This window comes from Streptomyces sp. 4F14 (assembly GCF_048159485.1).
In the GTDB taxonomy this organism is placed as follows: Bacteria; Actinomycetota; Actinomycetes; order Streptomycetales; family Streptomycetaceae; genus Streptomyces.
Map to the genome: position 1 here is coordinate 56,755 of NZ_JBLRVY010000027.1, position 112,399 is coordinate 169,153.

The 112,399-nt window shown below is 70.7% G+C and carries 104 protein-coding genes and 1 pseudogene (2 of these 105 running past the window's edge); 49 read left to right on the top strand and 56 right to left on the bottom strand.

The annotated features are described in order from the left end of the window. The 3 genes in view from ACLZOT_RS36460 to ACLZOT_RS36470 are tightly spaced (at most 13 nt apart) and all read right to left on the bottom strand, a layout consistent with a single transcriptional unit that may run on beyond the window. Positions 1-516, bottom strand: the 5' portion of a protein-coding gene (locus tag ACLZOT_RS36460) for an NADH-quinone oxidoreductase subunit C (RefSeq protein ID WP_416973442.1). 225 nt of this gene lie to the left of the window's left edge; the window shows 516 of its 741 coding nt (coding positions 1-516); the start codon lies at positions 514-516; the stop codon falls past the left edge of the window. Beyond that, positions 513-1,067 carry a NuoB/complex I 20 kDa subunit family protein gene (locus ACLZOT_RS36465; RefSeq protein ID WP_010353976.1) on the bottom strand — a complete coding sequence of 185 codons (555 nt, stop codon included), beginning with the start codon at positions 1,065-1,067 and terminating at the stop codon, positions 513-515. The genes ACLZOT_RS36460 and ACLZOT_RS36465 overlap by 4 nt, the downstream gene beginning before the upstream one ends. 13 nt (positions 1,068-1,080) lie before the next feature. After that, positions 1,081-1,440: an NADH-quinone oxidoreductase subunit A gene (locus ACLZOT_RS36470; protein WP_007383963.1), complete on the bottom strand. Its 360-nt coding sequence runs from the start codon at positions 1,438-1,440 to the stop codon at positions 1,081-1,083. 668 nt (positions 1,441-2,108) lie between these two features. On the opposite strand from ACLZOT_RS36470, the gene ACLZOT_RS36475 reads away from it, so the two are divergent. Together ACLZOT_RS36475 and def are read left to right on the top strand one after the other, a co-directional pair. Beyond that, complete coding sequence (locus tag ACLZOT_RS36475; protein ID WP_416973443.1) at positions 2,109-2,936, top strand: C40 family peptidase; 828 nt, start codon at positions 2,109-2,111, stop codon at positions 2,934-2,936. A gap of 194 nt (positions 2,937-3,130) precedes the next feature. Further along, positions 3,131-3,763: a peptide deformylase gene (def, locus tag ACLZOT_RS36480; RefSeq protein WP_416973444.1), complete on the top strand. Its 633-nt coding sequence runs from the start codon at positions 3,131-3,133 to the stop codon at positions 3,761-3,763. Positions 3,764-3,841: 78 nt separating this feature from the next. Here the strand turns inward: def and ACLZOT_RS36485 are convergent, their stop codons facing one another. Next, complete coding sequence (locus ACLZOT_RS36485) at positions 3,842-5,155, bottom strand: geranylgeranyl reductase family protein (protein ID WP_416973445.1); 1,314 nt, start codon at positions 5,153-5,155, stop codon at positions 3,842-3,844. 98 nt (positions 5,156-5,253) lie between these two features. On the opposite strand from ACLZOT_RS36485, the gene ACLZOT_RS36490 reads away from it, so the two are divergent. Both ACLZOT_RS36490 and ACLZOT_RS36495 read left to right on the top strand, forming a co-directional pair. Then, complete coding sequence (locus tag ACLZOT_RS36490; protein ID WP_416973446.1) at positions 5,254-5,778, top strand: GNAT family N-acetyltransferase; 525 nt, start codon at positions 5,254-5,256, stop codon at positions 5,776-5,778. 111 nt (positions 5,779-5,889) lie between these two features. Then, a complete protein-coding gene (locus ACLZOT_RS36495) occupies positions 5,890-6,234 on the top strand; it encodes a PASTA domain-containing protein (protein WP_416973447.1) in 345 nt (114 codons plus the stop codon). A gap of 138 nt (positions 6,235-6,372) precedes the next feature. Here ACLZOT_RS36495 and ACLZOT_RS36500 read toward each other — a convergent pair whose 3' ends face one another. The 4 genes from ACLZOT_RS36500 to ACLZOT_RS36515 form a co-directional block, all read right to left on the bottom strand. Next, complete coding sequence (locus ACLZOT_RS36500; protein WP_416973448.1) at positions 6,373-7,065, bottom strand: demethylmenaquinone methyltransferase; 693 nt, start codon at positions 7,063-7,065, stop codon at positions 6,373-6,375. A gap of 45 nt (positions 7,066-7,110) precedes the next feature. Beyond that, positions 7,111-8,187, bottom strand: a complete 1,077-nt coding sequence (locus tag ACLZOT_RS36505) for an acyltransferase family protein (RefSeq protein ID WP_416973449.1) — start codon at positions 8,185-8,187, stop codon at positions 7,111-7,113. 47 nt (positions 8,188-8,234) lie between these two features. Beyond that, positions 8,235-10,514, bottom strand: a complete 2,280-nt coding sequence (locus tag ACLZOT_RS36510) for a bifunctional polysaccharide deacetylase/glycosyltransferase family 2 protein (protein WP_416973450.1) — start codon at positions 10,512-10,514, stop codon at positions 8,235-8,237. 130 nt (positions 10,515-10,644) lie between these two features. Then, positions 10,645-11,079, bottom strand: coding sequence for a hypothetical protein (locus tag ACLZOT_RS36515; protein ID WP_416973451.1), 435 nt, complete (start codon positions 11,077-11,079; stop codon positions 10,645-10,647). A 219-nt stretch (positions 11,080-11,298) separates the two neighbouring features. Between ACLZOT_RS36515 and ACLZOT_RS36520 the strand changes: the two genes are divergently transcribed. Beyond that, on the top strand, positions 11,299-12,339 hold the full coding sequence (locus ACLZOT_RS36520) for a chitinase (protein WP_416973452.1): 1,041 nt from the start codon (positions 11,299-11,301) through the stop codon (positions 12,337-12,339). Between the two features lie 12 nt (positions 12,340-12,351). Here ACLZOT_RS36520 and ACLZOT_RS36525 read toward each other — a convergent pair whose 3' ends face one another. The 3 genes from ACLZOT_RS36525 to ACLZOT_RS36535 all read right to left on the bottom strand — a co-directional run bounded on the left by ACLZOT_RS36525 (position 12,352) and on the right by ACLZOT_RS36535 (position 15,044). Next, on the bottom strand, positions 12,352-13,011 hold the full coding sequence (locus ACLZOT_RS36525) for a hypothetical protein (RefSeq protein ID WP_416973453.1): 660 nt from the start codon (positions 13,009-13,011) through the stop codon (positions 12,352-12,354). A 7-nt stretch (positions 13,012-13,018) separates the two neighbouring features. Further along, on the bottom strand, positions 13,019-14,218 hold the full coding sequence (gene mqnC, locus ACLZOT_RS36530) for a cyclic dehypoxanthinyl futalosine synthase (protein ID WP_416973454.1): 1,200 nt from the start codon (positions 14,216-14,218) through the stop codon (positions 13,019-13,021). 70 nt (positions 14,219-14,288) lie between these two features. Further along, entirely contained in the window at positions 14,289-15,044 is a 756-nt protein-coding gene (locus tag ACLZOT_RS36535) for a prepilin peptidase (protein ID WP_416973544.1), read from the bottom strand. A gap of 87 nt (positions 15,045-15,131) precedes the next feature. Here ACLZOT_RS36535 and ACLZOT_RS36540 point away from each other — a divergent pair, with 87 nt between their 5' ends. After that, positions 15,132-16,118 (top strand): DUF3824 domain-containing protein, encoded by a 987-nt coding sequence (locus ACLZOT_RS36540; protein WP_416973455.1) that lies wholly within the window; start codon positions 15,132-15,134, stop codon positions 16,116-16,118. 9 nt (positions 16,119-16,127) lie between these two features. On the opposite strand, the gene ACLZOT_RS36545 is transcribed toward ACLZOT_RS36540, so the two are convergent. Continuing rightward, positions 16,128-16,976: a menaquinone biosynthetic enzyme MqnA/MqnD family protein gene (locus ACLZOT_RS36545; protein WP_416973456.1), complete on the bottom strand. Its 849-nt coding sequence runs from the start codon at positions 16,974-16,976 to the stop codon at positions 16,128-16,130. Positions 16,977-17,273: 297 nt separating this feature from the next. Here ACLZOT_RS36545 and ACLZOT_RS36550 point away from each other — a divergent pair, with 297 nt between their 5' ends. After that, the gene (locus ACLZOT_RS36550) at positions 17,274-17,477 is read left to right on the top strand and encodes a cold-shock protein (RefSeq protein ID WP_004984723.1); all 204 of its coding nucleotides are present in this window, start codon (positions 17,274-17,276) and stop codon (positions 17,475-17,477) included. A 112-nt stretch (positions 17,478-17,589) separates the two neighbouring features. Here the strand turns inward: ACLZOT_RS36550 and ACLZOT_RS36555 are convergent, their stop codons facing one another. After that, positions 17,590-18,138 carry a helix-turn-helix domain-containing protein gene (locus tag ACLZOT_RS36555; RefSeq protein ID WP_416973457.1) on the bottom strand — a complete coding sequence of 183 codons (549 nt, stop codon included), beginning with the start codon at positions 18,136-18,138 and terminating at the stop codon, positions 17,590-17,592. Between the two features lie 76 nt (positions 18,139-18,214). Here ACLZOT_RS36555 and ACLZOT_RS36560 point away from each other — a divergent pair, with 76 nt between their 5' ends. Genes ACLZOT_RS36560 through ACLZOT_RS36570 form a run of 3 tightly spaced genes read left to right on the top strand, consistent with a single transcriptional unit; the run spans position 18,215 to position 19,911 of the window. Further along, entirely contained in the window at positions 18,215-18,922 is a 708-nt protein-coding gene (locus ACLZOT_RS36560; protein WP_416973458.1) for an AzlC family ABC transporter permease, read from the top strand. Continuing rightward, a complete protein-coding gene (locus ACLZOT_RS36565) occupies positions 18,919-19,233 on the top strand; it encodes an AzlD domain-containing protein (protein ID WP_416973459.1) in 315 nt (104 codons plus the stop codon). Before ACLZOT_RS36560 ends, ACLZOT_RS36565 begins: the two co-directional genes overlap by 4 nt. A 42-nt stretch (positions 19,234-19,275) precedes the next feature. Continuing rightward, a complete protein-coding gene (locus tag ACLZOT_RS36570; protein WP_416973460.1) occupies positions 19,276-19,911 on the top strand; it encodes a class I SAM-dependent DNA methyltransferase in 636 nt (211 codons plus the stop codon). On the opposite strand, the gene ACLZOT_RS36575 is transcribed toward ACLZOT_RS36570, so the two are convergent. Next, entirely contained in the window at positions 19,912-20,439 is a 528-nt protein-coding gene (locus ACLZOT_RS36575; RefSeq protein WP_416973461.1) for a DUF6817 domain-containing protein, read from the bottom strand. A 154-nt stretch (positions 20,440-20,593) separates the two neighbouring features. On the opposite strand from ACLZOT_RS36575, the gene ACLZOT_RS36580 reads away from it, so the two are divergent. The 3 genes from ACLZOT_RS36580 to ACLZOT_RS36590 all read left to right on the top strand — a co-directional run bounded on the left by ACLZOT_RS36580 (position 20,594) and on the right by ACLZOT_RS36590 (position 23,552). Beyond that, complete coding sequence (locus ACLZOT_RS36580; RefSeq protein ID WP_416973462.1) at positions 20,594-21,481, top strand: LysR family transcriptional regulator; 888 nt, start codon at positions 20,594-20,596, stop codon at positions 21,479-21,481. Between the two features lie 329 nt (positions 21,482-21,810). Further along, positions 21,811-22,788 (top strand): aminoglycoside phosphotransferase family protein, encoded by a 978-nt coding sequence (locus ACLZOT_RS36585; protein ID WP_416973463.1) that lies wholly within the window; start codon positions 21,811-21,813, stop codon positions 22,786-22,788. Next, positions 22,785-23,552 (top strand): SDR family oxidoreductase, encoded by a 768-nt coding sequence (locus ACLZOT_RS36590; RefSeq protein ID WP_416973464.1) that lies wholly within the window; start codon positions 22,785-22,787, stop codon positions 23,550-23,552. The genes ACLZOT_RS36585 and ACLZOT_RS36590 overlap by 4 nt, the downstream gene beginning before the upstream one ends. A gap of 25 nt (positions 23,553-23,577) precedes the next feature. Here ACLZOT_RS36590 and ACLZOT_RS36595 read toward each other — a convergent pair whose 3' ends face one another. The 3 genes from ACLZOT_RS36595 to ACLZOT_RS36605 form a co-directional block, all read right to left on the bottom strand. Further along, a complete protein-coding gene (locus ACLZOT_RS36595) occupies positions 23,578-24,021 on the bottom strand; it encodes a hypothetical protein (protein ID WP_416973465.1) in 444 nt (147 codons plus the stop codon). A 32-nt stretch (positions 24,022-24,053) separates the two neighbouring features. After that, entirely contained in the window at positions 24,054-25,973 is a 1,920-nt protein-coding gene (locus ACLZOT_RS36600) for an AMP-dependent synthetase/ligase (RefSeq protein WP_416973466.1), read from the bottom strand. Positions 25,974-26,204: 231 nt separating this feature from the next. Beyond that, positions 26,205-27,527: an acetyl-CoA C-acetyltransferase gene (locus ACLZOT_RS36605; RefSeq protein ID WP_416973467.1), complete on the bottom strand. Its 1,323-nt coding sequence runs from the start codon at positions 27,525-27,527 to the stop codon at positions 26,205-26,207. 98 nt (positions 27,528-27,625) lie between these two features. Between ACLZOT_RS36605 and ACLZOT_RS36610 the strand changes: the two genes are divergently transcribed. Both ACLZOT_RS36610 and ACLZOT_RS36615 read left to right on the top strand, forming a co-directional pair. Continuing rightward, positions 27,626-28,924 (top strand): 3-oxoacyl-ACP reductase, encoded by a 1,299-nt coding sequence (locus ACLZOT_RS36610; RefSeq protein WP_416973468.1) that lies wholly within the window; start codon positions 27,626-27,628, stop codon positions 28,922-28,924. Continuing rightward, positions 28,924-29,790, top strand: a complete 867-nt coding sequence (locus ACLZOT_RS36615; protein ID WP_416973469.1) for a MaoC family dehydratase — start codon at positions 28,924-28,926, stop codon at positions 29,788-29,790. The genes ACLZOT_RS36610 and ACLZOT_RS36615 overlap by 1 nt, the downstream gene beginning before the upstream one ends. Positions 29,791-29,923: 133 nt before the next feature. Here the strand turns inward: ACLZOT_RS36615 and ACLZOT_RS36620 are convergent, their stop codons facing one another. The 8 genes from ACLZOT_RS36620 to ACLZOT_RS36655 all read right to left on the bottom strand — a co-directional run bounded on the left by ACLZOT_RS36620 (position 29,924) and on the right by ACLZOT_RS36655 (position 36,774). Next, positions 29,924-30,583 (bottom strand): TetR/AcrR family transcriptional regulator, encoded by a 660-nt coding sequence (locus ACLZOT_RS36620; RefSeq protein ID WP_416973470.1) that lies wholly within the window; start codon positions 30,581-30,583, stop codon positions 29,924-29,926. An 87-nt stretch (positions 30,584-30,670) separates the two neighbouring features. Further along, a complete protein-coding gene (locus ACLZOT_RS36625) occupies positions 30,671-30,976 on the bottom strand; it encodes a DUF4229 domain-containing protein (RefSeq protein ID WP_416973471.1) in 306 nt (101 codons plus the stop codon). An 83-nt stretch (positions 30,977-31,059) separates the two neighbouring features. Beyond that, complete coding sequence (locus tag ACLZOT_RS36630; protein ID WP_416973472.1) at positions 31,060-31,584, bottom strand: GNAT family N-acetyltransferase; 525 nt, start codon at positions 31,582-31,584, stop codon at positions 31,060-31,062. A 104-nt stretch (positions 31,585-31,688) separates the two neighbouring features. Further along, positions 31,689-32,852, bottom strand: coding sequence for an aminofutalosine synthase MqnE (gene mqnE, locus ACLZOT_RS36635; protein ID WP_416973473.1), 1,164 nt, complete (start codon positions 32,850-32,852; stop codon positions 31,689-31,691). Positions 32,853-32,921: 69 nt separating this feature from the next. Beyond that, on the bottom strand, positions 32,922-33,377 hold the full coding sequence (locus ACLZOT_RS36640; protein WP_055723956.1) for an Lrp/AsnC family transcriptional regulator: 456 nt from the start codon (positions 33,375-33,377) through the stop codon (positions 32,922-32,924). Between the two features lie 172 nt (positions 33,378-33,549). Beyond that, a complete protein-coding gene (locus ACLZOT_RS36645; RefSeq protein ID WP_416973545.1) occupies positions 33,550-34,209 on the bottom strand; it encodes a UbiX family flavin prenyltransferase in 660 nt (219 codons plus the stop codon). A gap of 214 nt (positions 34,210-34,423) precedes the next feature. After that, positions 34,424-35,326: a menaquinone biosynthesis prenyltransferase MqnP gene (gene mqnP / locus ACLZOT_RS36650; RefSeq protein WP_416973474.1), complete on the bottom strand. Its 903-nt coding sequence runs from the start codon at positions 35,324-35,326 to the stop codon at positions 34,424-34,426. Next, a complete protein-coding gene (locus tag ACLZOT_RS36655) occupies positions 35,323-36,774 on the bottom strand; it encodes a menaquinone biosynthesis decarboxylase (protein ID WP_416973475.1) in 1,452 nt (483 codons plus the stop codon). The genes mqnP and ACLZOT_RS36655 overlap by 4 nt, the downstream gene beginning before the upstream one ends. Positions 36,775-37,012: 238 nt before the next feature. Here ACLZOT_RS36655 and ACLZOT_RS36660 point away from each other — a divergent pair, with 238 nt between their 5' ends. The 4 genes from ACLZOT_RS36660 (at position 37,013) to ACLZOT_RS36675 (ending at position 42,534) form a co-directional block, all read left to right on the top strand. Next, on the top strand, positions 37,013-37,411 hold the full coding sequence (locus tag ACLZOT_RS36660) for a PLD nuclease N-terminal domain-containing protein (protein WP_416973476.1): 399 nt from the start codon (positions 37,013-37,015) through the stop codon (positions 37,409-37,411). A gap of 75 nt (positions 37,412-37,486) precedes the next feature. Then, complete coding sequence (locus ACLZOT_RS36665; RefSeq protein ID WP_416973477.1) at positions 37,487-38,095, top strand: DinB family protein; 609 nt, start codon at positions 37,487-37,489, stop codon at positions 38,093-38,095. Positions 38,096-38,217: 122 nt separating this feature from the next. Further along, positions 38,218-40,194, top strand: a complete 1,977-nt coding sequence (locus tag ACLZOT_RS36670; protein ID WP_416973478.1) for a zinc ribbon domain-containing protein — start codon at positions 38,218-38,220, stop codon at positions 40,192-40,194. Positions 40,195-40,260: 66 nt separating this feature from the next. After that, positions 40,261-42,534 (top strand): protein kinase domain-containing protein, encoded by a 2,274-nt coding sequence (locus ACLZOT_RS36675; protein ID WP_416973479.1) that lies wholly within the window; start codon positions 40,261-40,263, stop codon positions 42,532-42,534. Here ACLZOT_RS36675 and ACLZOT_RS36680 read toward each other — a convergent pair. Beyond that, positions 42,531-43,445 carry a transglutaminase-like domain-containing protein gene (locus ACLZOT_RS36680; protein WP_416973480.1) on the bottom strand — a complete coding sequence of 305 codons (915 nt, stop codon included), beginning with the start codon at positions 43,443-43,445 and terminating at the stop codon, positions 42,531-42,533. The genes ACLZOT_RS36675 and ACLZOT_RS36680 overlap by 4 nt on opposite strands. Positions 43,446-43,679: 234 nt before the next feature. On the opposite strand from ACLZOT_RS36680, the gene ACLZOT_RS36685 reads away from it, so the two are divergent. Then, positions 43,680-44,039: a hypothetical protein gene (locus ACLZOT_RS36685; protein ID WP_416973481.1), complete on the top strand. Its 360-nt coding sequence runs from the start codon at positions 43,680-43,682 to the stop codon at positions 44,037-44,039. 46 nt (positions 44,040-44,085) lie between these two features. On the opposite strand, the gene ACLZOT_RS36690 is transcribed toward ACLZOT_RS36685, so the two are convergent. Beyond that, the gene (locus tag ACLZOT_RS36690) at positions 44,086-45,054 is read right to left on the bottom strand and encodes an isopenicillin N synthase family dioxygenase (protein ID WP_416973482.1); all 969 of its coding nucleotides are present in this window, start codon (positions 45,052-45,054) and stop codon (positions 44,086-44,088) included. Next, positions 45,047-45,490, bottom strand: coding sequence for a nucleoside deaminase (locus tag ACLZOT_RS36695; RefSeq protein ID WP_416973483.1), 444 nt, complete (start codon positions 45,488-45,490; stop codon positions 45,047-45,049). Before ACLZOT_RS36695 ends, ACLZOT_RS36690 begins: the two co-directional genes overlap by 8 nt. A gap of 153 nt (positions 45,491-45,643) precedes the next feature. On the opposite strand from ACLZOT_RS36695, the gene ACLZOT_RS36700 reads away from it, so the two are divergent. The 4 genes from ACLZOT_RS36700 (at position 45,644) to ACLZOT_RS36715 (ending at position 52,086) form a co-directional block, all read left to right on the top strand. Further along, the gene (locus ACLZOT_RS36700; protein WP_416973484.1) at positions 45,644-46,084 is read left to right on the top strand and encodes a Fur family transcriptional regulator; all 441 of its coding nucleotides are present in this window, start codon (positions 45,644-45,646) and stop codon (positions 46,082-46,084) included. A gap of 36 nt (positions 46,085-46,120) precedes the next feature. After that, entirely contained in the window at positions 46,121-48,313 is a 2,193-nt protein-coding gene (gene katG, locus ACLZOT_RS36705) for a catalase/peroxidase HPI (protein ID WP_416973485.1), read from the top strand. A 180-nt stretch (positions 48,314-48,493) separates the two neighbouring features. Continuing rightward, entirely contained in the window at positions 48,494-50,554 is a 2,061-nt protein-coding gene (locus tag ACLZOT_RS36710; RefSeq protein ID WP_416973486.1) for a hypothetical protein, read from the top strand. Then, on the top strand, positions 50,554-52,086 hold the full coding sequence (locus ACLZOT_RS36715; RefSeq protein ID WP_416973487.1) for an ABC transporter substrate-binding protein: 1,533 nt from the start codon (positions 50,554-50,556) through the stop codon (positions 52,084-52,086). Before ACLZOT_RS36710 ends, ACLZOT_RS36715 begins: the two co-directional genes overlap by 1 nt. A gap of 7 nt (positions 52,087-52,093) precedes the next feature. Here the strand turns inward: ACLZOT_RS36715 and ACLZOT_RS36720 are convergent, their stop codons facing one another. The 9 genes and pseudogenes from ACLZOT_RS36720 to ACLZOT_RS36760 all read right to left on the bottom strand — a co-directional run bounded on the left by ACLZOT_RS36720 (position 52,094) and on the right by ACLZOT_RS36760 (position 60,815). Continuing rightward, complete coding sequence (locus tag ACLZOT_RS36720; RefSeq protein WP_416973488.1) at positions 52,094-53,032, bottom strand: CU044_5270 family protein; 939 nt, start codon at positions 53,030-53,032, stop codon at positions 52,094-52,096. Then, a complete protein-coding gene (locus ACLZOT_RS36725) occupies positions 53,029-53,634 on the bottom strand; it encodes an RNA polymerase sigma factor (protein ID WP_416973489.1) in 606 nt (201 codons plus the stop codon). The genes ACLZOT_RS36720 and ACLZOT_RS36725 overlap by 4 nt, the downstream gene beginning before the upstream one ends. Positions 53,635-53,713: 79 nt before the next feature. Then, entirely contained in the window at positions 53,714-54,799 is a 1,086-nt protein-coding gene (gene ccsB / locus ACLZOT_RS36730) for a c-type cytochrome biogenesis protein CcsB (protein WP_416973490.1), read from the bottom strand. Continuing rightward, positions 54,796-56,637: a cytochrome c biogenesis protein ResB gene (gene resB / locus ACLZOT_RS36735; protein ID WP_416973491.1), complete on the bottom strand. Its 1,842-nt coding sequence runs from the start codon at positions 56,635-56,637 to the stop codon at positions 54,796-54,798. The genes ccsB and resB overlap by 4 nt, the downstream gene beginning before the upstream one ends. 3 nt (positions 56,638-56,640) lie before the next feature. Next, a complete protein-coding gene (locus tag ACLZOT_RS36740; RefSeq protein ID WP_416973546.1) occupies positions 56,641-57,378 on the bottom strand; it encodes a cytochrome c biogenesis CcdA family protein in 738 nt (245 codons plus the stop codon). 65 nt (positions 57,379-57,443) lie between these two features. Then, positions 57,444-58,088: a TlpA family protein disulfide reductase gene (locus ACLZOT_RS36745; protein ID WP_416973492.1), complete on the bottom strand. Its 645-nt coding sequence runs from the start codon at positions 58,086-58,088 to the stop codon at positions 57,444-57,446. Between the two features lie 110 nt (positions 58,089-58,198). Further along, positions 58,199-59,422, bottom strand: a complete 1,224-nt coding sequence (locus ACLZOT_RS36750; RefSeq protein WP_416973493.1) for a DUF418 domain-containing protein — start codon at positions 59,420-59,422, stop codon at positions 58,199-58,201. Positions 59,423-59,559: 137 nt separating this feature from the next. After that, positions 59,560-60,079 (bottom strand): annotated as a pseudogene (locus ACLZOT_RS36755) (two-component sensor histidine kinase); the annotation flags it as partial. 97 nt (positions 60,080-60,176) lie between these two features. Further along, positions 60,177-60,815, bottom strand: a complete 639-nt coding sequence (locus ACLZOT_RS36760) for a hypothetical protein (RefSeq protein ID WP_416973494.1) — start codon at positions 60,813-60,815, stop codon at positions 60,177-60,179. Between the two features lie 328 nt (positions 60,816-61,143). Between ACLZOT_RS36760 and hemL the strand changes: the two genes are divergently transcribed. The 3 genes from hemL to ACLZOT_RS36775 all read left to right on the top strand — a co-directional run bounded on the left by hemL (position 61,144) and on the right by ACLZOT_RS36775 (position 64,634). After that, a complete protein-coding gene (hemL, locus tag ACLZOT_RS36765) occupies positions 61,144-62,463 on the top strand; it encodes a glutamate-1-semialdehyde 2,1-aminomutase (protein WP_416973495.1) in 1,320 nt (439 codons plus the stop codon). Further along, positions 62,460-63,143, top strand: coding sequence for a histidine phosphatase family protein (locus tag ACLZOT_RS36770; RefSeq protein WP_416973496.1), 684 nt, complete (start codon positions 62,460-62,462; stop codon positions 63,141-63,143). The genes hemL and ACLZOT_RS36770 overlap by 4 nt, the downstream gene beginning before the upstream one ends. 153 nt (positions 63,144-63,296) lie before the next feature. Next, positions 63,297-64,634, top strand: coding sequence for a hypothetical protein (locus ACLZOT_RS36775; RefSeq protein WP_416973497.1), 1,338 nt, complete (start codon positions 63,297-63,299; stop codon positions 64,632-64,634). A 124-nt stretch (positions 64,635-64,758) separates the two neighbouring features. On the opposite strand, the gene ACLZOT_RS36780 is transcribed toward ACLZOT_RS36775, so the two are convergent. The 5 genes from ACLZOT_RS36780 to ACLZOT_RS36800 all read right to left on the bottom strand — a co-directional run bounded on the left by ACLZOT_RS36780 (position 64,759) and on the right by ACLZOT_RS36800 (position 70,434). Next, positions 64,759-65,958 (bottom strand): ArgE/DapE family deacylase, encoded by a 1,200-nt coding sequence (locus tag ACLZOT_RS36780; protein ID WP_416973547.1) that lies wholly within the window; start codon positions 65,956-65,958, stop codon positions 64,759-64,761. A 402-nt stretch (positions 65,959-66,360) separates the two neighbouring features. Next, positions 66,361-67,773, bottom strand: a complete 1,413-nt coding sequence (locus tag ACLZOT_RS36785; protein ID WP_416973498.1) for an ATP-binding protein — start codon at positions 67,771-67,773, stop codon at positions 66,361-66,363. Further along, on the bottom strand, positions 67,774-68,508 hold the full coding sequence (locus tag ACLZOT_RS36790; protein WP_416973499.1) for a response regulator transcription factor: 735 nt from the start codon (positions 68,506-68,508) through the stop codon (positions 67,774-67,776). Between the two features lie 214 nt (positions 68,509-68,722). After that, positions 68,723-69,322, bottom strand: a complete 600-nt coding sequence (locus ACLZOT_RS36795; protein WP_416973500.1) for an FMN reductase — start codon at positions 69,320-69,322, stop codon at positions 68,723-68,725. After that, positions 69,319-70,434: an LLM class flavin-dependent oxidoreductase gene (locus ACLZOT_RS36800; protein ID WP_416973501.1), complete on the bottom strand. Its 1,116-nt coding sequence runs from the start codon at positions 70,432-70,434 to the stop codon at positions 69,319-69,321. The genes ACLZOT_RS36795 and ACLZOT_RS36800 overlap by 4 nt, the downstream gene beginning before the upstream one ends. Before the next feature lie 89 nt (positions 70,435-70,523). Here ACLZOT_RS36800 and ACLZOT_RS36805 point away from each other — a divergent pair, with 89 nt between their 5' ends. After that, positions 70,524-71,522, top strand: coding sequence for a DUF6597 domain-containing transcriptional factor (locus ACLZOT_RS36805; protein ID WP_416973502.1), 999 nt, complete (start codon positions 70,524-70,526; stop codon positions 71,520-71,522). A gap of 18 nt (positions 71,523-71,540) precedes the next feature. Here the strand turns inward: ACLZOT_RS36805 and ACLZOT_RS36810 are convergent, their stop codons facing one another. Then, positions 71,541-72,425, bottom strand: coding sequence for an alcohol dehydrogenase catalytic domain-containing protein (locus ACLZOT_RS36810; RefSeq protein WP_416973503.1), 885 nt, complete (start codon positions 72,423-72,425; stop codon positions 71,541-71,543). Positions 72,426-72,553: 128 nt separating this feature from the next. Between ACLZOT_RS36810 and ACLZOT_RS36815 the strand changes: the two genes are divergently transcribed. After that, positions 72,554-72,979 (top strand): winged helix-turn-helix transcriptional regulator, encoded by a 426-nt coding sequence (locus ACLZOT_RS36815; protein ID WP_416973504.1) that lies wholly within the window; start codon positions 72,554-72,556, stop codon positions 72,977-72,979. A gap of 37 nt (positions 72,980-73,016) precedes the next feature. Here ACLZOT_RS36815 and ACLZOT_RS36820 read toward each other — a convergent pair whose 3' ends face one another. Continuing rightward, positions 73,017-73,517, bottom strand: coding sequence for a hypothetical protein (locus ACLZOT_RS36820; protein WP_416973505.1), 501 nt, complete (start codon positions 73,515-73,517; stop codon positions 73,017-73,019). Positions 73,518-73,658: 141 nt separating this feature from the next. Here ACLZOT_RS36820 and ACLZOT_RS36825 point away from each other — a divergent pair, with 141 nt between their 5' ends. The 3 genes from ACLZOT_RS36825 to ACLZOT_RS36835 all read left to right on the top strand — a co-directional run bounded on the left by ACLZOT_RS36825 (position 73,659) and on the right by ACLZOT_RS36835 (position 75,618). After that, positions 73,659-74,423 carry an SDR family NAD(P)-dependent oxidoreductase gene (locus ACLZOT_RS36825; RefSeq protein WP_416973506.1) on the top strand — a complete coding sequence of 255 codons (765 nt, stop codon included), beginning with the start codon at positions 73,659-73,661 and terminating at the stop codon, positions 74,421-74,423. Beyond that, a complete protein-coding gene (locus ACLZOT_RS36830) occupies positions 74,423-74,602 on the top strand; it encodes a hypothetical protein (protein WP_416973507.1) in 180 nt (59 codons plus the stop codon). Before ACLZOT_RS36825 ends, ACLZOT_RS36830 begins: the two co-directional genes overlap by 1 nt. A gap of 215 nt (positions 74,603-74,817) precedes the next feature. Continuing rightward, positions 74,818-75,618, top strand: coding sequence for an LAGLIDADG family homing endonuclease (locus ACLZOT_RS36835; RefSeq protein WP_416973508.1), 801 nt, complete (start codon positions 74,818-74,820; stop codon positions 75,616-75,618). Positions 75,619-75,655: 37 nt separating this feature from the next. On the opposite strand, the gene ACLZOT_RS36840 is transcribed toward ACLZOT_RS36835, so the two are convergent. Then, entirely contained in the window at positions 75,656-76,849 is a 1,194-nt protein-coding gene (locus ACLZOT_RS36840; RefSeq protein WP_416973509.1) for an RtcB family protein, read from the bottom strand. 242 nt (positions 76,850-77,091) lie between these two features. Here ACLZOT_RS36840 and ACLZOT_RS36845 point away from each other — a divergent pair, with 242 nt between their 5' ends. The 3 genes from ACLZOT_RS36845 to ACLZOT_RS36855 all read left to right on the top strand — a co-directional run bounded on the left by ACLZOT_RS36845 (position 77,092) and on the right by ACLZOT_RS36855 (position 80,328). After that, positions 77,092-77,901 carry a DUF3558 domain-containing protein gene (locus tag ACLZOT_RS36845; RefSeq protein WP_416973510.1) on the top strand — a complete coding sequence of 270 codons (810 nt, stop codon included), beginning with the start codon at positions 77,092-77,094 and terminating at the stop codon, positions 77,899-77,901. Positions 77,902-78,013: 112 nt separating this feature from the next. Continuing rightward, a complete protein-coding gene (locus ACLZOT_RS36850) occupies positions 78,014-78,898 on the top strand; it encodes a DUF3558 domain-containing protein (protein ID WP_416973511.1) in 885 nt (294 codons plus the stop codon). A 77-nt stretch (positions 78,899-78,975) separates the two neighbouring features. Beyond that, entirely contained in the window at positions 78,976-80,328 is a 1,353-nt protein-coding gene (locus ACLZOT_RS36855) for a DUF2637 domain-containing protein (RefSeq protein ID WP_416973512.1), read from the top strand. 50 nt (positions 80,329-80,378) lie between these two features. On the opposite strand, the gene lysS is transcribed toward ACLZOT_RS36855, so the two are convergent. Continuing rightward, positions 80,379-82,118 (bottom strand): lysine--tRNA ligase, encoded by a 1,740-nt coding sequence (lysS, locus tag ACLZOT_RS36860; RefSeq protein ID WP_416973513.1) that lies wholly within the window; start codon positions 82,116-82,118, stop codon positions 80,379-80,381. 146 nt (positions 82,119-82,264) lie between these two features. Then, positions 82,265-82,855, bottom strand: a complete 591-nt coding sequence (locus tag ACLZOT_RS36865; protein WP_416973514.1) for a hypothetical protein — start codon at positions 82,853-82,855, stop codon at positions 82,265-82,267. A gap of 201 nt (positions 82,856-83,056) precedes the next feature. On the opposite strand from ACLZOT_RS36865, the gene argS reads away from it, so the two are divergent. The 5 genes from argS to ACLZOT_RS36890 all read left to right on the top strand — a co-directional run bounded on the left by argS (position 83,057) and on the right by ACLZOT_RS36890 (position 93,077). Further along, positions 83,057-84,838, top strand: coding sequence for an arginine--tRNA ligase (gene argS, locus ACLZOT_RS36870; protein ID WP_416973515.1), 1,782 nt, complete (start codon positions 83,057-83,059; stop codon positions 84,836-84,838). Positions 84,839-84,939: 101 nt separating this feature from the next. Next, entirely contained in the window at positions 84,940-90,393 is a 5,454-nt protein-coding gene (locus ACLZOT_RS36875; RefSeq protein WP_416973516.1) for a tetratricopeptide repeat protein, read from the top strand. Beyond that, complete coding sequence (locus tag ACLZOT_RS36880; protein ID WP_416973517.1) at positions 90,390-91,619, top strand: CHAT domain-containing protein; 1,230 nt, start codon at positions 90,390-90,392, stop codon at positions 91,617-91,619. Before ACLZOT_RS36875 ends, ACLZOT_RS36880 begins: the two co-directional genes overlap by 4 nt. Next, a complete protein-coding gene (locus ACLZOT_RS36885; RefSeq protein WP_416973518.1) occupies positions 91,616-92,617 on the top strand; it encodes a hypothetical protein in 1,002 nt (333 codons plus the stop codon). Before ACLZOT_RS36880 ends, ACLZOT_RS36885 begins: the two co-directional genes overlap by 4 nt. Positions 92,618-92,639: 22 nt before the next feature. Continuing rightward, the gene (locus ACLZOT_RS36890) at positions 92,640-93,077 is read left to right on the top strand and encodes a glutaredoxin domain-containing protein (RefSeq protein ID WP_416973519.1); all 438 of its coding nucleotides are present in this window, start codon (positions 92,640-92,642) and stop codon (positions 93,075-93,077) included. Here ACLZOT_RS36890 and ACLZOT_RS36895 read toward each other — a convergent pair. After that, positions 93,022-93,471, bottom strand: a complete 450-nt coding sequence (locus tag ACLZOT_RS36895; RefSeq protein ID WP_416973520.1) for an ATP-binding protein — start codon at positions 93,469-93,471, stop codon at positions 93,022-93,024. The genes ACLZOT_RS36890 and ACLZOT_RS36895 overlap by 56 nt on opposite strands. Before the next feature lie 156 nt (positions 93,472-93,627). Between ACLZOT_RS36895 and ACLZOT_RS36900 the strand changes: the two genes are divergently transcribed. The 6 genes from ACLZOT_RS36900 to ACLZOT_RS36925 all read left to right on the top strand — a co-directional run bounded on the left by ACLZOT_RS36900 (position 93,628) and on the right by ACLZOT_RS36925 (position 100,140). Beyond that, on the top strand, positions 93,628-94,413 hold the full coding sequence (locus tag ACLZOT_RS36900; RefSeq protein ID WP_416973521.1) for a helix-turn-helix domain-containing protein: 786 nt from the start codon (positions 93,628-93,630) through the stop codon (positions 94,411-94,413). Continuing rightward, positions 94,410-94,652: a DUF397 domain-containing protein gene (locus tag ACLZOT_RS36905; RefSeq protein ID WP_416973522.1), complete on the top strand. Its 243-nt coding sequence runs from the start codon at positions 94,410-94,412 to the stop codon at positions 94,650-94,652. The genes ACLZOT_RS36900 and ACLZOT_RS36905 overlap by 4 nt, the downstream gene beginning before the upstream one ends. 46 nt (positions 94,653-94,698) lie before the next feature. Continuing rightward, positions 94,699-96,567 (top strand): acyl-CoA dehydrogenase, encoded by a 1,869-nt coding sequence (locus tag ACLZOT_RS36910; protein ID WP_416973523.1) that lies wholly within the window; start codon positions 94,699-94,701, stop codon positions 96,565-96,567. Positions 96,568-96,765: 198 nt separating this feature from the next. Next, entirely contained in the window at positions 96,766-98,568 is a 1,803-nt protein-coding gene (locus tag ACLZOT_RS36915; protein WP_416973524.1) for a trypsin-like serine protease, read from the top strand. Between the two features lie 41 nt (positions 98,569-98,609). Continuing rightward, positions 98,610-99,419, top strand: coding sequence for a DUF4253 domain-containing protein (locus ACLZOT_RS36920; RefSeq protein ID WP_416973525.1), 810 nt, complete (start codon positions 98,610-98,612; stop codon positions 99,417-99,419). Positions 99,420-99,423: 4 nt separating this feature from the next. After that, positions 99,424-100,140: an AAA family ATPase gene (locus tag ACLZOT_RS36925; RefSeq protein ID WP_416973526.1), complete on the top strand. Its 717-nt coding sequence runs from the start codon at positions 99,424-99,426 to the stop codon at positions 100,138-100,140. Here ACLZOT_RS36925 and ACLZOT_RS36930 read toward each other — a convergent pair. From ACLZOT_RS36930 to ACLZOT_RS36960, 7 genes are all read right to left on the bottom strand, one after another. Then, positions 100,130-101,035, bottom strand: a complete 906-nt coding sequence (locus ACLZOT_RS36930; RefSeq protein WP_416973548.1) for an SAM-dependent methyltransferase — start codon at positions 101,033-101,035, stop codon at positions 100,130-100,132. The two genes, ACLZOT_RS36925 and ACLZOT_RS36930, sit on opposite strands and share 11 nt — an antisense overlap. A gap of 72 nt (positions 101,036-101,107) precedes the next feature. Next, on the bottom strand, positions 101,108-102,109 hold the full coding sequence (gene hemB, locus ACLZOT_RS36935) for a porphobilinogen synthase (RefSeq protein WP_416973527.1): 1,002 nt from the start codon (positions 102,107-102,109) through the stop codon (positions 101,108-101,110). Positions 102,110-102,337: 228 nt separating this feature from the next. After that, entirely contained in the window at positions 102,338-104,023 is a 1,686-nt protein-coding gene (locus ACLZOT_RS36940; RefSeq protein ID WP_416973528.1) for a uroporphyrinogen-III synthase, read from the bottom strand. Further along, a complete protein-coding gene (gene hemC / locus ACLZOT_RS36945; protein WP_416973529.1) occupies positions 104,020-104,979 on the bottom strand; it encodes a hydroxymethylbilane synthase in 960 nt (319 codons plus the stop codon). Before hemC ends, ACLZOT_RS36940 begins: the two co-directional genes overlap by 4 nt. Continuing rightward, positions 104,976-106,607, bottom strand: coding sequence for a glutamyl-tRNA reductase (locus tag ACLZOT_RS36950; protein WP_416973530.1), 1,632 nt, complete (start codon positions 106,605-106,607; stop codon positions 104,976-104,978). The genes hemC and ACLZOT_RS36950 overlap by 4 nt, the downstream gene beginning before the upstream one ends. Then, positions 106,604-107,353 (bottom strand): redox-sensing transcriptional repressor Rex, encoded by a 750-nt coding sequence (locus ACLZOT_RS36955; protein ID WP_416973531.1) that lies wholly within the window; start codon positions 107,351-107,353, stop codon positions 106,604-106,606. The genes ACLZOT_RS36950 and ACLZOT_RS36955 overlap by 4 nt, the downstream gene beginning before the upstream one ends. 235 nt (positions 107,354-107,588) lie before the next feature. Beyond that, positions 107,589-107,867, bottom strand: a complete 279-nt coding sequence (locus ACLZOT_RS36960) for a glutaredoxin family protein (RefSeq protein WP_416973532.1) — start codon at positions 107,865-107,867, stop codon at positions 107,589-107,591. A gap of 105 nt (positions 107,868-107,972) precedes the next feature. Between ACLZOT_RS36960 and ACLZOT_RS36965 the strand changes: the two genes are divergently transcribed. The 3 genes from ACLZOT_RS36965 to ACLZOT_RS36975 all read left to right on the top strand — a co-directional run bounded on the left by ACLZOT_RS36965 (position 107,973) and on the right by ACLZOT_RS36975 (position 111,512). Then, positions 107,973-108,917, top strand: coding sequence for an HAD family hydrolase (locus tag ACLZOT_RS36965; protein ID WP_416973533.1), 945 nt, complete (start codon positions 107,973-107,975; stop codon positions 108,915-108,917). 413 nt (positions 108,918-109,330) lie between these two features. Continuing rightward, on the top strand, positions 109,331-110,107 hold the full coding sequence (locus tag ACLZOT_RS36970; protein ID WP_187747952.1) for an ECF subfamily RNA polymerase sigma factor, BldN family: 777 nt from the start codon (positions 109,331-109,333) through the stop codon (positions 110,105-110,107). A 226-nt stretch (positions 110,108-110,333) separates the two neighbouring features. Further along, the gene (locus ACLZOT_RS36975; protein WP_416973534.1) at positions 110,334-111,512 is read left to right on the top strand and encodes a DUF5667 domain-containing protein; all 1,179 of its coding nucleotides are present in this window, start codon (positions 110,334-110,336) and stop codon (positions 111,510-111,512) included. A 55-nt stretch (positions 111,513-111,567) separates the two neighbouring features. On the opposite strand, the gene ACLZOT_RS36980 is transcribed toward ACLZOT_RS36975, so the two are convergent. Next, positions 111,568-112,399, bottom strand: partial view of a lysophospholipid acyltransferase family protein gene (locus tag ACLZOT_RS36980; protein WP_416973535.1) — the 3' portion only. It continues 179 nt past the right edge of the window; 832 of the gene's 1,011 nt are visible here — the last part of the coding sequence; its start codon lies off the right edge, out of view — the gene reads right to left on this strand; it ends in the stop codon at positions 111,568-111,570.

A 112,399-nucleotide genomic window follows, 5' to 3' on the forward strand; every position in this document is an offset into this window, starting at 1 on the left:
GCGCGGGTCGGCGTCCGGGGCGCTGACCTCCAGGCGGATCAGCCGGTTGTGGGTGATCGAGCGCAGGTGGTAGACGGCGTGCAGCTCGCGGCCCTTGTCGTGCGGGTAGTGCACGCCGCTGACGCCGGTGCACAGCTCGAAGCGCAGCGCCGGGTCGTCGCGCAGGGTGCGGGCGACGCGGACGAGGTGCTCGCGCTCGACGTGGAAGGTGAGTTCACCCCGGTCGACGACGGTCCTGCCGATCGCGTTGTCCGGGAGCAGCCCCTGTTCCTCCAGGGCTCCTTCGAGTTCGTCGGCGACCTCGTCGAACCAGCCGCCGTACGGCCGCGAGGACGCGCCCGGCAGGCGGACCGAGCGGACCAGGCCGCCGTATCCGGAGGTGTCGCCGCCGTTGTTCGCGCCGAACATGCCGCGCTGGACGCGGATCTCCTCGCCCCGGTCGCCGCGCTGGCCGGGGAGGTTGGAGGCGCTGAGGTCCTTCTCGGGGTTGGCGCCCTCCGGGTTGGCGTCGCTCATCGCAGCAGCCCCTTCATCTCGATCAGCGGGAGCGCCTTGAGCGCCGCCTCCTCCGCCTCCCGGGCCGCTTCCTCCGCGTTCACACCGAGCTTGGTGTGCTGGATCTTCTGGTGGAGCTTGAGGATCGCGTCCATCAGCATCTCGGGGCGCGGCGGGCAGCCGGGGAGGTAGATGTCCACGGGGACGATGTGGTCGACGCCCTGGACGATCGCGTAGTTGTTGAACATGCCGCCCGAGGACGCGCACACGCCCATGGAGATGACCCACTTGGGGTTCGGCATCTGGTCGTAGACCTGCCTGAGGACCGGCGCCATCTTCTGGCTGACCCGGCCGGCGACGATCATCAGGTCGGCCTGGCGGGGCGAGCCCCGGAAGACCTCCATGCCGAAGCGGGCGAGGTCGTAGCGCCCGGCTCCGGTCGTCATCATCTCGATGGCGCAGCAGGCCAGGCCGAAGGTGGCGGGGAAGACGGACGCCTTGCGCACCCAGCCCGCGGCCTGTTCGACGGTGGTCAGCAGGAAGCCGCTCGGCAGCTTTTCTTCGAGTCCCATGGCTAAAGGCCCCTCAGTCCCATTCCAGGCCGCCGCGCCGCCAGACGTACGCGTAGGCGACGAAGACGGTGAGCACGAAGAGCAGCATCTCCACGAGCCCGAAGACACCCAGGGCGTCGAAGGTGACGGCCCAGGGGTAGAGGAAGACGATCTCGATGTCGAAGACGATGAAGAGCATCGCCGTCAGGTAGTACTTGATGGGGAAACGCCCGCCGCCGGCCGGCGTGGGGGTCGGCTCGATTCCGCACTCGTAGGCTTCGAGCTTCGCGCGGTTGTAGCGCTTCGGCCCGATGAGCGTGGCCATGACCACGGAGAAGATCGCAAAGCCTGCCCCGAGGGCTCCCAGTACGAGGATGGGCGCATAGGCGTTCACCGCTCCTCGCTCCTCTCAGTCGGCACTGACTGTTGGCGGGTTGCTAGGAAAAACGTTGGGGCTGTCGCCAAGATCGCGAACATGTGAAGCAGGTCACAAGCCCAACTGCCCCGCATCCTATGCCCGTCGCTCTGTGACTTGCGACACGGGGTATTGCACAAGCTTTGTGATCTCCACCACCTGACGAAGGATCATGAAGTCATATCGGCGCCGATCTTGGCACCAGGGGCTGCGAAGTGATCACGCGACGTGACATTTTCGCTCGTCAGTGACGGTCCGGAGGGGGAGTCTCTATATCAAGAGAGTTCCCTTGCATCCAAATTGGCCCTGGACGAGGGGGGTTGATAGAGGACCCCGTTCACACGTCGGAGGGAACCGGCGGAGGGGTGTGGACGCGTGCACACGTTCACGAGTGCCGGACGCAGCCGTTCCGGTAACCGTTCCGTGACCTGCGCCACATCGGAACGAGCCCCTCCGAAGCCAGGCTTGGCCAACGACCTCAACGGATGGTAGGCAGCGGGCAATTCGGACGTAACAGCGAAAGCCAGTGATCACAGCCCTGAACGCCCAGGTCCACAATGTCCGTTACGGCGTCAATAAAGGAACCGGTACACAGAAGTTGGGGCACCGATTGAACAAGTGTGGCGCAGGACACGTTCCTTGAAGGTATGGAGGAGCTCCTGATACCGGTTGTACCCATGTCCACCACCGCTCACATACGTAGCCACCGGAAGCCCCGCCGCAACGCGTCCTCGATCGCGGTGCGTGCCGGAGTCGCCAGTGGTGTCCTCGGCACGCTGGCCGTCGCCACCGCGGCGGGTTCGGCCAACGCTGCCGACGCGACGGTGACGCAGACGCTGGAACTGCCCACGCTGACCGCCGACCTGTCCGCGCAGGTCGAGCAGGCCGCGCAGTTCACGCAGCAGGCCGCGGCCAACTACCAGCTCCAGGCCGAGCGCGACTCCGCGGCCGCCGCTGCCGCCAAGGAGGCCGCGAAGGACCTGGACGCGGCGAAGAAGGCCGAGGCCAAGAAGAAGGCCGACGAGGAGGCCCGCAAGGCCGCCGCCGAGGCCGCCGTCTCCCGCTCAGAGACCCGCGCGAGCCTGAGCTCGGACTCCGGTTCCGTCTCGACGCCGGCCACCGGCAGCGTCGCGACCGTCATCGACTTCCTCAAGGCGCAGGTCGGCGACGCGTACGTCCTCGGTGGCACCGGTCCCAACGCCTGGGACTGCTCCGGACTCGTACAGGCCGCGTTCAAGCAGGTCGGCGTCGATCTGCCGCGCGTCTCCGAGGACCAGTCGAACTTCGGTACGGACGTCTCCCTGTCGAACCTCCAGGTCGGCGACATCCTGTACTGGGGCGGCAAGGGGTCGGCGTACCACGTCGGCGTCTTCATCGGCGGCGGGAAGTACCTCGACGCGGCGAACCCCTCCAAGGGGGTCGTCATCCAGGACCTGTCCGGGTACCCGGCGAGCGGTGCGGTGCGGGTGCTCTGACCCTGGGGTACTACCCGGGTAATACCCGAGGTGCAGGGCCGCAGCCGCCGCGTGTCTTTCCGGTGGGCAGCGGCCCTTCCTCGTACGGGACTTCCTCGTACGGGACTTCGGCGTACGGAACTTCGGCCGGGTCCGGCACGTTCCTCCCCTCGCGCTGATCGACGAGCGGTCAGCCCTCAGAGGGAGAGACAGACATGCCCAGCGTTTTCGTCCAGGGTCGCCCCGTCGACTCGTACCCCCGGCACGCCCCCGAGGCCCGGCAGGGGCGCGTCCTGCGCATCACCGAGGTCGGCGAAGAGGTCCTGCACAAGCCGTGCCGTGATGTCACCGAGTTCGGCCCCGACCTCGCGGCGCTCATCGACGACATGTTCCTGACGATGTACCTCGCGAGCGGCGCGGGCCTCGCGGCGAACCAGGTCGGCGTCGATCTGCGCCTGTTCGTGTACGACTGCCCCGACGACGAGGGCGTCCGCCACGTCGGCCACATCGTCAACCCGGTCCTCGCGCCCCTCCCCGCGGCCGGCCGCCGCCTCCTGGACGACGACGAGGGCTGCCTCTCCGTGCCGGGCGCGGTGATGGACGTACCGCGCCCCGACCTCGCGGTCGTCCACGGCTACGACAAGGACGGCGCCCCCGTCACGATCGAGGGCACCGGGTACTTCGCGCGGTGCCTCGCGCACGAGACGGACCATGTGAACGGGCACGTGTATCTGGACCGGCTGTCGAAGCGGGACCGGAAGGAGGCCCTGCGGCAGATGGCGGACCGCAGGGAGAGGGTGATGGCGCAGAGGGCGGCAAATGCAGAGGCGGTGGGGCAACGCCCTTAAGGGGCGCGGGGCTGTGTCCGATGTGCGGCTACCGCCGCGTGGGCGCGAGCAGCCCCCCACCCAGCCGCACCCGAGGTACTACGCCTTGGGCGCCACCTTGCTCAGCCCGTTGATGATCCGGTCCATCGCGTCACCCCCGGTGGGATCCGTCAGGTTCGCCAGCATCTTCAGCGTGAACTTCATCAACACCGGGTGAGTCAGCCCGCGTTGGGCCGCGATCTTCATGACCTTCGGGTTCCCGATGAGCTTCACGAAGGCGCGGCCCAGCGTGTAGTACCCCCCGTACGTGTCCTTGAGGACCTGCGGGTAGCGCCGCAGCGCGATCTCCCGCTGGGCCGGCGTGGCGCGCGCGTGCGCCTGGACGATGACGTCCGCGGCGATCTGCCCGGACTCCATGGCGTACGCGATGCCCTCGCCGTTGAAGGGGTTGACCAGTCCACCCGCGTCGCCGACGAGCAACAGGCCCTTGGTGTAGTGGGGTTGGCGGTTGAAGGCCATCGGCAGCGCGGCCCCGCGGATGGGCCCGGTCATGTTCTCCGGCGTGTACCCCCACTCCTCGGGCATGGACGCGCACCACGCCTTGAGCACCTCGCGCCAGTCCAACTCCTTGAAGGAGTCGGAGGTGTTGAGGACGCCGAGCCCGACGTTGGAGGTCCCGTCGCCCATGCCGAAGATCCACCCGTACCCGGGCAGCAGCCGGTCCTCGGCCCCGCGCCGGTCCCACAGCTCCAGCCAGGATTCCAGGTAGTCGTCCTCGTGCCGGGGGCTCTCGAAGTACGTCCGGACGGCGACGCCCATCGGCCGGTCCTCGCGCCGGTGCAGCCCCATCGCCAGCGACAGCCGCGTGGAGTTGCCGTCGGCGGCGACCACCAGGGGCGCGTGGAAGGTGACTTCGCGCTTCTCCTCGCCCAACTTCGCGTGTACGCCGGTGATGCGGCCGGTGCGGTCGTCGATGATCGGCGCCCCCACGTTGCACCGCTCGTACAGCCGTGCCCCCGCCTTCTGCGCCTGCCGGGCGAGCTGCTCGTCGAAGTCGTCGCGCTTGCGGACGAGTCCGTAGTCCGGGTACGACGCGAGCTCGGGCCAGTCGAGCTGGAGCCGTACGCCGCCGCCGATGATCCTGAGGCCCTTGTTGCGCAGCCAGCCGGCCTCCTCGGAGATGTCGATCCCCATGGCGACGAGCTGTTTCGTGGCGCGCGGCGTGAGGCCGTCGCCGCAGACCTTCTCGCGCGGGAACTCGGTCTTCTCCAGCAGGAGGACGTCGAGTCCGGCCTTGGCGAGGTAGTACGCGGTCGTCGAGCCGGCCGGTCCCGCGCCGACGACGATCACATCGGCGGTGTTCCCGGAGAGAGACGCGGTGTTTTCGGAGTGAGGATCAGTCACGACGGTCACGGCGGGATCTCCCCAAGTTCGGAATCTGCGTGCCGACCGGCACTGGACATGGGCAGTCTATTCAGCAGAATTGATCACCCGGCTGAAGGGTTGCCCCCGTGAACCTGGCTCTTCCCGTAGTACGGCTGCGTGTCCCCACCGACGAGGACGCCCTCGCCTGGCACCGGACCTTCGACCACCCGGAAGTCATGCGGTACCACGGGGGTAGGGCGGCAGAACTTTCGGAGTACGAGGAGCTGACGGCCCGCCAGCGGCGGCACGACGCCGAGCACGGCTTCTGCCTGTGGACCATGCTCGACCGGGAGGGCCGGGTGATCGGCTTCACCGGGGCTCAGCCGTGGCCCCTGGAGTGGGGTCCGGTGGGCGAGATCGAGATCGGCTGGCGGCTCGGCCGGGAGTACTGGGGCAGGGGGTACGTCACCGCGGCGGCGCAGATGACGCTGGAGCGGGTGCGCTCGGCGGGCGTACGCGGGGTGGTCGCGATGGTCGACGCCGAGAACGCGCGCTCCATCGCCGTGACCCGGCGGCTCGGGATGCGGCTCGGCGAGGTCTTCACCACGCCCGACGCCCGTCGCCAGGGTCACTGCTATCGCCTGGACCTCGAAGGCCGTAACTCTCAGTAGCCAAGCGCAGCGAAATTGTCGCACAGCGCTTCCGGACGGCACCCCTGGGCGGTTACCCTTCCAGTACCACTGGGGGTGACATCTGTGCTCATACCACCCAAAACACCCGAAGTGCACGTACCGCGTCTGGTCGGCCTGATGGCCATGGACGCCCGCGAGACAGCCCAGGCACACGGCGTCCTGCTCGCCGCCCCCGACCGCCCGGACTTCCTCCGCACGGTCGTGGACTACGTAGTACGCCAGTACCCCCCACCCGGCGTCGAGGTCCCCCGCGGGGCCGTCGTCTCGGTGTGGTTCGACTTCGGCGAGGGGGAGGGAGGGGGCGGAGCGGGCGTCCACGAACCCCGGATACCGCGCCCGGGGGGCGGCGGCTTCCAACGGGAGCTGGAGGAACCGGGAGAGCCGTACGCGGCGGTGGGGTACGGGGGCAGGGAGATGCCGATGGCTCTGAGGTAGGGCGGTACCACGCCCGATGGGCCGCAGGCCCTCCTAGGGGCGCGGGGCTGTGTCGATTTGCGGCTACCGCCGCGTGGGCGCGACCAGCCACAACCGGTCCGCAGCCGCGCAGCGATCCGCACACCCCACCCCGGAGCGTCACTCCTTGAATCCCCGGTGCAACGTCACAACCCCCCCGGTCAGGTTCCGCCAAGCCACCTTCGCCCACCCCGCCTCCCGCAACCGCGTGGCCAGCGCAGGCTGATCGGGCCAGGCCCGAATGGACTCGGCGAGATAGACGTACGCATCCGGATTGGACGACACCGCACGGGCCACCGGCGGCAGCGCCCGCATCAAGTACTCCGTGTAGACCGTCCGGAACGGCGCCCACGTCGGATGCGAGAACTCGCAGATCACGACCCGCCCCCCGGGCCGAGTCACCCGGTACATCTCACGAAGCCCGGCATCGAAATCCTGCACGTTCCGCAGCCCGAACGAGATCGTCACCGCGTCGAACGTGTCGTCCTTGAACGGCAGCCGCGTCGCGTCCCCCGCGGTGAACGGCAGCCACGAGTTCCGCCGCTTCCCGACCTGAAGCATCCCCAGGGAGAAGTCGCACGGCACGACATACGCCCCTGCCTGCGCGAACGGCAGCGAGGACGTGGCCGTACCGGCCGCGAGGTCGAGGATCTTCTGCGCCGGCCGGGCGTCCACGGCGCGCGCGACCTCCTTGCGCCAGCGCCGGTCCTGCCCGAGGGACAGCACGTCGTTGGTCAGGTCGTACCGTTCCGCCACGTTGTCGAACATCGAGGCGACTTCGTGCGGCTGCTTGTCCAGGGATGCGCGGGTCACCGTTTCATTCTTGCAGCCTCCCCCCGAAGAGCTACGGCAGGGACCTCAAGGCAGCAGCCGCGGCCGTTTCTTCCCCGCCACGTCCTCCACCCACCCGCACAGCAGCACGAACACGACGATCAGCGCCCACCCGACCCCGAACATGAACCACTGGCTCTCCAGAGGGAGCCACTTCTCGAACGCGGGGATGTCCCAGAACCGGTCGATCAGCGGCACCGCGAGGATGAGCGCGATCTCGTGCCACAGGTAGATCGTCACCGCGCGGGCGTTGAAGACGGTGACGACCCGGTCGAGCCGCCGGTGCCTAGCGAGCCCCGCGAGGTCGACCCCGAAGTACGACTTGGCGTACATCAGGAGAGTGACGTACCCGGCGGACCAGAACGCCTGCGCGAGGGGTATATCGTCGAGGTCGTACGACCCGGTCTCCCCCTGATGGGTGAGGGCGTACCAGCCCCCGAACCCGATCGCGGCCAGCGACAGCACGATCACGGCGAGCGGTCGTAGCCGGCGTAGTACCCCGTCCCGGTGCGCGAACCCGAGGACCCAGCAGAACAGGAACGTCGCGAGGTCGGTCAGCGCGTTGCCGAAGCGGTCGTCCGGTGGCTCCCACAGGAAGTGGAGGACGAGGATCGGCGCGAGGGCGGAGAGCAGGACGGCGACGGGGGCGAGCCGGAACACCTTGAGGAGGACCGGCGAGAGGAGGACGAACCACAGGTACGTCCGCAGGTACCAGAGGATCTCCCACGCCTGCTCGCCCCAGGCGTTGCCCGGCGGGTCCCCCAGAGGTACGACCCAGAAGACGATCTGCCAGCCCGGCATCCAGTCGTGGACGAGCATCGCGAGGACCACGAAGACGCCCCAGAACCAGAACGGCGGCAACAGCCTCCGCAGCCGGCTCTTGACGACCTTCAGCGCGGGCCGCTCAAGCGACTTCGCCATGAGGGTCCCGGCCAGCCCGAACATGATCCCCATGGAGGGGAAGACCATCCCGGCCCAGGCCCAGCCGAAGGTGTGGTAGGCGACGACACGGACGAGCGCGACGGCCCTGAGGGTGTCGAAGTACCGGTCTCTGGGCGGGTGTTGGAGTCCGACCTCACCTTCGTCGGCACCTCGCCGCGGCATCGCTTCCGTGACCGCCCCGACGGAACCCCCCTTGCGGTGCGCCCCCATCAGCTCGCCCCCGCCGGGGTCCCGACCTCGCCGGTCCGCTTCAGTTTCTGCCAGCGCAGCCGGCCGCCGGTCAGCGCGGTGATGCAGGAGTGGATGAGGACGAGGTACATCATCTGCCGGTAGGCGAGCTGCTGGAGCGGCATCATCCACAGGTAGCGGTACTGCTCCCGGTCGAGCCGGAACGCGTAGGCCGCGCACAGGAGTTGGACCCCGAGGACGGCGAACCAGGCGAGCAGGGCGGCCCGGAGGTCGACGAAGATCATCGAGTAGACGGTGAACACGTCGATGAGGGGCGCGAAGACGGGCGTGACGATCTGGAAGAGGACGACCAGTGGCATGCCGACCCGCCCGAAGCGGCCCGAAGGCCCCTTGTCCGTCAGGGACTTGCGGTGCTTCCACAGCGCCTGCATGGTCCCGTAGGACCACCGGTACCGCTGCGACCAGAGCTGCTTGAGCGAGCCGGGCGCCTCGGTCCAGGCCCTGGCGTGCTCCTGGTAGACGACCTGCCAGCCCGCCCGGTGCATGGCGATGGTGATGTCCGTGTCCTCGGCGAGGGTGTCCTCGCTCATCCCGCCGACCTGGAGCACCGCGTCCCGCCGGAACGCCCCGATCGCGCCGGGGATCGTCGGCATGCAGCGCAGCAGGTCGTACATCCGCCGGTCGAGGTTGAAGCCCATCACGTACTCGATGTGCTGCCAGGCCCCGATGACCGTGTTCCGGTTCCCGACCTTCGCGTTCCCGGCGACCGCCCCGACCCCGGGGTCGGCGAACGGCTGGACCAACTGGTGCACGGCGTCCGGCTCGAAGACCGTGTCCCCGTCCATCATGACGACGATGTCGCAACTCGCGCTGCGCACCCCGTTGTTGAGGGCCGCCGGTTTCCCCGCGTTCTCCTGCCGGATGACGCGTACGTTGTCCATGCCGAGCCGGGTCGCGGCCTCGCGGGCGATCTCCGAAGTCCCGTCCGTGGAACCGTCGTCGACGACGATGACCTCGATCGGGTGCGTGCTCTGGGCCAGCGACTCCAGGGTGTTGGCGATGCACTCCTTCTCGTTGTACGCGGGGACGATCACACTGATCCGCCGGGTGACCTCGGGCCCCCAACTGAACCTGCGCCTGTTGCGTTTGCGGTAGTGCCGCCGCGCGAGCACGAGCATCATCCCGAACCGGCCCATGACCGCGACGCCTACGATCATGAGGCCGGCGGAGAGCGTGGGCACGGTCCATTCGGCGAGCGTGACGGCGGCGATGAGGGCCTTGCCCTCGTAGAGGGTGACGCCGGTGGCCTCGCGGTGGGCGGCCTGGAGGGGGCTGGCGGTATCGCCGACGGGAGTAGTACCCGAGGGGGGCGCAGTACCCGTAGTACCCGTAGCACTCGCGCCCCCTCCCCCGCCCCCGTTCTCCTTCTCCAGTACCCCGCTGATCGTCGTGAACGTGTACCCCTTGGCCCGCATCCGCTCGATGTACTGCGGCAGCGCGGCGATGGTCTGGGACCGTTCGCCGCCCGCGTCGTGGAAGAGGACCGACGCGCCTTTCCCGTCCTCCGGCGTCGCCCACTGGATGATCTTCGAGACGCCCGGCTTCTTCCAGTCGTCGGAGTCGGTGTCGACGAAAACGCTGGTGTAACCGTCTTCTCCGAGTTTCTGGTAGACGGGCCAGCTGTAGTTGTCGATGGCGTCGGTCTCGGAGGAATAGGGCGCCCGGAAAAGGGTCGTGGTGATACCGGCGGCACCGGCCAGCGCCAACTGGGTCTGCTGCATCTCGCGATCGACGCGGGCGTCGGACTGATAGGAGAGGTCGACGTGGGTGAAGGTGTGGATACCGACCTCGTTCCCGTCGTCGACCATGTCCTTCACGATGCCGGGATAGCGCGACACCATCGAGCCGACCAGGAAGAACGTCGCGGGTATGTCGTACTTCCGGAGGATCTCCAGAACCTGGGGCGTCCAGGTCGGGTTGGGCCCGTCGTCGAAGGTCAGCGCGATCGTCCTGGCGGGGACGGAGACCGTGGTGGCCTGGCCGCCGCGGAAGGTGAGGATCGGCCCGCCGTCGAGGACCTTGTCGGGCACCTTGTCGGAGCTGGCGCCGGTCCGCACCCGCTCGTCGCCGCCGACCTCGGCGCGCAGATAGCCGTCGAGGAGCATCACGCTGGTCAGCGCGAGCAGGAGCAGCAGCGCGAGGATGACCCTCGGTTTCTGGAGCGCCGCCGCCTTGCCCGCCGCCCGGCCGATGCGGGAGGGGGCGCGGCGGCGGCCGCGGGGGGACGTCGTCGTAGCCATGTGGTGGTGCCTCTGCGTTCCGTTCGGTTCCGGTCCGTTCCGGTCTGTCGCCCTGAACTCCCGGGTTTCTGCGGCCAGTTCGCCAACTGCGGGCCGACCGGCCACAGTTGGGCCGGACGACCGGGTCCGGTCAGCCGGCCGAGGCGGACGGGGACGCGGACGGGGACGGGACGGCCGTCGGGCTGACCCCCGGGGGCAGCGCGGGCGGGGAGCCTGTGGGTACGCCCGTGGGAGCACCGGTCGGGGCACCGGCCGGGGCGCCGACCTGGTTGCCCCGGCCGCCCTCGGGGCCGAGTCCGCCGGGGCCCTGGCCCTGGCCGCCGCCCCGGCCGAAGGGCAGCAGGGAGGACGGGGTCAGCGCGGAGCCCCAGCCCATGAAGGCGGCGCCGAGGATCACGGCGTAGGCGAGGCAGCAGACGCCGACGAGGAGGCCGATCCGGCGCAGCGCCTTGGACCTGCGTCCGGAGCTGTCGACGAACACGGGTCCCTCGGCGGAGGCGGCGCCGCGTCTGCGTCGCCGGCCGCGAGTGGCCGCACGGCTTTCGGTGGCGGGCTCGGATTGCATTCCCCGGACATTAAGGAGCGTTTATGTGGACCAAACTCTGTCTTCCGTGTGAGAGACCCATGAGAAACGTCCGAACCTGTCCTTTTCCTGAGAGAAAAGGGAAACGACTGCGCGGGGCCCGTCCGGCACGGCAGGGTTGACCGTTCCGCCGGAAACCCTCCCTGTTTCGGCGCCGCTCTCTTCCCCGAGGCGGAAATCACGAAAGTGGGTGTTCACGCGATGCGGAGTTTCCTGGTGCCGCTGTCCGGACTGACCTGTCTGTGCGCGCTGGCCGTGGCGGGCTGCTCGTCCGACTCCGGTACGCCGTCGGACGCGGCGGCAGGTGCGGCGGAACCGGTCTCCTCACCTAGTCCCTCGGTATCCCCTACCCCTACGCCCGCCACCACGGGGTACGCCCCCTACGTGAGTGCTACGGAGGCGTCCGCCAACGACGCGGCGGGCTCCCCGGCGACGTACAACCTGGCGTTCGTGATCTCCGACGGCAGCGCGTGCACGGCGAAGTGGAACGGGACGACGGCCGTCACGGATACGGCGGTGAAGTCCCGGATCGCGAAGCTGACCGCCTCCGGTGCGAGCGTGCGGGTCTCCTTCGGCGGGGCCTCCGGCAAGGAGCTGGCGACGGTCTGCTCCAGCGCCTCGGAGCTGGCGGCCGCGTACGGGGCGGCGCTGGACGCGGCGGGTTCGACGCAGGCCGACTTCGACATCGAGGGCACCACCCTCACCGACAGCGCCTCGGTCGCCCTGCGCTCCCGGGCTGTCGCCCGACTCCAGAAGGAGCGCCCCGAGTTGGAGGTCTCCTTCACCCTGCCGGTGATGCCCTCGGGCCTCGACGCCGACGGCCTCGCGCTGCTCGCCTCCGCGAACAAGTACGACGTCCAGGTGGCCACCGTCAACATCATGACCATGAACTACGGCGAGACCTGGACCGGGGACATGGGCGACTACGCGGTCACCTCCGCGACGGCCGCGCACACCCAGCTGAAGTCCGTCTTCGGCACCACCGACGAGTCCGCCTGGCGCGGTCTGGCCCTCACCTCGATGATCGGCGTCAACGACATCGCGAACGAGACGTTCACCCTCGCCGACGCGGCCCAACTCCGGTCGTTCGCCGAGGAGAAGGGGATCGCGTGGGTGTCGATGTGGTCCACGTTCCGCGACCAGCAGTGCGCGTCGGGCGCCTCGGACCAGGACGACGCGGCGACCAACTGCAGCGGGGTGGAGCAGAGTTCGGGTGAGTTCGGCAAGGCACTCGCGGGGTGACGCGGCCGGGGTTCACCGACTCCGGTACAGCAGACGCCCGTTGACGACGGTGGCCACGCAGGTGGCGGCGCCCTTCGCGGTGAGGGCGGCTTCGTCGGGGACGTCGAACGCCGCGAGGTCGGCCCGTCCGCCGACGGTCAGGGGCGCGTGGACGGTGCCGGGAAGGTCGTAGCCCTCGGCGAACGGGTCGAGGTCGGGGCGCTCGCCGAGCAGCGGGCCGGGAGCCCCCTCGACGGAGACGACCGTCAGGCCCGAGCGGGCGATCGCCGGGGCCACGAGGGGGTCGGTGAAGCGGGCGCCGGGCGCCGCGACGGCCGTCGTACCGTGCGCCAGCATCCGCTGAATGCCACGCCGCACGCTGCCGGACCAGCGGGACTCCAGCAGATCCAGGGCGGCCAACTCCTCGCCCCAGAGGGGGAGTTCGCCCAGTTCGCCAGCCTCGCGCGGGTCGGGGTGGTAGCAGCGGCGCAGCAGCCACAGGGGGTGCCACTGGCGCAGGCCGGGGGTGAGGGTGCCGGGCCAGCGGCGGACCCGCGCACCCGGGGCGGCGGCCACGACGTCGTCGTACACGCCGAAGGCCGTGACGCGGTCGCCGTTCACCGCGACCGCGCCGTTCTCGATCGGGAGCGCCCCCGCCGGAAGCAGCAGGGGCGCGGTGTGAATCGTCAGCACCGTACGCCTAGTTGGAGGCCAGGATCTTCAACTCGGGGTGGGCCGTGCCGCCTTCGATCGCCGTGGAGGAGATGTGGGACATGACGCGCGCGTCGACCGGGTCGTTCGCCGGGTCGTCGTGGACGACCAAGTGCTCGTACGTCGTGGCGCGTTGGGCGGGGACGCGGCCCGCCGTACGGATCATGTCGATCATTTCCTGGAGGTTGGAGCGGTGCTTGGCGCCGGCCGCGGAGACGACGTTCTCCTCCAGCATGACCGAGCCGAGGTCGTCCGCCCCGTAGTGCAGGGTGAGTTGGCCCGCGTCCTGGCCGGTGGTGAGCCAGGACCCCTGGATGTGGGCGATGTTGTCCATGAAGAGGCGGGAGATCGCGATCATCCGCAGGTACTCGAAGATCGTGGCCTGCGTGCGGCCCTTCAGGTGGTTGTTCATCGGCTGGTAGAGGTACGGGATGAAGGCCCGGAAGCCGCCGGTGCGGTCCTGGACGTCACGGATCATCCGCAGGTGCTCGATGCGTTCGGCGTTGGTCTCGCCGGTGCCCATCAGCATGGTGGAGGTGGACTCCACGCCCAGGTTGTGCGCGGTCTCCATGATCTCCAGCCAGCGTTCGCCGGACTCCTTGAGGGGCGCGATGGCCTTGCGGGGGCGCTCGGGGAGCAGCTCCGCACCGGCGCCCGCGAAGGAGTCGAGGCCGGCGGCGTGAATGCGCTGGATCGCCTCCTCGACGCTCACCTTGGAGATCCGGGCCATGTGCTCGACCTCGGACGCGCCCAGCGAGTGGATCACCAGCTGGGGGAAGTCCTTCTTGATGGCGGCGAAGTGCTTCTCGTAGTACTCCACCCCGTAGTCCGGGTGGTGCCCGCCCTGGAACATGATCTGCGTCCCGCCGAGCTCGACGGTCTCCGCGCACCGGCGCAGGATGTCGTCCAGATCGCGGGTCCAGCCCTTGTCCTTGGCCGTGGGCGGGGCGTAGAACGCGCAGAACTTGCACGCCGTGACGCACACGTTCGTGTAGTTGATGTTCCGCTCGATGATGTACGTCGCGATGTGCTCGGTACCCGCGTACCTCTTGCGGCGTACGGCGTCGGCGGCGGCGCCGAGCGCGTGCAGGGGGGCGTCCCGGTAGAGGTCGAGCGCCTCCTCGGGGGTGATCCGCCCACCGGCTGCGGCACGGTCGAGGACGGGCTGGAGGTCGGCCTTCTCGGTCACCGGGCGTCCCTTTCGTAAGGGTTGTGGACGGACCGGTCCAGCGTACGCCAGAGGTATGAGGGGACTACGGTCAGGCCGTCCAGGCTCCCACCAGGACTCCCAGGACCGCCCCGCCGATCAGGAACGGCCCGAACGCGATGGTCGTACCCCTCCCCGACCTGAGGACCACGGCGGCCACTCCCCCGTAGACGGCTCCCAGGGCGAACCCGGCGAACGCCCCGAGCAGGACGGTGTCCCACCCGTACCACCCCAGTACGGCCCCGAGTCCGACCGCCAGTTTCGCGTCCCCGTACCCCATCCCCGCCGGGTTGAGCAGGTGCAGGACCAGGATCGCGGCCCCGAGGGCGACGGCCCCGAGCAGCGCGGTCGTCCACTGCCCGGCGTGCTCCGGGACCAGCGCGGCGACGCCCAGCAGGGCGGGTGCGGCTGCCCCGAGCCCCCAGGTCAGGGGGTCCGGCAGCCGTCGTACCCGTACGTCGACCGCCGCCGCGAGCACCCAGACGGGGGCGAGCAGGAGCCAGGCGGCGAGTTCGGGGCGGGGGCCGGTGGCCAGGGCGAGGAGGACGGCGAGGAGGGCGGTGAGTAATACGTAGGGGGTACGGGGTGAGTCGTAGGGGCCGCAGGTCGCGCACCGTGCCGGTCCCAGCCAGCCGCGCAGGGGGTGGCCTGAGGGGCACTCCCGCCGCCACCCCTCGGCCTCGGCGCTCGCGTCGTCCTCCGGGTCGTCCTTGAGGGGGACGGAGAACCGGTACGCCGCCCGGGGCAGCAGTCCGCCCGCCAGGGCGCCCCACACCGCCGCGCCGGCCGTCGTCCACAACTCGCTCACCACGGACCGATCCTCCCCCACGACCGGGCCGTGACTCCCCACGCTTCCCCCGGAAGAGCCCGACAACTCCCGTGTCATGATCCCGAGATGGACCTTCTCCCGATCAACGGAGCCACCCTGGCCTCCGAGCCGACCGTGCTCGCGTCGGTGCGGACCATCAGCGCGCAGTACGGCGTGGACTACACGGACGACCGGGCCGTGGCCGCGATGTTCGAGGAGCGGCGGGAGGCGCTGCACTGGAGCCAGCGGGGGCCGCTCGTCTGGCTCGGCGGGCTCGCGCTGCTGGTCGGCGGGGTGTGGCCGTTCATCGGCCCGGAGGTCCCGGCGCTCGCGGACAGCCCGGCGCTCGCCTACGGCCCGGCCGCGCCGGTCCTGGCCCTCGGGATCGGCTGCCTGACCGCCGTCCGGGCCCGCTGGAAGCGGGAGTTGGGGCATCCGGCACTGGTCGGCTACCGGCATGTCCTCGGCGTCGCCCGGTCGCGGGGGCTACCCGTGACGCATGTACCCGCCTGGCTGGAGGGGCGGTCGGAGTACGGGGGTACCAAGCCCACGGTCCCGGTGCCGAGGTACCGGCCGACGGGTGGCGAACCCTCTCATACCCCTAGTACTCCAGCGGGACCGTACGCCTCCGGGCCGTACGCTCCTCACCCCCAGGCCGCCGCGGGCCCCTATGGTTACCAGCCGCCCGGCACCCCGAACCCCTACGCCGCCCGCGCCTCCCGCACCGTCCCGCCGGTCCCCGGCTCCGTCGCCGCCTACGAGAAGATCGCCGACCAGGGCGGCTGGCACGACGAGGCCGGCTGCGCGTGCGTCATAGCCGCCCTGATCGGCGCCGCCTACGGCTGGTGGCAGGGCGTGACCCTCGGCTATCTCGCCCTGGTCCTCCTCCCCCTCGCGGTCTGGGTCTGGCTGGCCGGAAGCCGGCAGGGCAAGGAGAAGGAGCGGCTGCGCCGGGAGGCGCTGGCGTACGTCGAGACGGTCGCGCGGGCGCAGGCCGCGGGGGCCGCCGTACCCGAACTCTCGCCCCGGCTGCGGAAGTTGCTGGACGAGGAGCAGTGGCTCGGGCGGCGCTGAGCCGGGCTCTCAGGGGGTCAGGAGGTCCACCTTCACGTCCGCCGGGAAGCCCGTCGTCGGGCCGACCCGGCGGGCGAACTCCGCGACCGCCTCCAACTGGGGTGCGCCGAAGCGGAAGTCGAGGGTGGTGAAGTACCGCTCCAGGATCTCTTCGTCGAACTCCTCCCAGCGGGCGGCCTGTTCGGCGACCTTGCCGACCTCGTCGAGGGAGAGGTTGCGGGAGGCGAGGAAGGCGCGGTGGACCTCGCGGGTGAGCGCGGGCTCACGGTCGAGGTAGTCCCGGCGGGCGGCCCAGACGGCGAAGACGAAGGGGAGGCCGGTCCACTCCTTCCACAGCGTGCCGAGGTCGTGGACCTGGAGACCGTAGCGCGGGCCGTCGAGGAGGTTGGCGCGCAGGGCGGCGTCCCCGATGAGGACGGCGGCCTCGGCCTCCTGCATCATCAGACTCAGGTCGGGGGGGCAGGTGTAGTACTCGGGGGTGACCCCGTACCGCTCGGCGAGCAGGAGCTGGGCGAGCCGCACAGAGGTGCGGGAGGTCGAGCCGAGGGCGACGCGGGCGCCGTCCAGCCGGTCGAGGGGGACCTGCGAGACGATCACGCAGGACATGACGGGCCCGTCGCAGCCGACCGCGATGTCGGGGAAGGCCACCAGGTCGTCGGCGTTGCGCAGGAACTCGACGAGGGTGACCGGGCCGATGTCGAGGTCACCCTGCACGAGCCGCTCGCTGAGCTTCTCCGGGGTGTCCTTGGTCAGCTCAAGATCGAGCAGCGTGCCCGTTCTCGCGAGCCCCCAGTACAGGGGCAGGCAGTTGAGGAACTGGATGTGGCCGACGCGCGGCCGGGTGCGAGAATTGTCCACATCGCGAGGCTAGACCCCGGTCCGGTACGCTGCTGAGTCACCCCCTCCCTCCCCCGGCGTCAACCCATTGCTCGGGTGTTTCAAACCTCCGAGTGACGTGATCTTGACCTCTATCGCCTTCGGCTGCCTGCGTGCTAGGCTCGCCGCAAGTTGCAGTTTGGTTTCCCTTGCAGTACAGAGCCTGCGGAGCATGTGACCGCGGGCTCTCGACGTTTTCGGAAGTTTGCAGTTGTGCAGCACTGTTTTCACACTTGCAGGTTCTGGAGCAGGGCGACCCTTTGAGCCCAAGGAGGGCTTATGGCTACCGGAACCGTGAAGTGGTTCAACGCCGAAAAGGGCTTTGGTTTCATCGCCCAGGAAGGCGGCGGCCCCGACGTCTTCGTCCACTACTCCGCGATCAACGCCACGGGTTTCCGTTCCCTCGAGGAGAACCAGCAGGTTTCCTTCGACGTGACCCAGGGCCCGAAGGGCCCGCAGGCGGAGAACGTCACCCCGGTCTGATCGTCCGGGCGACTGCCGGAACCGGCAGCGTGATCGCAGTCTGAGAGCACCACCCAAGGAGCCCCGCGCCGTTCGGCGACGGGGCTCCTGCCTTTCGGAATTCATTTCCCGTTCACGTGTGCTGCATGACGAGCACGAACTTCGTTCCGGGCGCCGTCGCCTCGTAGGTGTGCGCCACATCTCCGCGATACGACAGATAATCCCCCGGACCGACCTCCACGCCTTCTCCGCGCGGCCCCGCTTTCACCCTTCCCTCGGCGACCACGATGTGTTCCACAGTGCCGGGAATATGCGGTTCGGATTCGCGTGCCGTGCCCGGTTCCAGCCATACGTAGTAAATGTCCCGGCGTGCTCCCGGAGGACTCGCGGACAACAGCGTCGCGAGATAACTGGACTGCTCGGAGTGGACCGTGGGCCCGTCCCCCGCACGGATGACCTGGACGGGCGGCGAGGGCGGCTCGACGAGCACGCTGAACGGGACGCCGAGCGCCACCGCCAGCGCCCAGATCGTCTCCATCCCCGGGTTGCCGTGGGCCGCCTCCAGCTGGGACAGCGTGGACTTCGCGATCCCCGCGCGCTTGGCCAGTTCGGACAGGGACAGCCCGGTCCGGGCGCGCTCCCGCTTCAGCGAGGCCGCGAGCCACTCCAGGGGTTCACTCACGCTTCCGCTCCGTTCGCTGTACGAGTACGACCGTTCGCCTTGACGAACGGCCGGGCCTGCGTTCATTTTAGAGAACATGCGTTTGCCACGCCGTACACCCCTGAGGGTTACCTCTCAGGTATCAGAGGCCGACCCCACCCTGCTGCGGGACGTCCTCCTCGTCTGCCTCGCCAGCGGGGTCGTCGGGGTCTCCTTCGGCGCGATCGCCGTGACAGGCGGCCTGCCGGTCTGGGTGCCGATCGTCATGTCCCTCGTCGTCTACGCGGGATCGGCCCAGTTCAGCGCGGTCGGCGTGCTCCTGGCCGGCGGCGGTCCGCTGGCCGCCGCCGCGACCGGGCTCGTCCTCAACACCCGGACCGTCGCCTACAGCCTCGCCGTCGCCGAGGACATCGGCCGCCACCGGCTCACCCGGCTGCTCGGCGCGCACCTGGTCACGGACGAGACGGTCGCCTTCACCCTCGCCCGGTCCGACCCGGCCCACCGCCGCGCCGCGTTCTGGACGTCCGGCGTCGCCCTGTTCGCGGTGTGGAACACGTCCGTCGTCCTCGGCGCGCTCGCGGGACAGGCGGTCGGGGACACGGCACGGTACGGGCTCGACGCGGCCTTCCCCGCGATCCTCGCGGCCCTCGTCGTACCCACCCTCCGCAAGGACTCCCGCGTCCGCGGGCCCGTCGCCCTCGGCGCGGTTCTCGCCCTCGCGGCGACCCCGTACCTCCCTGCCGGGGTACCGGTCCTCGTAGCTCTGCTGGGGCTCTTCCTGTACGTCCCCGAGGTGACCCGGTGAGTGCCACCGTCGCCGTAGTCCTCGTGCTGGCTCTCGGGACGTACGCCTTCCGGCTGACGGGGCCGGTGCTGCACGGCCGGGTGACGCTGCCGGCGCGGGTGCAGGAGCTGCTGTCCGCCGGGGCCGTCGTCCTGCTGGTCGCCATGCTGGCCACGGGGGCGCTGACCGAGGGCGGCGGGTTCTCGGGGTGGGCCCGTCCCGCGGGGGTACTGGTGGGGGTCGGGCTGGCCTGGCGGAAGACGCCGTTCGTGGTCGTGGTGCTGGGGGCCGCGGGTACTACCGCACTACTACGGGGGTTGGGGGTCGGGTGAACCTCCGGCCGTTGTCAGTGGCCCCGGTTAGGGTCACCCGCCATGACTGACTTCCTCACCACCACCCGCACCTTCTACGACACCATCGCCGAGGACTACGCCGAGCGGTTCCAGGACGAGCTGGCCGCCCGGCCGCTGGAGCGGGCCGTACTCGGGGTGTACGCCGAACTGGTGGGCGCCGGCGGGAAGGTGGCCGACCTCGGGTGCGGGCCGGGACGGTCCACCGGGCTGCTCGCCGGGCTCGGGCTCGACATGCGCGGGCTCGACCTGTCGGAGTCGATGCTCGCGGTGGCACGCCGCGAGAACCCCGGCATCCGCTTCGAGCAGGGCTCGATGTTCGACCTCCCCTTCGCGGACGGCTCGCTCGACGGCGTCATGTGCTGGTACTCGTCCATCCACACCCCCGACGCCGAACTCCCCCGCCTCTTCACCGGCTTCCACCGCGCGCTCGCCCCCGGCGGCCACCTCCTCCTCGCCTTCCAGGTCGGCGACGTCCCCCGCCACTACGACCGGCCCTGGGGGCACCCCGTCGCCATCGACTTCCTGCGCCGCAGGCCGGAGTTCATGGAGGGGGTGCTGAAGGAGGCCGGTTTCACGATGCTGTCCCGCACCGTCCGGGAGCCGCACGAGGACCTCGGGGAGAGCGCGCCGCAAGCCTTCCTGATCGCCCGGCGCTGATCACAGCACCGCGCGCACATCGCCCCGACAGGCCGGGGTGAGCAGCGACTCGCACCGGGTGAAGAGGACCAGCAGCTCGGGCCCCCACTTCTCCCGGAAGCCCGAGTCGTGGGCGGCCAGGTCGAGTTCGTTGGCGACCGTCAACTCCGCGAAATCGCGCAGGCGTCCGGCGTCGGGGCGGAAGGTCCGGCCGGTGAAGCGGTCACGGAAGGGCGCCCCTTCGCCGGTCAGGTGCGGATAGGTGGCCGCGCGGTCGCAGCTCGCGTAGAGGTGTACGGCCGCCTCCGCCTCCGCGCCGATCAGGTCGATGAGTTCGGTGCGGCGGTCCGGTGGGCGCAGGGGGTGCGGGAAGCCGTCGGTGCCGTAGAACGCGTGGGCCAGGCCCGCGAGTTGGAGGGCGTCGCGGGCTCCCCAGCCGGCCAGGCGGTCGTGGACGCGGTGCAGGTGGGTGAGGAGGGTGCCGCCGGGGTGAGGCATGGCGGCTGCGCCCAACTCGGTGAGTACGGCGGTCAGTTCCTGTCGGCTCATGGGTTCGGCCTTCCGCGGTGGAAGAGGGGTCGGCACCCGCTCCCTCCCGGGTGGGGAGCGGGTTGCCGCCGTGGGCCCGGGGAAATCGTCGTACGGGCACAAGGGGGAGTCAATCCTTGGGAATGATCGCCGGATCTTAGGGTTTGCTTGGGGTATGACGCTGGAGGATCTGCGGGTGTTCGTGGCCGTGTGCCGGGCCGGGAGTCTGAGTGCGGTGGCGCGGGAGGCGGGGTGCACCCAGTCGGCCGTGAGCCAGCATGTGAAGCGCCTGGAGCGGGAGTTCGGGGTGGCACTGCTGGAGCGGCGGTCCCGGGGAGTGGCGGTGACACAGGCCGGCCGGATCCTGGAGGCGGCCGCGCGGGACGGGATATCCGGACTCGACCTGGCCGTACGGGAATTGAGGGATCTCGTCGAGGGCGGGCGGGGGTACGTACGGCTCGCCACCGGCGCCACCACCGTGCGGCACTTCATGTCGGACGCGGTCGTCGCCTTCCGCGAGCGGCATCCGAACGTCAACCTCGAATTCCGTACGGTGAGTTCGGGGCGCGGCAGTTTCGACGCGCTCGCGGACGGCACCCTCGACCTCGCGTGGATCACGCTGGGACCCGCGGTGCGCGGCATCGAGCAGCGCCCCGTGGTGGAGCTGCCGTGGATGCTGGCGGTGCGCGAGGACGACGCGTTCGCGCGGCATACGTCCCTGTCCGCCGGGGAGTTGGACGGCGTACGGCTGATCCGGCTGCCCCCGAACTCCACCTCGGCCGCCCATCTGGACGCGGCCTGCGCCGAGTTGGGCGTGCGGTTCGCGTACGACACGAGTGTCGCCGACTGGGACACGGCCCTGCTGCTCGCGGAGGTCGGGGTGGGGCGGGCGGTCGTCCCGGCGCTGCCGGGGCTGGCGGTGCCCGGGGCGGGGGCGTTGCGGCTCGTACCGCTGCCCGATCTGCGCCCGCTGCCCGTGGGGTGGGCGATGCGGCGGTGGGAAACGCTGAGTCCGCCCGCGCGGGCGTTCGCGGACCTGGTGGTGGAGCTGCGGCAGGGGTGAGCGGACGCGAGGGGGTCGCCCGGGCCGTACAGGCGGCGTTCCCCGGGCCACGCCGACGAAGCTCCCCCGGCTCATACCGTCGGCGTTCCCCGGGCCACGCCGACGAAGCTCCCCCGAGTCATACCGGCAGCGCTCCCCCGAGCCACGCCGACGAAGCTCCCCCGGGTCATACCGTCGGCGTTCCCCGGAGGGCCACGCCGACGAGATTCCCCCGGGCCACGTCGGCGGCATTCGCTCCGGCCGCGCTCACGGCGTTCCCCGGCCCTGCCGGCAGCCCTTCTCGGACCGTGCCACGGCCTTCCCCCGGACCTCAGGGCTAGAGTGCCGGGATGATCGAGGTGCCCGAAGTCCTCGCCCGGACCACCGTCGCCCGTGAGGGCGCGGCCGGTGAGCGCTGGATCTGTGAACTGCCCGGGATCGTCGACGGGTTGCTCGACCGCTGGGGCTGCGTCGTCGACGGCGAGCTGATGTTCGGCGGGGTCGGGCTCGTCGTACCCGTGGTACCGGAGAGCCACCCGCCCGCCGTGCTGAAGGTCTCCTTCCCGCACCCCGGCAACGTGCACGAACCCGACGCGTTCGCCGCCTGGGCGGGGCGGGGTGCCGTGCTGCTGTACGAGCGGGACGACGCGCGGTTCGCGATGCTCCTTGAGCGGGTCGGGTCGTCGACGCTGGGCGAGAGCGGCGCCGACGAGGATCTCGTCGCGTCGGTCGCCGGGCAGCTCAGCCGGCGGCTCGCGGTGCCGGCGCCCGCCCAGTTGCCCCGGCTCAGTGACCGCGCCGACGAATGGGCCGAGCAACTCCATGTCGACGCACAGGAGTTGGCACACCACATCCCCGCCCGTGTCCTGGACTTCGCGCACGCCACGGTCCGGGACCTCGGCCGGGACCAGCCGGACACGCTCGTCCACGGAGACCTGCACGCCCGCAACATCCTGTGCGCCGAGCGCGAGCCGTGGCTCGCCGTGGACCCCAAGGGGTACGCGGGCGACCAGGGGTACGACGGGGCCAACTTCCTGAAGACGCGGGCGTTCTCGCTGCTGGCCGCGCCTGATCTGCGGGCGGCGGCGCTGCGGCTCCTGGACGTCTTCGGCGAGGCGGCCGGCGTGGAGCGGGAGCGGCTGCGGCGGTGGGCCCAACTGCACGCCGTGCAGGCCGCGTTCTGGGCGCGGCGGCACGGGTTCCGGGTGGCGCGGGGCGGGCCGGAGCTGGAGCGGCTCACGGCGTTCGCCGAGGAGTTGGCCGAGGTGCTGACGGACGGAAAAGCGTTTGCGGCGGCGCGCGGGCAGGCGGACGATCCTCGGCCATGACGACCACTTCCTCCCGTCCGCTCGCCCTGCTCACCGGAGTCGGCCGGACCGTCGGCATCGGTGCGGGGATCGCGGCTCAACTGGCCGATTCCGGCTGGGACATCGCGTTCACGCACTGGACGCCGTACGACGACCGGATGGCCTGGGGGCGGGAGCCGGGCGCGGCGGAGGAGATCGCGGCCGGGCTCGTTGCGCGGGGCGCGGCCGTGCACGCGGTCGAGGCGGACCTCGCCGAACCCGAGGCCCCGGCAAGGATCTTCGACGAGGTGGAGGAACACCTCGGCACGGTCTCCGCGCTGGTGATGTGCCACTGCGAGAGCGTCGACTCGGGGATCCTCGACACCAGCGTGGAGAGCTTCGACCTGCACTTCGCGGTCAACGCGCGGGCGAGCTGGCTGCTGATCCGCGAGTTCGGCCGCCGCTTCGACGCCCCGTACGGCACGGGCCGTATCGTCGCCCTGACCAGCGACCACACCGTGCACAACCTGCCCTACGGCGCGAGCAAGGGTGCCCTGGACCGCATCACGCAGGCCGCCGCCCACGAGCTGGCGCACCTCGGGATCACGGCGAACGTGATCAACCCCGGCCCGGTGGACACGGGTTGGATGGACGACGGGATCCGCGCGTCGATGCTCGCGCGAACTCCCCTGGGCCGTATGGGCACTCCGCGGGACACCGCGCACCTCGTCGGCTTCCTGTGCTCTGCGGAGGGGCAGTGGGTCAACGGCCAACTCCTCAAGAGCAACGGGGGGTTCGCGTCATAGCCACAAGCGCCACGGCCTCACGGCGTCACGGCGTCAGCGCCGCGTCGTACGCGTCCCGGTCGAACACGAAGGGCCCCAGCGGAAGTTCGCCCCACTCCTCGCGATGCGGCTGCCGGAACCCCGACCAGGTGACCGACGTACCCGTCACAGCGATCCGCGCCGTCAGTGGCCAGCACTCCCAGATTCCGCACGGGCAGCCGAGGACGAACGCGTCCGGGGCGGGCGTACGGAAGTGTTGCGCCGTGAACACCTCGACGTGCAGGCCCGCGTGCTGTTCCAGGAGGAAGCGTTCGACCTCCTCCTCGGTCTCGTCCGCCCAGTCCTCGGCGAGTTCCCGGCGCCACAACTCGCGGGTCGCGTCGGCGACTTGTGCGCGCAGGTCGCGGCCGTCGACACGGATGCCGCGCAGCGGGCCGGGCTCGCCGTCGAGGCGGTAGGAGAAGAACTCGATGCGGTTCACGGGCCTCATCGTCGCCGCCCCGGGCAGGACCCGCGACCCCTTTAACGCTGCTCGTACAGTCCCTCGACGACGTCCGTGAAGTCCCGCAGGATCGTCGCCCTCCTGAGCTTCATCGACGGCGTCAAGTGCCCTGCCGTCTCGGTGAAGTCGGTGGGCAGGACGGCGAACTTCCTGATGGATTCCGGGCGGGAGACGAGCTTGTTGGCCTCGTCGACGGCGCGTTGCAGGACGGCGTCCAACTCCTCGTCGCCGATGAGGAGTTCGGCGGGGACGGGGTGTTTGCCGTTCATCCGCCGCCAGTGGGTGACGCCTTCGGGGTCGAGGGTGATGAGGGCACAGACGTAGGGGCGGCCGTCGCCGAGGACCATGCACTGGGAGATCAGGGGGTGGGAGCGCAGCCAGTCCTCAAGTGGCGCCGGGGCGACGCTCTTTCCGCCCGCCGTGATGATCATCTCCTTCTTGCGGCCGGTGATGGTGAGGTAGCCCTCGTCGTCCAGCTCCCCTATGTCGCCGGTCGCCAGCCAGCCGTCGGGCGCGGCGGGGACGACGCCTCCGGCGGCCGGGTCCCAGTAGCCGCGCAGGACGTGGTCCCCGGCGATGAGGATCTCGCCGTCCGCCGCGATCCGGATCCGGGTGCCGGGCATGGGCCAACCGACCGTGCCCAGGCGGGGTTTGAGGGGTGGCGTGACCGTCGTCGCGCCGGTCGTCTCGGTGAGGCCGTACCCCTCGTAGATCTCGATGCCGGCGCCGAGGTAGAAGGAGGACAGGCGGCGGCCGAGCGGGGAGCCGCCGCAGATGGCGTGCCGGACCTTGCCGCCCATGGCGTTGCGGATCCGGCGGTAGACCAGGGGGTCGTAGAAGGTGCGGGCGGTGCGCAGGGCCGCGCCGGGGCCCGAGCCGGTGCCGGTCTTCTGTGCCTCGACGGCCTCGCCGTAGCGGCGGGCGACCGACACGGCGCGGTCGAAGGAGGTGACCCGGCCGCCCGCCTCGGCGCGGGCCCGGGCCACGTTGAAGACCTTCTCCAGCATGTAGGGGATCGCGAGCAGGCAGGTCGGTTTGAACGCGGCGAGATCCGGGAGGAGTTGCTCGGACTTGAGGCTCGGCGCGTGGCCGAGGCGGACCCGGGCGCGGACGGCGGCGATGGCGACCATCCGGCCGAAGACGTGGGACATGGGCAGGAAGAGCAGGACGGAGACCTCGATGCCCTGCGCCTTGAAGACGGGGTGGAGGAGTTCGATCGCGTTGTCCACCTCGGCGAAGAAATTGCCGTGGGTGATCGCGCAGCCCTTGGGTCGTCCCGTAGTACCTGAGGTGTAGATCAGGGTGCACAGGGTGTCGGGGATCAGCATCCCCCTGCGGATCTCCACCTCGGCGTCGGGGACGTGCGCCCCGGCCTCGGCGAGCCGCTCCACGTGCCCTTTCTCCATCACCCAGATGTGCCGCAGGTCGGGCAGCCGGTCCCGCTCGGGCCCGATCGCGGCGGCCTGCCCGAGGGTCTCGGTCACCAGGGCTACGGCGCCGGAGTCCTGAAGTATCCAGCGGACCTGGAAGACCGAGGAGGTGGGGTAGACCGGGACGGTGACGAGACCCGCGGCCCACGCGGCGAAGTCGAGGAGCGTCCACTCGTACGTCGTACGGGCCATGATCGCGACCCGGTCCCCCGGCACCAGCCCCTCGGCGATCAGCCCCTTGGCGACGGCGTGGACCTGGGCGGCGAACTGCGCCGCCGTCACGTCGCTCCAGCGCCCTTCGGCGTCGCGGCGGCTGAGGACGACCTGGTCAGGCGCCACCGCAGCGTTGTCGTACGGGAGTTCGGCGAGGGAGCCGTGGGTGACGGGCGGCGCGAACGCCGGTACGGCCGCCTCGCGGACGACTCCGTCGAGCCGCCGGACCTCGGGTTCGACGAGGGCGGGGGGAGCGCTGTCGGCGTAGTCGGCCGACGAGGGGTACGAGGTGGACACAGGCGGCTCCCTGGGCGCGCAGCGGAAATAACGCTTGCTGCAGGACATACGGGCCTCGTGCACCGAGGCGTTCAGAGCCTGGGGCACAGGCCCTGAGCCTTGGGGCCTCGGGGAAAGCGGTTACCGGCGGTCAGGCAAGGCGATCGTACGGTGCTGACGTGGGGGGCCTGTGAGGGTCGGGAGGTGGTCCGGGGGTGGGGCTGTGCAGTATCGAGGTTATATGAGGAAGTGTCACGTTCGCTCCAGGATCGCGGTCACCCCCTGCCCTCCGGCGGCACAGATGGAGATCAACCCGCGTCCGGGCGTGCCCCGTTCGGCCAGCAGCTTGGCGAGCGTCGCGACGATCCGGGCGCCCGTCGCCGCGAAGGGGTGACCGGTCGCCAGCGACGAGCCGGTGACGTTGAGCCGCTCGCGGTCGACCGGCGCGAGCCCCTGCTTCTCCCAGGCGGCCAGCGTCGCCAACACCTGGGAGGCGAACGCCTCGTGGATCTCCACGAAGTCGAAGTCCTCCATTCCCAGGCCCGTTCGCTCCAGCATGCGCGGGACGGCGTACGCGGGGGCCATCAGCAGCCCGTCCTCCCCGCCCGCCACGTCACCGCGGACGAAGTCCACGGCCGCCGTCTCGTACGCGGTGAGGTACGCCAGCGGCTCCAACCCCCGTGTCTGCGCCCACTCTTCGGAGGCGAGCAGCACGACCGCCGCGCCGTCGGTGAGCGGCGTCGAATTGCCCGCCGTCATCGTCGCGTCGGGGCTGTCGGTCCCGTACACCGGCTTCAGCCGGGCGAGTTGCTCCACCGTCGAGTCGGGGCGCAGGTTCTGGTCGCGCTTGAGGCCCATGAAGGGGACGACGAGGTCGGCGAGGAAGCCGCTCTCGTAGGCTTCCGCGAGCCGTTGGTGGCTCGCCGCCGCCAACTCGTCCTGTGCCTCACGGGTGATGCCCCAGGCGCGGGCGGTCACCGCCGCGTGCTCGCCCATCGAAAGTCCCGTGCGGGGCTCGGAGTTGCGCGGGATGTCGGGGACGAGATGGCCGGGGCGGATCCGCGCGAGCGCCTTGAGGCGGGCGCCCGTCGACTTGGCGCGGCGGGCCGCGAGCAGGATGCGGCGCAGGTCGTCGTTGACGCCGAGCGGGGCGTCGCTCGTGGTGTCGACGCCGCCCGCGACGGCCGAGTCGGTCTGGCCGAGGGCGATCTTGTTCGCGGCGGCGATGATCGCCTGGAGGCCGGTGCCGCACGCCTGCTGGATGTCGTACGCCGGGGTGCGCGCGTCCAGCTTCGAGCCGAGGAGCGTCTCGCGGGCGAGGTTGAAGTCGCGGCTGTGCTTGAGGACCGCGCCGGCGACGAACTCGCCCACCACGCCCGGGACATCGAGGCCGTGGCGCAGCGCGAGGCCGTTCAGGGCGGCCGTCAGCATCTCCTGGTTGGAGGCCGTCGCGTAGGGGCCGTCGGAGCGCGCGAAGGGGGTGCGGGCGCCGCCCATCACCGCGACCCGGCGGGCGCGCGGGGGCTCGACCGGGGGTGTGGACTCGCCGTCGCGCACCAGCTCCAGGGGACTCATCTCGACCTGCTCCTCACCCTTGACCTAGACTTACCCCAGGTAACCTTACTCCGGAGTAAGTAATTCCGCCGGGCCCGTGCGAGACTTGGGAGACGTACATGGCCGACCGCTATCTGAGCTTCACCGCCACCGCACCCGGCCGGTTCCTCACCCGTCGGCTCGGCCTGCCGCAGCCCGCGGCGCTCCTGCGCTTCTCACCCGAACGCCCGTCCCTCACCGGCACCTTGGCCCACCTTACGGCCGGTACGTCCGCGCTGGACCTGGCATCCGTCCTCGCCCGTACGGGACTTGGCACCGGCTCCGGCGATCCGGGGGCCGTCGTCCTCGACGCGACCGGCGTGCGGGACGTCGAAACGCTCGCGGAAGTGCACACCGCCCTGCATCCCGTCGTCCGGTCCGTCGCCGCGAGCGGGCGGATCGTCGTGCTGGGGGCGCCACTTGACGCCGCCGACCACCAACAGGCCGCCGTACAGCAGGCGTTGGAAGGGTTCACCCGGTCGCTCGGCAAGGAGATCGGGCGCGGGCGGACCGTGAACCTCGTCCGCGTCACCGACGCCGGGGCCGCCGAATCGACCCTGCGGTTCCTGCTCTCGCCCAAGTCCGCGTACGTCAGCGGGCAGGTGGTCGAGGTGGGCGGCGGCCCGGTGTTCGACGGGGACTGGGAGCGGCCCCTCGCCGGGCGGACCGCCCTGGTCACCGGGGGTGCACGGGGCATCGGCGCCGCCGTCGCCGAGACCCTCGCCCGGGACGGCGCCGAGGTCGTCGTCCTCGACGTGCCGCAGGCCGAAGAGGAGGCGCGGCGGCTCGCGGAGCGGCTCGGCGGGCGCGCACTCGCGCTGGACATCACCGCCACCGACGCCGGGGAGCGGATCGCCGCCGAACTCCCGGGCGGGCTCGACGTGTTGATCCACAACGCCGGGATCACCCGCGACCGGCGGCTGGTCAACATGCCCGCCGAGCGGTGGAGTTCGGTGCTCGACGTCAACCTCGCGAGCGTGCTGCGGACCACCGACGCGCTGCTCGGCAAGGGGGCGCTGCGGCCGGGCGGGCGGATCGTCGCGACCGCCTCCATCGCCGGGCTCGCGGGGAACGCCGGGCAGACCAACTACGGGGCAAGCAAGGCCGGGATCGCCGGTCTCGTACGGGCGTTGGCGCCGCGCGCGCTCGCCGAGCACGGGGTGACCGTCAACGCCGTCGCGCCCGGGTTCATCGAGACGAAGATGACCGCCGCCGTGCCGCTGTTCATCCGGGAGGCCGGGCGGCGGATGAACTCCCTTGCGCAGGGCGGGATTCCGGCGGACGTCGCCGAGACGACGGCGTGGCTCGCGCATCCGGCGTCCGGGGCCGTCAACGGGCAGGTCGTGCGGGTGTGCGGCCAGAGTCTGCTGGGGGCCTGATGACGACGCTCGCCGCCATTCCCTCGCTGGTCCCCTCCTTCGTCCGGGGTGCGCTCCTCTCCCCCTTCAAACGGCCGCGTCCCGACGCCGAGTTCGCGCGGGAGCGGGTCGTCGTTCCCAGGCTGCGGATCGATCTCGCGCGGCTGTCGGCGTACGAGCGCGTCTGCGGGTTCGCCACCGGGGACGACTCGCTGCCGGTGACCTATCCGCACGTCCTCGGGTTTCCGCTGGCCATGCGGCTGATGAGCGCGCGGGGTTTTCCGCTGCCGCTGCTGGGGCTGGTCCACACGTCCATCGAGATCAGCCGGTACGGGACGCTCGCCGCGACCGGGGTGTACGAACTCGGTGTGCACGTCGAGGAGTTGGCACCGCACCGGCGGGGGACCGAGGCGACGGTCGTCACCGAGCTGCGGCGCGGCGGGGAGGTCGTGTGGGAGTCGCACAGCACGTACCTCGCACGGCACCGGACGACGGGCGTCGCGGGCAAGGCGGCTGACGGTCCGTCAGATCCATGCCCCCTGCCCGTACTGGACGAGTGGCGGCTCGCCGGGGACGTGGGGCGGCGGTACGCGGCGGCCTCCGGGGACCGCAACCCCATCCACCTCTACACCTTCACCGCCCGCCTCTTCGGGTTCCCCCGGGCCATCGCCCACGGCATGTGGACGGCCGCGCGCTGCCTCGCCGCGCACGGGACGCCGCCGGCGGTACGGGTCCGGGCGGAGTTCCGGGCACCTGTGCTGCTGCCGTCCGCCGTGGTGTTCGCGTCGGACGGGGGACGGTTCGAGCTGCGGGGACGGCCCAGGGAGGGGGAGGCGGGGCGGGTGCATGTGAGCGGGCGGGTGGATCCGCTGGTGGAAGGGGGCTGAGGCGGGCGGGGAGCTGCTCGGGGTCTACCCGGGGACTGCTCCAGAGCTGCCCGCCGCGCGGAGCGTGGCGCCGGGACGGGGCGCCGGGACGGGGCCAGGACTACCCGGGTAATACCCGCGAGCCACTCCACCCCTACTGCTCCACCCCCAGCTCCGGCGCCGACCACGTCCTCCGTCCCTCCATCAGGTTCGCCAGCCCCGACCACGCGAAGTTCATCAGTGTCGTCGCCGCCTCCCGTGCGGTGACGCCCTCCGTGGTGTTCGCCCAGTCCGCGAGGGACTCGGCGGCGCCGACCAGGGCCTCGGCGAGGCCGGCGACCTCGCGTTCGGGGAGGTCGGGGTCACGGTGCGCCTCGCGGGCCGCGGCGACGATGAGGCCGGTGACGAAGGCGACGATCTCCGCACGCATCGCGGCGACTTCGAGGGCGAAGCGCTCGCCGTGGGTGCGGGCCTGGAGGTGGAGGACCGACCAGGCGTCCTGGTGCTCAGCGGTGTGCGCGAAGAACCCTCGCAGCCCGTCCCAGAGTTGGCGGTCGGCGGGCAGATCCGTGCCGACCGCGGAACGGATCGCGGCGATCAGCGCGGCGGCCTCGCGGCGGATGCACGAGGTGAAGAGGTCGTCCTTGGAGTTGAGGTACAGGTACACCAACGGCTTGGAGACACCGGCGAGTTCGGCTATCTCGTCCATCGAGGCGGCCATGAAGCCCCGGCGTCCGAAGATCCGCACTGCGGCGTCCAGCATCTGCTGCTCACGGACCGCGCGCGGCATCCGCTTGGTCTTCACGGCACCCATGAACCAAGGTTAGGGCCTGCCCGGCGGATCAACTCCCCCTCGGGCGGCGATGCTTGGATCAACCACCGACCGGACCGGCGGGGTGGATCAGGAGGTCTGGCCCTGTACGCGCGGCGCCGCCTCGTCGGTCTCGGCGTCCTCCTGGGTGCGGTTGGCCTCCAGGTTGGCCTTCATCCGGTCCACGCGCGCGACGACGTTCTCGGAGGCGCGGTCCCGCTCCCCGCGCAGGACGACGAAGCTGATCGGCGCGGAGAGCACCAGCGCGAGCAGCACGACCCACATGAAGTTGGAGTCGCCGAGACCGCGCGGGACGATCCCGGAGTAGACGAGACCCCAGACGACCCCGAGGCAGCCCACGAAGATCCCGAGGCGCATCAGCGTGTAGCGGAGCATGGCAACCCCCTCCTTATGGTCTTTCGGTTCGAAAAGGTCCGTCGTCCAGTCAACCACGCCGTACGGGCGATCTTGGACGGGGGTCAGAGGAGGGGAAGCAGCATGACGACGTCGTCCCGGTCGTCCCCGGGAGCTACGCGGATCGCGTCCGGTATACGGCCGACCTCCTTGTACCCGTACGACCCGTAGAACCGCTCCAGGCCGAGGCCGCCCCGGCAGGTGAGGCGGATCGCCTCGATGCCGTCGAGGGAGCGGGCGGCGGACTCGGCGGCGGCGAGCAGGTCGTGGCCGTAGCCCTTGCCCTGGTGGGAGGGGTGGACCATCACCGTGTAGAGCCACAGCCAGTGCGTCATCAGGCGGTGGGTGTTGAGGCTGAGGAACGCGGTCGCGGCGACCTTGCCCGTCTCGTCGTGCCCGACCAGGAGCCGTACGCGGCCCTCCGCCATCTCCGCGAGGTGCTTGAGCAGCGCCGGGCGGACGGTCTCCCGGTCGACCGGGGCGACGAAGCCGACGGCGCCGCCCGCGTTGGAGACGTCCGTCCAGAGGCCGAGGACGCCGTCACGGAGGTCGGGGGTGACGGCGGGGTCGAGGGTGAAGGTAAGGGTCACGAGACCATCGTAGGACTTACCCGGCTAGTACCGGACGACTACTCGGTCACACCCCTGAAGCCCTCGGCCCCGACCCGTCGGTCTACGGCTCCAGTACCTGGGAGTCACACCCGCATCGGCTGCGGCGACTCCCGGCGCAGCGGGTCCGGGCCGTCGTACTCGCGGATGATCTCGTAGCGCGTGTTGCGCTCCACCGGGCGGAAGCCGGCGTCGCGGATCAGGTCGAGGAGGTCGTCGCGGGTCAGCTTGTTCGGGGTGCCGAAGTTGTCCGCGTCGTGGGTGATCTTGTACTCGACGACCGAGCCGTCCATGTCGTCCGCGCCGTGCTGGAGGGCGAGTTGGGCGGTCTGTACGCCGTGCATCACCCAGAAGACCTTGACGTGCGGGACGTTGTCGAAGAGGAGGCGGGAGACCGCGAACGTCTTCAGGGACTCGGCGCCGGTCGCCATCCGGGTGCGCTCCTGGAGGCGGTTGCGGACCTTGCCGTCCTTCACGTCGACGAAGTCGTGCTGGTAGCGCAGCGGGATGAAGACCTGGAACCCGCCGGTCTCGTCCTGGAGTTCACGCAGCCGCAGCACGTGGTCGACGCGGTGGCGGTGCTCCTCGATGTGGCCGTACAGCATGGTGCACGGGGTCTTGAGGCCCTTCTCGTGCGCCAGGCGGTGGATGCGCGACCAGTCCTCCCAGTGGGTGCGGTGGTCGACGATGTGCTGCCGGACCTCCCAGTCGAAGATCTCGGCGCCGCCGCCGGTCAGCGACTCCAGGCCCGCGTCGATGAGTTCGTCGAGGATCTCGGAGGCGGACAGGCCGGAGATCGTCTCGAAGTGGTGGATCTCCGTCGCCGTGAACGCCTTCAGGGAGACGTCCGGGAGGGCCGCCTTCAGCTCGCGCAGGGACCGGGGGTAGTACCTCCAGGGGAGGTTGGGGTGCAGGCCGTTGACGATGTGGAGTTCGGTGAGGTTCTCCGACTCCATCTCCGTCGCCAGCCGGACGGCCTCCTCGATGCGCATCGTGTACGCGTCCTTCTCGCCCGGCTTGCGCTGGAAGGAGCAGTACGCGCACGACGCCGTGCACACGTTGGTCATGTTGAGGTGGCGGTTGACGTTGAAGTGGACGACGTCGCCGTTCTTGCGGGTCCGCACCTCGTGCGCGAGGCCGCCGAGCCAGGCCAGGTCGTCCGACGCGTACAGGGCGAGGCCGTCCTCGCGGGTCAGCCGCTCGCCGGAGCGGACCTTCTCCTCCAGCTCACGCTTGAGCCCGACGTCCATGCCTCCACCTTTCGTACGACAGCTCCCCCAAAGGTACCTGCGTGTACTACCCCCCTCCCGTAGTACCCCTCAGACCTCCTCGGGCAGCGCGCCCACCCGGTTCTCCCACTTCGTCGACAGGACGATGGTCGTACGGGTCCGGGAGACGCCCTTCGTGCCCGAGAGGCGGCGGATGATGCGCTCCAGGCCGTCCACGTCGCTCGCCCGCACCTTGAGCATGAACGAGTCGTCGCCGGCGATGAACCAGCAGTCCTCGATCTCGCCGAAGTCCTTCAGGCGGCGGGCGACGTCCTCGTGGTCGGCGGCGTCCGAGAGGGAGATGCCGATCAGGGCGGTGACGCCGAGGCCGAGGGAGGCGGAGTCCACGGTGGCCCGGTAGCCGGTGATGACGCCGGCCGCCTCCAGCCGGTTGATGCGGTCGGTGACGCTGGGTCCCGACAGGCCGACGAGGCGTCCCAGCTCCGCGTAGGAGGCCCGGCCGTTCTCCCTCAGAGCCTGGATGAGCTGCCTGTCCACGGCGTCCATGCGATTCGCGCCTTCCGATGAGAGATCCGTTCGCGCTCGACGGATCTGCGAAATTCCTGACGTGTGCCGGTGGTGAGGGCCCCCGGGGCCTCCGGTTCCCCTGCCGCCGGGCCGGCCTCCCGTAGTACTCGGGTAGACCCGTACGGGGCGTGTGTGATGCAGGGGGCGGCGCTCAGTCGGCGCGCGCGCCCCCGGCGCCACCGCCGAGTTCGCCCTTCCAGCGGCGGTAGAGGCCGTGCGGTACGCCCGCCGCGTCCAGGATCCGGCCGGCCACGAAGTCGACCAGGTCCTGGATGTGGGTGGCGCCGGCGTAGAAGGCGGGCGAGGCGGGGACCACGCTCGCGCCCGCGTCGTCGAGGCTGACCAGGTGGCGCAGGGTCTGGCCGTTCAGCGGGGTCTCCCGGACGGCGACGACCAGCGGCCTGCGCTCCTTCAGGGTGACGCTCGCCGCCCGCTGGAGGAGGTCCTTGGACAGACCGAGGGCGACTCCGGCGACGCACGCCGTCGACGCGGGCACGATGATCATCCCCTTGCAGGGGTACGACCCCGAGGACGGACCCGCGGCCAGGTCACCGGCCGGCCAGTACCGTACGCCGCCCAGCTCGACGTCGTAGCTCTGAGGTTTGCCGTCCGCGCCCCTGCCGAGCCACTCCCCCAGGTCCTCGCGCCAGTGCCCGTCCCGGAACGAGATCCCCGTCTCGTCCAGCAGGGTGAGCCGCGAGGCCCGGCTGACGACGAGGTCGACACACTCGCCCGCTGCCAGCAACGCCCGCAGGACAGCGCCGGCATACGGCGTCCCCGACGCCCCCGACACCCCCACGATCCAAGGCACGCGCTCCGTTTCTCCTGCGTTCACACCTTGAGCGTACCGGCGAGCACGAAGAGGTTCAGGACCGGCCGGGTGCCTTGGGGTCTGCGGGGAGGGCGTGGGCGGGGAGGGCGGGCCCGGAGGGGGCAGCGGGTAAGGGGTCGGCGCTACCCGGGGGGCGTACCCCTCAGGCAGTACCCCCGAGGTAGTACCCCCGCGAGCGTTCTCCCGGACGGTTTCAGACCGTCAGCCCCCGCACCAGCAGATCCAGCAGCGCGCACACGAACAGGGCGATGCCGATGAAGCCGTTGACCGAGAAGAAGGCCCGGTCGAGGCGGGAGAGGTCGTGGGGGCGGACGATCGTGTGCTCGTAGACGAAGGCGGCCGCGACGATCAGCAGGCCCAGCCAGAAGAACGCGCCCGCGTCCGTGGCCAGGGCGTACCAGACGAGCAGGGCCGTCGTGAGGGCGTGGCAGACGCGGGCGGACCAGATCGACGCCGGGATGCCGAAGCGGGCCGGGACCGACAGGACGCCGGTCTCGCGGTCCGTGTCGATGTCCTGGCAGGCGTAGATGAGGTCGAAGCCGCCGATCCAGATGCCGACCGCGAGGCCGAGGATGACCGCGTCCCAGGACCACTCGCCGGTGATGGCGAGCCAGCCGCCGACCGGGCCCATCGCCTGGGCGAGACCCAGGATGGCCTGGGGGTAGTTCGTGAACCTTTTGCCGTACGGGTATACCACCATCGGGATGACGGCCACGGGGGCCAGCGCCAGGCACAGCGGGTTCAGCAGCGCGGCCGAGCCGAGGAAGATCACGACGGCGACGAGGGCGCCCGTCCACGCGTGCCGTACCGACATCGCGCCCGTCACCAGCTCGCGGTGCGCCGTACGGGGATTGCGCGCGTCGATCTCCCGGTCGATGATCCGGTTGACGGCCATCGCGAACGTCCGCAGCCCGACCATGCAGATGGTCACGAGCAGCAGCCGGCCCCAGTGGATGTTCCGGTCGAGCTGGAACATCGCGGTGAGGGCGGCGATGTACGCGAAGGGCAGCGCGAAGATCGAGTGCTCGATCATCACGAGGCGCAGGAAGGCTTTCGTACGCCCCGGCTGGGGCACCGCGGCGGCGGACGCGCTCACAGCCCGTACTCCTTCCAGCGCCGGTCCACCGTCGCCGCCGTCTCCGGGTCCGACAGGACCATCTCCGGCCAGCCGCCGTCGCGGGTGTAGCCCTCCTCCACCCACTTCTTCGTCGCGTCGATGCCCGCCTTGCCGCCCCAGAACTGCTGGTACGACGCGTGGTCGAGGTGGTCGACGGGGCCCTCGACGACGGTGAGGTCGCGGGAGTAGTCCGTGTTGCCGAGGGCCCGCCAGGCGACTTCGTGCAGGTCGTGGACGTCGCAGTCGGAGTCGACGATCACGATCAGCTTGGTCAGGGACATCATGTGGGCGCCCCAGATCGCGTGCATCACCTTCTGCGCGTGCTTGGGGTACTTCTTGTCGATGGCGATGATCGCGCAGTTGTGGAAGCCGCCCGCCTCGGGCAGGTGGTAGTCCACGATGTCCGGCACGATGATCTTCAGCAGCGGCAGGAAGAACCGCTCCGTGGCCCGCCCGAGGGGGCCGTCCTCGGTAGGGGGCCGCCCCACGACGATGGACTGGAGCAACGGCCGCTTGCGCATCGTCACGCAGTCGATCGTCAGCGCGGGGAACGGCTCCTGCGGCGTGTAGAACCCGGTGTGGTCCCCGAAGGGCCCCTCGGGCAGCATCTCGCCGGGCTCCAGCCAGCCCTCGAGTACTACCTCCGCGGTAGCGGGGACCTGGAGGGGTACGGTCTTGCAGTCCACCATCTCGATCCGCTTGCCCGCGATGAATCCGGCGAAGAGGTACTCGTCGATGTCCCCCGGGAGGGGCGCGGTGGACGCGTACGTCACGGCGGGCGGGCACCCGAAGGCGATCGCGACCGGCAGCCGTTCCCCCTTGCGGGCGGCGACCTGGTAGTGGTTGCGGCTGTCCTTGTGGATCTGCCAGTGCATGCCGATGGTGCGCTTGTCGTGGCGCTGGAGACGGTAGAGCCCGAGATTGCGTACGCCGCTGTCCGGGTCCTTCGTGTGGGTCAGCCCCAGGTTGAAGAAGGAGCCGCCGTCCTGCGGCCAGGTGAACAGGGCCGGCAGCTGGTCGAGGTCGACCTCGTCCCCCTGGAGTACTACCTCCTGGACCGGCGCGTCCTTGACCTTCTTCGGCGGTACGTGGGTCATCGCGCCGAGCTTGCCGAAGGCTTCCCGGACGCCGATGAAACCCTGCGGCAGCTCGGGGCGCAGCAGGCCGCCGATCTTCTCGGTGATCTCCGCGTACGACTTGAGGCCGAGGGCCTTGAGGAGGCGGCGGTCGGTGCCGAAGACGTTCATGGCCAGCGGCATCGCCGAGCCCTTCACGTTCTCGAAGAGCAGCGCCGGACCGCCCGCCTTCTGGACGCGGTCGACGATCTCCCCGACCTCCAGATAGGGGTCGACCTCGGCTTTCACGCGCTTGAGGTCGCCCTCGCGTTCCAGGGCCCTGAGCAGGGAGCGAAGATCGTCGTAAGCCATGCGTCCCAGTATCGCCGAGGCGCCGTACGGACCCGCGCAGGGGCCCTTCATACCTGCGGGGTACCCGGGTAGTACCGGACGGGTACCCGCGGCGTATCCATGGGCGTACCCGTGGGCGTACCCCTGGGCGTACCTATGGGTGTGCCCGCCCCCTGCGCCGGATTTTCCCCAACCGTTACCCTGGCCCGGACACCGGGGCCACCGGGCCCCGACGCCGTTTCCTGGGGGAACCCGCCCGATGCTCAGACTGCTGTTGTTCCTGGTTCCGCTGGCGCTGATGATCTTCGCGTTCATCGACTGCCTGAACACGCCCGAGGACGAGGTGCGGCACCTTCCCAAGGTCGCCTGGGTCTTCATCATCCTGCTCTTCCCGCTGGCGGGCTCGATCGCGTGGCTCGTGACGGGCAAGGTGCGCACGCCGCCGACCGGCGGCCGTACCCCCTCCGAGTGGCACCGCAACCACCGCACGACGTGGGTGGCGCCCGACGACAACCCGGAATTCCTGAACTCCCTCAAGGAGGAGAACAAGAAGGACGAGGCGCTGCTCAAGGAGTGGGAGGCCGATCTGCGGCGCCGCGAGGAGGAGTTGCGCCGCGAGAAGCCGCAGGACGAGGAGCCGAAGAAGGACGGCGACTGAACCCTGCCGGGCGGGCGCCGGTCCCGGCCACGCAGGTCAGGGCCCGTTGTCAGTGGCGGGTGGCAGGCTGCGGGTATGACGGAGACGACTCTTCCGGACCCGAAGGCGGACCTGCTGCGGTACCTCCAGGAGGCCCGCGACGCCCTGCTGTGGAAACTGGAGGGGCTCGGCGAGTACGACGTACGCCGCCCCCTCACCCCGACCGGCACCAATCTGCTGGGCCTGGTCAAGCACTGCGCCGGTGTCGAACTCGGCTATTTCGGCGACACGTTCGGGCGGCCGTACTACCCCCAGGACCCGCCGCTGTGGTGGTACACGCGCGACCCCGAGGCGAACGCGGACATGTGGGCGACGGCCGACGAGTCGCGCGAGGACATCATCGGCCTGTACCGGCAGGCGTGGGCCCACACGGCCGCGACGGTCGCCGAACTCCCCCTGGACACGGTCGGTCTCGTCCCCTGGTGGCCGAAGGAGCGCCGGGCGGCGACCCTGCACCACCTCCTCACCCGCGTCTGCGCCGACACGAGCCGCCACGCGGGCCACGCCGACATCGTCCGCGAACTCCTCGACGGGAGCGTCGGTGAGTCCGGAAGCCGGTCGAACGTGCCGCAGGAGGAGGCGAGTTGGTGGGAGCAGTACCGGGAGAAGCTGGAGCGCACGGCACGGGAGGCGGACGGGGGGTGAGGTGACGGGGGTACGGACGCCGGGCAGGCACCGCCGCTCGGCGGCCGGCCGGCCAACGTGGGCGGGGTCGCGCGGCGAGCCGCCGACTGGGGTGGACACCATCACTCGGGAAGGGGGTCAGGATGAGCCAGAAGCTGCCGGTGGGCGCGGGTGAGGCGGCTCGTACCGCGTGTGCGCGGGGGGTGTTGCGTGGCGGGGTGGACGAGCGGACCGGTGAGGCCCTGACGGCTTCCGTGGTCGCTGAGCGGGTGGGGTGGTGTGCCGGGCTGGTGTCCGGGATGGCGGCGGGTCTGCTGGCCGGGCACTGGAATGCCTCCGATGTGGGGGCGCTGGTGTCCGGGGTGGACGGCGGGGGCCGGGCGTTGCCGTCGAACGCGTGGATGGCGCTGCGCCGCCTGGGCTGGACCGTGACGCCACCCGGGGGTGTGCGGGTCAATGACCGGATCGTGCGGATGGTGCAGGAGCAGGCCGGGCGGATGCTGCGGTCGGCGGCGTGGCGCGTGGGTCTGACGGCTGGGGTCCTGGCCACCTGGCCCGACGACCCCACCCGGCGTACGACGGTCGAGTGGGACGCGGTCCGTGAAGCGGTGCCCAGCGGCCGGTTCCTGCCCTCCAGCGTGATCGCCTCCCGCACCCGGCAGATCCAGGCGTTCACGGCGAAGAACGGACGGCTCCCGGCGGACGTGTTCGCACTCGAACCTCCGCCTCGCGCCGCACGGATGCTGCTGCTGTCGGCGTGCGACGGGCAGCAGGCCACCATCGAACGCGCCGACGAACCCGGCCGAGCCCTGCTGCGCCTGCAACTCCCCACCCGCCCCGACCCTCAGTCCTACCGGGACTGGACGTGGGTGGCCTGCCCGATCTCGTTGCCGCCGACGGTCCCGGCCGGTGCCGTGCTGCACCTGCCCACCCTCCGGGTCCATCAGGGCCGGGTACGCGCCGACCTCGCCTACACGCACGCCGTGCCGAAGACCGCCCGCACCGGACACACCATCGCCCTCGGCGTCGACTGGGGCCTCAACACCCTCCTCAGCGCGGGCGCTGTCCGCCTCCACCAGGACGGGCGGATCACCGAACTGGGCGCAGGCGCCCAGTTCCGGGCCGCCGGAGTCCTCGCCAAGCAGCACCGGCTGCGGCGCCTGTCCGAGCACCTGCATGCCAAGGCTGATCAGTACCTGCGGCTGACCGGTGGTGACGAGCGGCATCCGCTGACCGCCCGGCACGCGGTCCTGGCCGACGAGATCCGGCACGTCTCCGCACTCCGCACCCACCTCAACGACGCTCTAGCGTGGTCGGCGGCCCGCTGGACCATCGACCAGGCCATCGCCGCCGGAGCGAGTGCCATCTACGTCGAGGACCTGCGGTCATTGGAGGCCCGGGGGATGGGCCGGACCATGAACACCCGTCTCTCCCAGCAGATACGCGGCCGGATCGTGGACCGGATACGGCAGGTGGCCGCCGAGACGGGGATCGCCGTGGTCACCGTCCCGGCCCGCAACACCTCCCGGCTGTGCCCGCGCTGCCTGACCCCGCTACGGCACCGCAAAGCCCCCGACCGGCCCACCGCACCCGGCTGGAAGTGGGCCCTGTGCCCCCATACCGGCTGCGGCTGGCAGGGCGACCGCGACCACGGCGCCTGGCGGCGGATCGCCGCACGCGGCCTCACCCACCAGGCCAAGACCGTCACCGACCGAGCCAGCGGTGCCCTGGTCATCCGGTCGGTGGTGGATGGCCTCGAAGCCAACGCTGTGGTCACCTCGGCCGCACCTGAAACCGACCGGAAGGACCGGTCGAAGACCGGCCCCACCCGGCACCGAACTCCACGCCCCGCGCCCAGGCGACGCAGGGCACCCTCCCCCACCAGCTCCCAGGGCCCGGTGGGCAAGCGTCCGGAGGGACACGCACCAACGGACCGGAGAACGCTGCCCCGAGCAGCACACCGGCACCAGGACGTGACGACGACCAGCCCACCCACCACCAGCCGACACCGGCCACGCGGAGCAGCACTGGGAGCGGGATTCCACCTCCACGCCCATGCCACCGCGCCACGGTGGGATACGATCCCGGGAACTAAATCCAACTCAGGATCGCTCAGCTGATCAGAGACGCTGAACCCCCTTGCAACACCCAAACCGCACAGGCATCTTCGGGAAGGGCGACCGTACATGCCGCCGAGCAGCGGGGAATCGGGGTCCGTCGGCTCTGTCGGCGGGTACACGCTCGTCGACCGGCTCGGCAGCGGTGGCATGGGCGTCGTCCACCTGGCGCACTCGCCGTCGGGCCGGCAGGTCGCGGTGAAGGTCGTGCACGCGCAGTACGCGCAGGACGAGGAGTTCCGGGCCCGGTTCCGGCAGGAGGTCCAGGCCGCGCGCCGGGTGAGCGGCGCGTTCACGGCGCCGGTGGTGGACGCGGACCCGGACGCCGAGGTGCCGTGGATGGCGACGCTGTACGTCCCGGGGCGCACGCTGTCCGAGGTGGTCGCCGGTCAAGGGCCGCTAGGCGGGCGGGAGTTGCGGGTCCTGGCGCTCGGCCTGACGGAGGCACTCAAGGACATCCACCGGGCGGGTGTCGTGCACCGCGACCTGAAGCCGAGCAACGTCCTGATGGCCGAGGACGGCCCGCGCGTCATCGACTTCGGCATCTCGCGCGCCGCCGACAACCAGACGCTCACGATCACCGGCCGCCTGATGGGCACCCCGCCCTTCATGTCCCCGGAGCAGTTCACCTCGCCCCGGGAGGTGACGGCCGCCTCGGACGTGTTCTCGCTGGGCTCGCTGCTGGTGTACGCGGCGACGGGGACCCGCCCTTTCGACGGCGAGAGCCCGTACTTGACGGTGTATCAGGTCATGCACGAGGAACCGTCGTTGGACGGCGTGACGGAGCCGCTGCGGAGCATCGTCGAGCGGTGCCTCATCAAGGAGCCGGAGGGCAGACCTCAACTCGCGGAGCTGCAAAGGCTGTTCGAGACCCTGCCGGACACCCTGCCCGCCCCGCCGCCGGGCGACCGGACCGAGCCCGGGGGCATCGCGTACGACGCGGTGACGCAGTCCGTCGCGGTGGCCCGGCGCGGGTGGCTCCCGAAGCGGCGCCGCGGACCGGCGCCGGCCGCTCCCCGGCGCCGGGCAACGGCCCTGCTCGGTACGGGCGTTCGCCGCGTGTGGCGGATCCTCACCGCGACCGTGACCGTCGGCGTCGCCGGCATCGCGCTCCTCACCTGGGGTCTCCCCATGGGTTCGGGTGCCTCCTCGGACTCCACCGACGTCGTCGACTCCCCCGTGCTGTCCCTGCCCGCGGGCTGGGCGCCGTGGCGCACGAACCTCACGCAGGCCGTGGCCGCCGCCGACCAGGACCGTCTGACCAGCTACGACCGGCCGGGCTGCGTCCCCGACACGACCGCCGTGTACTGCACGGGCAGCGGTTTCACGGTGGCCCGGATGGACGCCGGGACGGGACGCGTGACCTGGCGGTTCGGGGTGAGCCCGCAGGCCGCGCGACCGCTCGGGGTGCGGGACGGAACGGTGTACGTCTACGAGAACCCGCCCGTCGAGTCGGACGGGGACTCCATCGAGTGGCAGTTGGTGGCGCTCGACGTGCGGACGGGCGAGCGGCGCTGGGCCCGGTCCGTCGACGCGACGCAGCCCGCCGCCCTGTTCGACGGCGGCGTCCTGGCCCTGTCGACGGACCACTCCCAGCTGATCGGCATCGACGCGACGTCCGGCAAGGACCTGTGGCGGGCCTCCACGAAGTCGTCGGCGGGCACGCGGTGTACCCCGCTGGTCGTACACGGGTCCCCCTACGGTCTGTGCAGCGACCAGGACGACCCGCTGCGCGGTGACTGGAGTCTGCTGGGGCTCGGGCCGAAGGGCTCGCGCGAACTCGCCACGCTGCCCACGGCGGTGGTACCGGTGGGGGGCCTCGCGGGTGAGCTGCTGTTCGTGCAGCCGAAGGACGAGGAGCCGCAGTCGCTGGGCGGTCTCGACGAGGCGTACACGACGTTCCTCCAGGTGGACCCGGAGACCGGCGTCGTCGAGCGGACCCCCCTCGACCAGACCGTCCGGGGTACGGCGACGCTCATCGGCTCGACCGTGTACTTCGTCCGGCCGGACGGGACGGTGAGCGCGGTCGCCGCGAGCACGGGGACGCTGACGTGGCAGGCGGACACCCAGGTCGAGAACCTGTCGAAGCCGGTGTGGTCCGAGACGTTCGACTTCCTCTTCCTCGCCAACCGGTACGGGCGGCTCGTCGCGCTCGACGTCTCCAGGGGGGACGTGCAGTGGACGACGGACAAGCTGGAGAACCCGGCCGGTGCGCCGGAGAACGTCGTGCCGAGCCTGGTCCTGGTCGGTGACGCGATCGTGGCGGTGACCGGGGACACGGCGTTCTCCGTCAGCCCGGACACCCCCGACATGGGCCCGGACGAGATCAGCGCGCCGAGCTAGCTCCGGAGAGTTACCCGGGTAGGCCCGTTGTAGGGGGCCAGGCTCAGGACCGTCTCCGGAGTGCGCAGGACGTCGTCCCCCGCGAAGAGGGCACGGGCCTCGTCGTACGGCACGTCGTCGCCCGCGATGACGGCCGCCGCCCGGTCGTACACCGCGCGGGCCTTGTCGTCGAGGGTCTGCTCCTGGTCGTAGTCGGTGTGGTCCAGGCCCCAGACGTCCCACAGGAGGGTTTCGACACGGTTGAGGGCGGCGAGGTCGAGGCGGACGCTGCCCGCGACGAAGCGTTCGCCCCACAGGGGTCCCTCCTGCGGGGGATGCAGGCCGAACTCCCGGTGGTCCGCGCCCTGTTCGCGGATCATCCGCCAGGCCGTGCCGGCCGTGAGGAAGCGGGTGCGGGGGACGTCGAAGGGGTCGAAGCCGGCGTTCCAGTGACGGGTGACGGCGGGGTCGGCGAGCTGGGCGTCCGCGAGGAGCCAGCGGCCCCGGTCCGTGTCCCAGTACTCCGTGACGACGTGGTCGCCGTGGAATTTGTCGGTGCCGAAATAGTCCGCGAAGCCCACGCGGATACGGGCGGGGGTGCCGGTGTGGCGCAGGAGCGAGCAGTACAGGAGCGCGAAGTCCCGGCAGACGCCGACGAATCGCTCGGCGGGCGGGCGGGGTTTTCCGAGCGGCGCGTCGGAGCGGGCGGCGAGAATTTCCAGGATGCCGTCCACGTAACGGGTTTCGGCGTCGTCGTGGAGGCGGTCCCCGGGAATGGTGTGGGAGAACAGCTCGCCCTCGCCGCGGTGGATGAGCAGGTCCCGTACGACGCGGGCCAGTCGGGCGGGGTCGGCGGGGAGGCCGGCGTACTGCGGGACCTGGGCTCCCGGGGTGCTGTAGGGGCTCTGGGCGAGGTAAGCGGTGAAGGGCACGCGAAATCTCCGTTCGGCGTACGGGAATTGTCGCCGGGCACGCGGGGCGCGGCGAAATAGGCCACGTATTCGAGTCGCGGCCGACGCGTCTCACGGTGTCAAAATTCACCGCTCATTGTCCAGAGCGGAAAAAGTTCCTTCGTTCGAGGGCAATTCCCGTAACTCCCGTGGCACGTACGGATCGTGGGCGTACGGTCCGAGGCGACGGGCAGGGCGAGCGGGAGGGCGGCGGCCATGGGGCTGGATCTGAGCAGCGCATGGGACGACGAGGAGTGGAGCGACGAGGAGGAGGCGGACTCCGTGCAGCTGATGCGGATCCTGCCCGACATCTCCCGCACCACCCTCGAACTCCTGCGCCACACGGTCGGGTTGTTCCCCGAGGAGCGGGTGGCGGCCCGCGCCTCGCGCGTCGCCGACCTGGTCCTCAAGGAGTACGGCTCCGACGGTCTGCGCCTGCTGTCGATCAACCTCGCCACCCTGGCGACGGTCCACATCGAGCACAACGCGGTCCTCACCCGCCGCCCTCTCCAGTCCCTCCTGGACGACCTGGACGAGACCCGGCGGGAAATGCGCGCGGAGGGCCCCGGCGACTGAGCGGGGCGCGTCCGCGAGACAGCCGCCGACTCCCGCGCGCCCCGCGTCACTTCACCGTGATGGAGTCCAGCTTCGCCCTCAAGTACACGTGGGAGTCGACGGGTTCGTACGCCACTCGCCCCACCGGTGCCGGCACCGACTCGACGCGGGTGCCCGGGGTGCACTCGCCGAAGTAGACGAGGGACATCAGCTCCTCGGCGGGGAGGTCGGAGGGGGGCGGGAGGACGCGGTGGCGGCCGGAGCGCCAGCGGTCGCCGGTCCAGCGGGCGAGGAGGTCGCCGATGTTGACGGTGAGCGCGGCGGGGTCGTACGGGGCGTCGGTCCAGCCGTCGGTGTCGGTCCAGATCTGGAGGCCGCCCTTGCCGGCCTGGCGGTCGAGGACGGTGACGGTGCCGAAGTCGGTGTGCGGGCCGATGCGGAACTGGCCGGGGCTCGGGGGGCCGACGACGTCGGTGCCGGGGTACCAGTTGATGTTGAAGCCGTAGGTGGGGTGGGCCATGTGGCGGCTGAAGAAGTCGGGTTCGAGGCCGAGCGCCTCGCCCAGCAAGGACAGCAGTTCCTCTTCGAGGGCCGCCATCCGGCCGAGGTACTCCTCGCACAACTCCCTCAGTTCCGGGACCTCTTGGGGCCAGACGTTGGGCGCGCACCACTCGGCGTCGACGGCCGCGTCGGCGTAGGGCACGTCGTTGGCGAAGGTCAGCGACTCCTTGAGGTCGGGCGGGGTCTCGGTGCCCTCGGCGTACCCGTTGGCCTCGGCGCCCTGCGCGAGCCAGCCGCGCCCGCCGACCCGGGCGGCGTACGGCTCCTTCACGGCCGTCGGCAGCAGGAAGAACTCCCGGGCCGCCGCCCGCACCCGGGCCCGCAGCCCGGCGTCCACCCCGTGTCCGGTGACGAGGAGGAAGCCGGCGGTCTGGAGCGCCCGGTCGACCGTACGGGCGATGTCCGCGCGGGTCTCGTCGTCGCCCTCCCTCCAGGGGTGGAGGTCGATGGTGGGGACCAGAGGGGTACTACGCACCGATGTCCTCGTTCCACAGGGCCGGGTTCCCGGCGATGAAGTCGGTCATGAGGGTGACGCACTCCGGGTCGTCGAGCAGCACGATCTCCACCCCGTGCTCGGCGAGCCACGGGTGGCCGCCGGAGAAGGTCGCCGCCTCCCCGATGACGACCCGCGAGATCCCGAACTGTCTCACCAGTCCGGAGCAGTACCAGCAGGGCGAGAGGGTGGTGACCATGGTCGTCCCCGTGTACGACCGCTGCCGTCCGGCGGCGCGGAAGGCGGCGGTCTCCGCGTGCAGGGAGGGGTCGTCGTCCTGGACGCGCCGGTTGCGGCCCCGTCCGAGGAGGGTGCCGTCCGGGCCGTAGAGGGCGGCGCCGATCGGGATGCCGCCCTCCCGCAGGCCCGCCCGGGCCTCCTCCAGCGCGGTGGCGAGCCATGCGCGTACCTGGTCCATGGGTCCACTCTCCGGTGGCCGGGATCCGGGAGCAACACCCGAAAGGGGTAAACCCCAGGTAACCCCTACCGCAACACGCCTCCCACCCTCTTACCAAACTTGTATCGCTCCTTTTCTTGAATCGTTCGCCTTTAGGGGGGTAGGTTGGGGCCCATGACCGGATCCGCACCCCCCACCCCCGCCGAGGAGCTGCGCGGCGTCGGCCTGCGGGTGACGGCCGCCCGGGTCGCGCTGCTGGACACCGTCCGCGCTGGCGACCACCTGGGCGTCGAGGCCATCGCCACCGGGGTGCGCGAACGCGTGGGTCATGTCTCCGTCCAGGCCGTGTACGAGGCGCTGCACGCGCTCACCGCGGCCGGACTCATCCGGCGGATCGAGCCGGCGGGCAGCCCCGCCCGGTTCGAGGGCCGCGTCGGCGACAACCACCACCACCTCATATGCAGGACGTGCGGGACCGTCGTCGACGTGGACTGCGCGGTGGGACATACCCCCTGTCTGACCGCTTCCGACGACCACGGCTTCACGATCGACGAGGCCGAGGTCGTCTACTGGGGCCTGTGCCCCGCCTGTTCCACCTCCTCCAGCGCTGCCTGAGCGCGGACCGTCGCTCAGACTCGAAAGGATTCCCCCATGTCCGAGAACGCCGAAGAAGCAAAGTGCCCCGTGGCGCACGGCGGCCGTGCCGCGCACCCCACGCAGGGCGGCGGGAACCGTCAGTGGTGGCCGGACCGGCTCAACCTGAAGATCCTCGCCAAGAACCCGGCCGTCGCGAACCCGCTCGGTGAGGAGTTCGACTACGCCGCGGCGTTCGAGGCGCTGGACCTGCCCGCCGTGAAGCGGGACATCGAGGCGATCCTCACCGACTCGCAGGACTGGTGGCCGGCGGACTTCGGCCACTACGGCCCGTTCATGATCCGGATGGCCTGGCACTCGGCGGGCACCTACCGCATCAGCGACGGCCGCGGCGGCGCGGGCGCCGGCCAGCAGCGCTTCGCGCCCCTCAACTCCTGGCCGGACAACGGCAACCTGGACAAGGCCCGCCGTCTGCTGTGGCCGGTGAAGAAGAAGTACGGCCAGAGCCTGTCGTGGGCCGACCTGATGATCCTCGCCGGCAACGTCGCCCTGGAGTCCATGGGCTTCACGACGTTCGGCTTCTCCGGTGGCCGCGTGGACGTCTGGGAGTCCGAGGAGGACGTCTACTGGGGTCCCGAGACCACCTGGCTCGACGACCAGCGCTACACCGGCGACCGCCAGCTCGAAGAGCCCCTGGGCGCCGTACAGATGGGTCTCATCTACGTCAACCCCGAGGGCCCCAACGGCAATCCGGACCCGATCGCGGCGGCCCGCGACATCCGGGAGACGTTCCGCCGCATGGCGATGAACGACGAGGAGACCGTCGCCCTCATCGCCGGTGGCCACACCTTCGGCAAGACCCACGGCGCGGCCCCCGACAGCCACGTCGGCGCCGACCCCGAGGGCGCGTCGATGGAGGAGCAGGGCCTCGGCTGGCGCAACAGCTTCGGCACCGGCAAGGGCGCGGACACCATCACGTCCGGCCTGGAGGTCACCTGGACCTCCACGCCGACCAAATGGTCGAACAACTTCTTCTGGAACCTCTTCAGCTTCGAGTGGGAGCTGACCGAGTCCCCGGCCGGCGCCAAGCAGTGGAAGCCGAAGGGCGGCGCGGGCGAGGGCACGGTCCCCTCGGCGCACGACCCGAGCAAGAAGATCGCGCCGAACATGCTCACCACCGACCTGGCGCTGCGCTTCGACCCGGTCTACGAGCAGATCTCGCGCCGCTTCCTGGAGAACCCGGACCAGTTCGCGGACGCGTTCGCCCGCGCCTGGTACAAGCTGACGCACCGTGACATGGGCCCGAAGTCCCTGCACCTGGGCTCCGAGGTCCCCGCCGAGACGCTGATCTGGCAGGACCCGCTGCCCGAGGCCGAGGGCGAGGCCATCGACGCGGCCGACGTCACCGCGCTCAAGGCGAAGATCCTCGCCTCGGACCTGACGGTCACTCAACTCGCCTCCGTGGCCTGGGCGTCGGCGTCCACGTTCCGCGGCAGCGACAAGCGCGGCGGTACCAACGGCGCCCGTATCCGCCTGGAGCCGCAGCGCAGCTGGGAGGCGAACGAGCCCGAGCAGCTCGCCCAGGTCCTGCGCGTCCTGGAGGGCGTGAAGGCCGACTTCGACGCCCAGGGCGCGAAGAAGGTCTCGATCGCCGACCTCATCGTCCTCGGTGGCGTGGCCGCGGTCGAGAAGGCCGCCAAGGACGGCGGGTACGACGTCGAGGTGCCGTTCACCCCGGGCCGGGTCGACGCGGGTGACGAGCACACGGACGCCGAGTCGTTCGCGGCCCTTGAGCCGGGCGTCGACGGTTTCCGCAACTACTACGGCAAGGGCAACCGCCTCCCCGCCGAGTACCTGCTCCTGGACCGCGCGAACCTGCTCACCCTGAGCGCCCCCGAACTGACCGTCCTGGTCGGCGGGTTGCGCGCGCTGGGCGTCTCGCACGGCGAGACCAAGGCCGGCGTCCTCACGGACCGGCCGGGCGTCCTGTCGAACGACTTCTACGTCAACCTGCTCGACCTGGGCACGGAGTGGAAGGGCACCGACGCCTCCCAGACCGCGTTCGAGGGCCGCGTCGACGGCGAGGTCAAGTGGACCGGCACCCGCGCCGACCTGGTCTTCGGCTCCAACTCGGAGCTGCGCGCGCTGGCCGAGGTGTACGCGGGCGACGACGCGAAGGAGAAGTTCGTCAAGGACTTCGTCGCCGCGTGGGTGAAGGTCGCCGAGCTGGACCGCTTCGACCTCGCGTGAGCGTCTAGCCTCTAGGCTCAACTGAGCCCCGGGTCCGTCCGATTGGGCGGGCCCGGGGCCTTTTGGTGTGCAAGGGGCTTGTGGGACGAGCCGTTTCACGGTTGTTGTACGCCGGCGTCTGTTCCGTACCTCTCTCCCGTCCTTACCCTTGCGTCCAGGACCACCGCTCTGGGGGGAGGCGTGGTGCACGGACAACTGCATGGACGGGGCGCCCTGTTCGATGTGGAGCCGCCCGGGCTGCTGCCCCGGCTGATCGGACTGCGGCCGGACGAACACCTCGCCGTCAAGTCCGAACACCCCGGCGTCCAGCCCGTGCTGGTGCTGACCGGCGGCCGCGGCCGGGGCAAGACGGCCGTCCTGGACGAGGTCGAGGCGTCGTACACCGAACGCACCCGCAAAGGCGAACCGCGGCGGCGCACCCCGCTCGCCCGCATCGACTGCGAGGACGCCCAGTTCGCCGCGCCCCCGCACGAGGAGAGCGCCGAGTCCTGGTCCCCCCTCTGGCAGGCCCTCCTGGTCATCGCCGAGCAGCTCACCGAACCGGTGCGCGCGGCAGGCCAGTTGACGTTCCCGAGGCTCACCGCGGGGCTGGTCGCGGTGCGGGCCGGCGAGTGGAGCGGCGGCTCCGACTCCGAGCGCATCCGCCGCGAACTGACCCGCATCCTGCTCCTCAACGAACACCGCTCCCGCTTCTCGCTGGCCGGGCGGTGGGCCGCGCGCGTCGCCGCGAAGGTGATCGCCGCCGCCACCGGACAGGGCCCCTACCTCGCCGCCGCCGTCGAAGCGACGCTGGAGGCGCTGTCGGAGGGGGTGACCTCCCGCAAGGACCAGCGCCCGGCGGCCTGGTACCGGGCGTACCCGAACGCGGGCGGCAACGCCCGGCGCGGCCTGCTCCTCCTGTCCGGGAACTTCCGGGCGCGCGGCACCTCGCGGGAACACGCCGAACGGTGGCTGGTGCGGGCCCTGTTGGCGGATCTCACCGAGGGATACAGCGGCATCGGCTCGCATCTGACGCGGATCGGGCGGCCGGTGGTGCTGCTCGACAACGCGGGCGGCGTGCCGGGGCCCGGAGTGCTGGACGCGGTGCTGCGGGACCGCGCGGAGGGCATCGCCGATCCGGCGGTGTTCGTCGCGACCGTGCGCGGCAAAGGGGTCCCGTCGGGGGCGGTACGGCGTGAACTGGCCGAAATGGCAAGGGTGTCGGGGTCGGCGGGGCTGCCGTCGGCGTCCGTGGGGGCGCTCGCCGTCCCCCTCCCCCCGCTCTCCCCCGACGACACCCTCCACATCACCGGCGCGATCTGCGACGACTTCGCCTACCCGCCCCAACTCCCCCACGCCGTCCACCGCCTGACCGGCGGCAACCCCCTCGGCATCGTCCTCACGGCCACCGCTGCCCGGCAACACCCGGACCACGCCGACTCGTTGACCCACCTCCTCACCGAGCCCGTCCACCTGGACGACGAGGACCCCCTCCCCGCGTACGGCGAACTCCTGCGCCGCCTCGTCCCCGCCGACCGCCTCGACGAGCTGACGGTCCTCGCCGCCGCCCACGACCACGACTCGGCGGTGGCGCTGGGCGCCGCCCAACTCCCGGACGACTTCGGCTCGTCCGGCGTCCGGACCCTGCGCGCACGGCTTCTCGCGGAGGGCGTCGCGCAGGAGCCGGGCCACTTCGTCGGCGACCGCTTCGTGCGCACCCTGCTGCTGCTCCGGCTGCATCAGCTCACCAAGTGGCGTGACGTGCACGAGGTGTTGATCCGGCACTACGCCACCGGCCCCGCCGTCTACCGGCTCCACCACGAGCTCGCCCTCGGCGACACGGCCGACGCGGTCGCCGAACTCCGGGACAGTTTCCCCGTGTTGCCGGTCCGAACCTGGCTGGACACCCTGCGGTTCGTGGCCTCGGCGCCCTGCTTCGGCCCCGAGGACCGGCGCGCGGCGATCGCGCTGGGCCACCGGGACACGGCCGGTCAACTCCCGTCGGAGAACGCCGCGTTGCACCTGCGGGTGCGGCGGCTGCTGCACGCCGTGTGGCAGGTGAGCGACCCGCTCGCGCTGCCCGACCCGCGCGTCTGCGACCGGCTCAGGTTCGAGCTGGAACAGCTCTCCGACCTGCGCCCCGCCGGGGGCGCGCTGCTCTTCGCGACCTCCCGGGCCTGGCACCGGGACGCGCTGGCCGGGCGGCCGTTGAGCCTCCCGGACGAGGACGACGACGAGGCCGAAGGCGAGGGGGACGTCTGATGCTGCGGTGGCTGCGCGAGGTCTGGGAGATCCGGCTCTACCGGTACGTCGCGATCGTCGTCTCGGCCGCGCTCGTGACCGGGATCGTCATCGGCACCCGGATGCTGCTCGCCGAGGACCGCTCCTGCGCGCCGGGTATCTCCCGGCCCGAGGGCAGCGCGGAGTGCGTCGGGGTGACGGCGTCCTCCTATGACTTCGGGAAACCCGAACTCCGGGACGCCGTACGGGCTATCGCGGCCGAGAACGCGAGCCTCAAGGAGGGCTCGTACGTCACCGTCGCGCTGATGCTGCCGTACACCGCGACCGCGCCCTCCACCCTGCGGGACGTCCAACACGAGTTGCAGGGCGCCTACTTGGCGCAGTGGCAGGCCAACCACGCGGCCAACGGGCAGACTCCGGCGATCCGGCTGGTCCTCGCCAACCCCGGGGCCACCAGCGCGCACTGGGAGTCCATGGTGGACCGGCTCGACGCGATGACCAGGTCCGCGGACCGGCTGCGGGCCGTCGCCGGCGTCGGCACGAGCACCGAGGCCAACAAGGCCGCCGTCGCCGAGCTGACCCGGCGCGGCATCCCCGTCGTCGGCGCGTCCATCACCGCCGACGACCTCGCCAACGGGCAGGACGGGCGCGACCCGTTCCCCGGGCTCGCGCGGGTGTCGCCGACCAACACGGACGAGGCCCGCGCGCTCGCCTCGTTCGCGAAGGTCGGCGCGGGCAAGGCGATCCTCGTCTACGACAAGCCCGGCGACCCCTACACCCGCACCCTCCAGAACTCGTTCGCCGCGCTCATCAAGGGCTCCCCCTACGAGCCCCAGCCGTTCACGCCGCCCGCCGACCGCAGCCAGGAGGGCACCACCGCGAACACCTTCCGGCAGATCACCCACCTCGTCTGCGACACGACGCCCGGCACGGACACGATCCTGTTCGCCGGGCGGCACATCCAACTCCGGCAGTTCATCAACGCGTTGGGGGGACGGGGGTGCCAGGACCGCAGGTTCACGGTCCTCACCGGCGACGAGGGCTCCTACCTGGAGGGCGACAAGGGCCTCGACCGCACGGCCCTCACCCGCAACCTCTCCGTCCGCTACTCGGCGCTCGCCCACCCCGACGCCTGGACCTCGGCTCCCCCGGGGATGCCGGGTGGTTCGGCCGCCGACATGCAGACCCTCACCGGCCTCATCGCCCGCGCGTCCCGCGCCCCCGTCGGCCCGATCGGCGAAGTCGCCCTCGACGACGGGCAGTTGATCATCGGGTACGACGCGATGACCCTCGCGGTGAAGGGCATCCGCGAGGCCACGCCGGAGGGCGGGACGGTCCCGCCCCTCGCCGATGTAGGGCTCCAATGGCCGCAGGTGAAGGGCTCGTTGCGGGTGAGCGGCGCCAGCGGGTGGATCTGCCTGGACGCGCACGGGAACCCGTACGACAAGGCCGTACCGATCGTGGAGCTCACCGCGACGGGCGGCAACCGGTTCGTGCGGATCGCCTGGCCGGAGGGGAAGCCTCCGGCCAGGGAATGCCTGCCGCCGTCGTAGGGGGGTGCTACGGGCGTTGGCCGGCCTTGTCGACGATCGCGCGTTGCAGGATCGCGCTGGTGCCTTCCACGGACCCGGCCTTGAGGACGCCGTGGCAGCCGATGTCGGAGTCGGTCTTGATGTCCTTGAGGAGGACGATGCGTCGGCCGAGCAGCTTCCAGGTCTTCGGGTCGAAGATCAGTTCCTGTCGGCCGGTGTCGCCCCCGTCGGGGAAACCGACAGCGGTGCCGTGGCGTCCGACGGCGTCGACCGCGTCCTTCACCAGGACGACGCCAGGGATCTTCGCGATGGCGCGGTAGAGCGCGGCGGAGGTCTTCGGGGGCATCACGGACTCGATGAGGAGCTGGGTGGCCAGGTCGAAGGCGAGGTCGTCATCCGAACGGCCCTCGCCCTCCTTGTGCTTGTAGAGCCAGGCCAGCATCTTGTCGGGGTCGGTGGGCAGCTTCTTCAGGTTGCCGTAGTTCTGGTCGGTCGGCTCCGGGTCGGGGTCGGCCTCGATGGGCAGGCGGCCCAACTCCGTGTCGATCAGGAGCCCTTCGGTCCCTCCGTCGACGGACTTCCACAACTCCCTGGTCTGGAGGGGGCCCGCGGTCACCCGCGTGCAGCCGCGCGAGGTGATCTCGTACGCGCTCTTGCTTCTGACGTACGTGAACTGGTCGCCATCGACCCGGAGTTCGCTGTGCTCGGCGGCGAGCGCGGCGTCCTCCAGGAGCTGGACGACAGCGGGCGACGCGTTCGCGACGGGCGGGACGAACGGCTCGTCCTGCGCCGGCAGCAGCGTGACGGTGACGGCGGCGACCGTGGCGACGGCTCCGGCCACCAGCACGGGCCGCAGCCACTTCCGGGACGGGGACGGCGCCGGCTCCTGGCGGATCTCGGTCATCAGATGCTCCTTGAGGAGGAGGTGACGGCCCGGCGGAAGGTCTTTCTCGGGAAGCTGTGTCATCGGTTTCCCTCCCTCAGGGGGCCGACCGCGGGTGCGCGGTCACCTTTCATCTGTCGTGCGGTGTGCGGGAGTTCCATATATTTCGCGAGTTTCTTCCGGGCCCGCGAGAGACGGGAGCGGACCGTCCCGACGGGTACGCCGAGCGCCTCGGCCGCCGTCGCGTAGTCGAGGCCGGACCAGACGCACAGCGCCAGCACCTCCCGCTCGGGCCGCCGCAGCCGCCGTAACGCCTCCTGGACGAGGGCGAGTTGTGCGGCGTCGTCGATGCGGCCCGCGATCTCGTCGGCGAAGTCCCGTACGGGTTCGCCGCGTGGCAGCCGGGACAGCGCGGCGGCGTGGCGGCGTACGGCCCTGCGGGTGTTGCGGGTCACGTTCGTCGCGATGCCCAGCAGCCACGGCCGCAGGGAACCCCCCTCCGCGTCGAGGGACTCCCGCAGCCGCCACGCCTCCAGGAAGGTGAGCGAGACGATGTCCTCGGCGCCGGCCCAGTCACCGGTCAGGCGGAAGGCGTGGTTGTAGACGGACCGCGCGCAGGCGTCGAAGAGGTCGCCGAACGCGTCGTGGTCCCCGGCGCGGATGCGTCTTCGCAGATTCGTGTCCACACTCTTCACCTGTCGTACGGCAAAGGCCGGTTCCCGTGACCTGGGTCACAGGAACCGGCCCGGTGCCGGACGGGTGGGGTCACACCCCCGCGTACGAGTGCTTGCCGCTCACGAAGATGTTGACGCCGTAGTAGTTGAACAGCCAGCAGCCGAAGGCGAGCAGCGCGAGGTAGGCGGCCTTGCGGCCCTTCCAGCCGGCGGTGGCGCGGGCGTGCAGGTAGCAGGCGTAGCCGACCCAGGTGATGAAGGACCAGGTCTCCTTGGGGTCCCAGCCCCAGTAGCGGCCCCACGCGTCGCCCGCCCAGATCGCGCCGGCGATGATCGTGAACGTCCACAGGGGGAAGACGGCCGCGTTCACGCGGTACGCGAACTTGTCGAGGGACGCGGACGCGGGGAGCCGGTCCAGCACCGAGTTCGCGAACTTGCCCGGCGTACCGCCGCTCGCGAGCTTGTTCTCGTAGCTGTCCTTGAAGAGGTACAGGATCGTGGCGACCGCGCCGACGTAGAAGACCGCGCCGCACAGGATCGCCGTCGAGACGTGGATGTACAGCCAGTACGAGTGCAGCGCGGGGACGAGCTGGTCGCTGGCCGTGTACAGGACGGTGACCGCGAGTCCCAGGTCCAGCAGGACCGTGGTGATGAGGAACAGGCCGAGCCAGCGGACGTTCTTGCGCAGCGCCAGCAGCGTGAGGTACACGCCGACCGCGACGGTCGAGAACGTGATGTTGAACTCGTACATGTTGCCCCACGGCGCCCGCTCCACCGACGCCGCGCGGGTGATGACCCCGCTCAGCTCGACGAGGAACGCGAGGACCGTGAGGGAGATCGCGATCCGGCCGTAGAGATCCCCCTGCTCGTCCCCGCCGTGCGCCCCGGGCCCGTCCGGCACGTCGCGCGCGCCGGAGGCGGAGCGGACGACGACCTCCGGCCGCTCCAGTACGGCGGTCCCGCCGGCCTTCTTGACCGTGACGGCCGGCGCCTTCTTCGCGGCGGCAGCGGCGGCCGGGGTCAGCGCGGCGGCCGTGCGGCCCACCTTGCTGCGGCTGCCGAAGAGCCACTCGGCGATGTACGCGAAGAACGCGAGGGTGTAGACGGCCATCGAGGAGTAGATCAGCGTGTTGCTGATGTTGGCGAGGTGTTCGTTGGTCGCGGCGGCGAGAGTCACTTCTCAGACCCTTCGGAAGGGGCAGCTTGGGGGGTAGGGGATACGTCGGGGGTAGTACCTGAGGGGGAGTCGGTGTCTGAGGCGGTGGGAGTAGTACCGGTAGCACTTGAGGTGGGGGTACCTGAGGCCGACGTACTTGAGGTTGAGGCGTCAGCCCCGGCCCCGGCGTCAGCCTCCGCCTCCGCCACCCCCGGCGCCCGCGCGTACACCCCGTCCGCCAGCGCCCCCAGCTCCTCCGGCACCTTCGCCGACTCGCTGCGCCCGAGCCCCGCCATCTCGACGAGCGTCACCCCGTCGGGCCCGGCGACGGCCCGCACCCACACCCGGCGCCGCTGGACGAACAGCGAGGCGGCGAGGCCGAAGATCGCGGCGATCGCCCCGGCCAGCGCCCAGCCGCCCCCCGGATCCTGGACGACCTGGAAGTTCGCCCACTCCTTGGTCCCCTCGTAGGTGAGGGTCCCGGCGCCGTTCGGCAGCGTCATGGTCTCGCCCGGCGTCAGGTTGTCCCGGAGCTGCGCGCCCTTCGCGTCCTTGAACTCCTTCAGGTGGGACTTGTCGAGCTGGTACACGCTCTGCGGGATCCCGGAGTCGACGCCGAGGTCACCGTGGTAGCCGACGACGTTCATGATCGGGTTGATCAGCGCGGGGAACGTCGACGCGACCTCGTTGCCCTTGCTGTACGTCGGCAGGAAGAAGAGCTGGAAGCCGAGCTGCTCCCGCTTGCCCTTCGCGTCCTGGTAGCCGTCCATGACCTTGACGACCCCGGACGAGGTGACGTTGTTGTCGAGCGGCAGCAGCGGGACCGCGTCGCGGTAGACGACCTTGCCCTTGCCGTCGCGGACGGTGATGAGGGGGGCGTACCCGTGGGCGGTGAGGTAGACCTTCGCGTCGCCGATCTCCAGCGGGTGGTTGACCTTGACGACGGTCTGCTTGTCCTTGCCGTAGGCGCCCTCGCTGTACGTGAGGGCTGCCTCGTAGGTACGGGGGGTACCACGGTTGGGGCCGGTCAGCTCGTACGTACCCGTGAACTTCTTGAGGTCGAAGCTGAACGGGACCAGGTCCTCGCCGGTGTCGAAGAGGTTCCCGGACTTGAAGTCGTCGTACTGAGGGAGCACGTTGGAGAAGCCGTCGCCCTCGACGATCAGCTTGTTGCCCTCCGACTTGAAGAGCTGCCCCCACGCGAACGCGACCAGCAGGACGATCAGCGCGATGTGGAAGGCGAGGTTGCCGACCTCCCGGAAGTACCCCTTCTCGGCGGCGACCGCGTCCCCGACGACGTGCGCGCGGAACCGCCGCTTCTTCAGCAGGGCGAGCGCGGTCTCCCGTACCTCTTCAGGGCTGGCCGTAGTACGCCACGAGGTGTACGCCGGAAGTCTCGTCAGCCTTTTGGGTGCCCCCGGCGGACGGGAGCGCAGCTGGCCCACGAACTGCCAGGTGCGCGGGACGATGCAGCCGATCAGGGAGACGAACAGCAGGATGTAGATCGCCGAGAACCACACCGAGCTGTAGACGTGGAAGAGGCCGACCTTGTCGTAGATCGGCGCGAGCGTGGTGTGGGCCTTGCGGAAGTCGGCGACCTTCGTCGCGTCGCTGCCGGTCTGCGGGATCAGCGAACCGGGGATCGCGGCGAGCGCCAGCAGCAGGAGCAGCAGCAGCGCGACCCGCATCGAGGTGAGCTGACGCCAGAACCAGCGGGCCCAGCCGATGACGCCGAGCGCGGGGACGTTGAGGGTCTCCTCGGGGGCGGTCGAGAGCTTGGTGCTCGCGTCTTCCCGAGCCTCGGCCGAAACGCCGTCCGGCGAAGCCTCGTCCGTCGGCGTCGGACTGGTCTTGCTCATGGATCAGATCCCTACAACGAAGCCGTTGGACCAGGACTGCATGTCCTGCACCATGCCGTCCCAGATACCGGTCAGCAGCAGCAGACCGGTCACGATCATCATCGTGCCGCCGATCCGCATCACCCAGACGTAGTGCCGCTTGACCCAGGAGAACGCCCCCAGCGCCTTGCGGAAGGCGACCGCCGCGAGCACGAACGGTACGCCCAGACCCAGACAGTAGGCGACGGTCAGGACCGCCCCGCGCCCGGCACTGGACTGCTGCGAGGACAGCGCGAGCACCGACGCGAGCGTCGGCCCGATGCACGGCGTCCACCCGATCCCGAACAGCGCCCCCAGCAGCGGCGCCCCGACCAGCCCGGTCACCGGCCGCCGGTGGATACGGAACTCCCGCGCCGTCATCCACGGCATGAGCCCCATGAAGAACACGCCCATGAGGACCATGAGCACGCCCAGCACCTTCGACAGGACGTCCCGGTTGGCCTGGAGCGTGTCCCCGAAGTACCCGAACAGCGCGCCGCTGGACACGAAGACGACCGTGAACCCGAGCACGAACAGCGAGGCCCCGGCGACCATCCGCCCCCGCCGCGCCTCGGCGAGATCCGTACCGCTGATCCCCGTGACGTACGACAGATAGCCGGGTACGAGGGGCAGCACGCACGGCGAGAAGAAGGAGACGAGGCCGCCGAGCAGGGCGATCGGCAGCGCGAGTATCAGGGCGCCGTTGAGGACGGTCCCGTTCATCTCGCCGACGGCGATCGTGTGCACGGCGAGGGGATGCGCGGCGAGGGAGTCCACGGCGAGGGGGTTCACGCCTTCTCCGCGAGCACCGGGTCGATCATCTCCCGCAGCCGCTCCTCGCTCAGCGGCGACAGCGACCGCGCGGCGATCCTGCCCTCACGGTCGATGACGAGCGTGGACGGGATCGTCTGGAGGTTCAGCGTCCCCTTCTTGAACCGCAGCAGCAGCTTGCCCGTCGGATCGGACAGACTCGGGTACGTCACCCCCATCTGCTTCTCGAAGGCGAGCGCGTTGTCGTTGTTCGTGTCCCGGGTGTTGATCCCGACGAACTGCACGCCCTTGCTCTTGAGGCTCTCCGACACCTTCTGGAACCCCGGCGCCTCGGCCCGGCAGGGCGAACACCAGGACCCCCACACGTTCAGTACGACGACCTTGCCCTTGTACGAGGCGACGTCGAGCTGCGGCCCCGCGACGCTCTTCCCCGACAGCTCAGGAGCGGCATCCCGCTCCCCCGCCTTCACCCGGGCGATCCCGTCGGTCCCCATCACGAAGTGCGTGTCCCCGCCCCCGCCGGACGTCCCCCCCGACGAACAAGCGGACAGCACCAGCACCCCCACGGCACCGCCCACCGTCATCAGGACGGCCCGACGCGAAGGGGACCTCTTCTCGAAGGCGCTGTTCGAACGCCGGAACACACGGCTGGCGGCACTCATGTGAAAAGTTTCGCATGCCCGTTCTGAGGATCTTGCACACCCCCCTCCCACCCGAAAACCCGCATTTCAGACGGGGTTTTCGGGGGGGGGGGGGCGGAGCTGCCCGGATCTCACCGGATGTACTTAGCCGGCTTGGTGGTCAGGTTGAGCAGGTACTCCAGAGGGCCTCGCCGGAAGAAGCGGGACCAGACCGCGGCGAACACGATCGCCCCCAGGACGTACAGGAGCAGCGGCGTCCAGGACTGCTGGGCGCCGGTCCCGGCGGGCGTGGACAGCACCGACTGTGCGACGAAGTGGCCGACGTAGGCGGTCAGGGACATGGTGCCCACGGCGATGACCGGTCCGGCCAGGCGGCGCAGTCGCGGCAGGCGGTCCATCGCCGCGGTCGCGCCCACGATCACCAGGATCGCGACTCCGACGCTGCCGACGATGTCGAACGTGGTGCCGCTGTGCGGCCCGGCGAGCAGGAGCGACGACGCCGACAGCTCGGGGAACGATCCGCCGCCGGACGACGACCCGCCTTCCGCGAGGCTGTTCAACGCGCCCTTGCCTGCCAGCAGCAGGGACATGCCGTAGGCGGCCACGGTGAGCGCGGCGCCGAACCCGGCCAGGCGCCGCCGGACGGTGCCGCAGGACAGGTCGAGGCGGGCCAGCGCCATACCGGCGATCACGAACGACATCCAGGTGATCGTCGGGTAGAAGCCGGTGAGCAGCAGATCGAGCACTCCGACGCCGCTGAGGCGGTGGAGCGGGTCGTAGGCGTTGACGCTCTGCTGGACCGACGCGCTCAACAGCGAGTTCAGGGCGAACAGCAGTTGCGGTGCGACGAGGGCGGACCCGGCCGCGATCATCGCGAGGGTCCGGGCCGACAGGCGCACCAGGGGCAGGGCCAGGAGGAAGTAGACGCCGTAGAAGCCGAGGATGATCACACCCCCGTACTCCATCGCCATCACGGTGCCCAGCGCCAGCAGGATCACGGCGCGGATCGCGATGCGGGCCTTCGCCTGCCGGCCGGCCAGGCCGGTCCTGGGCCGGCGACGGCCGGCGAGCAGCATCAGCGAGAACCCGGCCAGGGTGGCGAACAGGACCGATGAATGGCCGTCCGCCAGGTACCGGACCCAACTGGCGACGCCGTCCGTGGCCGACAGCGGGGGGCCGATGTGCACGACGTACATGCCGAACACCGCCAGCGCGCGGGCCAGGTCCACCCCGACGAGGCGTCCCGCCGAGGGACCGGGCGAGGCCGGCGCGGCGGGCTCGGGGGAGGTGCGGGGCGCGGGAGGCGAGTGCTCCCGCGGGGCTGACGTCTCCGGCAACGGCTGCGACTTTGTCATACGAGGAACCTGGCGTGTACGTCGGCCGCGGACCATCCGGCAGGCTTCGGTAACACCCCCGCCGACCGGCGGGTACCGCCCTGGCCGGCCTCCGGCGAGACCGCAGCGGTGTCAGTCCGCGCTCAGGGGGATCCGCAGCCGGGGGCGTGCTCCCGGACGTTGGTCAACGCCTCCTGGACCGTACGGCAGAGGGCCCGTTGGGCCGGTGTGCCCACGGCGGGCGGCAGCTCACCCGACAGCTCCACGTGAGTGCCGCTCGATTCCACCAGTTCACGCAGGTCGGCCAGGGTGGGCTGAGGCGTCGGCTCGGTCGCGTGGCCTCCGGAGGCACGCAACAGCGTGACCATGGTGCGCAGTTCGTCGAACGTGGCCACACTCGGCGAACGGATCGTGCGGGCGACCTCCTCGATCTCGACGAGCCGCCGCGCCAAGTCCCGGTGCGTCCGGAGGAGTTGTGCGATGACGACCGGTGCGGCGGCGGTCAGGGTGAGCAGGAACACAGCGAGCGGAAACCGACGCCGGAAGGCCAACGCGACACACCCGAGCGCGGCCAGCGCGATACCCGAGGCGCGTGCCGTCCCACAGATTCAGCCGTACGTCCACGGCCGCCGCCACCAGGACGAGGTCGACGACCCGCGCGGGCACCCGCTCCCACAGCGCGCGGGGGCGTTTCCTCGCGCGGCCCGCATCCGGCTCGGTGTCACTGACGGCGTACGTCTACCACGTCGTCGCCATCCGGCTCCTCGCCTCCGCCTCAGGGCCACACCAGGCAGTACGGCTGATGCCCCGCCTCATGAAGGCGGTGGCTGAAATCCTGCCACTCATGCAGCAGTTGGTACACATTGAACGCATCCCGAGGCCCCCCACGATCAGGAACCGTCGACCAGATGAAGGCCGCCGCCCCGACCGCCTCCTCGCCTATGTCCCGGAGGGGATCGACGACGGTCATCGGCAGCTTGACGACCGCGTAGTCGGGGTGGAGGACGACGAGTTCGAGCGGCGGGACCTTGTGGAGGGGGACGCCCTCGATGCCCGTGAGGACCATCGCCGCCATCGTCTCCGGCTTGATCTTCGTGAACATGCCGTTCATGCCCAACTCGTCGCCGCCGAGTTCCTCGGGCCGCATGGAGATGGGGACGCGGGCGGCCGTAGCGCCGTCGGGGGCACCGAAGTACTTGTACGTCACGCCCACCCGACCACCGTTCCCGCTCCCCGCCGTGAGGCGGTCGGTCCGGGGGCCGATCAGCCGACCGATCTCACCGGACTCGCTCTGTGCCTGAAATGTCTGCTGTGCTTCGTCTGTTTCCTCCGCGTCGCGCCGGTGCCTTCCCCGCCGGGCACGACGAGGACCCAGGTCATCGGTCCCCTCGCCCAGTCCGCCACCGCGATGCATATCTCCACCCGACTGCTTTTCTAGGACGCGCGGTACCGCCCGCGCAACCCGATCATCGTGTCAGTGACCTCCCCCACGGCCGCCCGCCGAAACGTGCGGTGAAACATCGTGTCCGCGGGAGCGTCCCGGTCCCCGTTCAGTACGGCCCGTGTGAGCTGTATGTATCAGATCCCAGTTTCTCAGATCCCGAACACTGCGCGGAGATACGGCGACGGCACCCCCTCCCCGCCAGCACAACCCCCGACGCCCGCCCCGAGTTCCCGAACCCCCTGGCCTACCCTGAGGAGGTCCCACCCCGCCCACCCCCGAGCCGGAGACCCCCCAGGCCATGACCGAACAGCCCTACCCCTACGACGCCCCCGCCTCCCAGGCCCTGTTCGACCGCGCCTCCGCCGTCACCCCGGGCGGCGTGAACTCCCCGGTCCGCGCCTTCAAGGCCGTCGGCGGCACCCCCCGCTTCATGGTCTCCGGCACCGGCCCCTACCTGACGGACGCGGACGGCCGCACGTACGTGGACCTGGTCTGCTCCTGGGGCCCGATGATCCTGGGCCACTCGCACCCGGAGGTCATCGCGGCCGTACAGGACGCCGTGGGCAGGGGCACCTCCTTCGGCACCCCCGGCGAGGGAGAGGTCGCCCTCGCGGAGGAGATGGTGGCCCGCATCGCCCCTCTGGAGCAGGTCCGCCTGGTCTCCAGCGGCACCGAGGCGACGATGTCCGCGATCCGCCTGGCCCGCGGCTTCACCCGCCGCGCGAAGGTCGTGAAGTTCGCGGGCTGCTACCACGGCCACGTGGACGCGCTGCTCGCGGCGGCGGGCTCGGGCGTCGCGACGTTCGCGCTCCCGGACACCCCCGGCGTCACCGGCGCCCAGGCGGGCGACACGATCGTCCTGCCGTACAACGACCTCGACGCCGTACGCGAGGCGTTCCGCCTGCACGCGGGCGAGATCGCGTGCGTGATCACGGAGGCGTCGCCGGGCAACATGGGCGTCGTACCTCCGCTGCCGGGCTTCAACCAGGGCCTGAAGGACCTGTGTTCGGCGAACGGCGCGCTGTACATCTCGGACGAGGTGATGACGGGCTTCCGGACGAGCCGGGCGGGCTGGTTCGGGGTCGACGGCGTCGTACCGGACCTCATGACCTTCGGGAAGGTGATGGGCGGCGGCTTCCCGGCGGCGGCGTTCGGCGGCCGCGCGGACGTCATGGCGCACCTGGCCCCCGCGGGCCCGGTCTACCAGGCGGGCACCCTCTCCGGGAACCCGGTCGCGACGGCCGCGGGCCTCGCGCAGCTGCGGCTGCTCGACGATGCCGCGTACGTCAGGCTCGGCGCCGTGTCGGAGCAGATCCAGGCGCTGGTCTCGCAGGCCCTGACCAAGGAGGGCGTCGCGCACACCGTGCAGAGCGCCTCCAACATGTTCTCGGTGTTCTTCACCGACCGCCCGGTGCGCGACTACGACGACGCGAAGGCGCAGGAGTCGTACCGCTTCACCGCGTTCTTCCACTCCCTCCTGGCGAACGGCGTCTACCTGCCGCCGTCGTCGTTCGAGTCGTGGTTCGTGTCCACGGCGCATGACGAGCGCGCCGTACAGATGATCGCCGACGCCCTCCCGGCGGCGGCCAGAGCAGCCGCGGAGGCCACGGCAGCATGAGCACAGCCAAGGAACTCACCGTCGTACACCTGATGCGACACGGCGAGGTGCACAACCCGGACGGCATCCTGTACGGACGGCTGCCCGGGTACCACCTCTCCGAGCTGGGCCGGCAGATGGCCGACCGGGTCGCGGAGCACCTCGCGTCCCGGGACGTCAGGTACGTCGTCGCCTCCCCGCTGGAGCGGGCGCAGGAGACCGCGACCCCGATCGCGAAGGCGCACGGCCTGGACCTCGCGAGCGACTCGCGACTGATCGAGGCGGGCAACTTCTTCCAGGGCAAGACGTTCGGCGTCGGCGACGGCGCCCTGCGGAAACCGGCCAACTGGCCGCATCTCGTGAATCCGTTCAAGCCGTCCTGGGGCGAGCCATACATCGACCAGGTCGTCCGGATGAAGGGCGCCCTGGACGCCGCCCGCGACCAGGCGCGCGGCCACGAGGCGGTGCTGGTCAGCCACCAGCTGCCGATCTGGATCGTGCGTTCGTACGTCGAGCGCCGCCGCCTGTGGCACGACCCGCGCAAGCGGCAGTGCACGCTGGCCTCGCTGACGACCTTCACGTACGAGGGGGACCGCATCGTCTCCGTCGGGTACTCGGAGCCCGCGATCGACCTGGTGCCGGCGCATCTGCGTGCGGGTGCGAAGCCGGTGAAGGGCAAGGACAAGGCGTTCGGCGCGTAAGGATCTCGCCGTAACGCCTGTCGCGTCCTGTGGCGGCGGCTGAAAAAGGTTGCTCCTGTTACCAAACCCGGAACTAGTCGGGGAACCTCGTCGTTCGATACGTCCTCTGAATGAGTGACCCACCAGAGATAAACGTGACGAACGGGAAGCTCCATGCGCACTCTCACCCGACGGGGAGCACTCGGACTCGGTGCGGGCGCCGCCGCAGCCGCGGGACTGACCGGCTGCGGCACCTCCTCCGGCTCCGACTCCGGGGACGGCGGTCCCTCCGCGAGCGGCTCCCCCAAGGGCAGCGCCAGCCCCAGCGCGCAGGCGCGGCCCATCGGGGACGGCTCGACGTCGTTCACGGGCAAGCAGCCGCACCAGCCGGCCAAACCCGTGCCGCTGGAGGCCGGCCAGGAGCCGCCGCAGTTCGTGATCTTCTCCTGGGACGGCGCGGGCGAGGTCGGCAACGGCCTCTTCCCCCGCTTCCTGGACCTCGCCAAGGAACACGGCGCGTCCATGACGTTCTTCCTCTCCGGCCTCTACCTGCTGCCGGAGTCGAAGAAGCGGCTGTACGAGCCGCCGAACAACCGGCGCGGCGCCTCCGACATCGGCTACCTCACCGACGACCACGTCAAGGCGACCCTCACGAACGTCCGCCGGGCCTGGCTCGAAGGGCACGAGATAGGCACCCACTTCAACGGCCACTTCTGCGGTGAGGCGCACGGCTCGGTGAAGTGGTGGACGGCCAAGCAGTGGCGTACGGAGATCGAGCAGGCGAAAGCTTTCGTCAAGGAGTGGCGGACGAACACGGGGTGGACCGATCTGCCCTCGCTCCCCTTCGACTACGAGAAGGAGCTCGTCGGCGCCCGCACCCCCTGCCTCCTCGGCCAGGACAACCTGCTGCCCACCGCCCGTGAGCTGGGCTGGCGCTACGACGCGTCCTCGCCGGGCGGGCGCCAGGTCTGGCCGAAGAAGCGCAAGGGGATCTGGGACCTGCCGCTCCAGGCGATACCTTTCCCCGGCCGTAAGTTCGAGGTCCTCTCGATGGACTACAACATGATGGCCAACCAGTCCCTCAACTCCACGAAGGCCCCGGCCCACAACTACCCGGGCTGGCGCAAGCAGTCCGCCGGCGCCTACATCGAGGGCTTCCAGCGCGCGTACACCACCAACCGCGCCCCCTTCTTCATCGGCAACCACTTCGAGCAGTGGAACGGCGGTATCTACATGGACTCCGTCGAGGCCGCCTTCAAGCACATCGCCGCGGAGAAGGAGAAGGGCGCGGACGTCCGGATGGTCTCCTTCCGCCAGTTCGTCGACTGGATGGACGTCCAGAAGCCCGAGGTCCTGGAGAAACTCCGCACCCTGGACGTCGGCCAGGCCCCGGCGGGCGGCTGGAAGACGTTCATGACGGAGAGCAAGGGGACGACGGCGGGGACGACCACGGGGGGTACGGGTGGTACGGGTACGACCACGCAGACCCTGGGGTCGACGGCTGCGGGGTAGACGAGGGCGGGTAGCTCGGAGGTACTAGACGGGTAGTACGAGGGACAGGGCGCGGTACGAGGGACGGAACACCGTCCCTCAGACCGTCGGGGTGCCGTCCCTGAGACCGTCGGGGTGCCGTCCCTCAGACCGTCCCCAGCTCCCGCACCACGGCCAGCGCCAGCGCCCTTGCCACCCCCACCGTCTCCGCCACCGACACGGCCTCCCGCGCACTGTGCGCGACGCCGATGTCCCCGGGGCCGAACTGGAGCGTGGGGATCCCGGCACCGGCGTAGAGCCGGAGATCGCTGCCGTACGTCGCGCCCCGCTCGCGGGGTACGGCACCGCCGTTCGCGTCGGCGTGGGCGCTCTGTACGAGGTCCAGGAGCCGGTGCCCGGCGGGGAGCCGCCCGCTGGCGAACTGCCCTCCGGGCCAGGTCACTTCGACAGGGTGGTCCTTCAACCACGCGTCCCGGGCGCAGACTTCGGCGACCCGTGCCTCGAACACCGCGCGCGCCGCCGCCGGGTCCTCCCCGAGCCGCACCCCCAACCGCCCCTCGGCGACAAGGAGATCGGGCACGCTGCTGGACCAGTCCCCGGCGCGCACGGTGCCGACGGAGAGGGAGTAAGGAATCGGGTACTCGGCGAGCAGCGGATCGGCGTCGCGATTGCGCTCGGCCTCCAGCTCCCCGAGCGCCCGGTGCACCGGCAGAAACGCGTCGAACGCGCTCACCCCCTGCTCCCGCGAACTGGCGTGCGCGGCCAGCCCGTTGACGGCAAGCCGAAAGGTCAGCGCCCCGGCGTTGGCGGTGACGACGGTCCCCCCGGTCGGCTCGGAGATGACGCAGGCACCCCCGGTATGCCCCCGCTTCAACGTCCCGAACGCCCCGATCCCCCCGTCCTCCTCCCCCACAACGAAGTGCACCCCGAGCCGCCCCCGCAGCCGCGTCCCGGAATCCCGCAACGCCCCCAACACAGCGAGCTGCGCGGCGATCCCGGCCTTCATGTCACAGGCCCCGCGCCCGTACACGAGATCCCCCCGGACCCGGGGCACGAAGGGATCCCCGTCCCAGGCGGCAGGATCCCCCGCAGGTACGACATCGACATGCCCCTGAAGCACAAGCCCAGCCTCCCCATCACCCCCGTAATACCCCACCAGCCCCCACGCCTCGTCCCGCTCCACCTCAAGCCCCGGAAACCCCGGATCGGCATACAACTCCCCCAGATCCATGGCCCACAGATCAACCTCACCCGCCCCCAGCCGCTCCAGCTTCCGCGCCAGCACCTGCTGAATCTCCGCCTCAGCCGCACTCCCCGTCACACTCGGCACAGCAACGAGTTCCATCAGCGTCCGAACCAACGCCGCCTCATCGACCGCCGCCAACACAGCGGCCTCCGCCTCGGTATACAAGCGAGAACCCCTCCCAAATACCAGGAAGCCCCAACAGCCACCCCAACCTCAACGTACCCATCCCCACCTCCCCCACCGCCCCGCACCCACCCCACCTCCTTCCCCCAGCTGCGGGCAGTCGCGCCGCACCCCCACCGCCCCGCACCCACGCCACCTCCTTGCCCCAGCTGCGGGCAGTCGTGCCTCCCCCAGTGCCCGAAGGGCCTGGGAGGTACCCCCATGGGGCGGCACGGGTGGGCGCAGCGGCACCCCGCAAGCGCGGGCAAGCGACACCCCCCTACCCCAGCCCCCACCGAACCCGCACCAGCCCACCAACCACCGCCACCACCCACCCCCTCACCCACCCCCGACCGTAAACCCGATCACCGACCCCCCACCCGCCCGCCGATGCGCATACGGCGTCCCCCCATGCGACAACGCCACCTCCCGCACGATCGACAGCCCCAGCCCCGACCCCGGCAGGGACCGCGCATCGGCGGCCCGGTAGAACCGGTCGAAGACCCGCATGAGGTCGCCCTCCGCGATCCCGGGCCCCCGGTCGAGCACCTCGACCCGGACGGTCCCGGGCCGCGCGGGCCCGGTGACGCTGATCTCGATCGGCCCCTTCCCCTCCCGGTCGAACTTGGTCGCGTTCTCGACCAGATTGGACAGCGCCCGCTGCAACAACCCCGGCCGCCCGTCGGTGGTCGTGTCCCCACTGACCCGGACGACGATCTCGCGCCCACTGCGCCGCCGTACGACCCCGGCGACCTCCTCGGCGAGGTCGGCGAGATCGACGCGCTGGGGCGGCTCGGTGTCGGACTGCCCGGCCGCGAGGTCGACGAGCTCGTTGACGAGGTCGGTCAGCTCACGGGCCTCCTGCCCGAGATCGGCGACCAGCTCCTCCCGTGTGGACAGGGGCAGTTCGTCTATGCGGCGCAACAGGGAGATGTTCGTACGCAGCGAGGTCAGCGGCGTACGCAACTCGTGCCCGGCGTCCTGGACCAGCCGCCGCTGGTCCTCCTCGGACTGCGCGAGCCGCCCGAGCATGCGGTCGAAGGCACGGCCGAGCCGCCCGACCTCGTCGTACCCGGTGACGGGAACCTGGATGCCGAGGCGACGAGTTCGGGCGACGTCCTCGGCGGCCATGGTGAGGACGACGAGACGCCGGGTGATCCGGCGGGCCAGCCACCAGCCGAACAGCCCGGCGGCGGTGACGACAACTCCCATGAGGAGGAAGGTGCGTTGCTGGAGGTTGCGCAGCAAGTCCTCGGTGCCGCTGAACTCTTGGGCGACCTGTACGGCGCCCCAGCCCCGCCCGAGGGAGACGGTGGCGACCCGGTAGACGTCGTCGCCGACGTCGACGTCCTTGTGCTCGGCGAGAGTTCCGGACACCGTGGCCCGCGCGATCACGCGATCCGCGTCGGTGACGGGCAGCTTCGGCTGGCCGGGGTCGACGACCTCCCCGGTGGCCCCGAGGACCTGCACGTTCGTCCGCGCGGGCCGCACGAGGTCATGCCCCGGCGCCGACGACGAGAAGTCCTCCGGCGTCATCCGCTGCTGCCGGACCTCGTCCCGCAGGTCCTGGACGACCTCGCTGAACACGGACTGCTGGTCGACCCGCACGAGGCGCGCGGCGGCGTTGTACGACAGGATGCCGACGAGCATCGTGACGACCGCGGTGACCGCCGCGAACGACACCGCGAACGTCGTACCGAGCGCGGCGAGCCCCTGGCGCCGCTGGGCCAGCAGCCGGCGCAGGCGGCCCACTCAGTCCTCCCTGAGGACGTACCCCACACCTCGGACGGTGTGAATCAGCTGCGGGGCGCCGGGCTCGTCGAGTTTCCGCCGCAGATATCCCACATAGACGGCGAGATTCTTCGAACCGGGCCCGAAGTCGTATCCCCAGATACGGTCGTAAATGGTGGAGTGGTCGAGGACGATCCCCGAATTGCGGACCAGCAGTTCGAGAAGCTCGAATTCGGTCCGGGTCAATTCGAGTTCCCGGCCGCCCCGCCACGCGCGCCGCGCCTGGGGGTCCATCCGCAGGCCGGCGGCCTCGATGTACCGGTCGGACACGAGCGGCTCCTTCGGCGCGGGGGCGCTGGTGGCCGGGGCGGCGGCGGGCCCGGTGGCCGTACCGCTGCGCCGCATCAGCGCGCGCAGCCGCGCGAAGACCTCCTCGACGTCGAACGGCTTGACGACGTAGTCGTCGGCCCCGGCGTCGAGACCGGCGATCCGGTCAGCGGTCTCCACGAGCGCGGTGAGCATGAGGATCGGCGTCCGGTCGCCCTCGGCCCGCAGCACCCGGCACACCTGGAGCCCGTCGATGCCGGGCATCATCACGTCGAGCACGAGGACGTCCGGCGGCGACTTGTGGGCGTGCGCCAGTGCTTCCACACCGTCCGCCACCGCCGTGACCTGATACCCCTCCAGCGTCAGTGCCCGCTCCAGGGCATGGCGGATGGCTCGGTCGTCTTCGGCAAGCAGCACGGTCTGAGGCACCCGTCCAGTCTGCCAAGCCGAACCCCCCTCCCACCGTGACCACCGCCATGACGATCACCCTTTTTACCTGCCTCTCACCGTCCCGGAGACAACCGGAGAGGTAACTCTCAAGGGTGGCGCCGAGGCCGACTCGGAGCCTTCTCGGGGCCGTTGGGCGGATTCACGCCGGAAAACCGTGCTCTTCGGCCACCGGCCCCGGAAATCGGCGCCGCGGTCACTCCCCGCCGAGCGCGGCCAGCCGTTCCGCGAAGGGTACGTCGATGGCGAACTCGTCCCTCGGCTGCGGGGGTCGTACTCCGGAGGTACCCCGCAGGAGGGAGCCCAGCTCGCCGGCCGCCCGCTCGATCCGCTCCGGCAGGCCCTCCGCGCCCCAGTCCTCGGACGCGGCGTAGACCCCGGTGGGGACGACGACGGCGCGCAGGTAGGAGAAGAGGGGACGCAGCGCGTGGTCGAGGACGAGGGAGTGGCGGGCCGTACCGCCGGTCGCGGCGATCAGGACCGGCTTACCGGCCAGCGAGTCCTTGTCGAGGAGGTCGAAGAAGGACTTGAACAGCCCGCTGTAGGACCCGGAGAAAACAGGGCTGACGGCGATCAGCGCGTCGGCCGATACGACGGAGTCGAAAGCGGCCCGCAGTCCGGTCGCCGGGAATCCGTTCACGAACGCGTGCGCGATCTCCACGGCGTGTTCCCGCAGCTCGACGAATTCCACCTCGACGCCGGGCACCGCGCGCCCGACGGCCACGGAGAGGCGTTCTCCGAGCAGCCGTGTGGACGAGGGGACACTCAGCCCCGCGGAAACGACGACGACCTTCATGCCCCGACCTCCTCGGCATTCTTCGCGGAATTCTTCTCGGCGTTCTTCGCGGCCAGCAGAGAACCGTGGGTGGGCGCCTCGGGGACATTCGCCCCGCGCCCCACGGCGAATTCCTTCCGCAGCACCGGTACGACCTCCTCGCCCAGCATGTCGAGCTGTTCGAGCACCGTCTTCAGCGGCAGCCCGGCGTGGTCGACGAGGAACAGCTGGCGCTGGTAGTCCCCGGCGTACTCCCGGAACTTCAGCGTCTTCTCGATGACCTGCTCCGGCGTCCCCACGGTCAGCGGGGTCTGCGCGGAGAAGTCCTCCAGCGAGGGCCCGTGCCCGTAGACCGGGGCGACATCGAAATACGGCCGGAATTCCCGCACCGCGTCCTGCGAATTGCGCCGCATGAACACATGCCCGCCGAGCCCGACGATCGCCTGCTCAGCCGTCCCGTGCCCGTAATGCGCGAACCTCTGCCGGTACAGCTCGATCATCCGCTTCGTGTGATCGGCCGGCCAGAAGATGTTGTTGTGGAAGAACCCGTCCCCGTAATAGGCGGCCTGCTCCGCGATCTCCGGCGACCGGATCGACCCGTGCCAGACGAAGGGCGGTACGTCGTCCAGCGGGCGCGGCGTCGAGGTGAACCCCTGGAGCGCCGTACGGAACTTGCCCTCCCAGTTCACGACGTCCTCGCGCCACAGGCGGCGCAGCAGGGCGTAGTTCTCGATCGCGAGGTTGATGCCCTCGCGGATGTCCTGCCCGAACCACGGATAGACCGGCCCGGTGTTCCCGCGGCCCATCATCAGGTCGACGCGGCCGTCGGCGAGGTGCTGGAGCATCGCGAAGTCCTCGGCGATCTTCACCGGGTCGTTCGTGGTGATCAGCGTCGTGGAGGTGGAGAGGATCAGCTTCTGCGTCCGCGCGGCGACGTACCCGAGCATGGTGGTCGGCGAGGACGGCACGAACGGCGGGTTGTGGTGCTCCCCGGTCGCGAAGACGTCGAGCCCGACCTCCTCGGCCTTGAGAGCGATGGCGACCATCGCCTTGATCCGCTCCCGCTCGGTCGGCGTCCGCCCGGTCGTCGGGTCGGGCGTGACGTCCCCGACGGTGAAGATCCCGAACTGCATGCCCGCTCACCCTCCAAGTAGTTGACGGTTGAACTATACCGCCGGAACGCATCCCTCTCCAGCGCTATTCCCCGGCATACGATCCCCGTATGGCGGCCCCCCAGGACACCCGAGGCATCGTCGACCCGGCGGCCCTGCTGACCCACGTCCGCTTCCGCCGCCGGCTCCCCGCGCCGCCACTGCGCCCGTACATCGAGCGCTACTGGCTGATCGACTGGGACCTGCCTACCTCATACACCTCAAGAGTGATCCCCCACCCGGCGATCAATGTCACCTTCCAGTGGGACGAGGACAGGGACGAGGCCGGGGGCACCCCGTACGCGGAGCTGACCGGCATCCCCCGGGGGTTGTACACCAGGACCCTCACCGGGAGAGGGAGGGTGTGCGGGGTGAAGTTCCGCCCGGGGGCGATCAGGGCACTCGCACCGGGGGTACCGGCGACGTGGTGGACGGGGCGGGTGGTGGAGCTGACGGAGGCGGGACGCGGAGCGGCGCCGGAGGCTCCGGCGGACGAAACGAGGTCGAAGGCAGCACGCAGAGCTGCGCCGGAGGCAGCGGACGAAGTGATCGTGCAGGGCGCGGCGCCGGAGCCGTCCCGAAAAGCTTCCCCCGCGCCCCTCACCGACCCCCGCACTAGCCTCCCCCCTGCCCTCCCCGACCTCACCGCCCTCCTCCCCGCCCTGGACCTCACCACCCCCGCGGACGACGAGGCCCGGACCGCCGTCCTCGACGCCCACTTCCTCGCCCTCCCCCTCACCCCCGACCCCCAGATCCCCCTGGCCACCCGCCTCGTCGAGCGGATCCGTGAGTCCCGGGACCTCCGCAGGGTCTCGGACGTCGCGGCGGACGCCGGTCTCTCCGCGCGCTCCCTCCAGCGCCTCTTCGCCACCCACGTCGGCGTCACCCCGAAGTGGACGATCCTCCGCTACCGCCTCCACGAGGCCCTCGACCGGGCGGCGAACGCCCCCGCCCCCGACTGGCCCGCCCTCGCGGCCGACCTCGGCTACGCCGACCAGTCCCACCTGATCCGCGCGTTCACCAGGACCCTGGGGGTACCCCCGGAGGCGTACGTCCAGGCCCTCACCTGAAGTCGTACGCCCCTCCCCCTACGGGACCAGCACCAGCCGCCCCCCGACCCCGCCCTCACCGAACCGCGCGTGCGCGGCCCCCGCCTCCTCCAGGCCGTACGTCCCCGCGACCCGGGTCGTCAGCACCCCCTCCTCCATCAGCTTCACCAGCCCGGCCAACTGCGCCCCGTCCGCGACAACCTGCACGGCACCGGTCCGCACACCCCGCACGGAAGCGGGCTCCCCCTGAGGTATCACCCCCATGTAGGCACCCCCGTCCCGCACCCACCCGAGCGCCGTCCCGCCCAGCACGGCCGCGTCGAACACGGCGTCGTACTCCCCCACCACGGAGCCGGTGAACTCCACGTCCCCGAGCCCCCGGACGTACTCGGCGTCCCGCTCCCGGGCCAGCCCCGTCACCGACACCCCCCGATGCGCGGCGAGTTGAGCGGCGAACGCCCCCACACCCCCCGCGGCCCCGGTCACCAGGAGCGACTGCCCGGCCCTCAACTCCAGCGCGTCCAGGCCCTGGAGGGCGGTCAGCGCGTTCAACGGCAGGGTGGACGCGTGCACATCGTCGACCCCGGCCGGCGCGACCGCGACCGCGTCGACGGGGACGACCACGAACTCCGCCTGCGCGCCCAGCGGTTCGGCGATCCCATGGTCGAGCGCCACGACCCGGTCACCCGGCGCCCACGCGCTCGCGACACCCGCCGCGTCCACCACCCCGGCGACGTCCCAGCCGAGCCCGACCTGCTTCCCCGCGCCCCCGAACACGCCACTGCGCACACCGGCGTCGACAGGGTTCAGCGCGGCCGCGGTCACCCGGATCCGCACCTCCCGCGCACCCGGCTCGGGCACCTCCGTCTCGACGACCTCCACGACCTCGGGCCCACCGAACTCCCGGACCACAACAGCACGCATGACAGCAACTCCCTGATTCCTGGGGCCGGTCGGGGACGACCCCCGTACCGCTGCCACGACCCTAGGAAGAGCTACTATCCAGCGGGAAGTAGTTACCTACGAGTGCGTATCTCCCCGGAAGGTGAGACATGGCGACCATGACGGCGGCCCAGCGCCGCGCCCAGGCCCGCGTCGAGTACGACGCCTTCATCCAGGGCTGCGCCACCAACCAGCTCCTCGCCCGGCTCAGCGACAAATGGGTCAGCCTCGTCGTCTGCGCCCTCGCCCCCGGCTCCCTGCGCTACAGCGACCTCGCCCGCAAACTGGCCGGCGTCAGCCCCAAGATGCTCACCCAGACCCTGCGCGCCCTGGAACGCGACGGCATCCTCACCCGCGAGATCACCCCGGCGGTCCCGGTCCGGGTCGACTACGAGCTGACCCCCCTGGGCCAGAGCCTCGCCCACCTCCTCACGGCCGTGAAGGACTGGGCGGAGACCCACATGGACGAGGTCCACGTAGCCCGCGAGAGCTACGACGCGACCCTGGCCCCCCAGAAGGAGCCCGTCCCTCGGTAGAACCCCGTCGGCCCCGCCCCTCAACGGTCCTCGTCCCTCAGAAGTAGTAGACGTCCCCCGTCTCCAGCACCAGCACCCGCTGCCGGTCGTTCCCCCGGTTCCGGTCCACCGTCCCCCCGCTCCACGCCGTCTCCACCTCCAGGACGACCTCCTCGGGCCGCCCCCGCAGCCGTACGCCCACCTCGATCCGCTCCCCCGCCGCGTCCGCCGCCAGAGGCCCCGTCCGGCACACCACCTCCGCGGCCCCCACCCGCACACACCCGCCCGGCAGCCGCTGCACCCCCGCCGCGAGCGGCACGGACCACCGCAGCCGTACGGCGGAGTCCGCCACCCCGGAGGGCCCGTGATTGCGCGGGGCGACCCGCACCTCCATCCGTCCCCCGTCCATGACGGCGGCCCCGTGGTACGAGAGGTCGGCCTCGGGAGCCACCCCCCACTCCCCCACTACCCCTCCCCCCTGAGGACCAGCCACCGCGACCCCACCCCCGAGCACCAGACCCGCCACCCCAGCCACCACTGCCGTCAGAACCCTGCGCATGCCATCACTCCTCGGTCCACCGAAGGTCGTACGGGTCGTACGGGATGTATCCCACGAGCCCCACAGGACAGGCACCGCCCAACAGGTGAAGCACCCCGCCTACCCTGGAAGAGCCACGCCCGCCCACCCCAGGAGCCGTCCATGCCCTCCCCCGCGTCCCGCATCGCCGTAGTCACCGGCGCGAGCAGCGGCATCGGCGCCGCGACCGCCCGCAAGCTGGCCGAGGCCGGCTACCGCGTGGTGCTCACCGCCCGCCGCGAGGACCGTATCGAGGCGCTGGCGAAGGAGATCACCGACGCGGGCGGCTCCGCGACGGCGTACGCCCTGGACGTCACCGACCGCGCGGCGGTGGACGAGTTCGCGACCGCCTTCGACACGATCGGCGTCCTCGTCAACAACGCGGGCGGCGCCCTCGGCAGCGACCCGGTGGCGACCGGCGACCCCGCCGACTGGCGCACGATGTACGAGACCAACGTCATCGGCACCCTCAACCTCACCCAGGCCCTCCTGCCCAAGCTGGAGGCGAGCGGCGACGGCACGGTGGTCGTCGTCTCCTCGACGGCCGGCCACGGCACGTACGAGGGCGGCGCCGGCTACGTCGCCGCGAAACACGGCGCCCACGTCCTCGCCGAAACCCTCCGCCTGGAGATCGTCGGCAAACCGGTCCGCGTCATCGAGATCGCCCCCGGCATGGTCAAGACCGACGAATTCGCCCTGACCCGCTTCAACGGCGACAAGGAAAAAGCGGCAAAGGTCTACGAGGGCGTAGCCGCCCCCCTCACCGCGGACGACGTCGCCGACACCATCACCTGGACCATCACCCGCCCCAGCCACGTCAACGTCGACCTCCTGATCCTCCGCCCCCGAGCCCAGGCATCCAACACAAAGATCCACAGGGACCTGTGATGCCGGACACCGCCCCGGACGACCCGGCCGAAGTCTCCCCCGAACGCGCCGCCGAACTCCGCCGCATCGCCCGGGAGACCAAGAACGAACGCCAGGTCTGGATCTACCTGGCGTACTTCTTCTTCGTCATCCACATCATCGCCTTCGTGATGATCTACGCGGTCCGCCACGCGAAGTAGCCCCTTGGGCATTTCCCCGAAGAAACGACCCACCACTAACTCGAACAGATGAACTACATCGATCACCCGATCGATCCAAGAACAAACCTCCTAGGCTCGCCACCACGACACCAGATCGACGGCACTCCGCCGGATGACACCCCGACAGAGTGCCTGACCAGCACGGGAGTTGACGCTTCCCCATGACTGAGCGCGAGCCTACGACCCACCGGTTCATGGACCTCACGGTCCCCGAGTACGCGTACATGTTCGGCTTCTTGCAGGCGGACGGACACCTCGCCCAAGGGGTAGGCCGGAAAGGACGCCTGCACGTCGAGATCAGCGCCAAGGACATCGAACTGCTCCGCAGCTTCCAGAAGTTGACGCCTTACAACAGCAGCATCAGGGAACGCACCCGCTCCACAAACTTCGCCGAGGTCCACACCTCGGCAACCTGGAGCCTCTGTTCCCTGGAGGCCAGAACCACGCTGAACGAACTCGGTCTGCCCTACGGCCGAAAGTCCAAGACGATAGCCCCGCCGAACGCTCCCTACGAGCCCCGTGACTACCTACGCGGCCTCATCGACGCGGACGGCTCGGTCGGCTTCACCAGCCAGGGTTTCCCCTTCGTCGCCCTCACCACAGCGAGCACCGCCATCGCATCCCACCTGTGCGACTACGCACGCGACGTGACAGGAGCCGAACGCACCCTCAAACGCAACGCACGCGACGACATCTACAACATCCTCTACACAAAAGAAAGCGCCCAGAAGCTGGCAGCCGACCTCTACTACCCAGGCTGCCTCGCGCTGGAGCGCAAACGCGCCTCCGCCGAACCTCTCTCGGCCTGGGAACGTCCCGCAGGCATGAGGGCCGCCTACACAACACGCCGCTGGACGGAACACGAGGACCTCGTCCTGCTGGAACTCAATAGCCCAACGACCGCCGCGGAAGTGCTGGGCAGGACCACTCAAAGCTGCAATCTCCGCCTGTGGCGCCTACGCACAGGCAGAGCAGCCGGTCCGATCGAACGCTGAACAGGGTCCCCGGCACCGGCCGGGGACCCCGCACACGTCATCCCTTGACGCACACCACCTGCTTCAGCTTCGCCACGACCTCCACCAGATCCCGCTGCTGGTCGATGACCTGGTCGATCGGCTTGTAAGCTCCCGGGATCTCATCGACGACGCCGGAGTCCTTGCGGCACTCCACGCCCCGCGTCTGCTCCTCCAGGTCGGCGACGGAGAACCGCCGCTTGGCGGCGTTGCGGCTCATCCGCCGACCGGCGCCGTGGGAGGCGGAGTTGAAGGCGAGGGGGTTGCCGAGGCCCTTCACGATGTAGGACCCCGTACCCATGGACCCCGGGATAATCCCGTAGTCCCCGGAGCCCGCACGGATCGCGCCCTTGCGGGTCACCAGCAGGTCCATCCCGTCGTACCGCTCCTCCGCCACGTAGTTGTGGTGGCAGGAGATCTCCGGCTCGAAGGTCGGCTTCGCCTTCTTGAACTCCTTGCGGACGACGTCCTTCAGCAGCGCCATCATCAGGGTGCGGTTGTACTTGGCGTACTCCTGCGCCCAGAAGAGGTCGTTGCGGTAGGCGGCCATCTGCGGGGTCTCGGCGATGAAGACGGCGAGGTCCCGGTCGACGAGCCCCTGGTTGTGCGGCAGCTTCTGCGCGATCCCGATGTGGTGCTCGGCAAGTTCCTTGCCGATGTTGCGGGACCCGGAGTGCAACATCAACCAAACCGAATCGGACATATCCACGCAAACTTCGACAAAATGATTCCCGGCTCCTAGCGTCCCCATCTGCTTGACGGCCCGCTCCTCCCGGAACTTCACCGCATCCGCCACCCCCTCGAACCGCCCCCAGAACCCGTCCCACCCAGCAGTGGCAAGCCCATGGAACTGCCCCGGATCGACGGGATCGTCATGCATTCCCCGCCCCACCGGAATCGCCTGCTCGACCTTCGACCGCAGCCGGGACAGATCCCCCGGCAGATCGTTCGCGGTCAGCGAGGTCTTGACGGCCGACATCCCGCACCCGATGTCCACCCCGACGGCGGCGGGGCACACGGCCCCCTGCATCGCGATGACGGACCCGACGGTCGCGCCCTTGCCGTAGTGGACGTCGGGCATGACGGCGAGTCCCTTGATCCACGGCAGTGTCGCGACGTTGCGCAGCTGCTGGAGCGCGACGTCCTCGACGCCGGCGGGGTCGGTCCACATCCGGATGGGCACCTGCGCGCCCGGCATCTCCACGTACGACATGACTTCCCTCATTCCCCCATGAACATAAAAGATCGCGAACGCGACGAAGAACGGCAAACGACCGGATACGCAAAACCGGCGTCAGGGCCGACGAAACGGATGCCGGACCGGCGTCCGCGGTGTCGCGTGCGATACACATTGTCGTCAGGTGTCACCCCAGCCCGGCAACTGGAATTCCCGGCGGGGGACACTGGTACCCCCCACCGGAAACCCTCGCAGGGATCACCCTTAAGGAGCCCCCCGTGCAGCGCAAGGCGTACGTCCCCGGCGCGGCAGTCCTCCTCGCGGCGCTGCTGGCCGGCTGCACAGGCGGTTCGGACGACGGCGGTTCGACGGACGACGCGAACCCGGGCGACAGCGGTACGACGAGCGCGGCGGCGCAGCCGGGCCGGTACGCGACGCTCCCGGAGGCGTGCGGCGCGGTCGCCCGGAACACGCTGGACGCGCTCCTGCCGGGCATCAAGCAGCTGATGGACCCGGCGCAGCAGCAGAAGGCGTACGCGGGTACCCCCTCCCTGACGTACGACACGGACCGTCGGGTCGGCTGCCGCTGGAAGGTGGAGTCGACGGCGGCGACGGACCACCTGTCGGTGGACTTCGAGCGCGTGGTCTCGTACGCCAGCGCGGTGAGCGACGACGCGCAGGCGCAGACCTTGTTCGCGCGCAAGCAGGACGCGGCGGATCTCCCGGCTCCGGCGTCCCCGAGCCCGACGGTGGCGTCCCCCTCAAGTACCCCCAGTACCCCCAGCGGTACCCCCAGCGCCGGCGCCTCCCCCAGTACGAGCGCCTCTCCCTCCCCCACCCCTACCGCAGAGGTACAGCCCCGTGTCCTGGACGACCTCGGCGACGAGGCGTTCATCGACGACGCCCTCACGAACTCCGGCTCGACGGCGAAGCAGCGCACGGTGACTGTGGCGTTCCGCACGTCCAACGTGATCGTGACGGTCCAGTACGAGGAGCAGCCGGCGACCCTCGGCGCGGTCCCGGACAGTGAGGAAATGCAGGACAAGGCCCGGAAACTCGCGGCTCAACTGGCCGACAGGCTGGGCTGACGGACCGTCCCGTCACCCGCCGTCCATCCACCCGCGAAGAGATCGAATCGAGACCGCACAGCTTCTTCACCGCGTACGGTGGCTCCTCGGACCCGCAGGAACCACCAGCGTCATGAGTGAAGGAACCATGCAGCGACGAGCCCAGCGAGACGACCAGCACGACCGGCGGACGAAGCGTGCCCGGAGCCTGAACCGGGCGCTCGCGGCAGGGGCACTCCCGGTGCTGCTGTTCGCGGCGGGCTGCTCCTCGGACTCGGACGGCGGTGGCGGCAGCGCCGCGAACGCGGGTGACTCGCAGCAGTCGTCCTCCGGGGGTACGGGGACCACGCCGGGTGACAGCGCCTCTCCGTCCCCCACGCTGAAGGCGGCGGTGTACGCCACGCTGCCGGACGCCTGCAAGGTCGTGTCGGAGGGCACCCTCGACGACACGGTCCCGAAGGCGAAGGCGGGCAAGAAGTCGGCGTCGGGCGAGGCGGGGGTGCGTTCGGGCTGCACCTGGGACAGCCTGAGCGACAACGGCGTGAAGGGCTCGCAGTACCGCTGGCTCAGCGTCTCGTTGCTGCGTTTCGACTCCAACTCCGTTGCGGGGGACGCCGACAAGCAGGCGCAGGACTACTTCGCCCGGCAGTTGAACGACGCGAAGTCGGTGCAGGGCGCGACGAACGTCAAGTCGAGCGCGGCGGCCGGGATAGGCGACGCCGCGACGGCGGTCAGCTACGACCAGAAGAAGAAGGAAGGCGCCTTCAAGCAGCAGACGGTGGTGACGCGCGCCGAGAACATCGTCATCACGGTCGATTACAACGGTGCCGGTCTCGCGGGCGACAAGGCTCCGGACCCGGCCGACTTGATGAAGCTCGCGCAGCAGACCGCGAAGGAAGTCGTCGCTGCTGTGAAGAAGGCCAACGGCGGTGCGGCGCAACCGAGTTCACCTGCGGCGAGCCCGTCGGCGAAGCCCTCGGCGGCCCCGTCCGTGTCCGCGTCCTCGGCGAAGAGCTGACGGTCCGGCGCCACGTACGCCGCACACATGTGCCACCCTGTTGCGCGCAACGACAGGAAAGCGAAGGGGAGTAACGGGTGGCCGCGCCGATCCAATTGACCCGGACGCACCGCGTGCTCATCGGCGTGGTCGTGACCGGCGCCGTGATCATCGCCGGTATCGGCTTCGCCGGTTCCTACGCGGCGGTGCGCGAGCTGGCGATCAAGAAGGGCTTCGGGAACTTCAGTTACGTGTTCCCGATCGGCATTGACGCGGGTATCTGCGTCCTGCTGGCCCTGGACCTTCTCCTGACGTGGATCCGCATCCCCTTCCCGCTGCTGCGGCAGACGGCGTGGCTGCTGACGATGGCGACGATCGCCTTCAACGGCGCGGCGGCCTGGCCCGATCCGCTCGGTGTCGGTATGCACGCGGTGATCCCGGTGCTGTTCGTGGTCGCCGTGGAGGCGGCCCGGCACGCGATCGGCCGGATGGCGGACATCACGGCGGACAAGCACATGGAGGGCGTCCGCCTGACGCGCTGGCTGCTCTCCCCGGTGCCGACGTTCCTCCTGTGGCGCCGTATGAAGCTCTGGGAGCTGCGGTCCTACGACCAGGCGATCAAGCTCGAACAGGACCGTCTCGTCTACCAGGCCCGTCTGCACTCCCGCTTCGGCCGCGCCTGGCGCCGCAAGGCCCCGGTGGAGTCCCTGATGCCGCTGCGCCTGGCCCGGTACGGCGTCCCTCTCGCGGAGACGGCTCCGGCGGGCCTGTCGGCGGCGGGCATCGAACCGCGCCTGCTGCCGCCGACGCAGGCGGTGGAACTCCCCGTGGTGGCGGCCCCGTTGGCTCCGGCACCCGAGGAGCAGCGTCCCCAACTCCCCGCGCAGGCCGGGCCGCAGCCCCAACAGGCCGTACAGCAGCAGACGTTGCGGAAGCAGGACCCGGAGCCGCAGCAGGGCGAGCAGCAACTCCCGGCCGGGCAGCCCCAGTCGGAGCAGGAGGGCCCCGAGGAGAGCCCCTGGTTCCAGAAGGCCCCCGCCGAGGTCCAGTACCAGGGCGGCTACGACCCCAACTACAACCCCGAGGCGGCGTACGCCGATTGGTACGCCCAGCAGGTCCAGGCGGAGCAGTACGAGGCCCAGTACCAGCAGGAGCCCCCGGCCGAGGAACCCTCGCCGGAGGAGACGGGTACCTTCCCGATCCCGGCAGGTCCCGGCCGCACTCGCGAACTCGGCGAGGGCGGCGGCACAGAGCCCGTGGCGCCCGACGAGGAGGCGTACTACACCGTCTTCAAGCAGTCGATAGACGGCAGTTACCCCACCCCGCGCGAGTTCGGCGACAACGTCGAGGCCACGCACGGCATCACGCTCTCGGACGCCGAGGCGAAGCGTATGGTCCTGCGTTTCCAGAACCGCCACACGGCGGAGGTCATGGACGACCACATCGCGTAGAGGCATCAAGAAGGGGCCCCTGTCACCAGGAGCCCCTTTTTCACGCCCTGTTACTCCCCGAGCAGTTCCCGGACCCGCTCCTGCCCGACGGCGAGCAGCAGCGTGGGCAGCCGGGGTCCGGTGTCACGCCCCACCAGCAGGTGGTACAGCAGCGCGAAGAACGTCCGCTGGGACGTCTTGATCTCCGGCGGCAGTTCCTTGGGCCCCGCGTCGGCGGAGAACCCGGCCTGCACCTTGGGTACCCCGTACACGAGGTGGGTGAGCCCGTCGAGGGACCAGTTCGAGGCCAGCCCCTCCAGGAGCAGCCGCAGGCTCTGCTGGGACGCCTCGTCGAGGGACTTGAGCAGGTCGACGTCGGCCTCGGCGCGCACGATGGTCCGCTGGTCGGCGGGGACGTGCGTGTTGATCCACGCCTCCGCCTTGTCGTACCGGGGACGTACGTCGTCGAGGGCTACCAGAGGGTGAGCCGGGTCCAGCTCGGAGAGGATCCGCAGCGCCTGGTCCTGGTGCCCGGCGGTGATGTCGGCGACGGAGGCGAGGGTGCGGTAGGGCAACGGCCGTGCGGTGGACGGCAGTTCACCGGCAGCCGTACCGACGGCACGGGTGTACGCGGAGACGTCACCCGGAAGAGCCGAGCCGTCGGCGACCTTCCCCACCAGCTTGTCCCACTCGTCGTACAGCCGCTGGATCTCCTGGTCGAAGGCGATCTTGAAGGACTGGTTGGGACGGCGGCGCGCGTACAGCCAGCGGAGCAGCTGCGGCTCCATGATCCGCAGCGCGTCCCCGGGCGTGGGCACCCCGCCCTTGGAGGACGACATCTTCGCCATGCCGGAGATCCCGACGAACGCGTACATCGGCCCGATCGGCTGCTCGCCCCCGAAGATGCCGACGATCTGCCCGCCGACCTGGAACGACGAGCCGGGCGAGGAGTGGTCGACGCCGGACGGCTCGAAGACGACGCCCTCGTACGCCCACCGCATCGGCCAGTCGACCTTCCAGACCAGCTTGCCCCGGTTGAACTCGCTGAGCCGCACGGTCTCGCCGAAGCCGCACGCGGTGCACGTGTACGTCAGCTCGGTGCTGTCGTCGTCGTAGGCGGTGACGGTCGTGAGGTCCTTCTCGCAGTTGCCGCAGTACGGCTTGTACGGGAAGTATCCGGCGGATCCGGCGGACCCGTCGTCCTCACCGGCCGCGCCGGACCCCTCGGCGGCCTCCAACTCGGCCTCGTCCAGGGGCTTCTGGGACTGCTTGGCGGGGGCCTTCTTGGTGCGGTACTGGTCGAGGATCGCGTCGATGTCGGCGCGGTGGCGCATCGCGTGGAGCACCTGCTCGCGGTAGACGCCGGAGGTGTACTGCTCGGTCTGGCTGATCCCGTCGAACTCGACACCCAGCTCGCCGAGGGCGGCGACCATGGCGGCCTTGAAGTGCTCGGCCCAGTTCGGGTACGCCGATCCGGCCGGCGCCGGTACGGAGGTCAGCGGCTTGCCGATGTGCTCGGCCCACGTCTCGTCGACGCCGGGGACGCCGTTCGGGACCTTGCGGTAGCGGTCGTAGTCGTCCCAGGAGATGAGGTGGCGGACCTCGCGGCCCCGGCGGCGGATCTCGTCCGCGACCAGGTGGGGGGTCATGACCTCACGGAGGTTGCCCAGGTGGATCGGCCCGGAGGGGGAGAGACCCGACGCGACGACGACTCGTTTGCCGGGGGCCCGACGCTCCGACTCCTCGATGACCTCGTCCGCGAAACGGGAGACCCAGTCGGTGGTCTCGGTGCTCTGAGCCACGATCGGCACGTCCTCTGTGTTCTGGGATTCCTCGGGGAATCACGGCTGACCGTCCCATTCTCCCAGGAGGCACCCAAACCACGAAAACGGGTATCGGCGCCCCCGGTAGTACTCAAGGGGGACGCCGATGAAGACGGGGAAACCTCAGCCGAAGTTCACTGCGCGAAGTCCACCGGGATGTACTGGTCGTACGACCGGTCGGCCGTGGCGGTGAAGTCGGCCCGGGTCACGATCGCGCACCGCACCCCGTTCACCCCGCAGGTCACCCCGTCGGCGATCTGCGGCTTGATCTTGAGGTTCGTCAGGAAGGACCCGCCCTCCTGGTAGGGGAGGGTTACCCCTGGAGTACCCGTACCCGTGTCGGTGATCCGACGGGCGGACCCGTCGGTGGACTCCCGTCCCCCGAGGCAGGGCGTAGGCAGAGTGGTGTACGTCTCAGGGTGCCCGACCACTACACCCTTGGGTACGACACAGAAGGCCAGGAAGATGCCCTGCCCCCGGTTGTATCCGTACCCGGCGACGTCGACGGTCCCGCCCGACGCGGGCAGCAGGGTGTTGAACGCGCCGAGCCTGAGGTCGTACTTCTGACCGTCGGCGCCGGTGGTCACGCGGTGGGCGGAGCCGAAGGAGGGGCCGGAGTAGGTGGGGGCGGCGGAGGCGCTGGAAGCGGTGGCGAACGCGAGCCCGGCGGCTGCGGAAGCAACCAGCGCGGCCCGGAGTCTCACAGAGATGGTGGGGGGCTTCATGGTCAACATGACAGTGGGCAACTGATCAGTAGGCAATGCCGCCCGGACTCGTACACCAGACCCACACATCAGCCGAAGTAGACGTTTATGTACTCCTTACGGCGCTGACCCCGCGTGACCACGAGCCCCGAAAACCGCTTTACCACCCATGGGATACTGGAGAGGTATATCCATCCCCACGAGGAGAACGGCACCCACTCCATGGCCTCGGTCACGTCCCTGAGCGACTCCGTCCAGCAGCATCTCGCGTCCGCCCTCTCGGCCACCTTGCCGGAGGCAGCCGGAGCGGACCCGCTGCTGCGACGCAGCGACCGGGCGGACTACCAGGCCAACGGTGTCCTGGCGCTGGCGAAGAAGGCGAAGGCCAACCCGCGCGAGCTGGCGACGCAGGTCGTCGCGAACCTGACAACCCCCGACGCGGGCTCCGCCGTGATCAAGGACATCGAGGTCTCGGGCCCCGGCTTCCTCAACATCACGATCGCGGACCGCGCGATCACCGAGAACCTCGCGGCGCGCTACGCGGACGACACCGGCCGCCTCGGTGTCCCGCACGCCGCGCACCCGGGCACGACGGTCGTCGACTACGCGCAGCCGAACGTGGCGAAGGAGATGCACGTAGGCCACCTCCGCTCGGCGGTGATCGGCGACGCGGTGGTCCAGCTCCTGGAGTTCACCGGGGAGAACGTCGTCCGCAGGCACCACATCGGCGACTGGGGCACCCAGTTCGGCATGCTCATCCAGTACTTGGAGGAGCACCCGCACGAACTGGACCACAAGGACGGCGAGATCACCGGCGAGGAGGCGATGTCCAACCTGGACCGCCTCTACAAGACCGCGCGCAAACTCTTCGACTCCGACGACGAGTTCAAGACGCGTGCCCGGCGCAGGGTGGTCGACCTCCAGGCGGGCGACCCGGCCACGCTCGCGGCCTGGCAGAAGTTCGTCGACGAGTCGAAGATCTACTTCTTCTCGGTCTTCGAGAAGCTGGACATGGAGGTCCGCGACCCCGACATCGTCGGCGAGAGCGGCTACAACGACATGCTCCACGAGACGTGCCGCCTGCTGGAGGAGTCCGGCGTCGCGGTCCGCTCCGAGGGCGCGCTCTGTGTCTTCTTCGACGACATCAAGGGCCCGGACGGCAACCCGGTCCCTCTGATCGTCCAGAAGTCCGACGGCGGCTTCGGCTACGCGGCCACCGACCTCTCGGCGATCCGCGACCGCGTCTTCAACCTGAAGGCGGACAACCTCCTGTACGTGGTCGACGCCCGCCAGTCCCTGCACTTCAAGATGGTCTTCGAGACGGCCCGCCGCGCCGGCTGGCTCAGCGACGACATCACGGCGTTCCAGCTCGCCTTCGGCACGGTCCTCGGCAAGGACGGCAAGCCGTTCAAGACGCGTGAGGGCGAGACGGTCAAGCTGGAGGACCTCCTCGACGAGGCCGTCGACCGCGCGACCGCCGTCGTCCGTGAGAAGGCGGAGAAGATCGGCCTCACGGAGGCGGAGATCGTCGAGAACGGCCGGTACGTCGGGATCGGCGCGGTGAAGTACGCCGACCTGTCGACGTCCGCCGTGCGCGACTACAAGTTCGACCTCGACCAGATGGTGTCCCTCAACGGCGACACCTCGGTCTACCTCCAGTACGCGTACGCCCGTATCCAGTCGATCCTGCGCAAGGCGGACGGCGCGGTCCCGACGGCCCACCCGGAGCTCGAACTCGCGCCCGCCGAGCGCGCGTTGGGCCTGCACCTGGACCAGTTCGCGGAGACGGTCCTGGAGGTCGCCGCCTCCTACGAGCCGCACAAACTCGCCGCGTACCTCTACCAGTTGGCGAGCATCCTGACGACGTTCTACGACCAGTGCCCGGTCCTGAAGGCCGACACCGCCGCCCAGAAGGAGAACCGCCTCTTCCTGGTCGACCTCACGGCCCGCACCCTCCACCAGGGCATGGCGCTCCTGGGCATCAGGACGCCGGACAAGCTCTGACGCCCGGCACCGCCGGTGGCATCGGTTTCCCCGAAGTCACCGGCGGTGACAACTCCCCTGCGGCAAAGTACCGTTGACAGCGCGCCGGATGCGGGGGACATATGGCCATCACCGTCGACGAACGGGCCGCGCGCCCTGCCGTGCCCTACAGTGGTACGGCGACGTCCGAGCACGATTCCGACGGTTCCCGGCGCCGCGTGGACCCCCACGCCGAGCAGCCCACGACGACTCTGCCGCCCGCGATCCGCGAGGCCGCTGTACGTCTCGCACCGCCTCCGGGCCTGCACAACCTCCCCCCGCTCCCGGCGGAGCCCTTCATCGGCAGGGAAGCCGAACTCGCCCGATTAGAGGCGGCGTTGCGCACGGGCAGCGGCGTGATAGCACCGCCCTCCGAAGGGCCGCCCTCCGCAGCACCCCCCACCGACGGACCACCCTCCGACGAGCCCCGCCCCGAAGAACGCACCACCACCCTCAGCGGCCTCGGCGGCATAGGCAAAACGGCCCTCGCCCTCCGCCACGCCCACACCCGGGCCACCCCCGACCACCCCCCGATCTGGTGGATCTCCGCCGAGTCGGAAGCCCAAATAGCCACGGGCCTCGCCGACTTGGCCCACCACCTCCACCCCACCTGGTCCCGCACCGCACCCCCCAACGAGCGCACGGAGTTCGCCCTCCTGTGGCTGCACGCCCACCAGGACTGGCTGTTGGTGTACGACAACGTGGAGCGCCCCGAGCACCTCACCCCGTACCTGGGCCGACTCCTGGGCAGGGGCCGCCAGTTGGTGACGACCCGCTGCCGCACCGGCTGGCCGGCGGAGGCCCGCCTGATCCCCTTGGACGTCCTGCCGGCCAAGGAGGCGTACACCCTCCTGCGCACGACGGCCGGTCTCACCGACACCACCCCCGCCGACGACACGGTCGCAGCCGCCCTGGTCCAGGACCTGGGCCGCCTCCCTCTGGCCCTCACCCAGGCGGGCGCCTATCTCCGCGAGACCGGCACCCCGCTCGGGGGCTACCGCACGCGCCTCGCGAACGCCGGACCCCCGTCCGCGGACAGCACCCGCATCACCCAGATCTGGCGCACCAGCCTGGCCACCATCCACCAGGACCACCCCCTCTCCACCCCCCTCCTGCACGCCCTGTCCTGGTGCGCCCCCGAGGCGATCCCCCGCGAGATCCTGGACCACTGGCCGTCCCCGGAACCCGAACTGAACGCCGCCATCCAGGCGTTGGAGGACTTCCACCTCCTCACCGCCACCCCCGCCGGTCTCCTCCTGCACCGCCTGGTCCGCCGCTCCCTGCAACGCTCCGAACCCCCCTCCCCGGACAACACCCCCCGCGACCGGATGGAACGGGCCCTGGCCGCCCACACCGCGAACACCCCCACCGACAAAGCCCCGTTGATCCACATCCAGGCCCTGGCGGAGTCCGCCCCGACGGCGACCCCCACCCCCCGGATCGCGGACATGTACCGCAAGGGCGCCCGGGAGTTGATCGCGAGGGAGCAACACGTCCTGGCGATCCCCCTGATGGACGCGGCGGTCCACGCGGACAGAGTCCTGGACGGCGAGGACGCCCCCCGAACCCTGCACGACCGCGACCAGTTGGCGGAACTCCACGCGAAGGCGGGCGACCCGGCGAAGGCGGTCGCCCTGTGCAAGGACGTCTACCTGGACCGCCACCGCCTGCACGGCCCGGACGCCCCGGAGACCCTGACGGCCCGCGAACGCCTCGCGCACACGTACCGCAAGGCGGGTGAAGTGACCCGCGCGGTCGAGCACTTGACCGAGGTCCTGGCCCACCGCCGCCGCCTCTTCCCGGAGGCCCCGGAAACCCACATGACCCGCTCGGGCCGCGCGTACGCCCTCCAGACGGCGGGCCGGCACGCGGAAGCCGTACGGGAGTTCGCGGCACTGGCGGTGGACCTGCCCCGCGTCCTCACCCCCACCCACCCCGACGCCCTGGCGGCCCTCAGCAACCTGGCCTACGCCCACCAGGCCGCCGGCGACCACCGCAAGGCCCTCGCCCTGTACGAGGAGGCGACGGCGGCCCGCAGCGAGGCGTACGGGCCCGACCACCCCGAGACGCTGAACTGCCGGGGCTGGCTGGCGGCGGCCCACCACTCGGCGGGCGAGTCCCGCACGGCCGTCTCCCTCTACCGCGACCTGGTCGCCGACCGCGCCCGCGTCCAGGGCCCCGACCACCCCGACACCCTCAAGTGCCGCCAGCGCCTCGCGTACTGCCTGACGGACGCGGAGGGCGCCGACGCGTGCCTCGCCGAACAGGAGTCCCTGGCCGAGGACAGCGCCCGCTACCAGGGCCCCGACCACCCCGCGACCCTGGACTACCGCGACGACATCGCGACCACCCACCGCATCCGAGGCCACTACACGCTCGCGATCACCGCGTACGAGGAGTTGATCGCCGACTTCACCCGCGTCCGCAGCGAGCACCACGTCGAGACCCTCCGCACCCGGGGCGCCCTGGCCTTCGCCCGCCAGCTCACCGGAGACTTCGGCAGGGCCGTACGGGAACGCGCGGAACTGGTCGAGGTCCGCACACGGGTGCAGGGCCCCGACCACCCGCACACCCTGTCCGCGCGCGCCAACCTGGCCTTCGCGCACCGGGCGGCCGACGAACACGCCGAAGCCGTAAGGTTGTTCGAGGAAGTGATCGCGGATCGTACGCGGGTGCTGGGGCCGGAGCACCAAAGTGTGCTGAAACTCCGTCAATCACTGGCCCGCACACACCAGTTCGCGGGTGACCACCACAAAGCGGTCGCATCTCTGCGCGAACTCCTCGACGAAATAGGCGAGTTCCTACGCCCCGACCACCCCACGGTCCTGGACACCCGCTACAACCTCGCGGAGGTGTTCCTGGAGGAGGACGATCACCGCGAGGCCCTCGACCTGTTCGCCGTGCTGGAAGCCGACCACGAGGACGCGTACGGCGCCGATCACCCTTCGACCCTCTACGTACGGGAACGCCACGCGGCGGCCCACCGCGCGGCCGGGAACCACCGCGAGGCGAAAAGGCTTTTCGACGCCCTGGTCACCGACCGCACCCGCCTCCTGGGCCCCGACCACCCCCGCACCCTCGACACGAGGAGCTGGCGGGCGTACGTCATGCGCTCGGCCGGCGAGTTCCGCGAGGCCGTCCCGGCGTACGAGTCACTGGTCGCGGACCGCGCCCGGGTCCTCGGCCCCGAGGCTCCCGACACCCTGCACGCCCGCAACGGTCTGGCGCTGGCCCGGCTCGGCGCGGGTGACGACGACGGCGCGGTGGCCGATTTCACCGCGCTGCTGGCGGACCGCGTCCGCCTGCTGGGCCCGGAGGCCCCGGACACCCTTCTGATCAGGGAGAACCTGGCGGACGCGTGCTCGGCGGCGGGGGACCACGCGAGGGCCACCGAGCTGTACGAGGAGGCGGTCGCGACCTGGACGCGGCTGCGGGGCGCCGACCACCCTCGTACGCTGCTTGCCCGCCGTGACCTGGCGGTCGTCCGGCGCGCGGCGGGGGCGCACGCGGAGTCGCTGGGCCTGCTGGAGGCGGTGGTGGCGGACGCGGCCGGGCGGCAGGGGCCGGAGCACCCGTCCGTGCTCGGGTTCCGGATCACCCTGGTGACGGGCCACTGCTCGGCGGACGCCTACCTGCACGCGGCGGCCCTCGCCGAGGCGCTGGTCGCCGACCACGCCCGGATCCGGGGCCGCGAGCACACCGCGACCGTCGGAGCGCGCGCCCTCCTCGCCCACGCCTGGACGTGGTCGGGCCAGCACCACCGCGCGGTCGTCGCCTACGAGGCGCTGGTGGAGGCCCGTACCCGGCTGGGCGGCCCGGACCACCACCTGACGCTCGGCGCCCGTCACCTGCTGGCGGTCGCGCTCGGTCAGGGACGCCACTACGAGCGGGCCATAGCCGTCCTGGAGGAGCTGGTCGCGGACCGCATCCGGGTGCTGGGCCCCGACCATCCCGGCACGCTGGACAGCAGGATGGCCCTGGCCGAGGACCGGGAGTTCGCGGACGACCGGCCGGGGGCGCTGCGGGACCTGGCGGAGCTGCTGCGCGACCACGAGCGCGTCCACGGCCCGGACCACCTCCAGCCCCTCAGGGTGCGCCAGGACATCGCCTGGACCTGGCTGAGCCCGTCCGGCGCCGTGCGCTCGGCGGAGGTGGCCGAGCGGCTGGCGGCGGACTGCGAGCGGGTCCTCGGCCCCGACCACACGCAGACCCTCGCCGCGCGCGGCCGTCTCGCGGAGGCCCATCGCAAGGCGGAGCACACCGCGCTCGCCGTGGCGCAGTTCACCGCGCTCGCGGCCGACCGGACCCGGGTGCAGGGCGCCGACCACTCGGCCACACTCAGCACCCGCGAGAACCTCGTACGCGCCCTGCGCCACACGGGAGAACGCCTGCGCACCCTGCGGGAGGCCGAGTCCCTGCTCGCGGACAGTGCGCGGGCGCTCGGCGAGAACCACCCCGACACCCTGTCGCGGCGGTCGTTCCTCGCGTACGTCTGCTGGCAGGCGGGCGACACCCAGCGCGCCGCGCGCATCCTTCAGGACACTCTCCCGCGCTGTGAGGCGGAGTTGCCGGAGGAGCACCCGACGACCGTGTGGGTACGCGGCTCGCTCGCCTGGCTCACGGCCGACGCGGGACTTCCGGGCCGCGCCGTGGAGATGGCCCGTGACCTGGTCGAACACGCCCGTCGGACGTTCGGCGCCGACCACCGTCAGACGCAGGACGTCCTCCCGGTCCTCGCCCACGCCCTGCTCCAGGACGGCGCCCGCGAGGAGGCCGCCGAGGTCCTGGCCGAACGGCTGCGCCTGGACCCGTCCGCCCCGCCCACGACCCCGGAGGCCATCGCGCGGGCCCACGAGGAGTCGGGTCCGGTCCGCGCGGACGACGAGGAGTCGATCCGGCGCGGCGAGACGGTCGACACGTTCTCCTACGGGTACGACGACGCCCTCCCCACCCTCGCGATCCTCATCGCCCGCTCCCTCGACGACCCCCGGACCGCCGCCACCCTCCTGCGAGCCGTGTACGAGGGCCGCTCCCGCACCTTCGGCCCCCACCACCCCGACACCCTCGAAGCCCTCGCCGAACTGGCCCTCACCTGCCTGGAGTCCGGCGTGGACGACGTCCCCGAGGACGTCGTCGCCCTCCACGCGCAGGCGCTCGGCGCTGAACACCCCACGGTCCAGGAACTCGCGTGGCGCCTGCGCACGGCCCGCCCGGCCTGGCGGGCCCGCGTCACGCTGCTGACCGACGAGCCGGTGACGGACACGCCGGCCCAGCTGGAGGTGAGGCTCGAACGCCAGCGCGGAGAAGGGGAGTTGGGCCGCCTGATGGTGATCGCGGGCTGCCGCACCAGGGCCCTGGTCGACCCGCCGATGACGGAGTACGAGCCCGGCGGCCCCCTGCGTTTCGAACTGACCGCGCGCGAACCCGGCGAGCACGAGGTGCGCTTCACGATGTACGACCACGCCTCGGGGTTCGTGCTCCAGGAGATCAAGGCGATCGTCGCAGTCGCCGAGGAAGGGGAGGGTCCGGCGGAATGACGGTGCACATGGCGGTGGAGACGGTCCGCGACCCGGCCCACGGCTACACGGGGGAACCACCTGGACAGGACAGCGCGGGACTGCGCGTCGCCCTGCTCCCGTACGAGGGAGAACGGCTCCACATCGTCGTGTCCGGCCCCCGGTGGCTGCGCGCCGAGCTGGAGATCCCGACGGCGGAGCTGTGGCAACTGGGCGCCCGTCTGCGGGGGTTGTGGAGCGACCTGTTCGTACGCCACCAGAGTCCCGACGGCGGGTACGGCGGCCGGGTGGGCGGCTACCCGCTCAGCGAGTCCGCCGACCTCAGTGAATTCGCCGCGGTGACCGACGAGTTGGTGGCGAGGCTGGCCCGCCACGGCCATGGGCTGCTGACGGCCATGCTCGACGGCCACCACCCGGATCTGCGCGGCGTGCGCGACTTCCTCCTCGACGCGCTGGCCGGTCCGGACCCGCTGCGCGTCAGCTTCGACTCCTGTGTCCAGTTGCCCTGGGCGATGCTCGCCGTCGACCCCGCGCTGTGTACGAGCCCCTGGGAAGCGTTCCTGGGCTACCGTCACCAGGTGGAGCAGAACGCCCAGCAGTCCTGGGACCACGCCCCGTCGGCCGTCCGCGACCGCGCCGCCACCAGCCTGAACAAGGACGAGGCCCTGGACGGCGTGGGCCGCGCCCCCGACGTCCATCAACTCCTCGACGAGCAGAGCCGGTTGACCGTACGCACCCGGGGCGGCGAACTGCTGGACGCGCTCGCGGTGCGGGTCCTCACCGAGGACCTCATGTACTTCTGGTGCCACGGCCACTACGCGGACAACGGCGCCTCCGGCACCTGTCTGTCGGTACGGCTCACCGACGACGAGCAGGTCGACGGCCCCACGGTCGCCCAGCAGCGCAGGGGCATCCCCCGCACCCCGCAGGCCCGTTTCAAGCCGTTCGTCCTGCTCAACGCCTGCCACACGGGCCGCGCGGGCGCCCCGAACGCCCTCAAGCACCTCGGCCAGGAGCTGATCGCGATGGGCGCGGTCGGCGTCCTCGCCCCGCAGATCGATGTCCCCCAGGTCTTCGCCGCCGAGTACGCGTACGGCTTCCTGGAGTCGTACCTCGCCGGGGAGCGCACGGCCGGCGAGATCAGCCAGTCCCTGGTGCGGGACTTCGCCGAGAAGTACCACAACCCGCTGGCTCTCACGTACGGCCTGAACTGCGGCATCGACAGCAGACTGGACCTCGCCTCATGAAGCCCGCCGAGATCGACCTCGACGACCAGGGCCGCCTGACGACGGGCAGGGGCACCCCGGTCCCGGTCACCCGCGTCGCCGACCACCTAGCCACCACCCTCCCCCTCCCCGCCTGGGCCACCGACATCCACGTGTACGTCCACGGCTGGCAGACCCCGCCCGCGCGGGCGACGAAGACCGCGACCCAACTCCTCGCCCAGGCGACGCAGTTGTACGCCAGGACCCCCGACCGCTACCCCGGCCTCAAAGGGGACGGCTACCGCCCCTGGTGCGTGGTCGTACGCTGGCCCTCCTCAAGTCTCTCGAAACTCAAGGGCGGTTACACCCGCATCCGGGACCGCGCGCACGCGATGAGCGCGGAGGGCAAGGGCCACGCCCCGTACGTCATAGGGCACTTGCTCGGGTACCTGGACGGCGTGCGCGGCGATCCGAAGGCGCCGCCGGTCCTCGCGGGCCGCAGCGGCAAGTACCTCCACCTGATGGGCCACTCCTTCGGCGGGCGGTTCCTGTGCGAGGCGGTGCAGCGGGCCGCCGATCCGCCGAAGACGCTCGGCTGGAGCATGCCGTACGACGCCCGCCGGCCGTTCACGGTCGACAGCATGCTGATCTTCCAGATGGCCGCGCCGCGCGACGCGTTCACGACCCACTTCGCCACCCTGTTCCCGACCCCGGCCCACCCGGGCGCCCCGCTGCGCGGACCCCTGGTCCTCACGCACTCCCGCTGGGACCGGGCGACGGGCTTCTGGCACCTGCGCGCGGAGAAGGCCCCCGGCATCGGCCACTCTGGCGTCGGCCCGGCGCCGGTCCCCCAATTCTCCACGGAGCTACGGAAGTTCACCGACCCCTACCCCCAACACACCCTGGACCACCGCCTGGTGAACATGAACGCCGACTGGCTCTACCGGGGCAGCCGCCTCGACCCCACCGGCGCCCACTCCGACTTCCACCACCCGGAGTCCGCGCACCTCCTCCTCACCCTGGCGGAACGCTCCCGCTGACCCCCGGATACTCTGCGGCCTCATGAACCGCGCCTGGATCCTCCCCGCCCTGCTGGCCCTCTGCGGCGCCCTCGCCGCAGTCAGCCTGTTCACCAGGGAGAACCCGGTGGCGGCGGTGGCCTTCGTCCTCCTCTTCGCGGTCCTCGCGGTCATCAACTCCCCGCTGATCTTCCCCCGTTCGATCACCGACGCGCAGGCCCGCAGCACGCCCGACGGCCGACCGGTCGTCTACTGGCGCCCCGGCTGCAAGTACTGCGCCCGCCTGCGCATCCGCCTCGGCGCCGACGCCGACCGCGTCCACTGGGTCAACATCTGGGCCGACCCGGACGCGGCGGCACGAGTGCGGGCGGCCAACGACGGCAACGAGACCGTCCCGACGGTGTTCGTCGCGGGCCGCCCGTACGTCAACCCCGAACCGGCGTGGGTGAAAGGGCGGTTGGCGTCCCCGACCGCACGGTGAACTCGCACCACACGATCTTCCCGACCCCCCTCTCCCGCACTCCCCACTTCGCGCTGAGCGCGGCGACCAGCACGAGCCCGCGCCCGCCCTCGTCCCCGTCCCGTGCCTGCGCGATGTGCGGCCAGCCGTCCCCGCTGTCGTGCACCTCGACGAGGAGGAGCTCCCCGTCGAGCCGCAGCGACAGCATGAGCTGACGTCCGACAGGAACCCCGTGCAGCAGCGCGTTGGTCACCAACTCGCTGACACACAACAGGACATCGGGCACCCGCTCCGACGAAGCGAGCCCCCAACCGGTAAGCGTCTCCAAGGCGAACCGCCGAGCGGCAGGCACGGACCGCCGGTCACGGCGGAAGCACCTCTCTCGCAGCGACGGCCGATGAGTTGTTCCGTTCACGGGGCGAGAGTTGCGCAAGGTCACTACGGTGGAACACCCTGCGAGCCCGTACCGCACTTTCTGTACGGGTGTGTACGGGTGCACCACGCCCAACCCCGGGGGATACACGCCAACATGAGCCCAAGGAAGCCGTCAAGGCCGAGGAACAAAACCTCGATGAAGATGCTGGGCAGGCAGATCGCCGCCGCCCGCCGCGCGAGCGGTTACACGCAGGTCCAGCTCGCGGCGATGATCAAGGTCGACGACGAGACGGTCGCGTCCATCGAGCAGGGCCGACGGCCTCTGAAGCCGGACATCGGACGGAAGATCGACATCGCGCTCGGCACGAAGGGGGTGTTCGAGGAGGGGGCGGAGAACCTTCCGGAGATCGACCAGTACCCGGAGTTCGCGGAGCTGTACATCGACCACGAGCGCTCGTCGATCGTGCTGTCCTGGTACGACAACGCGGTCGTCCCCGGCCTTCTCCAGACGGAGGAGTACGCGGAAGCCGTCCTGCGCGAGCGCGTCCCCGCGTACGACGAGGAGGAGATCCAGGCGAAGTTGCAGGGCCGAGTCGAGCGTCTGGCAATCTTCGAACGCGAGACCCCGCCGACCATGAGCTTCATCATCTGGGAGCCGGTGCTCCACATGATGATCGGCGGCCAGGACATAAGGCTGCGGCAACTCAGCCACCTGCGGGACCTCGCGGACCGGCCCAACGTGACGATCCAGATCCTCCCCCTGGCGAGCCTTCACCACGCGGGCACAGCAGGCCCGTTCATCCTCCTCGAAACCGAGGACCACCAGCACCTCGCGTACACCGAAGGACAGCGCGGCAGCCACTGGGTTTCGGACCCGGATGAGATGTCCATCCTGGAGAGCAAGTATGCGATGCTGCGGACACAGGCCCGCGACGTCGAAGAGTCCAAGCACATGTTGGACACCTTGCTAGGAGCAGCATGAACACCGAAGCCCTTCAGTGGTTCAAGTCGACGTACAGCAGCGACGAAGGCGGCGCGTGCCTCGAAATCGCCGTCGCCTGGCGGAAGTCGAGCTACAGCGGCAGCAACGGCGGCCAGTGCGTCGAGGTGGCCCAGTGCCCCGGCACCATCCACATCCGCGACTCCAAGAACCCCGAGACCACCGGCCCGACCCTCGCCCTCGCCCCCACCACCTGGTCCGCCTTCACCACCAACCTTTAACCTCGAAGATCGTTACCTGAGGGCCCGTTCCGCAGATAAGCGGGGCATGTCGATCACCTCACCACGCCCCACCCTGCGGGAACTCCTCTTCCAGGACGGCCCGGAGGGCCCCCACGCCCACCACCGCAGCACGATCACGGCCCCCGTGTTCCGCCACCGCCCCGAGGCGACGACCGAGGAGCGGTGGCGACTGGCGTACGCGAGACTGCGTCACATCAACACCCAACTCCCGGTCACACCAGAGGAGTTGGCGACGAACCCCCGCCACCTCGCCGCACTGCACGAGTGGACGTCGGTGGTGGACGGCGGCACCACCTCCCTCGCCTCGATCCACTACAACCTCTTCCTCGGCAGCCTCCTCGCGGACCACGACTCGCCGCCCCGCGACCTCACCCCGTACACGTCCCTCGCCCAGATCGGAACGTTCCTCTGCACGGAACACGGCCACGGCAACGACGCGGCGGCCCTGGAGACGACGGCGACGTACGACGCGGCTCACGACGCGTTCGTCCTGAACACCCCGCACGACGGCGCGACGAAGTACATGCCCAACACCAGCCCCGCGGGCGGCCCGAAGACCGGCGTGGTGGCGGCCCGCCTCCTCGTGGACGGCCGCGACGAGGGCGTGTTCCTGTTCCTCACCCCCCTCACGGACGAGTACGGCCCGCTTCCCGGCGTGAAGATCGAACCCCTCCCGCCCCGCGTCGGTAGCCCGGTCGACCACTGCGTGACGACGTTCACGGACGTCCGCCTCCCCCGCACGGCGCTGATCCAGGGCCCGCACGGCCGCCTGACCTCCGATGGCACGGTGTCCAGCACGATCGGCAGTCCGCGGAAACGCTTCCTCACGGCGATCGACCGGGTCACGATCGGCAAGCTGTGCATGAGCGCGAGCACCCTGGGCGGCTCCCGGGCGGCGCTGGCCGTCGCGGTCCGGTACGCGGAACTCCGCAAGGTCTCGGGCCCGGCGGGCGGCACCGACCGCGTCCCCATCTCGGCGTACCTCTCTCACCGGTCCCGCCTGCTGGACCGGGTGGCGACGGCGTACGCGATGACGTTCCTGCACCGGGCGGTGATGGACGAGTGGCTGAGCCACTCATCCACTGAGCCGGCGCGGGCGGCCGAGAGGCTCAGCCACTCATCCACCGACCCGGCCGAGCCCCCAGCACAGGCCCAGTGGCTCAGCCACTCACCCACCCAGCCACCCGCCACCTCCGACCGCCCCGCAGCGGAGCGCCTCGTGGCCGTCGCGAAGGGCTGGATCACCTACCAGGCCCGAGACATCGTCACCGAGTGCCGCGAACGCTGCGGCGCCCGTGGCCTCTTCCCGGCCAACGGCCTCGCCGACTACCCCGCGAACGTCGAGGGCGCGATCACCGCCGAGGGCGACAACCTCGCCGTCTGGTCGAAGGCGGGTGCGGAGATGCTCTTCGCCCACCCCCTCGCCGAGGAGCAGCCCGAGGCGACAGGAGCCGAGAACGTAACGGACGTAACGTTCCTCCGCCGAGCCCTCACCACCGCCGAACGCCACTGGCACCGGACGGCCCGCGCCGCCCTCCGCGCCCCCGGCACCCAGGGCGACACCTTCACCCGCTGGAACAACGCGGCCCTCCCCGCCCTGACCCTCGTGGAGACATACGCCCTCGGCCGGGCCTCGGACGCCTTCGCAACGGCGTGCACCCAAGCCGCCTCCCCCGAACTGACCGCCCTGCACGCCCTGTTCCTCCTCCGCCACCTCCAGCCGCACGAGGGCCTCCTCCTCGCGGAAGGCGCCCTCACCCCGGACCAGATCCGAGCCCTCCCCACAGCCCGAGCCACCCTCACCACCCTCCTCTCCCCCCACCTCACCACCTTCACGGACGCCTTCGACATCCCGGAGGAACACCTCAACTCCCTGCCCCTGCTGGCTGCTTGAGGCACTCGAACCCCCTCCCTGGCCGACCGGCACCACCCCCTCGGCCAGGGAGCCCCAAAGCCGGAGACACCACACAAAGCGTGATCAAGGTCGCCCCCTCCCTCCCTGTCCCCTGGCGGCGCCCCAAGACATACTTCCCACAGGCGCACCGCCCGCCCCCGCCATCCGGCGTCCTCCCCAAGACCGAAAGACGTCCCCTTGCGTTCCAGACACGGCTGGCTCCCGGTTCTCGCGCTGACCCTGAGCGCCGTCGCGCTGAGCACCACCCCGGCCTCGGCCACCCCGGCGTCCACCCAGCCGACCCCGCGCGCGGAAGAGCAGTACTGGACAGCGGCCCGCATGGCAGACGCAACCCCGGCCGACGCCACCCCCTCGGCGCCGCACACCTCCCCCCAGGCCCACACCGACGCAGCCACCCCCCACCGCCCCCCACCCGGCACCCCGTCCCCCCAGCAGTTCGCCGGCCACCCCACCGTGGGCACGTTCTTCTTCGACACCAAACCCCTCGGCGGCAGAAGCACGTTCTGCACGGGCAGCGTCGTCCACACGAAGGCCAAGGACATCGTCCTGACGGCAGGCCACTGCGGCCTGAGCCTGCGCAAGGCCACGCATCGGATCTTCGTCCCGGCCTACGTGAGCGGAAAGTCGGCGGCGGCCCAGCCGTACGGCGTCTTCCCGGTCACCCAGGTGTACGTGGACCCCCGCTACGAGGCGAACACGAAGAAGCCGACCTCCGACCTGGACCTGGCGTTCGCGCAGACCACCAGGAACAGCAAGGGCAGATGGCTGGAGGACGTGACGGGCGCCCTGACGTTCACGACCACCGCGACGGGCTACACCCACCGCGTGACGGTCCTCGGCTACCCCAGCTCGGAACGCGTCAACCCCCGCCACAAGCCGGTCCGTTGCACGGTGAACACGACCCGCCTGCGCGGCTTCGCCCAGCTGAGCATGGCGTGCACGGGCTTCTCCGGCGGAGTCTCCGGCGGCCCCTGGATCAAGGACTACGACCCGGTACGCGGCACCGGCAAGGTCATCGGCAGCACCGGCGGCTACAACGGCGGCGGCAACGACGCGAACGACGACTGGGTGACGTACGCCCCCCTGTACGGCAAGGACGCCCAGGCCCTGTTCAACGACGCCGCCGCTCACCGCGCGGTGGGCGCGAGACCCCCGTACGGCCTCTCTGCGCCCGCCCCGAAGCGCCACCCCTTCACCCGGGCCGTCTGGAAGCACGCGGTGGGCATGACGGCGGGCCACTTCACAGCCGCGTCGGGCCCGATGGACCTGCTCGTACGCTGGGACGACGGCACGGTCACCCTCCACCGCGGCGGCGCCCTCACCACCGAGTACCAACTCGCCCCGCCGGGAAGCATCTGGGCGAAGGCCGTCTCCCTCACCACGGTCAACACGGGCGGCACGACCGACGGACTGGTCGTCCGCTGGACCGACGGCGAGATGAGCCTCTACCCGACCGTCGACACCAAGGGCTTCCACGGCGAGAAGCAACTCGCCCCGCCCAGAACAGCGTTGTGGCGCGACACCGCCCAGCTCATCACCGGCGGCCGTTTCACCCCGGGCGGCAACCGCGACGACCTCCTCGCCACCTTCAAGGACGGCCACGTCTCCGTCTACACGGACCTGACCGTCAACGGCCTCACAAAACAAGCCCAGATCACCGCCAAGAACACCACCTGGCCCCACGCCACCCAGCTCACCACCGCCTCCCTCACCGGCAGCCCCACCGACGACGCGATCGTCCGCTGGAGCGACGGCGAGACCACCCTCTACCCCGGCCTCACCGCCCAGGCCCTCCCTCCCGAGACCACCCTCCGCCCCCCGAACTCCCCCTGGAAGAACGCCACTCTGGTCACCGCGGGCGCCTTCACCACGAACCTCGCCGCCGACGACATCCTCGTCCGCTGGTCCGACGGCCGAGTAAGCCTCTTCACCGACACCGACACAGCCGGCCTCCACACCGAAACCCAGCTCACCGACTGACCCCGCCCCCATTGTCAGTGCCGCCCTCTACAGTCACCGACATGGCGACACTCCCGAACCCCCTGCCCCACCTCGCGTCGGACCCGAGCGGCCGCGGCCTGGGCCTCCAACTCCCGCCCGGCAAACTGGTGGACGCCAACTGGCCCCAGCCCCTGCTGTGGTACGCCGACCAGCCCTCGTCGTCCGGCAACTGGACGGCGCTGGGCACCCGTTCGGCACAGGCGGGCCTCCTCCCGGTGCTGGTGGACGTGGACAAGTACTGGCTGGAGCGCGAGGGCTGGGAGCTGGACCCGGCCATGGCCTCGTACCCGGGGGACCACGACGCGGAGGACGTCCTCGCGGAGTTCTGGGAGCAGGACGAAGAGGGGTACGACGAGGACGACGACGCCCTGCGCGCCCCCTTCGCCCTCGCCTGGCCCGGCCTGGCCCCCGCCACCACGGCGACCGCCGACCCCGACACGCGGGCCGCTCAACTCGCCGATGAGATCTCGGAGAAGAACGGCATGGGGTTCACCGAGCCCCACCTCGCCCTCGTCCCCGCCCGCCGCTCCGCCGACATCCCGGCCGCGATCGGCTGGACCGGCCCCCTGAACCACGACAACGACGTGGCCCGCCTCTGCGCGGTCCTGCGCAGCTGGGAGGACCGCTTCGGCGCCCGCGTAGTGGCGATCGGCTTCGCGACCCTCGCGGTCTCGGTGGCCGCCCCGCCCACGACCCAGGCGGAGGCGGAGGCCATCGCCGCGGAGCACTACGCGTTCTGCCCGGACAACATCGACCAGGGCTCGGGCACGATCGAGGTGTACGCGAAAGAGCTGATCGGCACCCAGAGCTGGCACTTCTGGTGGGACTGACCCCGTGATCATCGACCGCGTGTACGCGCACACAGCGACGGACGACGAGAACGAGACGGAGTGGCCCTGGTCCGTCCCCTGCGTGACGGACCTCCTCACCACCGGCCTCCGCCTCACCGCCCCGGTGACCTTCCTCGTCGGCGAGAACGGCTCGGGCAAATCCACCCTCGTGGAGGCCATAGCGGAAGCCTTCGGCCTGGACCCCTGGGGCGGCTCCCACGACTGGAAGTACGCCAGCCACCGCCCCAAGTCCCCTTTGGGCAAACGCCTGAAGCTCAACCCCACCGCCAGAGGCCGCCGGATGATGGCGAGTTGGCAGTCCCGCAAAGGCTTCTTCCTGCGCGCGGAAACCGCCCTGGACGCCCTGGGCAGAGAGGGCCTCACCCCGGACGAGGTCAGTCACGGCGAGGGCTTCCTCGCCGCGTTCCGCCAGAAGTTCCACCACCCCGGGCTGTACGTCATGGACGAACCGGAAGCCGCCCTGTCCTTCACGTCCTGCCTCGAACTCCTCGGCCACATCGACCACTTGACGAGTTCCGGGGGCCAGGTCATCTGCGCGACCCACTCCCCGCTCCTGACCGCCCTCCCCGGCGCGGCCATCATCGAGGTGGGCGAACACGGCCTGCGCACGACGACCTGGCCGGACCTGTCCCTGGTGGACCACTGGCGCCGCTACCTCGCGGACCCCGGCGCCTACCTGAGGCACGTCCTCAAAGAGTGACGGTCCCCGTGGCCCCGTACACATTGATGTCGTCGTCGGTCACGTCGTTGATGTCCCGGTACCGGATCTTCTCGATGTCGTCCAGTGCCTCGAACTCCTCCGCGTCGATGGCGGGCGGCAGCGGCGCGGCCCCCGGATGCCACCGGTGCACGGGCGCGACCCCGGGCGGCGCGTCGAGGCCGAGCCCCGGCGTCTCCTCGAAGAACCGCTCCACCTCGGCCCTGGACCGGAACACGAAGGTGAACCCCCGCTCGGTGTACGTCCGTTGCACCGCCCGGGCCGGTCCGGGATGCATCTCGTCGGTGAGATGGCTCAGCACCAGCCGGCTCCCGTCCGGCAACGCCTCCACCAGCTCCCGCACGATGGGATACGCCCGCTCGTCCTCGACGAAGTGCAGCACGGCGACGAGACACAACGCCACCGGCTCCCCGAAGTCCAGCGTCTGCGCGGCCAGTTCGAGAATCCGCCCCGGCTCGTCGAGGTCCGCGTCGATGTAGTCGGTACGCCCCTCGGGCCCCGATGTCAGCAACGCCCGCGCATGGGCCAGCACGACGGGGTCGTTGTCGACGTACACGACCCGCGAGTCCGGCGCGATCCGCTGGGCGATCTGATGCACGTTCTCCCCGGTGGGCAGCCCCGTCCCGACGTCCAGGAACTGCCGCACCCCCTCCTCGGCGAGCCGTGTCACGGCCCGCCGCATGAAGTCCCGGTTGTGCCGCACATCGAGATACCCCCGGGGATTGGCGGCCAGCGCCGCCGCGGCGGCCTCCCGGTCGACGGGATAGTTGTCCTTCCCTCCGAGGAACACGTCATAGACCCGCGCCGAATGCGCCTTGGTCGTGTCGATCCGCTTCCGCAGCTCAGCGGGGTCCATCTCAAGCGCGTCACCAGGCACAGTCATCTCCTCCACCCCGAGCCGAAAGATCCTCCAACCACCTAACGGCTCAAGGCAGTTGAGCGACTCAATTCACTGCCAGCGCTCCAGCTTCCGGGCCGCCTCCACCGCCCAGTACGTCAGGATGTTCCGCGCCCCCGCCCGCCGGATCCCGGTCAGCGTCTCGAAGATCGCCCGGTCCCGGTCCAGCCAGCCCTTCTCGGCGGCGGCCTCGACCATGGAGTACTCGCCGGAGATCTGGTAGGCGACGACGGGAAGGTCGACGGCGTCGGAGACGCGGGCCAGGATGTCGAGGTAGGGCCCGGCGGGCTTGACCATGACGAGGTCGGCGCCCTCCTCCACGTCGAGGGCCAACTCCCGCAGGGAGTCACGCCAGTTGGCGGGGTCCTGCTGGTAGGTCTTGCGGTCCCCCTGCAAGGACGAGCCGACCGCCTCGCGGAAGGGCCCGTAGAACGCGGAGGAATACTTCGCCGTGTACGCGAGGATCGCCACGTCCTCCCGCCCGATCTGGTCGAGCGCGTCCCGGACGACACCGATCTGCCCGTCCATCATCCCGCTGGGCCCGACGACGTGCGCGCCCGCGTCGGCCTGGACCTGGGCCATCTCGGCGTACCGCTCCAGCGTGGCGTCGTTGTCGACGCGCCCCTGCTCGTCGAGGACCCCGCAGTGGCCGTGATCGGTCGTCTCGTCGAGGCAGAGATCGGACATGACCAGCAGTTCGTCACCGACCTCGGCGCGGACGTCGCGCAGGGCGACCTGGAGGATCCCGTCGGGATCGGTGCCGGCGGTGCCGTACGCGTCCTTCTTCGACTCCTCCGGCACCCCGAACAGCATGATCCCGGAGACCCCGGCCTCGACGGCCTCGACGGCGGCCTTCTTCAGGCTGTCCCGCGTGTGCTGCACGACTCCGGGCATCGCCTGGATCGGCACCGGCTCGGCCACCCCCTCCCGCACGAACGCCGGAAGGATGAAGTCCGCCGGGTGCAGCCGCGTCTCCGCGACCATCCGCCGCATCACGGGAGAGGTACGAAGCCGCCGGGGCCGGGAACCGGGAAAGGAAGCGTACGTAGACATATCCCTAAGCTACGCCCGCCCCGGGCCCGCCTTTGCCGACGGGATGTCGATCCCGGTGGACGCCCCGCCAAGCAACCGTGGACACCTCGCCAACGACACCCCCGAACCCACCCCGGACGATGGTCAACGGCCGCTCAAGGCGAAAAGCCGACGGCGGAGCGCCCCACCCCCCTCGCAGCCCCCCGCGAGGAAATGGCGCTCCGCCGTCTTTCACGTGCCCGAAGCCCCTCAGGTGGCCCGGCGCCGCCGCCCCCCGGGCCGCCGCTCGCTCGGCCGCGTGACAGGGTCCCCGGCGTCGAGGGCGGCCATCCTCCGCCGCACCCCGAACTCCGCCAACGCCTCGGCGAGCTTCTGCGCGGACGGCTCGGGAGCCATCACATCGACCCGGAGCCCGTGCTCCTCGGCGGTCTTCGCGGTGGCCGGCCCGATACAGGCGATCACGGTGACGTTGTGCGGCTTCCCGGCGATCCCCACCAGGTTCCGCACCGTGGACGACGACGTGAACAGCACCGCGTCGAACCCACCCCCCTTGATCGCCTCCCGGGTGTCGGCAGGCGGCGGCGACGCGCGAACCGTCCGGTAGGCGGTCACGTCGTCCACCTCCCACCCGAGGTCGATGAGCCCGGCGACCAGCGTCTCGGTGGCGATGTCGGCGCGCGGCAGGAACACCCGGTCGATGGGGTCGAAGACGGGGTCGTAGGGCGGCCAGTCCTCCAGGAGCCCTGCGGCGGACTGCTCCCCGCTGGGCACGAGGTCGGGCTTCACGCCGAAGGCGATGAGCGCCTTGGCGGTCTGCTCCCCGACGGCCGCGACCTTGATCCCGGCGAAGGCACGGGCGTCGAGCCCGTACTCCTCGAACTTCTCCCGGACGGCCTTGACGGCGTTGACGGAGGTGAAGGCGATCCACTCGTAGCGCCCGGTGACGAGTCCCTTGACGGCGCGCTCCATCTGCTGGGGCGTCCGGGGCGGCTCGACGGCGATGGTGGGCACCTCGTGCGGCACGGCGCCGTAGGACCGCAGCTGCTCGGAGAGGGAGGCGGCCTGTTCCTTCGTACGGGGGACGAGGACCTTCCACCCGAAGAGCGGCTTGGACTCGAACCAGGCGAGCTGATCCCGCTGGGCGGGAGCGGACCGCTCCCCCACGACGGCTATCACGGGCCGGCCGCCGTCGGGCGAGGGCAGCACCTTCGCCTGCTTGAGGGTCTGCGCGATGGTCCCGAGGGTCGCGCACCAGGTCCGCTGCCGGGTGGTGGTCCCGGCGACGGTGACCGTGAGGGGCGTGTCGGGCTTGCGCCCGGCGGACACCAGCTCCCCGGCGGCGGCGGCGACCGCGTCCAGCGAGGTCGAGACGACGAGCGTCCCGTCGGACGCCCCCACCTCGGTCCAGCACCGGTCGGAGGCGGTACGGGCGTCCACGAACCGGACGTCCGCCCCTTGCGCGTCCCGCAGCGGCACCCCGGCATAGGCCGGCACGCCGACGGCGGCCGCGACACCGGGCACCACCTCGAAGGGAACGCCCGCGGAGGCGCAGGCGAGCATTTCGGCGGCGGCGTACGTATCAAGTCCCGGGTCGCCCGAGACCGCACGGACGACCCGCCTGCCGCCCCGCGCGGCCTCCATGACAAGATGTGCCGCATCCCGCACCACGGGAAGCGCCACGGTCGCTGACGCACTGTCAACTACCGTGGGCTGTGGTGCGATCGTGCCCGGCGCGGGGTCGGTGGGCACGACGGAGACGCCGGTACGGGCGTGCGTCCGCACGACGTCGAGCACCTCGTGCTCGGCGACGAGGACGTCCGCGCTCGCCAGCGCCTCCACGGCGCGCAGAGTCAGCAGTCCCGGATCCCCGGGTCCGGCACCCAGAAAGGTGACGTGCCCGTGGTCCAGGCCGGAGGGAAGGGTGGTGGGGCTCAATGTGCTCGCTCCCCCATCAGACCGGCCGCGCCCTGGGCAAGCATCTCGGCGGCGAGCTCGCGACCGAGCGTCGTTGCCTGGTCATGCGTCTCGGGCACGGGACCGGTGGTGGACAGCTGCACCGTACGGGAACCGTCGGTGGTCCCGACAACCCCCCGCAGGCGCATTTCCTTGACAATCTGCCCGTCGGCCAGAAGGTCGGCCAGCGCCCCCACAGGTGCGCTGCAACCGGCCTCCAGGGCGGCGAGCAGTGACCGTTCGGCCGTTACGGCGGCCCGCGTGAACGGGTCGTCGAGTTCGCCGAGCGCGGCGACGAGGTCTGCGTTGCCCGCAGCACACTCGATCGCCAGTGCCCCCTGGCCGGGGGCGGGCAGAACCGCGTCTATCGACAGGAAGTCGGTGACTTCCCCGGCCCGCCCGATCCGGTTGAGCCCGGCGGCGGCCAGTACGACCGCGTCCAGCTCCCCGTCATGGACGTACCGGATCCGGGTGTCGACGTTCCCCCGGATCGCGACCATCTCGAACTCCAGCCCGTGCGCGCGTGCGTACGCGTTCAACTGGGCCGTCCTGCGCGGCGAACCGGTCCCGATCCGCGCCCGGCGCGGCAGGTCGGTCAGCTTCAGCGCGTCCCGGGCGACGAGGACGTCACGCGGGTCCTCGCGCACGGGTACGGCGGCCAGCGTCAGCCCCTCGGGCTGCGCCGTCGGCAGGTCCTTCAGCGAGTGAACGGCGAAGTCGACCTCGCCCGCGAGCAGCGCGTCGCGCAGCGCGGTGACGAACACGCCGGTCCCGCCGATCTGCGCGAGATGCTCGCGGGAGGTGTCGCCGTACGTGGTGATCTCGACGAGTTCGACCGGGCGCCCGGTCACCTGACTCACCGCCTCGGCCACCTGTCCGGACTGGGCGAGGGCGAGTCTGCTCCGCCTCGTCCCCAGTCTCAGCGCTGTGTCACTCATCGGGGGTCCTTCTCATCCGTGGCCCGGGACACGGCGGCGACCGTCTCCTGGTCGAGGTCGAACAGGGTGCGCAGCGCGTCCGCGTACCCGGCGCCGCCGGGTTCCGCCGCGAGCTGCTTGACCCGTACGGTCGGCGCGTGCAGCAGCTTGTCGACGACGCGCCGCACGGTCTGGGTGATCTCGGCCCGGTGCTTGTCGTCGAGCCCGGGCAGCCGCCCTTCGAGGCGGGCGATCTCACCGGCGACCACGTCGGCGGCCATGGTCCGCAGCGCGACGACGGTCGGCGTGATGTGCGCGGCGCGCTGGGCTGCGCCGAAGGCGTTGACCTCGTCGGAGACGATCCGCCGGACCTGGTCGACGTCGGACGCCATCGGCGCGTCCGCGCTGGCCTCGGCCAGCGACTCGATGTCCACCAGCCGCACCCCGCCCACGCGGTGCGCGGCGGCGTCGATGTCGCGGGGCATCGCGAGGTCGAGCAGACACAGCACGGGTTCGCTGTGGGGTACGGCGTCCTGGGCCTCGGGCCGGCGCCGCTCGGGGATCCGGCCGACGGTCGCGGCGGTCTGCGCGAGCGCCGCGATCAGCTCGGCCTCCTTGCTGACCCGCCGGTCGACGGTCCCGTTGTCGACCCACGCGGCGTGCTGTTCCAGCGTCGCCGCGTCCATCCCGGCGACGGCGGCGTCCCCGGCGACGGAAAATCCTTGCTGCACGGCCCCGAGGTCGAGGGGACAGGACTCCTCGGGCTGCGGGAGTTTGATCACGCGGGGCACGGGTACAGCGGCCACCGCCTCCGTGCGCCCCTCCACGGCCCGGGCGACGTCCTCGCCCGTGAGCACGAGCCCGGTCGCCCCCGTACAGGACACCGCGAGATCGGCCCGTGCCAGCTCGCCCGGCACCGATTCCATCGGGACCGCGCGGGCCGTCACGTCCGTACCGTCGGTCAGTATCTGTACGAGCCGCTCGGCCCGGTCGAGCGTCCGGTTGGCGACGACGATCTCCGCGACCCCGGCCCGCGCGAGCGTCGCCGCGGCCAGCGAGGACATCGACCCGGCGCCGATGACCAGCGCCTTCCGGCCCCGCACCCACTCCTCGACCGGCGTCTCCCGGGCGAGCTGCTCCAGGCCGAACGTCACCAGCGACTGCCCGGCCCGGTCGATCCCGGTCTCGGAGTGCGCCCGCTTCCCGACCCGCAGGGCCTGCTGGAACAGGTCGTTCATCAGCCGCCCGGCGCTGTGCAGCTCCTGCGCCTTGGCGAGGGAGTCCTTGAGCTGCCCGAGGATCTGCCCCTCGCCGACGACCATGGAGTCGAGCCCGCACGCCACGGAGAACATGTGGTGGACGGCCCGGTCCTCGTAGTGCACGTACAGGTACGGCGTCAGCTCGTCGAGCCCGACCCCGCTGTGCTGGGCGAGCAGCGTCGACAGCTCGGCGACCCCGGCGTGGAACTTGTCCACGTCGGCGTACAGCTCGATCCGGTTGCAGGTGGCGAGGACGGCGGCCTCGGCGGCCGGTTCGGCGGCGACCGTGTCCTGGAGGAGCTTGACCTGCGCGTCCTGACCGAGGGAGGCCCGCTCCAGGACGCTCACGGGAGCGCTGCGGTGGCTCAGGCCGACGACGAGGAGACTCATGCCGGCATCACCGCGGGGACGTCCCCGTCGGGCCCCTGCTCGGAGGCGTCGCCCGGCGCTGCGGCGGCCGCGCCCTCGGCGATCTCACCGGCCTTGCGCTGCTCGTGGAAGGCGAGGATCTGGAGCTCGATCGAGAGGTCGACCTTGCGGACGTCGACGCCGTCCGGCACGGTCAGCACGGTCGGCGCGAAGTTCAGGATGGACGTCACCCCGGCCGCCACGAGCCGGTCGCAGACCTGCTGCGCGACGCTCGGCGGGGTGGTGATGACGCCGATGGAGACGCCGTTGTCCTGGATGATCCGCTCCAGGTCGTCACTGTGGCGTACGGCGATGCCGGCGACCTGGCGGCCCTCCATCGCCGGGTCGGCGTCGATGAGGGCGGCGACGCGGAAGCCGCGCGAGGCGAACCCGCCGTAGTTGGCGAGGGCGGCGCCGAGGTTACCGATGCCGACGATGACGACCGGCCAGTCCTGGGTGAGGCCCAGCTCGCGGGAGATCTGGTAGACGAGATACTCGACGTCGTAGCCGACACCGCGCGTTCCGTACGAACCCAGGTAGGAGAAGTCCTTGCGCAGCTTGGCGGAGTTGACCCCCGCCGCCGCCGCGAGCTCCTCGGACGAGACCGTGGGCACCGAGCGCTCCGACAACGCGGTCAGGGCACGGAGGTACAGCGGAAGCCGGGCGACGGTGGCCTCGGGAATCCCTCGGCTACGGGTCGCCGGTCGGTGAGTTCGGCCAGTTGCCACGGTGCTCCTGCGGGTTGCGCGGGGCTGTGGGCGGTCGTACGTCCCCGGACCGCCCCGTCGAATGCAGGCTATGTCTTTGTGAACGCGTGCACAAAGATGGTGTCCGATTTGCCCGGCCAACGTGACCGGGGTCACGCGTTTCACTCCTGGGGGCAAAACAGCTCACGCTCCTCATGAATCCCGCCCCCAAGACCACCTGGCCATCGATCCTAAGCGACATTCGTACGTCTTTGGACTAGCTGGTCAGTGCCTTCCGCAGCCTGGCCTCGTCCACGCGCCAGAACGTGTGCTGCTTCCCGTCCACCAGAACGACCGGAATCTGCTCCCAGTAGGCGTCGTGAAGTGCGGCGTCCTGCTGGATGTCCTTCTTCTCCCACGCCACGTCCAGCTCCCCGCACACCCGCGCCACCACCGCCTCGGCGTCCTCACAGAGGTGACAGTCGGGCTTGCCGATCAGGGTGACGTGCTTCGGCACGGGGGGCTTGCGCCCGAAGAGCGGAGTCATACGGCCCATTCTGTCTCGGTGTTGTCGCGTCGATATCGAGTTGTAGTGGAGAGTTCACACCCTCCGAACCTCACCGATCCGGAACGCCCCCGCCGGACTGGCTATGCTCACGACATGGCCGCTCTCGGATGGCTCACTCCCCGTAGGCGCTCAGCCACGGCGCGGAGCGTGTTGGCAGGTGAAGCGTCGGCTGAGGCCGCGCGCAAGTCCTCCAAGGAGGACGCCGCTCAGGACGCCCAGGACGCCCAGGACGCTCAGGACAAGGAACCCGACTTCCCCGTCCAGGGCGACGACAAGGCCGCCGCGTTCTTCGACCTCGACAACACCGTCATGCAGGGCGCGGCCCTCTTCCACTTCGGCCGTGGCCTGTACAAACGCAAGTTCTTCGAGACCCGCGACCTGGCCCGGTTCGCCTGGCAGCAGGCGTACTTCCGCATGGCCGGCAACGAGGACCCCGAGCACATGCAGGACGCCCGCGACTCGGCCCTGTCCATCGTCAAGGGCCACCGCGTCGCCGAACTCCAGTCGATCGGCGAGGAGATCTACGACGAGTACCTCGCCGACCGCATCTGGCCGGGCACCCGGGCGCTGGCCCAGGCCCACCTGGACGCGGGCCAGAAGGTGTGGTTGGTCACAGCCGCCCCCATCGAGATCGCCCGCGTCATCGCCCGCCGCCTCGGCCTGACAGGCGCGCTCGGCACGGTCGCGGAGTCGCTCGACGGCGTCTACACGGGCAAGCTGGTCGGCGAACTCCTCCACGGCCCGGCCAAGGCGGAGGCCGTCCGCGCCCTCGCCGCCGCCGAGTCCCTGGACCTGACCCGCTGCGCCGCCTACAGCGACAGCCACAACGACATCCCCATGCTCTCCCTGGTCGGCCACCCCTACGCCATCAACCCCGACGCCAAACTCCGCAAACACGCCCGCAACCTCGACTGGCGCCTGCGCGACTACCGCACCGGCCGCAAGGCGGCCCGCGTAGGCATCCCGGCGGCAGCGGGCGTCGGCGCGGTGGCGGGCGGCACGGCGGCGGCGATCGCCCTGAGCCGCCGCAAGCGGTAACGGAGTTCGGCGCAAGACGCGATTATCCGACGGCCGGAAAATCACCGGACCGTCCCTCCAGCAACCCCGCACGACCCCAAGCAAACGTCAACTCGGTACCCACCCAAGGGCAATCGGCGTTTAGAGGCGCGGGGAACTCTGCGACGAGCCACAACGCGTCCCGCACCCGGCACAACACGCCCCGAACCACCCCCGTAGCCGATCTTTTTCGATCAACTCACGGCCAGAACGCCGAACTTGATCCGCCCTCAATCGATCACAAACCCCATGTAATCGAAGTTTTGAGCAACTCGGCGTAGCAGCACCTTCACGAAGCGTTATTCTCCTCAAACGCATTCCGGAACCCGTCCACCACTGCACCAGGTGATCGGTCCCGCACTGCACGTGATGGAAGCTCTGCCTCTGGGAGTCCCGTGTACCCACACGTCGGGGTTGACGCCTCGGGCCTGGCTACGCTGCGCGAATCGATCGCAACGCTCAAGGAAACGCTGCGCGGCTGTGTCCCCCCCGCGTTCGGCGTCCCCGCCTTCGCCACCGCCACCCCCGTCGGCGCGTGCTACGCGCTCGCCGACGGCGGCACCACTGTCGGCAGACGCGGTCGCACGACCGCCCCCGCCGCCCGCCGCCCCGCCGCGGACAGCGACAGCGCCCGCATGATGGACCTCGTGGAACGCGCCCAGGCCGGCGAGGCCGAGGCGTTCGGCTGTCTGTACGACCAGTACAGCGACACCGTCTACCGGTACATCTACTACCGGGTGGGCGGCAAGGCCACCGCCGAGGACCTCACGAGCGAGACGTTCCTGCGCGCCCTCAGGAGGATCGGCACCTTCACCTGGCAGGGCCGCGACTTCGGCGCCTGGCTCGTGACGATCGCCCGCAACCTCGTCGCCGACCACTTCAAGTCGAGCCGCTTCCGCCTGGAGGTGACCACCGGCGAGATGCTCGACGCGAACGAGGTCGAGCGCTCCCCGGAGGACTCGGTCCTGGAGTCCCTGTCGAACGCCGCGCTCCTGGACGCCGTGCGCCGGCTCAACCCCCAGCAGCAGGAGTGCGTGACGCTCCGGTTCCTCCAGGGCCTGTCGGTCGCGGAGACCGCGCGGGTGATGGGGAAGAACGAGGGCGCGATCAAGACGCTCCAGTACCGGGCCGTCCGTACGCTCGCCCGGCTCCTGCCGGAAGACGCGCGGTAACGGAAACCTCTCACCAACTCACGTTCAGTGAAAGTCCGTTGACTTCCCGATCCGATCATCCTCAGTCCGTAACCCAAGTGCCGCGCCATTCGTTGAGCGGGATACAGGCTCCCTGTGGTCACGTTCCGCCCGCCACCGGTCACCCGATCGTGTGGATCCGGTCGAGGACGTGCAACCCTCCGACACCCAGGGGAGTCGACCGTGATGACGAGAGGAGGTGCCGCCAGTGATCGCGAACGTATCGGCACACCGGCGGGCGAACGCCTTCGCCCAGGCCCTGGAGGATTCCGACCGGGGCACGGCGGCCGAGCAGCCCGAGGGATCACCGCCGGCACCGGCCGCCGCCGAACAGGACGCCCTGCTGTCCCTGACGGCGGACCTCGCCGAGCTGCCGAAACCGGTGCTGGACCCCGAGGTCAAGGTCGTCCAGCGGGCGCAGTTGGTCGCCGCGATGGAAGCGATGCTGCAAGGGGGTGAGGCCCCCTCCGTACCGGAACAGCGCGGTCACCGCGCCGCGAAACACCGGGCGCTCGGCAAGCTCCGCCCGCGCGGCCGGCTCGCCAAGGGCCTCACCGCCGGCGGCCTCAGCGTCGGCGTCGCCGCGGGCGCCTTCGGCGGGGTCGCGGCGGCGAGCTCGGACGCACTGCCGGGCGACTCGCTGTACGGCCTCAAGCGGGGCATCGAGGACTTCAGGCTGACGTACCTGACGGACGACGACACGGAGCGCGGCCAGGCGTACCTGGACCAGGCGTCGACGCGCCTGAACGAAGCGCGCCGCCTCCTCGACCGGGGCCGTGGCTCCCACCTCGACCACGAGTCGCTGGGCGAGATCCGCCGCACCCTCTCGGGCATGACCCACGACGCGACGGAGGGCCACCGCCTCCTGCACGAGGCGTACGAACGCGATCCCGAGTCCCTCGGCCCGATGCGCGCCCTCTCCGCCTTCGCCCGCTCCCACCGCGAGACCTGGGGCGCCCTGCGCGAGAACCTCCCGGTCCAGCTGGGCGACGTGGGCGACGAGGTCACGTCGGTCTTCGACGCGATGGACGAGGAGGTGGCCCCCCTCCAGTCGCTCCTCCCGCCACCCCCTTCCCACGGCTCGACAACCCCCCGCACCACCTCCCCGGACGGCACCACCCCGTCCCACGACAACCCCACCGCACCCGCCCCGGGCCACACCACCCCCGGTCACACCGCCCCGGGCCACTCCACCACCCCCGCGACCCCCTCCACCCCGTCCGACGACGGCCTCCTGGGCGGCACCACAGGCGGCAACCTCCTGGACCCCCCGAAGAACCTCCCCACCACCCCGTCCCTCCCCACCACTCCCCCCGACGTCACGATCCCCCCCCTCCTCCCCGGCCTCCTCCCGGGCCTGGGCATCGACAGCGAGGACGCGGACTAGTACGGCGATGGGGGCGGCCACCTTCGAGGTCGGCCGCCCCCATCGCCGTATCCGCCTAGAAGAACACCGACCTCCGCTGCACGAGCAACTTGTAGAGCGTGTGCTGGATCTGTTCCCGTACCTGGTCCGTCAGGTTGAACATCAGCATCGGGTCCTCGGCGGCCTCCGGCGGGTAGCCGTCCGTGGGGATGGGCTCGCCGAACTGGATCGTCCACTTGGTGGGGAGGGGGACGGCGCCTAGGGGGCCGAGCCACGGGAAGGTGGGGGTGACCGGGAAGTAGGGGAAGCCCAGGACGCGCGCGAGGGTCTTCGCGTTGCCGATCATCGGGTAGATCTCCTCCGCGCCGACGATCGAGCAGGGGATGATCGGGGCGCCCTTGCGCAGAGCCGTGGAGACGAAGCCGCCTCTGCCGAAGCGCTGGAGTTTGTAGCGCTCCCCGAAGGGCTTGCCGAGGCCCTTGAAGCCCTCGGGCATCACGCCGACCAACTCGCCCTGGCCGAGCAGCCGATCAGCGTCCTCCGCGCAGGCGAGGGTGTGCCCGAGCTTGCGGGCGAGCTCGTTGACGACCGGCAGCACGAACACCAGGTCGGCGGCGAGGAGCCGCAGATGCCGGTCGGCGGGATGGTGGTCGTGGACGGCGACCTGCATCATCAGCCCGTCCAGCGGCAGCGTCCCGGAGTGGTTGGAGACGATCAGCGCACCCCCTTCGGAGGGGATGTTCTCGATGCCCTTCACCTCGACTCGGAAGTACTTCTCGTACACCGGCCGCAGCAACGACATCAGCACCTGGTCGGTGAGCTCCTCGTCGAAGCCGAAGTCGTCGACCTCGTACTCCCCGGTCAGCCGCCGCCGCAGGAACGACAGCCCGCCCGCGATACGCCGCTCG

What these genes read in the sequence shown, in the direction of transcription:
- ACLZOT_RS36465 (WP_010353976.1), bottom strand. Translation starts at nt 1,067, where the DNA reads ATGGGACTCGAAGAAAAGCTGCCGAGCGGCTTCCTGCTGACCACCGTC.
- ACLZOT_RS36475 (WP_416973443.1), top strand. Translation starts at nt 2,109, where the DNA reads ATGGAGGAGCTCCTGATACCGGTTGTACCCATGTCCACCACCGCTCAC.
- def (WP_416973444.1), top strand. Translation starts at nt 3,131, where the DNA reads ATGCCCAGCGTTTTCGTCCAGGGTCGCCCCGTCGACTCGTACCCCCGG.
- ACLZOT_RS36505 (WP_416973449.1), bottom strand. Translation starts at nt 8,187, where the DNA reads ATGCCGCGGCGAGGTGCCGACGAAGGTGAGGTCGGACTCCAACACCCG.
- ACLZOT_RS36510 (WP_416973450.1), bottom strand. Translation starts at nt 10,514, where the DNA reads ATGGCTACGACGACGTCCCCCCGCGGCCGCCGCCGCGCCCCCTCCCGC.
- ACLZOT_RS36515 (WP_416973451.1), bottom strand. Translation starts at nt 11,079, where the DNA reads ATGCAATCCGAGCCCGCCACCGAAAGCCGTGCGGCCACTCGCGGCCGG.
- ACLZOT_RS36520 (WP_416973452.1), top strand. Translation starts at nt 11,299, where the DNA reads ATGCGGAGTTTCCTGGTGCCGCTGTCCGGACTGACCTGTCTGTGCGCG.
- ACLZOT_RS36540 (WP_416973455.1), top strand. Translation starts at nt 15,132, where the DNA reads ATGGACCTTCTCCCGATCAACGGAGCCACCCTGGCCTCCGAGCCGACC.
- ACLZOT_RS36550 (WP_004984723.1), top strand. Translation starts at nt 17,274, where the DNA reads ATGGCTACCGGAACCGTGAAGTGGTTCAACGCCGAAAAGGGCTTTGGT.
- ACLZOT_RS36560 (WP_416973458.1), top strand. Translation starts at nt 18,215, where the DNA reads ATGCGTTTGCCACGCCGTACACCCCTGAGGGTTACCTCTCAGGTATCA.
- ACLZOT_RS36570 (WP_416973460.1), top strand. Translation starts at nt 19,276, where the DNA reads ATGACTGACTTCCTCACCACCACCCGCACCTTCTACGACACCATCGCC.
- ACLZOT_RS36575 (WP_416973461.1), bottom strand. Translation starts at nt 20,439, where the DNA reads ATGAGCCGACAGGAACTGACCGCCGTACTCACCGAGTTGGGCGCAGCC.
- ACLZOT_RS36580 (WP_416973462.1), top strand. Translation starts at nt 20,594, where the DNA reads ATGACGCTGGAGGATCTGCGGGTGTTCGTGGCCGTGTGCCGGGCCGGG.
- ACLZOT_RS36585 (WP_416973463.1), top strand. Translation starts at nt 21,811, where the DNA reads ATGATCGAGGTGCCCGAAGTCCTCGCCCGGACCACCGTCGCCCGTGAG.
- ACLZOT_RS36590 (WP_416973464.1), top strand. Translation starts at nt 22,785, where the DNA reads ATGACGACCACTTCCTCCCGTCCGCTCGCCCTGCTCACCGGAGTCGGC.
- ACLZOT_RS36595 (WP_416973465.1), bottom strand. Translation starts at nt 24,021, where the DNA reads ATGAGGCCCGTGAACCGCATCGAGTTCTTCTCCTACCGCCTCGACGGC.
- ACLZOT_RS36605 (WP_416973467.1), bottom strand. Translation starts at nt 27,527, where the DNA reads ATGAGTCCCCTGGAGCTGGTGCGCGACGGCGAGTCCACACCCCCGGTC.
- ACLZOT_RS36610 (WP_416973468.1), top strand. Translation starts at nt 27,626, where the DNA reads ATGGCCGACCGCTATCTGAGCTTCACCGCCACCGCACCCGGCCGGTTC.
- ACLZOT_RS36615 (WP_416973469.1), top strand. Translation starts at nt 28,924, where the DNA reads ATGACGACGCTCGCCGCCATTCCCTCGCTGGTCCCCTCCTTCGTCCGG.
- ACLZOT_RS36620 (WP_416973470.1), bottom strand. Translation starts at nt 30,583, where the DNA reads ATGGGTGCCGTGAAGACCAAGCGGATGCCGCGCGCGGTCCGTGAGCAG.
- ACLZOT_RS36625 (WP_416973471.1), bottom strand. Translation starts at nt 30,976, where the DNA reads ATGCTCCGCTACACGCTGATGCGCCTCGGGATCTTCGTGGGCTGCCTC.
- mqnE (WP_416973473.1), bottom strand. Translation starts at nt 32,852, where the DNA reads ATGGACGTCGGGCTCAAGCGTGAGCTGGAGGAGAAGGTCCGCTCCGGC.
- ACLZOT_RS36640 (WP_055723956.1), bottom strand. Translation starts at nt 33,377, where the DNA reads ATGGACGCCGTGGACAGGCAGCTCATCCAGGCTCTGAGGGAGAACGGC.
- ACLZOT_RS36655 (WP_416973475.1), bottom strand. Translation starts at nt 36,774, where the DNA reads ATGGCTTACGACGATCTTCGCTCCCTGCTCAGGGCCCTGGAACGCGAG.
- ACLZOT_RS36660 (WP_416973476.1), top strand. Translation starts at nt 37,013, where the DNA reads ATGCTCAGACTGCTGTTGTTCCTGGTTCCGCTGGCGCTGATGATCTTC.
- ACLZOT_RS36665 (WP_416973477.1), top strand. Translation starts at nt 37,487, where the DNA reads ATGACGGAGACGACTCTTCCGGACCCGAAGGCGGACCTGCTGCGGTAC.
- ACLZOT_RS36670 (WP_416973478.1), top strand. Translation starts at nt 38,218, where the DNA reads ATGAGCCAGAAGCTGCCGGTGGGCGCGGGTGAGGCGGCTCGTACCGCG.
- ACLZOT_RS36675 (WP_416973479.1), top strand. Translation starts at nt 40,261, where the DNA reads ATGCCGCCGAGCAGCGGGGAATCGGGGTCCGTCGGCTCTGTCGGCGGG.
- ACLZOT_RS36685 (WP_416973481.1), top strand. Translation starts at nt 43,680, where the DNA reads ATGGGGCTGGATCTGAGCAGCGCATGGGACGACGAGGAGTGGAGCGAC.
- ACLZOT_RS36695 (WP_416973483.1), bottom strand. Translation starts at nt 45,490, where the DNA reads ATGGACCAGGTACGCGCATGGCTCGCCACCGCGCTGGAGGAGGCCCGG.
- ACLZOT_RS36700 (WP_416973484.1), top strand. Translation starts at nt 45,644, where the DNA reads ATGACCGGATCCGCACCCCCCACCCCCGCCGAGGAGCTGCGCGGCGTC.
- katG (WP_416973485.1), top strand. Translation starts at nt 46,121, where the DNA reads ATGTCCGAGAACGCCGAAGAAGCAAAGTGCCCCGTGGCGCACGGCGGC.
- ACLZOT_RS36715 (WP_416973487.1), top strand. Translation starts at nt 50,554, where the DNA reads ATGCTGCGGTGGCTGCGCGAGGTCTGGGAGATCCGGCTCTACCGGTAC.
- ACLZOT_RS36720 (WP_416973488.1), bottom strand. Translation starts at nt 53,032, where the DNA reads ATGACACAGCTTCCCGAGAAAGACCTTCCGCCGGGCCGTCACCTCCTC.
- resB (WP_416973491.1), bottom strand. Translation starts at nt 56,637, where the DNA reads ATGAGCAAGACCAGTCCGACGCCGACGGACGAGGCTTCGCCGGACGGC.
- ACLZOT_RS36740 (WP_416973546.1), bottom strand. Translation starts at nt 57,378, where the DNA reads ATGAACGGGACCGTCCTCAACGGCGCCCTGATACTCGCGCTGCCGATC.
- ACLZOT_RS36745 (WP_416973492.1), bottom strand. Translation starts at nt 58,088, where the DNA reads ATGAGTGCCGCCAGCCGTGTGTTCCGGCGTTCGAACAGCGCCTTCGAG.
- ACLZOT_RS36750 (WP_416973493.1), bottom strand. Translation starts at nt 59,422, where the DNA reads ATGACAAAGTCGCAGCCGTTGCCGGAGACGTCAGCCCCGCGGGAGCAC.
- ACLZOT_RS36760 (WP_416973494.1), bottom strand. Translation starts at nt 60,815, where the DNA reads ATGCATCGCGGTGGCGGACTGGGCGAGGGGACCGATGACCTGGGTCCT.
- hemL (WP_416973495.1), top strand. Translation starts at nt 61,144, where the DNA reads ATGACCGAACAGCCCTACCCCTACGACGCCCCCGCCTCCCAGGCCCTG.
- ACLZOT_RS36770 (WP_416973496.1), top strand. Translation starts at nt 62,460, where the DNA reads ATGAGCACAGCCAAGGAACTCACCGTCGTACACCTGATGCGACACGGC.
- ACLZOT_RS36775 (WP_416973497.1), top strand. Translation starts at nt 63,297, where the DNA reads ATGCGCACTCTCACCCGACGGGGAGCACTCGGACTCGGTGCGGGCGCC.
- ACLZOT_RS36780 (WP_416973547.1), bottom strand. Translation starts at nt 65,958, where the DNA reads ATGGAACTCGTTGCTGTGCCGAGTGTGACGGGGAGTGCGGCTGAGGCG.
- ACLZOT_RS36795 (WP_416973500.1), bottom strand. Translation starts at nt 69,322, where the DNA reads ATGAAGGTCGTCGTCGTTTCCGCGGGGCTGAGTGTCCCCTCGTCCACA.
- ACLZOT_RS36800 (WP_416973501.1), bottom strand. Translation starts at nt 70,434, where the DNA reads ATGCAGTTCGGGATCTTCACCGTCGGGGACGTCACGCCCGACCCGACG.
- ACLZOT_RS36805 (WP_416973502.1), top strand. Translation starts at nt 70,524, where the DNA reads ATGGCGGCCCCCCAGGACACCCGAGGCATCGTCGACCCGGCGGCCCTG.
- ACLZOT_RS36810 (WP_416973503.1), bottom strand. Translation starts at nt 72,425, where the DNA reads ATGCGTGCTGTTGTGGTCCGGGAGTTCGGTGGGCCCGAGGTCGTGGAG.
- ACLZOT_RS36815 (WP_416973504.1), top strand. Translation starts at nt 72,554, where the DNA reads ATGGCGACCATGACGGCGGCCCAGCGCCGCGCCCAGGCCCGCGTCGAG.
- ACLZOT_RS36820 (WP_416973505.1), bottom strand. Translation starts at nt 73,517, where the DNA reads ATGCGCAGGGTTCTGACGGCAGTGGTGGCTGGGGTGGCGGGTCTGGTG.
- ACLZOT_RS36825 (WP_416973506.1), top strand. Translation starts at nt 73,659, where the DNA reads ATGCCCTCCCCCGCGTCCCGCATCGCCGTAGTCACCGGCGCGAGCAGC.
- ACLZOT_RS36830 (WP_416973507.1), top strand. Translation starts at nt 74,423, where the DNA reads ATGCCGGACACCGCCCCGGACGACCCGGCCGAAGTCTCCCCCGAACGC.
- ACLZOT_RS36835 (WP_416973508.1), top strand. Translation starts at nt 74,818, where the DNA reads ATGGACCTCACGGTCCCCGAGTACGCGTACATGTTCGGCTTCTTGCAG.
- ACLZOT_RS36840 (WP_416973509.1), bottom strand. Translation starts at nt 76,849, where the DNA reads ATGTCGTACGTGGAGATGCCGGGCGCGCAGGTGCCCATCCGGATGTGG.
- ACLZOT_RS36850 (WP_416973511.1), top strand. Translation starts at nt 78,014, where the DNA reads ATGAGTGAAGGAACCATGCAGCGACGAGCCCAGCGAGACGACCAGCAC.
- ACLZOT_RS36865 (WP_416973514.1), bottom strand. Translation starts at nt 82,855, where the DNA reads ATGAAGCCCCCCACCATCTCTGTGAGACTCCGGGCCGCGCTGGTTGCT.
- argS (WP_416973515.1), top strand. Translation starts at nt 83,057, where the DNA reads ATGGCCTCGGTCACGTCCCTGAGCGACTCCGTCCAGCAGCATCTCGCG.
- ACLZOT_RS36875 (WP_416973516.1), top strand. Translation starts at nt 84,940, where the DNA reads ATGGCCATCACCGTCGACGAACGGGCCGCGCGCCCTGCCGTGCCCTAC.
- ACLZOT_RS36880 (WP_416973517.1), top strand. Translation starts at nt 90,390, where the DNA reads ATGACGGTGCACATGGCGGTGGAGACGGTCCGCGACCCGGCCCACGGC.
- ACLZOT_RS36885 (WP_416973518.1), top strand. Translation starts at nt 91,616, where the DNA reads ATGAAGCCCGCCGAGATCGACCTCGACGACCAGGGCCGCCTGACGACG.
- ACLZOT_RS36890 (WP_416973519.1), top strand. Translation starts at nt 92,640, where the DNA reads ATGAACCGCGCCTGGATCCTCCCCGCCCTGCTGGCCCTCTGCGGCGCC.
- ACLZOT_RS36900 (WP_416973521.1), top strand. Translation starts at nt 93,628, where the DNA reads ATGAAGATGCTGGGCAGGCAGATCGCCGCCGCCCGCCGCGCGAGCGGT.
- ACLZOT_RS36905 (WP_416973522.1), top strand. Translation starts at nt 94,410, where the DNA reads ATGAACACCGAAGCCCTTCAGTGGTTCAAGTCGACGTACAGCAGCGAC.
- ACLZOT_RS36910 (WP_416973523.1), top strand. Translation starts at nt 94,699, where the DNA reads ATGTCGATCACCTCACCACGCCCCACCCTGCGGGAACTCCTCTTCCAG.
- ACLZOT_RS36920 (WP_416973525.1), top strand. Translation starts at nt 98,610, where the DNA reads ATGGCGACACTCCCGAACCCCCTGCCCCACCTCGCGTCGGACCCGAGC.
- hemB (WP_416973527.1), bottom strand. Translation starts at nt 102,109, where the DNA reads ATGTCTACGTACGCTTCCTTTCCCGGTTCCCGGCCCCGGCGGCTTCGT.
- hemC (WP_416973529.1), bottom strand. Translation starts at nt 104,979, where the DNA reads ATGAGTGACACAGCGCTGAGACTGGGGACGAGGCGGAGCAGACTCGCC.
- ACLZOT_RS36950 (WP_416973530.1), bottom strand. Translation starts at nt 106,607, where the DNA reads ATGAGTCTCCTCGTCGTCGGCCTGAGCCACCGCAGCGCTCCCGTGAGC.
- ACLZOT_RS36960 (WP_416973532.1), bottom strand. Translation starts at nt 107,867, where the DNA reads ATGGGCCGTATGACTCCGCTCTTCGGGCGCAAGCCCCCCGTGCCGAAG.
- ACLZOT_RS36965 (WP_416973533.1), top strand. Translation starts at nt 107,973, where the DNA reads ATGGCCGCTCTCGGATGGCTCACTCCCCGTAGGCGCTCAGCCACGGCG.